At 69.3% G+C, this 115,343-nt stretch carries 95 protein-coding genes and 18 pseudogenes (2 of these 113 cut by a window edge); 65 read left to right on the top strand and 48 right to left on the bottom strand.

Annotation, left to right across the window (positions count from 1 at the left end):
- A protein-coding gene (locus AB5J50_RS40855) for an alpha/beta hydrolase (protein ID WP_369263680.1) crosses the window boundary here: on the bottom strand, positions 1–594 show its 5' portion. 312 nt of this gene lie to the left of the window's left edge; 594 of the gene's 906 nt are visible here — the first part of the coding sequence; it begins with the start codon at positions 592–594; the stop codon falls past the left edge of the window.
- Positions 595–767: 173 nt separating this feature from the next.
- On the bottom strand, positions 768–1,832 hold the full coding sequence (locus tag AB5J50_RS40850; RefSeq protein ID WP_369263679.1) for an AraC family transcriptional regulator: 1,065 nt from the start codon (positions 1,830–1,832) through the stop codon (positions 768–770).
- On the opposite strand from AB5J50_RS40850, the gene AB5J50_RS40845 reads away from it, so the two are divergent.
- Complete coding sequence (locus AB5J50_RS40845; protein WP_369263678.1) at positions 1,822–2,868, top strand: AraC family transcriptional regulator; 1,047 nt, start codon at positions 1,822–1,824, stop codon at positions 2,866–2,868. The two genes, AB5J50_RS40850 and AB5J50_RS40845, sit on opposite strands and share 11 nt — an antisense overlap.
- On the opposite strand, the gene AB5J50_RS40840 is transcribed toward AB5J50_RS40845, so the two are convergent.
- Positions 2,851–5,097, bottom strand: coding sequence for a SpoIIE family protein phosphatase (locus AB5J50_RS40840; RefSeq protein WP_369263677.1), 2,247 nt, complete (start codon positions 5,095–5,097; stop codon positions 2,851–2,853). The genes AB5J50_RS40845 and AB5J50_RS40840 overlap by 18 nt on opposite strands.
- Before the next feature lie 885 nt (positions 5,098–5,982).
- Between AB5J50_RS40840 and AB5J50_RS40835 the strand changes: the two genes are divergently transcribed.
- The gene (locus tag AB5J50_RS40835; protein WP_369263676.1) at positions 5,983–6,222 is read left to right on the top strand and encodes a hypothetical protein; all 240 of its coding nucleotides are present in this window, start codon (positions 5,983–5,985) and stop codon (positions 6,220–6,222) included.
- A 960-nt stretch (positions 6,223–7,182) separates the two neighbouring features.
- On the opposite strand, the gene AB5J50_RS40830 is transcribed toward AB5J50_RS40835, so the two are convergent.
- From AB5J50_RS40830 to AB5J50_RS40800, 7 genes and pseudogenes are all read right to left on the bottom strand, one after another.
- Positions 7,183–8,355, bottom strand: a complete 1,173-nt coding sequence (locus AB5J50_RS40830) for an acetyl-CoA C-acyltransferase (protein ID WP_369263675.1) — start codon at positions 8,353–8,355, stop codon at positions 7,183–7,185.
- 56 nt (positions 8,356–8,411) lie between these two features.
- Positions 8,412–9,089, bottom strand: a complete 678-nt coding sequence (locus tag AB5J50_RS40825; protein ID WP_369263674.1) for a 3-oxoacid CoA-transferase subunit B — start codon at positions 9,087–9,089, stop codon at positions 8,412–8,414.
- 98 nt (positions 9,090–9,187) lie between these two features.
- A pseudogene (locus tag AB5J50_RS40820) lies at positions 9,188–9,844 on the bottom strand (3-oxoacid CoA-transferase subunit A); the annotation flags it as partial.
- 863 nt (positions 9,845–10,707) lie between these two features.
- Positions 10,708–11,244: a CGNR zinc finger domain-containing protein gene (locus AB5J50_RS40815; RefSeq protein ID WP_369263673.1), complete on the bottom strand. Its 537-nt coding sequence runs from the start codon at positions 11,242–11,244 to the stop codon at positions 10,708–10,710.
- A 212-nt stretch (positions 11,245–11,456) separates the two neighbouring features.
- Positions 11,457–12,245, bottom strand: a complete 789-nt coding sequence (locus tag AB5J50_RS40810) for an enoyl-CoA hydratase/isomerase family protein (protein WP_369263672.1) — start codon at positions 12,243–12,245, stop codon at positions 11,457–11,459.
- A 69-nt stretch (positions 12,246–12,314) separates the two neighbouring features.
- Positions 12,315–13,535: an alpha/beta fold hydrolase gene (locus AB5J50_RS40805; RefSeq protein ID WP_369263671.1), complete on the bottom strand. Its 1,221-nt coding sequence runs from the start codon at positions 13,533–13,535 to the stop codon at positions 12,315–12,317.
- The gene (locus tag AB5J50_RS40800; RefSeq protein ID WP_369263670.1) at positions 13,532–14,254 is read right to left on the bottom strand and encodes a flavin reductase family protein; all 723 of its coding nucleotides are present in this window, start codon (positions 14,252–14,254) and stop codon (positions 13,532–13,534) included. The genes AB5J50_RS40805 and AB5J50_RS40800 overlap by 4 nt, the downstream gene beginning before the upstream one ends.
- A 302-nt stretch (positions 14,255–14,556) precedes the next feature.
- Here AB5J50_RS40800 and AB5J50_RS40795 point away from each other — a divergent pair, with 302 nt between their 5' ends.
- The 3 genes from AB5J50_RS40795 (at position 14,557) to AB5J50_RS40785 (ending at position 17,442) form a co-directional block, all read left to right on the top strand.
- On the top strand, positions 14,557–15,423 hold the full coding sequence (locus AB5J50_RS40795) for an alpha/beta hydrolase (protein ID WP_369263669.1): 867 nt from the start codon (positions 14,557–14,559) through the stop codon (positions 15,421–15,423).
- The gene (locus tag AB5J50_RS40790; protein ID WP_369263668.1) at positions 15,416–16,312 is read left to right on the top strand and encodes an alpha/beta hydrolase; all 897 of its coding nucleotides are present in this window, start codon (positions 15,416–15,418) and stop codon (positions 16,310–16,312) included. The genes AB5J50_RS40795 and AB5J50_RS40790 overlap by 8 nt, the downstream gene beginning before the upstream one ends.
- 278 nt (positions 16,313–16,590) lie before the next feature.
- A complete protein-coding gene (locus AB5J50_RS40785; protein ID WP_369263667.1) occupies positions 16,591–17,442 on the top strand; it encodes an MBL fold metallo-hydrolase in 852 nt (283 codons plus the stop codon).
- Between the two features lie 1,019 nt (positions 17,443–18,461).
- Here AB5J50_RS40785 and AB5J50_RS40780 read toward each other — a convergent pair.
- A pseudogene (locus AB5J50_RS40780) lies at positions 18,462–18,877 on the bottom strand (IS21 family transposase); the annotation flags it as partial.
- Between the two features lie 116 nt (positions 18,878–18,993).
- Between AB5J50_RS40780 and AB5J50_RS40775 the strand changes: the two are divergent.
- Positions 18,994–19,453 (top strand): annotated as a pseudogene (locus tag AB5J50_RS40775) (transposase); the annotation flags it as partial.
- A 1,031-nt stretch (positions 19,454–20,484) separates the two neighbouring features.
- On the opposite strand, the pseudogene AB5J50_RS40770 reads toward AB5J50_RS40775, so the two are convergent.
- Positions 20,485–20,586: pseudogene (locus AB5J50_RS40770) on the bottom strand (3-oxoadipate enol-lactone hydrolase); the annotation flags it as partial.
- Positions 20,587–20,618: 32 nt separating this feature from the next.
- The gene (locus AB5J50_RS40765) at positions 20,619–21,656 is read right to left on the bottom strand and encodes an IS110 family transposase (protein ID WP_369263666.1); all 1,038 of its coding nucleotides are present in this window, start codon (positions 21,654–21,656) and stop codon (positions 20,619–20,621) included.
- Between AB5J50_RS40765 and AB5J50_RS40760 the strand changes: the two genes are divergently transcribed.
- Entirely contained in the window at positions 21,649–21,792 is a 144-nt protein-coding gene (locus tag AB5J50_RS40760) for a hypothetical protein (protein WP_369263665.1), read from the top strand. The genes AB5J50_RS40765 and AB5J50_RS40760 overlap by 8 nt on opposite strands.
- Before the next feature lie 305 nt (positions 21,793–22,097).
- On the opposite strand, the pseudogene AB5J50_RS40755 reads toward AB5J50_RS40760, so the two are convergent.
- The 7 genes and pseudogenes from AB5J50_RS40755 to AB5J50_RS40725 form a co-directional block, all read right to left on the bottom strand.
- Positions 22,098–22,849, bottom strand: a pseudogene (locus tag AB5J50_RS40755) (transposase family protein).
- A 144-nt stretch (positions 22,850–22,993) separates the two neighbouring features.
- Positions 22,994–23,131, bottom strand: a pseudogene (locus AB5J50_RS40750) (IS5/IS1182 family transposase); the annotation flags it as partial.
- Positions 23,132–23,438: 307 nt separating this feature from the next.
- Positions 23,439–24,539, bottom strand: coding sequence for a 2Fe-2S iron-sulfur cluster-binding protein (locus AB5J50_RS40745; protein ID WP_369263664.1), 1,101 nt, complete (start codon positions 24,537–24,539; stop codon positions 23,439–23,441).
- A gap of 23 nt (positions 24,540–24,562) precedes the next feature.
- On the bottom strand, positions 24,563–25,474 hold the full coding sequence (locus AB5J50_RS40740) for a metal-dependent hydrolase (RefSeq protein WP_369263663.1): 912 nt from the start codon (positions 25,472–25,474) through the stop codon (positions 24,563–24,565).
- A gap of 88 nt (positions 25,475–25,562) precedes the next feature.
- Positions 25,563–26,486 (bottom strand): alpha/beta fold hydrolase, encoded by a 924-nt coding sequence (locus tag AB5J50_RS40735; protein ID WP_369263662.1) that lies wholly within the window; start codon positions 26,484–26,486, stop codon positions 25,563–25,565.
- The gene (locus AB5J50_RS40730; protein WP_369263661.1) at positions 26,483–27,619 is read right to left on the bottom strand and encodes a hypothetical protein; all 1,137 of its coding nucleotides are present in this window, start codon (positions 27,617–27,619) and stop codon (positions 26,483–26,485) included. The genes AB5J50_RS40735 and AB5J50_RS40730 overlap by 4 nt, the downstream gene beginning before the upstream one ends.
- 4 nt (positions 27,620–27,623) lie before the next feature.
- Entirely contained in the window at positions 27,624–28,535 is a 912-nt protein-coding gene (locus tag AB5J50_RS40725) for an SDR family oxidoreductase (RefSeq protein WP_369263660.1), read from the bottom strand.
- 150 nt (positions 28,536–28,685) lie between these two features.
- On the opposite strand from AB5J50_RS40725, the gene AB5J50_RS40720 reads away from it, so the two are divergent.
- The 5 genes from AB5J50_RS40720 (at position 28,686) to AB5J50_RS40700 (ending at position 33,234) form a co-directional block, all read left to right on the top strand.
- Entirely contained in the window at positions 28,686–29,327 is a 642-nt protein-coding gene (locus AB5J50_RS40720) for a TetR/AcrR family transcriptional regulator (RefSeq protein WP_369263659.1), read from the top strand.
- A 426-nt stretch (positions 29,328–29,753) separates the two neighbouring features.
- Positions 29,754–29,936: a hypothetical protein gene (locus AB5J50_RS40715; protein ID WP_369263658.1), complete on the top strand. Its 183-nt coding sequence runs from the start codon at positions 29,754–29,756 to the stop codon at positions 29,934–29,936.
- Positions 29,937–30,375: 439 nt separating this feature from the next.
- Positions 30,376–31,188, top strand: coding sequence for an oxidoreductase (locus AB5J50_RS40710; protein WP_261691490.1), 813 nt, complete (start codon positions 30,376–30,378; stop codon positions 31,186–31,188).
- Between the two features lie 82 nt (positions 31,189–31,270).
- Positions 31,271–31,783 carry a nuclear transport factor 2 family protein gene (locus AB5J50_RS40705; RefSeq protein WP_369263657.1) on the top strand — a complete coding sequence of 171 codons (513 nt, stop codon included), beginning with the start codon at positions 31,271–31,273 and terminating at the stop codon, positions 31,781–31,783.
- A gap of 299 nt (positions 31,784–32,082) precedes the next feature.
- Entirely contained in the window at positions 32,083–33,234 is a 1,152-nt protein-coding gene (locus AB5J50_RS40700) for an L-dopachrome tautomerase-related protein (RefSeq protein ID WP_369263656.1), read from the top strand.
- Between the two features lie 372 nt (positions 33,235–33,606).
- Here AB5J50_RS40700 and AB5J50_RS40695 read toward each other — a convergent pair whose 3' ends face one another.
- Together AB5J50_RS40695 and AB5J50_RS40690 are read right to left on the bottom strand one after the other, a co-directional pair.
- Positions 33,607–34,440: a PIG-L family deacetylase gene (locus AB5J50_RS40695; protein WP_369263655.1), complete on the bottom strand. Its 834-nt coding sequence runs from the start codon at positions 34,438–34,440 to the stop codon at positions 33,607–33,609.
- Between the two features lie 287 nt (positions 34,441–34,727).
- Positions 34,728–35,363: a TetR/AcrR family transcriptional regulator gene (locus tag AB5J50_RS40690; protein ID WP_369263654.1), complete on the bottom strand. Its 636-nt coding sequence runs from the start codon at positions 35,361–35,363 to the stop codon at positions 34,728–34,730.
- A 265-nt stretch (positions 35,364–35,628) separates the two neighbouring features.
- On the opposite strand from AB5J50_RS40690, the gene AB5J50_RS40685 reads away from it, so the two are divergent.
- Positions 35,629–37,812: an MMPL family transporter gene (locus AB5J50_RS40685; protein WP_369263653.1), complete on the top strand. Its 2,184-nt coding sequence runs from the start codon at positions 35,629–35,631 to the stop codon at positions 37,810–37,812.
- Between the two features lie 93 nt (positions 37,813–37,905).
- Here AB5J50_RS40685 and AB5J50_RS40680 read toward each other — a convergent pair whose 3' ends face one another.
- Positions 37,906–38,616 (bottom strand): MerR family transcriptional regulator, encoded by a 711-nt coding sequence (locus tag AB5J50_RS40680; RefSeq protein ID WP_369263652.1) that lies wholly within the window; start codon positions 38,614–38,616, stop codon positions 37,906–37,908.
- A 273-nt stretch (positions 38,617–38,889) separates the two neighbouring features.
- Here AB5J50_RS40680 and AB5J50_RS40675 point away from each other — a divergent pair, with 273 nt between their 5' ends.
- From AB5J50_RS40675 to AB5J50_RS40650, 6 genes are all read left to right on the top strand, one after another.
- Positions 38,890–39,504 (top strand): DUF6230 family protein, encoded by a 615-nt coding sequence (locus AB5J50_RS40675; RefSeq protein ID WP_369263651.1) that lies wholly within the window; start codon positions 38,890–38,892, stop codon positions 39,502–39,504.
- A 118-nt stretch (positions 39,505–39,622) separates the two neighbouring features.
- Positions 39,623–40,108: a DUF6114 domain-containing protein gene (locus AB5J50_RS40670; RefSeq protein ID WP_369263650.1), complete on the top strand. Its 486-nt coding sequence runs from the start codon at positions 39,623–39,625 to the stop codon at positions 40,106–40,108.
- A gap of 766 nt (positions 40,109–40,874) precedes the next feature.
- Positions 40,875–41,318 carry a hypothetical protein gene (locus AB5J50_RS40665; protein WP_369263649.1) on the top strand — a complete coding sequence of 148 codons (444 nt, stop codon included), beginning with the start codon at positions 40,875–40,877 and terminating at the stop codon, positions 41,316–41,318.
- Between the two features lie 186 nt (positions 41,319–41,504).
- Positions 41,505–42,173, top strand: a complete 669-nt coding sequence (gene lipB, locus AB5J50_RS40660; protein ID WP_369263648.1) for a lipoyl(octanoyl) transferase LipB — start codon at positions 41,505–41,507, stop codon at positions 42,171–42,173.
- 626 nt (positions 42,174–42,799) lie between these two features.
- The gene (locus AB5J50_RS40655; RefSeq protein WP_369263647.1) at positions 42,800–44,098 is read left to right on the top strand and encodes an SNG1 family protein; all 1,299 of its coding nucleotides are present in this window, start codon (positions 42,800–42,802) and stop codon (positions 44,096–44,098) included.
- Positions 44,099–44,330: 232 nt separating this feature from the next.
- Positions 44,331–44,900, top strand: coding sequence for a TetR/AcrR family transcriptional regulator (locus AB5J50_RS40650; protein ID WP_369263646.1), 570 nt, complete (start codon positions 44,331–44,333; stop codon positions 44,898–44,900).
- 87 nt (positions 44,901–44,987) lie between these two features.
- Here AB5J50_RS40650 and AB5J50_RS40645 read toward each other — a convergent pair whose 3' ends face one another.
- A complete protein-coding gene (locus AB5J50_RS40645) occupies positions 44,988–45,521 on the bottom strand; it encodes a TetR/AcrR family transcriptional regulator (protein WP_369263645.1) in 534 nt (177 codons plus the stop codon).
- Positions 45,522–45,822: 301 nt separating this feature from the next.
- Between AB5J50_RS40645 and AB5J50_RS40640 the strand changes: the two genes are divergently transcribed.
- The 5 genes and pseudogenes from AB5J50_RS40640 (at position 45,823) to AB5J50_RS40620 (ending at position 51,872) form a co-directional block, all read left to right on the top strand.
- Complete coding sequence (locus AB5J50_RS40640; RefSeq protein WP_369263644.1) at positions 45,823–46,638, top strand: oxidoreductase; 816 nt, start codon at positions 45,823–45,825, stop codon at positions 46,636–46,638.
- 467 nt (positions 46,639–47,105) lie between these two features.
- On the top strand, positions 47,106–47,807 hold the full coding sequence (locus tag AB5J50_RS40635) for an SDR family oxidoreductase (RefSeq protein ID WP_369263643.1): 702 nt from the start codon (positions 47,106–47,108) through the stop codon (positions 47,805–47,807).
- 30 nt (positions 47,808–47,837) lie between these two features.
- Positions 47,838–48,872 carry an alpha/beta fold hydrolase gene (locus tag AB5J50_RS40630; RefSeq protein ID WP_369263642.1) on the top strand — a complete coding sequence of 345 codons (1,035 nt, stop codon included), beginning with the start codon at positions 47,838–47,840 and terminating at the stop codon, positions 48,870–48,872.
- 294 nt (positions 48,873–49,166) lie between these two features.
- Positions 49,167–50,141, top strand: a complete 975-nt coding sequence (locus AB5J50_RS40625; protein WP_261691482.1) for an NmrA family NAD(P)-binding protein — start codon at positions 49,167–49,169, stop codon at positions 50,139–50,141.
- A 727-nt stretch (positions 50,142–50,868) separates the two neighbouring features.
- Positions 50,869–51,872, top strand: a pseudogene (locus tag AB5J50_RS40620) (IS5 family transposase).
- Positions 51,873–51,939: 67 nt separating this feature from the next.
- Here the strand turns inward: AB5J50_RS40620 and AB5J50_RS40615 are convergent.
- Entirely contained in the window at positions 51,940–54,210 is a 2,271-nt protein-coding gene (locus AB5J50_RS40615; RefSeq protein ID WP_369263641.1) for an MMPL family transporter, read from the bottom strand.
- A gap of 175 nt (positions 54,211–54,385) precedes the next feature.
- On the opposite strand from AB5J50_RS40615, the gene AB5J50_RS40610 reads away from it, so the two are divergent.
- The 3 genes from AB5J50_RS40610 to AB5J50_RS40600 all read left to right on the top strand — a co-directional run bounded on the left by AB5J50_RS40610 (position 54,386) and on the right by AB5J50_RS40600 (position 57,720).
- Positions 54,386–55,558, top strand: coding sequence for a sensor histidine kinase (locus AB5J50_RS40610; RefSeq protein ID WP_369263640.1), 1,173 nt, complete (start codon positions 54,386–54,388; stop codon positions 55,556–55,558).
- The gene (locus tag AB5J50_RS40605; RefSeq protein ID WP_147977719.1) at positions 55,533–56,195 is read left to right on the top strand and encodes a response regulator transcription factor; all 663 of its coding nucleotides are present in this window, start codon (positions 55,533–55,535) and stop codon (positions 56,193–56,195) included. The genes AB5J50_RS40610 and AB5J50_RS40605 overlap by 26 nt, the downstream gene beginning before the upstream one ends.
- A 304-nt stretch (positions 56,196–56,499) precedes the next feature.
- Positions 56,500–57,720, top strand: a complete 1,221-nt coding sequence (locus AB5J50_RS40600; protein WP_369263639.1) for a metallophosphoesterase — start codon at positions 56,500–56,502, stop codon at positions 57,718–57,720.
- A gap of 868 nt (positions 57,721–58,588) precedes the next feature.
- On the opposite strand, the gene AB5J50_RS40595 is transcribed toward AB5J50_RS40600, so the two are convergent.
- Positions 58,589–60,136, bottom strand: a complete 1,548-nt coding sequence (locus AB5J50_RS40595) for a Z1 domain-containing protein (RefSeq protein ID WP_369265652.1) — start codon at positions 60,134–60,136, stop codon at positions 58,589–58,591.
- Positions 60,137–60,536: 400 nt separating this feature from the next.
- Here AB5J50_RS40595 and AB5J50_RS40590 point away from each other — a divergent pair.
- A pseudogene (locus AB5J50_RS40590) lies at positions 60,537–60,944 on the top strand (TraM recognition domain-containing protein); the annotation flags it as partial.
- A gap of 158 nt (positions 60,945–61,102) precedes the next feature.
- Here AB5J50_RS40590 and AB5J50_RS40585 read toward each other — a convergent pair.
- The gene (locus tag AB5J50_RS40585; protein WP_369263638.1) at positions 61,103–61,420 is read right to left on the bottom strand and encodes an MFS transporter; all 318 of its coding nucleotides are present in this window, start codon (positions 61,418–61,420) and stop codon (positions 61,103–61,105) included.
- A 166-nt stretch (positions 61,421–61,586) separates the two neighbouring features.
- Here AB5J50_RS40585 and AB5J50_RS40580 point away from each other — a divergent pair, with 166 nt between their 5' ends.
- Positions 61,587–62,228: a TetR/AcrR family transcriptional regulator gene (locus tag AB5J50_RS40580; protein WP_369263637.1), complete on the top strand. Its 642-nt coding sequence runs from the start codon at positions 61,587–61,589 to the stop codon at positions 62,226–62,228.
- Between the two features lie 30 nt (positions 62,229–62,258).
- On the opposite strand, the gene AB5J50_RS40575 is transcribed toward AB5J50_RS40580, so the two are convergent.
- Positions 62,259–62,885 carry a TetR/AcrR family transcriptional regulator gene (locus AB5J50_RS40575; RefSeq protein WP_369263636.1) on the bottom strand — a complete coding sequence of 209 codons (627 nt, stop codon included), beginning with the start codon at positions 62,883–62,885 and terminating at the stop codon, positions 62,259–62,261.
- Positions 62,886–62,995: 110 nt separating this feature from the next.
- On the opposite strand from AB5J50_RS40575, the gene AB5J50_RS40570 reads away from it, so the two are divergent.
- The 7 genes and pseudogenes from AB5J50_RS40570 (at position 62,996) to AB5J50_RS40540 (ending at position 68,196) form a co-directional block, all read left to right on the top strand.
- Positions 62,996–64,417, top strand: coding sequence for an MFS transporter (locus AB5J50_RS40570; protein WP_369263635.1), 1,422 nt, complete (start codon positions 62,996–62,998; stop codon positions 64,415–64,417).
- Positions 64,418–64,576: 159 nt separating this feature from the next.
- A complete protein-coding gene (locus AB5J50_RS40565; protein ID WP_369263634.1) occupies positions 64,577–65,452 on the top strand; it encodes an NmrA family NAD(P)-binding protein in 876 nt (291 codons plus the stop codon).
- Positions 65,453–65,466: 14 nt separating this feature from the next.
- Complete coding sequence (locus AB5J50_RS40560) at positions 65,467–66,297, top strand: oxidoreductase (RefSeq protein ID WP_369263633.1); 831 nt, start codon at positions 65,467–65,469, stop codon at positions 66,295–66,297.
- A gap of 13 nt (positions 66,298–66,310) precedes the next feature.
- Positions 66,311–67,174, top strand: a complete 864-nt coding sequence (locus AB5J50_RS40555) for a cyclopropane-fatty-acyl-phospholipid synthase family protein (RefSeq protein WP_369263632.1) — start codon at positions 66,311–66,313, stop codon at positions 67,172–67,174.
- A 48-nt stretch (positions 67,175–67,222) separates the two neighbouring features.
- A pseudogene (locus AB5J50_RS40550) lies at positions 67,223–67,565 on the top strand (ArsR/SmtB family transcription factor); the annotation flags it as partial.
- Positions 67,480–67,752: pseudogene (locus tag AB5J50_RS40545) on the top strand (DUF317 domain-containing protein); the annotation flags it as partial. The pseudogenes AB5J50_RS40550 and AB5J50_RS40545, both read left to right, overlap by 86 nt.
- A gap of 3 nt (positions 67,753–67,755) precedes the next feature.
- On the top strand, positions 67,756–68,196 hold the full coding sequence (locus AB5J50_RS40540; protein ID WP_369263631.1) for a DUF317 domain-containing protein: 441 nt from the start codon (positions 67,756–67,758) through the stop codon (positions 68,194–68,196).
- A gap of 76 nt (positions 68,197–68,272) precedes the next feature.
- On the opposite strand, the gene AB5J50_RS40535 is transcribed toward AB5J50_RS40540, so the two are convergent.
- Complete coding sequence (locus AB5J50_RS40535) at positions 68,273–68,575, bottom strand: hypothetical protein (protein ID WP_369263630.1); 303 nt, start codon at positions 68,573–68,575, stop codon at positions 68,273–68,275.
- Positions 68,576–68,648: 73 nt separating this feature from the next.
- Here AB5J50_RS40535 and AB5J50_RS40530 point away from each other — a divergent pair.
- A pseudogene (locus AB5J50_RS40530) lies at positions 68,649–69,202 on the top strand (IS5 family transposase); the annotation flags it as partial.
- Positions 69,203–69,396: 194 nt separating this feature from the next.
- Here AB5J50_RS40530 and AB5J50_RS40525 read toward each other — a convergent pair.
- A complete protein-coding gene (locus AB5J50_RS40525; protein ID WP_369263629.1) occupies positions 69,397–73,392 on the bottom strand; it encodes a CHAT domain-containing protein in 3,996 nt (1,331 codons plus the stop codon).
- A gap of 68 nt (positions 73,393–73,460) precedes the next feature.
- On the opposite strand from AB5J50_RS40525, the gene AB5J50_RS40520 reads away from it, so the two are divergent.
- The 5 genes from AB5J50_RS40520 (at position 73,461) to AB5J50_RS40500 (ending at position 76,908) form a co-directional block, all read left to right on the top strand.
- Complete coding sequence (locus AB5J50_RS40520; RefSeq protein WP_369263628.1) at positions 73,461–73,880, top strand: hypothetical protein; 420 nt, start codon at positions 73,461–73,463, stop codon at positions 73,878–73,880.
- Positions 73,881–73,883: 3 nt separating this feature from the next.
- Positions 73,884–74,825 carry a hypothetical protein gene (locus tag AB5J50_RS40515; protein WP_369263627.1) on the top strand — a complete coding sequence of 314 codons (942 nt, stop codon included), beginning with the start codon at positions 73,884–73,886 and terminating at the stop codon, positions 74,823–74,825.
- A gap of 514 nt (positions 74,826–75,339) precedes the next feature.
- The gene (locus AB5J50_RS40510) at positions 75,340–75,576 is read left to right on the top strand and encodes a VOC family protein (protein WP_369263626.1); all 237 of its coding nucleotides are present in this window, start codon (positions 75,340–75,342) and stop codon (positions 75,574–75,576) included.
- Between the two features lie 307 nt (positions 75,577–75,883).
- The gene (locus tag AB5J50_RS40505) at positions 75,884–76,339 is read left to right on the top strand and encodes a hypothetical protein (protein ID WP_369263625.1); all 456 of its coding nucleotides are present in this window, start codon (positions 75,884–75,886) and stop codon (positions 76,337–76,339) included.
- Positions 76,340–76,542: 203 nt separating this feature from the next.
- Positions 76,543–76,908 carry a transposase family protein gene (locus tag AB5J50_RS40500; protein WP_369263624.1) on the top strand — a complete coding sequence of 122 codons (366 nt, stop codon included), beginning with the start codon at positions 76,543–76,545 and terminating at the stop codon, positions 76,906–76,908.
- 359 nt (positions 76,909–77,267) lie between these two features.
- Here the strand turns inward: AB5J50_RS40500 and AB5J50_RS40495 are convergent, their stop codons facing one another.
- The 3 genes from AB5J50_RS40495 to AB5J50_RS40485 all read right to left on the bottom strand — a co-directional run bounded on the left by AB5J50_RS40495 (position 77,268) and on the right by AB5J50_RS40485 (position 80,085).
- Positions 77,268–77,624 (bottom strand): transposase, encoded by a 357-nt coding sequence (locus tag AB5J50_RS40495; RefSeq protein WP_369265651.1) that lies wholly within the window; start codon positions 77,622–77,624, stop codon positions 77,268–77,270.
- Between the two features lie 140 nt (positions 77,625–77,764).
- Positions 77,765–79,684 carry an ABC transporter ATP-binding protein gene (locus AB5J50_RS40490; protein ID WP_369263623.1) on the bottom strand — a complete coding sequence of 640 codons (1,920 nt, stop codon included), beginning with the start codon at positions 79,682–79,684 and terminating at the stop codon, positions 77,765–77,767.
- Between the two features lie 98 nt (positions 79,685–79,782).
- The gene (locus tag AB5J50_RS40485; RefSeq protein WP_369263622.1) at positions 79,783–80,085 is read right to left on the bottom strand and encodes a DUF1566 domain-containing protein; all 303 of its coding nucleotides are present in this window, start codon (positions 80,083–80,085) and stop codon (positions 79,783–79,785) included.
- A gap of 162 nt (positions 80,086–80,247) precedes the next feature.
- On the opposite strand from AB5J50_RS40485, the gene AB5J50_RS40480 reads away from it, so the two are divergent.
- Positions 80,248–81,132 (top strand): restriction endonuclease, encoded by an 885-nt coding sequence (locus AB5J50_RS40480; protein ID WP_369265650.1) that lies wholly within the window; start codon positions 80,248–80,250, stop codon positions 81,130–81,132.
- Between the two features lie 321 nt (positions 81,133–81,453).
- Here AB5J50_RS40480 and AB5J50_RS40475 read toward each other — a convergent pair whose 3' ends face one another.
- Positions 81,454–81,999, bottom strand: coding sequence for a DUF2231 domain-containing protein (locus AB5J50_RS40475; RefSeq protein ID WP_369263621.1), 546 nt, complete (start codon positions 81,997–81,999; stop codon positions 81,454–81,456).
- Between the two features lie 313 nt (positions 82,000–82,312).
- Here AB5J50_RS40475 and AB5J50_RS40470 point away from each other — a divergent pair, with 313 nt between their 5' ends.
- Both AB5J50_RS40470 and AB5J50_RS40465 read left to right on the top strand, forming a co-directional pair.
- Positions 82,313–82,978: a response regulator transcription factor gene (locus tag AB5J50_RS40470; RefSeq protein ID WP_369263620.1), complete on the top strand. Its 666-nt coding sequence runs from the start codon at positions 82,313–82,315 to the stop codon at positions 82,976–82,978.
- Positions 82,979–83,325: 347 nt separating this feature from the next.
- Positions 83,326–84,084, top strand: a complete 759-nt coding sequence (locus tag AB5J50_RS40465; RefSeq protein ID WP_369263619.1) for a hypothetical protein — start codon at positions 83,326–83,328, stop codon at positions 84,082–84,084.
- Positions 84,085–84,310: 226 nt separating this feature from the next.
- On the opposite strand, the pseudogene AB5J50_RS40460 reads toward AB5J50_RS40465, so the two are convergent.
- Positions 84,311–84,430 (bottom strand): annotated as a pseudogene (locus AB5J50_RS40460) (universal stress protein); the annotation flags it as partial.
- 135 nt (positions 84,431–84,565) lie between these two features.
- On the opposite strand from AB5J50_RS40460, the pseudogene AB5J50_RS40455 reads away from it, so the two are divergent.
- From AB5J50_RS40455 to AB5J50_RS40440, 4 genes and pseudogenes are all read left to right on the top strand, one after another.
- Positions 84,566–84,841 (top strand): annotated as a pseudogene (locus AB5J50_RS40455) (PP2C family protein-serine/threonine phosphatase); the annotation flags it as partial.
- Between the two features lie 89 nt (positions 84,842–84,930).
- Complete coding sequence (locus AB5J50_RS40450) at positions 84,931–85,629, top strand: CBS domain-containing protein (protein ID WP_369263618.1); 699 nt, start codon at positions 84,931–84,933, stop codon at positions 85,627–85,629.
- A 102-nt stretch (positions 85,630–85,731) separates the two neighbouring features.
- A complete protein-coding gene (locus tag AB5J50_RS40445; RefSeq protein ID WP_369263617.1) occupies positions 85,732–86,187 on the top strand; it encodes a Crp/Fnr family transcriptional regulator in 456 nt (151 codons plus the stop codon).
- Between the two features lie 28 nt (positions 86,188–86,215).
- Positions 86,216–86,896: a CBS domain-containing protein gene (locus tag AB5J50_RS40440; RefSeq protein ID WP_369263616.1), complete on the top strand. Its 681-nt coding sequence runs from the start codon at positions 86,216–86,218 to the stop codon at positions 86,894–86,896.
- A gap of 4 nt (positions 86,897–86,900) precedes the next feature.
- Here AB5J50_RS40440 and AB5J50_RS40435 read toward each other — a convergent pair.
- Positions 86,901–87,116: pseudogene (locus AB5J50_RS40435) on the bottom strand (pyridoxamine 5'-phosphate oxidase family protein); the annotation flags it as partial.
- Positions 87,117–87,622: 506 nt separating this feature from the next.
- On the opposite strand from AB5J50_RS40435, the gene AB5J50_RS40430 reads away from it, so the two are divergent.
- Positions 87,623–88,495 (top strand): universal stress protein, encoded by an 873-nt coding sequence (locus AB5J50_RS40430; protein WP_369263615.1) that lies wholly within the window; start codon positions 87,623–87,625, stop codon positions 88,493–88,495.
- A 21-nt stretch (positions 88,496–88,516) separates the two neighbouring features.
- Entirely contained in the window at positions 88,517–89,200 is a 684-nt protein-coding gene (locus AB5J50_RS40425) for a TrkA family potassium uptake protein (RefSeq protein ID WP_369265649.1), read from the top strand.
- A 159-nt stretch (positions 89,201–89,359) separates the two neighbouring features.
- On the opposite strand, the gene AB5J50_RS40420 is transcribed toward AB5J50_RS40425, so the two are convergent.
- On the bottom strand, positions 89,360–89,908 hold the full coding sequence (locus tag AB5J50_RS40420; protein WP_369265648.1) for a hypothetical protein: 549 nt from the start codon (positions 89,906–89,908) through the stop codon (positions 89,360–89,362).
- Here AB5J50_RS40420 and AB5J50_RS40415 point away from each other — a divergent pair.
- Both AB5J50_RS40415 and AB5J50_RS40410 read left to right on the top strand, forming a co-directional pair.
- Positions 89,819–90,262 (top strand): annotated as a pseudogene (locus tag AB5J50_RS40415) (HPP family protein); the annotation flags it as partial. The gene AB5J50_RS40420 and the pseudogene AB5J50_RS40415 sit on opposite strands and share 90 nt — an antisense overlap.
- A gap of 160 nt (positions 90,263–90,422) precedes the next feature.
- Positions 90,423–90,743 (top strand): CBS domain-containing protein, encoded by a 321-nt coding sequence (locus AB5J50_RS40410; RefSeq protein WP_369263614.1) that lies wholly within the window; start codon positions 90,423–90,425, stop codon positions 90,741–90,743.
- A gap of 25 nt (positions 90,744–90,768) precedes the next feature.
- Here AB5J50_RS40410 and AB5J50_RS40405 read toward each other — a convergent pair whose 3' ends face one another.
- From AB5J50_RS40405 to AB5J50_RS40370, 8 genes and pseudogenes are all read right to left on the bottom strand, one after another.
- Positions 90,769–91,020 carry an acyl carrier protein gene (locus AB5J50_RS40405; protein ID WP_369263613.1) on the bottom strand — a complete coding sequence of 84 codons (252 nt, stop codon included), beginning with the start codon at positions 91,018–91,020 and terminating at the stop codon, positions 90,769–90,771.
- Complete coding sequence (locus tag AB5J50_RS40400; protein ID WP_369263612.1) at positions 91,017–92,483, bottom strand: 2-oxo acid dehydrogenase subunit E2; 1,467 nt, start codon at positions 92,481–92,483, stop codon at positions 91,017–91,019. The genes AB5J50_RS40405 and AB5J50_RS40400 overlap by 4 nt, the downstream gene beginning before the upstream one ends.
- A gap of 2 nt (positions 92,484–92,485) precedes the next feature.
- The gene (locus AB5J50_RS40395) at positions 92,486–93,484 is read right to left on the bottom strand and encodes an alpha-ketoacid dehydrogenase subunit beta (RefSeq protein ID WP_369263611.1); all 999 of its coding nucleotides are present in this window, start codon (positions 93,482–93,484) and stop codon (positions 92,486–92,488) included.
- 2 nt (positions 93,485–93,486) lie between these two features.
- Positions 93,487–94,554, bottom strand: a complete 1,068-nt coding sequence (pdhA, locus tag AB5J50_RS40390) for a pyruvate dehydrogenase (acetyl-transferring) E1 component subunit alpha (RefSeq protein ID WP_369263610.1) — start codon at positions 94,552–94,554, stop codon at positions 93,487–93,489.
- Positions 94,551–96,341, bottom strand: a complete 1,791-nt coding sequence (gene acsA, locus AB5J50_RS40385; protein ID WP_369263609.1) for an acetate--CoA ligase — start codon at positions 96,339–96,341, stop codon at positions 94,551–94,553. Before acsA ends, pdhA begins: the two co-directional genes overlap by 4 nt.
- Positions 96,342–96,411: 70 nt before the next feature.
- Positions 96,412–97,440, bottom strand: coding sequence for an alcohol dehydrogenase catalytic domain-containing protein (locus tag AB5J50_RS40380; protein WP_369265647.1), 1,029 nt, complete (start codon positions 97,438–97,440; stop codon positions 96,412–96,414).
- 78 nt (positions 97,441–97,518) lie between these two features.
- Positions 97,519–98,626: pseudogene (locus AB5J50_RS40375) on the bottom strand (AAA family ATPase); the annotation flags it as partial.
- A pseudogene (locus tag AB5J50_RS40370) lies at positions 98,619–99,489 on the bottom strand (universal stress protein). The pseudogenes AB5J50_RS40375 and AB5J50_RS40370, both read right to left, overlap by 8 nt.
- Positions 99,490–99,697: 208 nt before the next feature.
- Here AB5J50_RS40370 and AB5J50_RS40365 point away from each other — a divergent pair.
- The 12 genes and pseudogenes from AB5J50_RS40365 (at position 99,698) to AB5J50_RS40310 (ending at position 111,222) form a co-directional block, all read left to right on the top strand.
- Positions 99,698–100,519, top strand: a complete 822-nt coding sequence (locus AB5J50_RS40365; RefSeq protein ID WP_369263608.1) for a universal stress protein — start codon at positions 99,698–99,700, stop codon at positions 100,517–100,519.
- Between the two features lie 164 nt (positions 100,520–100,683).
- Positions 100,684–101,289 (top strand): hypothetical protein, encoded by a 606-nt coding sequence (locus tag AB5J50_RS40360; RefSeq protein WP_369263607.1) that lies wholly within the window; start codon positions 100,684–100,686, stop codon positions 101,287–101,289.
- Positions 101,290–101,319: 30 nt separating this feature from the next.
- Positions 101,320–102,720 carry a nicotinate phosphoribosyltransferase gene (locus tag AB5J50_RS40355; protein WP_369263606.1) on the top strand — a complete coding sequence of 467 codons (1,401 nt, stop codon included), beginning with the start codon at positions 101,320–101,322 and terminating at the stop codon, positions 102,718–102,720.
- Between the two features lie 11 nt (positions 102,721–102,731).
- Positions 102,732–102,917, top strand: coding sequence for a hypothetical protein (locus AB5J50_RS40350; RefSeq protein ID WP_369263605.1), 186 nt, complete (start codon positions 102,732–102,734; stop codon positions 102,915–102,917).
- A gap of 50 nt (positions 102,918–102,967) precedes the next feature.
- Complete coding sequence (locus AB5J50_RS40345; protein ID WP_369263604.1) at positions 102,968–103,426, top strand: Hsp20/alpha crystallin family protein; 459 nt, start codon at positions 102,968–102,970, stop codon at positions 103,424–103,426.
- Positions 103,427–103,544: 118 nt separating this feature from the next.
- A pseudogene (locus AB5J50_RS40340) lies at positions 103,545–104,401 on the top strand (pyridoxamine 5'-phosphate oxidase family protein).
- 57 nt (positions 104,402–104,458) lie between these two features.
- On the top strand, positions 104,459–105,505 hold the full coding sequence (locus tag AB5J50_RS40335; protein WP_369263603.1) for a nitroreductase family protein: 1,047 nt from the start codon (positions 104,459–104,461) through the stop codon (positions 105,503–105,505).
- Between the two features lie 181 nt (positions 105,506–105,686).
- Positions 105,687–106,586, top strand: a complete 900-nt coding sequence (locus AB5J50_RS40330; protein ID WP_369263602.1) for a universal stress protein — start codon at positions 105,687–105,689, stop codon at positions 106,584–106,586.
- 56 nt (positions 106,587–106,642) lie between these two features.
- Entirely contained in the window at positions 106,643–109,054 is a 2,412-nt protein-coding gene (locus AB5J50_RS40325) for a glycoside hydrolase family 65 protein (protein WP_369263601.1), read from the top strand.
- Between the two features lie 97 nt (positions 109,055–109,151).
- Entirely contained in the window at positions 109,152–110,030 is an 879-nt protein-coding gene (locus AB5J50_RS40320; protein ID WP_369263600.1) for a potassium channel family protein, read from the top strand.
- Between the two features lie 500 nt (positions 110,031–110,530).
- Entirely contained in the window at positions 110,531–110,983 is a 453-nt protein-coding gene (locus AB5J50_RS40315) for an OsmC family protein (protein WP_369263599.1), read from the top strand.
- Positions 110,980–111,222, top strand: a complete 243-nt coding sequence (locus tag AB5J50_RS40310; RefSeq protein ID WP_369263598.1) for a hypothetical protein — start codon at positions 110,980–110,982, stop codon at positions 111,220–111,222. The genes AB5J50_RS40315 and AB5J50_RS40310 overlap by 4 nt, the downstream gene beginning before the upstream one ends.
- 91 nt (positions 111,223–111,313) lie before the next feature.
- Here the strand turns inward: AB5J50_RS40310 and AB5J50_RS40305 are convergent, their stop codons facing one another.
- The 3 genes from AB5J50_RS40305 to AB5J50_RS40295 all read right to left on the bottom strand — a co-directional run.
- A complete protein-coding gene (locus tag AB5J50_RS40305; protein WP_369263597.1) occupies positions 111,314–111,991 on the bottom strand; it encodes a ThuA domain-containing protein in 678 nt (225 codons plus the stop codon).
- A 25-nt stretch (positions 111,992–112,016) separates the two neighbouring features.
- Positions 112,017–113,768, bottom strand: coding sequence for a DUF2264 domain-containing protein (locus AB5J50_RS40300; protein WP_369263596.1), 1,752 nt, complete (start codon positions 113,766–113,768; stop codon positions 112,017–112,019).
- A gap of 65 nt (positions 113,769–113,833) precedes the next feature.
- Positions 113,834–115,343, bottom strand: the 3' portion of a protein-coding gene (locus tag AB5J50_RS40295) for a polysaccharide lyase family 8 super-sandwich domain-containing protein (RefSeq protein ID WP_369263595.1). It continues 1,385 nt past the right edge of the window; 1,510 of the gene's 2,895 nt are visible here — the last part of the coding sequence; its start codon lies beyond the right edge, outside the window — the gene reads right to left on this strand; its stop codon occupies positions 113,834–113,836.

The raw sequence follows: 115,343 nt of genomic DNA, 5'->3' as shown, positions 1-115,343 counted from the left end.
CCACTCGTAGGCGTCGGCCGCGGGCATCACGGCCTGCGCCGTCGGGTCGGCCGCGACGACCGGGACCCTAGCGGGCTCTCCGCCGGTGAACCGGTTGAGTCGGTCGCCCTCCTGGATCGCACGGAAGACCGGGATGAAGTCCGGCCGGATCGCCCGGCTCAGGGTGCGCGGACCCGTGATGAACGGCACCTGGGAGACGACGGCCTTCACCCTCTTGTCGATCGCCGCGACCATGAGGACGTGTCCACCGGAGAAGCTGGAGCCCCAGATGCCGATCTTCGACGCGTCCACCTCGGGGCGGGTGGTGGCGTAGGTGATCGCGTTCCGGAAATCCCGGTACTGCAGGACCGGGTCGACCTCCTGACGGGGAGTTCCCTCGCTGTCGCCGAAGTTCCGGTGATCGTAGGCGAGCACGTTGAGGCCGGCTTCGGAGAAGACCACGGCATAGTCGTCGAGGTGCATCTCCTTGACGCATGACAGCCCGTGCGCCAGGACCACGACCGGTGCCGGCGTGCTGGTGTTCCTGGCCGGATAGAACCAGCCCCGGAGGGTGACGCCGCCCTCGCCCTTGAACTCGATGTCTTCTCGATTCATGTGATCTTCCGATTCGCTTGCGATGGTCCGTCGGTCGTGTGGAGGTGCACTCGGAGTGATCCGACACTCGCGAGTCGTGGTGTCGGGCCCAGATTCCACGAATGCCTGTGAGGGCTCATAGAAGGATTGCGCCGCGGGGTGGTACGGGTGTGCCACGGCCTACGAGGAGACGGTCAGGCGCATCCGTGGGCTTCGCGGTAGTCGCCGGGCGACAGCGAGAACTCTCGACGGAACTCCCGTCCGAGGTGGCTGGCATCGCAGAAGCCCCAGCGGTGCGCGATCGCGGCAATGCAGAGGTTCGTGTTCACCAGGTCGCCTCTGGCCGCTGCCAGGCGGTGCATGCGGATGACCGCCCCGACGGTGTCCCCAGTCGACGCGAAGGCCCGGTGGACCGTCCTCGGAGAAACGCTGTGGGCGGCAGCGAGGTCGGCGACTCTGATCGGTCCACCGGCGAGATGGTCGATGATCCAGTCTTCCAGCCGCCGTCGGAACAACTGCAGGAACTCGTCGTCGCCGATGTGGGGTCGACTCGCACGGATCATGCCGGCGATGAGGACGAGGAGGGCGTTGCGCGCTCCCTCGACCTCCGCCGCGGACATCCGCCCGATGTGACGGTCCATGCTCATGAGGAAGCCGTGGAGGAGGTTGGCCAAAGGGTTCTGAGCCGTGTCCAGGAGCAGGCAACCGGGTGCGCCGCCCCCCGCGTCGAACGGGGACAGGGCGCTCATGGGCACCCGGACCGTTCGTTTGGCCAGGTGATCCGGGATGACGAACCGCCCGGTGGTGCGGGTGCTCATGATGAGAACCGTTCCTGGTCGCAGGATGACGGTCTCGTCAGAAGTCTCGATGATCTGTTGGCCGGCGGTGGCGGCGAGGAGCAGCAGCGCGTCATCGTCCTGACGCACTGCGTTTCTGCCTCGGGTCCCTTCGACCTGCGGGCACACCCAGTCGGTGATGAGAAGGTCTCCGAGGTCCAGCTCCTCGGCAGATCCGAAGCGCTTGACCGGCCCTGTGACCTGCAGGTCCATGGAGGCGAGGCGGTCACGGACGGCGAGCCTCCAGCGGACGTCCAACTCTTCGGATGTCAGCAGGTCGGCGGGGCTTAGCATGGATGGGGCGACAGTCACTTCGGCTCCAGCTCGATAGAAGCTGTCCTCTCGGTCGTGACTCGTAGTTTGCTTCGTCGAAACATTCCGGTACTTGCCCTGAGGCGACAAGGATTTGTCCTTGCGTGACACCGATCTTCCTGTCCGGTGCTCTGCCCTGCAGGGGCTGTCCACGCTCGTCACCGAGTTCGGCGGCTCGGGCCCCGAACTCCTCGCGGCATATGGTTTCGACGAGGCGAGGATCGCCGAGGGCAACTCGTTCGTGAGTCTCCGACTGGTCGAGCGCGTTCTCGAGGAAACGGCCGGCCGATTCGCGCTTCCGGACCTCGGGTTGAGGATGGCGGCGCAGCAGGACCTGCATGTGCTGGGACCGCTGGCGATCGCCATGGAGAACTCACGCACGATCGGCGAGGCCGTCGAGTGCGCGAGCCGATACCTGTTCGTCTACAGCCCGGCCCTCTCACTCGAGGAAACCGACGATCCGCTGGGAAGTCCCGGTGTGGTCGGCCTTCGCTACACAACCACGGGCATCAACGCATCACCACAGGCGATCGACTACGGCATCGGGATCGTCCACCGAGTCCTGACGCTGATCCACGGCGACGCACCCTACGGACTTCGTTCGGTCCTGCTTCCACACGCTCGCCTGGTACAGGAAAGCTCCTACCGGAAGTACTTCGGGGCCGAGGTCAGATTCGACTGTCCGAGCGCGGTCCTGCGCGTCCCGAGCCAACTGTTCTCGACACCGGTCAGCGGCGGCGATGACCTGCTTCACGACATCGCGATGGACCATCTCGAAACGCACTTCGGCCACCAGCACGTGCCGATGTCGGACCTGGTCGCAGCGATTCTCAGCGAACAGCTCGGATCCAGCGGTCCGGACCTGTCGAAAGTCGCGCGCCTGCTGAGTCTCCATCCGCGTTCACTGCAGCGGTCCCTGTCCAAGGAGGGCACGACCTTCTCCGGCGTCGTCGATCGTGTACGCAGGAGTCAGGCCCTGGACTTGATCACGAGGACCGACCTGTCCTTCTCGCAGATCGCGGCCAGCCTGGGGATGCAGGAACAGTCCAGCCTCACTCGTGCGGTACGTCGGTGGTTCGACACGTCACCTTCCAGACTGCGACGCGAAGGACTGGAGCCGAAAGGTCAGTCAGCCCTCATCGACTAAGCGTCTTCCTCTGCCCGGGAGGGCCTGTTCGGCCCAGATGACCTTGCCCTCACCACTGTGCCGTGCGCCCCAGCGCTCGGCGAGCTGGGCGACCAGGAGCAGGCCGCGGCCGCCTTCGTCGAAGACCCGGGCATGGCGCAGGTGCGGGGCGGTGCTGCTGGCGTCGGAGACTTCGCACGTCAGAGTGGATTGGAGGATCATCCGCAGCTGTATGGGGGCTTTGCCGTAGCGGATGGCGTTGGTCACCAGTTCGCTGACCATGAGCTCCGTTGTGAAGGACAGTTCTTCCAGGCCCCAGGTGGCGAGTTGGTCGGATGCGTAGGTGCGGGCGCCGGCCACGAGCGCCGGGTCGGAGGGGAGGTCCAATGTGGCGACGTGCCTGGCGTCAAGCGCTCGGGTTCGCGCCACGAGAAGGGCGATGTCATCGGTGGGGCGGCCGGGCAGCAGCGCGGACAGCAGGTCCTCGCAGGTCGCCTCCAACGAAGCGGGTGCTCGGGCAAGGACGTTGCGCAGCAGCGTGAGTGCGGTGTCCACGTCGCGAGCGCGGCTTTGGACGAGGCCGTCGGTGTACAGGACCAGGAGACTGCCTTCCGGCAGTTGGAATTGGGCTGTCTCAAAGGGGAGGCCGCCCAGGCCCAGAGGCGGGCCGATGGACAGTTCCGGGAAGCCGACCGCCCGGAGGGGTGGGCTGTGGCCGCCGGAGTCCAGGGGCGTGACGACGGCCGGTGGAACGTGTCCGGCGCTGGCCAGGGAGCACAGGCGGGAGACCGGGTCGTAGACCGCGTACAGGCAGGTGGCGATTGTCTCGTCCGCATCCCGTTCCTGCTCACGCTGCATCCGGATGACCACGTCATCGAGGTGGGTGAGCAGTTCGTCGGGCATCAGGTCGATGTCCGCGAGAGTACGGACGGCCGTCCGCAGGCGGCCCATGGTGGCAGAGGCGTGGAGGCCGCGGCCGACAACGTCACCCACCACGAGTGCGACGCGGGCACCGGACAGCGGAATCACGTCGTACCAATCGCCGCCCACGCCTGCCCGGGATCCGCAGGGCAGGTAGCGGCAGGCGGTCTCGACGGCGGACTGCTCGGGCACCTGATGCTGGAGCAGGCTGCGCTGGAGCGTGAGCGCCGTGGAACGCTCGTGGGTGTAGCGACGAGCGTTGTCGATGTACACGGCTGCTCTGGACGCGATCTCCTGGGCCAGGCGCAGATCCTCGTCGTCGAACGGGACTGCGGTTCGGTGGCGGAGGAACTGCACGAGGCCCAGGGGGGTTCCGCGGGCCCACAGCGGGACCAGGAGCACTGAGTGGATGCCGAAGATCCGCAGGGCACGTCTGCGGTCCGGGGAAGCCGCCAACCATGGCGGAACGTCCGAGCCCTCAATGTCGTGCCGCAGGGGCTGTCCAGTGGCCAGTGAGCGAGCAGGCTCCGACCCCTCGGGATATGTGTGTCTTTCCCCGGTGCCGACTGCTGAGTCCGGGCAGCCATCCAATACGGATTGCTGGGCGACCCGACGGACTGCCGACGCAACTCGGGCCGGCACCGCACCCTCCTCCTGGAGTGCGGAGTCGAGCAGGTCGACGGTGACGAGATCAGCGAAGCGGTCGGTACCGACGTCTGCCAGTTCCTGGGCGGTGCGGGCGGTGTCCAGGGTGGTCCCGATCCGCGTGTTGGCCTCGTTGATCACGCTCAGCCGCCGCTGCAGCCAGCGGTCGCGTTCCTGCTGGTACGCCGCGACGGCCTGCTCCGCGGTGCGATCGACGTACTCGAAACCCATCGCGCTCAGTGCGACCGTTGCCGCGTTGATCAGCTCCGGGGCGTCGGTGAGACAGTTTGTCTCCTCGTAGAGCAGATGAACAAGACGAGCCTGGACCAGCCGATAGATACGTAGGAGATCACTGATCGGCACCCTGTGCTTGGCGAGTAGGCGAGCGAGCTCAATGGCGGCAGGCGGCGTCTTCACATCGGTCTCTGTGCCCTGCTCGAGAAAATCCAGAAGGGTGGTGATGTGTTCCGACGCAGCCGCTGGCAGCACAGCGGCGATGTCCTGGTATGCCCACACCTTCGGAAGCTCCCGGCGCAAGCTCTGCAGCGACGCATCGACCAATTGGTCCGCTCGGGGCTCGAGCCCTCGAGCGAGATCGCTGATGAAGGCATGGGCGTCTGTACCCACATCCACAATATACGGGCAAAACGGGTGGGCGGGCATCCGCCTGCCTGCCTCGAACATGCAGCCGGTCCGTGGGCTGGTGGTGCACGGAGTGTGGAAGGTGGTGGTCGCGCCGCGTTCTCGTGGCATCACCAGAAGCTCGGCCCGGAGGGACGCGCCTCGGCGCAGCAGGCGCGCTGGGGCCAAGGACCTGGGTGACGGTGCCGGCACCGGACTACCAGCGGATTCTGGGTGTGCTGGAGGAGTGGCGAACAGGGGACCGGCGAAGGCTCAGAAGATCGCGGTGGAGCTGGGCCTGGGGACGACTCCGGCGAAGGTCGAGGGGGTGCACTCGAAGGCCAGGCACCTGACAGAACACGGGGGGCTCAGGCAGGAGACGTCGGAGATGTTCAGCACCGACCGGCGGCCCGCGGTCGCGCCGGACGCCGGCCCATCGTGGCTGACCCGGCCACCGCCCCGCACCTGGGGCGGGGTCCTGGTCGTCGATGACTCCGGCGACCGCAAGGCCAGCCGGGGTCGCGGGTGCTTTCGCCGCTGTCGCGCAGGATGACGAGCGGGACGGGATCGGGCAGTGACACCAGGGCGTAGGTGGGGCACCGGCCTTCGTGGGGAGTGAGCTGGAGGGCGCCGGGGGCGAGACCGGCGTCCCGCATGGCCGACGCGACCACCTGCGCCATCAGGGCTTCGGAGGAGCGCAGGGCAACGGAGCCGGTGCGCAACACGCCGGCGTTGCGGGACTTGAGGAACTGGGAGGCGATGTCCAGCCTCACGACGAGGGCCTCTCGGCGACCGGGGCCGCCGGGATGGGCCGTGCGCTCCTGGACGCTGACGGAGTCCGAACTCCACCGCCTGCCCGTTCTGCCTCGTCATGCTCACCGACTCGGTCAACGGCAAGAAGGCTGCGGCTGACAGCGGCTCCGCCGCGGGCGGCAAGGCCAAGGACGTGTGATCAACGGCTCCGGCAACGTCAGCCCGCCGGCCCGCAGGGCGGTTATGAAAGCCGTCCGTGAAGTGGGCTACGTACCCAACCACGCCGCCCGCGCGCTGGTTCGGCAGCGCACCGACACCATCGCGTTCGTGGCCTCCCTGATGGAGGATCGTCGATTCTGGGAAGACCCGTTCTACTCACTGCTGGTGCAGGGGCCACAGCCGAACTGGCCGCAGAGGGAATGCAGTTGGTGTTGACCCTCGCCCGGTCCAGGCAAGAGCACGCCCAGCTCGCCACCTTTCTCACGGCACGTCACGTTGACGGGTCCTGCTTGCCTCCATGTGCGGTGACGACTCGCTTCCCGGCTGACTCGAAGCGGCGGGCGTCCCCACCGTGTCGATAGGGGCGCCAACCGACTCCGCATCGATTCGCTCCGTGGATTTCGACAACGAGGGCCGAGGCCGACGTGCTGCGGAGCATCTGCTGAAGCTCGGTCGCCGGTACTTCGCGATCATCACGGGTCCCTTGGCTTTGCAGGCCAACGTGGACCGCTAGAAGGAATTCGACGCTGCCCCGGTCGAGGCGGGCCACGAACATCCCCGAGGTCGCCCACGGTGACTTCACCTCAGGCTCCGGCGCTGCCGCAACTCTCGCCGAACCATTCATGAAAACGCAGTTCACCGGTAGCGGACTCTGCCGTGAAATCCGGGGCGAGGTCACCTATTTGGAGCGTCATTTCGGCGTTCTCCTTCAACCAGAGTGGGGTGTGGGAAAGGTAATGCGCGGCGAAGTGCCGCTGAAGCACCTGCAGATCGAAACTAACGTGACGGCGAACAGCACTGATCCCCAAGCCTCGGTGGCGACGCGGACCGTGCCGAGCCGGCCCTATTGCTCCTGCAAGGGCGGAAGGCTGCGGATCGCGCCGAGGGTCCTGTTGCGCGATTCACGGGACTTATCATTGCCTTGTACAGAGGCTTACCTGTCCGTGCAGGAGTGGAGGCCGCTCTTCGTCAGCCGCGGAGATCCCGCCGACGGCCCAGGCGTGCAGGGCTTGTGCGCGGCGTAGGCGCGGGTGGGACCCTGGGCGGCCATGCGGGCGAAAGCGGTCGCCGCGGCCAGCAGGAACGCGGCGGCGGTATCGGCGTCGCCGCCATCTAAAGGATCCCGCTGCACACAGTGGGCGGAAACCCCGCCGTTATCCGTTGCGGTGTGCCCGGTCATGCTTCGAGCACTACTGCGAGTCCCTGGCCGACGCCGATGCAGATGGCGGCGACGCCGATACCGCCGCCGCGTGCGGCAAGTGCGTGTGCGAGGTGTCCGACGATGCGTCCTCCGGAGGCGCCGAGGGGGTGGCCGATGGCGATGGCGCCGCCGTCGACGTTCACCTTCTGGGGATCGAGTTCGGGCCAGAGCCGCATGCAGGCGATGCTCTGGGCGGCGTATGCCTCGTTGAGTTCGACGAGGTCGACGTCCGACCAGGTTCTGCCGGCGCGGGCGAGGGCGCGGTTGGCTGCCTCCACCGGGGCGATGCCGAAGACGTCCGGGTCGTTGCCGGCCACTCCTCGTCCGGTGATGCGGGCCAGGGGTTGTGCTCCGGGCAGTGCGTTCTCGGCTCCGAGCAGTACTGCGGAGGCACCGTCGTTGAGGGGAGAGGAGTTGCCCGCTGTGACGCTTCCGTTCGCGAGGAATGCCGGCTTGAGCGCGGCAAGGGCGGCCATGCTCGTGTCGTCGCGGATGCCCTCGTCGCGGTCGAGGTGGACACCGGGCACACCGATGATCTCTGCCGCGTAGGCGCCGTCGGCGAATGCGCGTGCCGCGTTCTGATGGCTGCGCAGGGCGAAGGCGTCCTGCTCCTCGCGTGAGATGGCGAAGCGTTCCGCGAGGATCTCGGCTGTCTGTCCCAGGGGGATGGTCCACTGCTCGGGCATGCGGGGGTTCACGAGCCGCCATCCCAGGGTTGTGGAGACCATGGTCGCGTTGCCTGCCGGGTAGGCTCGGTCCGGCTTGGGCACAACCCACGGTGCGCGGCTCATCGACTCGACGCCGCCGGCGAGCACGAGCGTTGCGTCACCCGCTTCGATGGCGCGGCTGCCCTGGATGACCGCCTCGACTCCGGAGCCGCACAGGCGGTTGACGGTCACGCCGGGCGTGCTGGTGGGGAACCCTGCCAGCAGTGCGCCCATTCGGGCCACATTGCGATTGTCCTCGCCGGCGCCGTTGGCGTTGCCGAACACGATGTCGTCGATCCGCTCCGGGTCCAGGTCCGGCTGCCGCTCGACGAGGGCGCTCATGACATGTGCGGCGAGGTCGTCCGGGCGTACGCCCGCCAGTGCTTTGCCGTACTTTCCGAAGGGGGTTCGTAGAGCGTCGTATACGAAGCTAGCGGTCATGACCTCGTCCGTTTTCGTTCATGGTCGTCGAGTGGCGGGAGTGTGCTGGGGCCTTGTCAGGAACGGTCGGCAAGGGGGGCAACTCGTCCATCGCTGAGGTGCAGGCCGGTGGCCTTGGCGAGCGCGTCGATCGTGGCGGTGCCGAACAACTCGCGCACCGCAAAGCCGGCGGGGGTGATGTCGAATACCGCGTGGTTGGTGTAGACGCGGGTGACGCAGCCCACGCCGGTGAGGGGGTAGGTGCACTGTGTGACGAGTTTTGGTGTGCCGTCCCGGGTGAGCAGATCAGTCATCACCCACACCGACTTGGCACCGATCGCCAGGTCCATCGCCCCGCCGACCGCGGGTATGGCGTCGGCGGCACCGGTGTGCCAATTGGCCAGGTCGCCGTGCTCGGAGATCTGGAACGCCCCGAGCACGCAGATGTCCAGGTGCCCTCCGCGCATCATGGCGAACGAGTCGGCGTGGTGGAAATAGGAGGCTCCGGGCCGCTCGGTCACCGGCTGCTTCCCCGCGTTGATGAGATCTGGATCGATGTGGCCCGGCACTGGTGCGGGCCCCATCGCCAGCATGCCGTTCTCGGTGTGCAGGACGACTTCCACATCTTCGGGGATGGCATCGGCCACGAGCGTCGGCGCGCCGATCCCCAGGTTCACGACGGAGCCCTCGGGAATGTCGAGCGCTATGCGGGCGGCGAGTTCGCGGCGAGAAAGGCCGGAGCTGAGAACGGTCATCGGTTTTCGTCCCGTGATTCGATGGTGCTCGGGTTCGGGTTGCCCTCAGCGTCCGCGGCGCCGACGAAGGCACCCTCACGCAGCCATGTCCGCTCTCCGACACCGACCACCCGATCGACGAAAATCCCCGGCGTGACAACGGTCTCGGGATCGATCGCGCCCAACTCCACGACGCGGTCCACCTGTACGACGGTGCTCTGCGCGGCGGCAGCCATGATCGGCCCGAAGTTCCGCGCGGTCTTGCGGTACACCACGTTGCCCCAGCGGTCGGCCAGATGGCCGCTCACCAGCGCATAGTCGGCGTGCAGAGGGTGTTCCAGCACGTGGTCGCGCCCGCCGATGACCCGATGCTCCTTGCCGGCGGCCAGCGGGGTGCCGAAGCCCGTGGGAGTGAAGAACGCGCCGATTCCCGCGCCCGCGGCTCGGATGCGTTCAGCCAGTGTCCCCTGCGGGGCGAGTTCGAGCTCGATCTTCCCCGCCCGGTAGAGGCGGTCGAAGACGTATGAGTCGCTCTGACGCGGGAACGAGCAGATGATCTTGCGGACGCGGCCTGCTGCGAGCAGAGCGGCCAGGCCCGTGTTTCCGTTGCCTGCGTTGTTGTTGATGACCACGAGTTCGCGGGCGCCCTGCTCGAGAAGGGCGTCGATCAACTCCACGGGCTGACCGGCTCTGCCGAAACCGCCGATCATGATCGTTGCCCCGTCCTCGATGCCCGCCACGGCCTCGGCGACACTCGGACAGACCTTCGAGATCACGTGACATCACCCTTTCGCGAAGCGGCCTCAATGCCGCCCTGCTGGCGGTTAACAGTACATCGGGAGAGGCGATTCGTACATAGTCAAAATGCCAATGGCTATGTACAAGGCGGTCGGCCATCCGGCGGGCGGCAGCGGGGCGTGCCTCGTGTGCCCAAGGAAGTGTCCACAGGAGGAGTCCGGCCGCCGGACCGCGAGCTGCGAGGAGCCGCCAGACGCCGTGGAAGGCTTCGACGGCCGTGACCGCCGTGGGTTGCCGAGGACAGCGCCGAGCTGGCGGAGGCTGCGTTGATCGCCGAGCCGAGCGCCAACGGCGCAGGCAGCGACTGGGCGGCGGCCCCCAACTAGGGCGGGCAGGGTGGACCCGCACCGAGCCCGGTCGGCAGCGCGGTGGGCATGGGTACGAGGGCGGTCGCCGCCCATGGAACCCTAGGTGCCGATGGCAACCGGCCGCCGGCCGACGGGAATTCCGGCAGGAGCGGGGCTGGTGACGTAGGTGAGACCAGGGCGGCGAAGGCCGCCGGCAGAGCCCGCCCCGCGATCAGCGACGCCCGCGTTCGACGCGAGGCCGCACGGGGCACAAGCTGGAGACGGCCTGCGTGACGAAGCGGCAGCCGACGAGCATCCCGCGAGCTCCGCCGGGCAGATCACACCGTACGGCGAGGTTGCCCAGCGTGCCGCGGCGGGAGGCGTCAGCCACGCTTCGGGTCGGTTGCCTCGGTTGCTGCCGGACGGGCGGTGGCGGGGCGTCGCCGTCCCGCCGGGCTGACTCGGTCTTTGTGACTGAGCATCTTCGGCAGCGCCCGCACCGTGCGCGACGGCGTCCGCTTGCGGATGCCATCGCATCACCGGATGCCATCGCATCACCGCGCCGAGGAGAGCCCGCGTTCCTTCAGACGGGCCCGATAGGCCCGTACGTTCTGGGTGTTCCCGCAGGTGGTGACGTCGTGCCAGAGACGCGAGCAGTTCTTGGAGCGGTCGTAGAACGCGCCGCGACAGCGAGGGTTCGCACACACCTTCAGTCGGCGCATCGTGTCGGCATAGGTGGCGGCGGCCAGTTGGATCATGACATACGAGCGGAGAAGTTCGACGCCCTTGCCGCGAGCGTGCAGCCGCGCGCCTCCGGCGTCCAGACTGACGGCTGCCGTCGTCTCGATCGACGGTGCGGCGACGGCGGCGGAAGGTTCGTCGGCATGCCCGGTGGCCAGCGCGGCACGGAGGTCGTCGCGCAGTGATTGGAGGCGACCGAGGCCCCGTGCATCAAGGGGGCATGGAGCGGAAGGAGCGCTGGAGTCGATACTGCTCAGCGTTGCGAGGGAGGACCGGAGCCACTGCTCCGCCGTAACGACGGACTCCAGGAGGTCAGGCTGGCGTGGCTTGCCCAGGCTCGCTGTGTTCAAGAGGTCCTGTACGAATCCCAGCCCGCCTGGGGCGTTGTGTTCGACTTCCTCATAGCGAGCCGAGGCCGGCCATTGGACCGCCGCACTCATCGTGTCCTCCTGGTGCCGTCAGGTTTCTTGCAGAGCCTCTGTAAGAGCCTATCGCTTTCACCTGTGACCCATGGCCAGACCGCATGAGCGGGGCCGCCTGCAGGACGGCCCCGCGAGGGGACCTATTCCCCGGTGAAGTCGACGGTGGGTCGGGGCCGTCCTTCCTTGTAGGCCGCCACGGCCGACGTGAGAGCGACAGCCACATCCTTGGACTCGAACAGGGGGATGGCGATGTCGAACATCGAGTCGTCGGCGGCCTTCACACCACCGGCTTCCCACATCCGCAGCAGCGCCTTGTGCGCGGCGTGCGCCCGGGTGGGCCCTGCGGCCACCTTGCGGGCGAACGCCCGAGCGGCCTCGAGGACTTCGGCATCGGGCAGGATGTGGTTGACGACTCCGGCCTGCGCCATGGTGGCAGCGGGAACCTGTTCCGAGGTCAGTGCCCATTCGTAGGCCCTGGCACGGCCCGCACGAGCGGCCGATCGGTAGATGCCGCCAAGCAGGGTGACGATGCCCAGCGTCTGCTCGGGGTGCCCGAACCGGGCGCCCTCGCCGGCGAAGATCACGTCGGAGCGCAGGGCGAGTTCGAAGCCCCCGCCGAAGCACAGGCCGTTCACCGCTGCGACCACTGGCACGGGAATCTGCTCGAAGCGGTTGAAGGCGAACATGTACCGCTCGAACAGCATCCGCAGCTGCCGCACGTCGAGGTCGGGCCACGTGACGATGTCCCCGCCGAAGCAGAAGTCAGGCCCTTCGGCCCGCAGCAGGATCGCCCGCGCCCCCGATGACTCCGCCTTCTCGACCGCTGCGAGCAGTTCCTCGGCCATCTGTTCGTCGATACGGTTCTGCGGCGGGTTGTCCAGGACGATCTCGGCGACGTGGTCGTTGATGTCGAAACCAAGATGGCTCATCGGTCTTCCATTTCTTTCCTGCAGGCACGGTTGCTGAAGGTGGCCGCGCGGGACAGACGGGGAACTGGGCTATGCGCCCGGAGCGGGCTGCGGGTCGCCCGCATAGAAGTGATCGGACGGGACGATGCCGACCAGCCGGTCGCGGACCGTGGCGGAGAATCGCAGGACTGCTCCGAGCGGACGATGGTGGATCGCCGCCCGGACGACATCGCCCTCTGCGTTCTTCTCCAGAAGAGTGACGCCGGAGATCTGCACTCCGCCGAACGCCGTCGCCTTCCACTGCAGGTAGGTCGTGGTTGAGTCGGAGGCCTCGGCCGTGAACTCCAGCGACTCGTAGATCGTGCTCGCAGCCGCGAGAGCAGAGGCGACGAGCGCGCGACCGGCGATCGGCCGGGCAAGAATGCTGGCCTCCAGCACGACGTCCTCGGCGAAGCCCTGGGCGAAGGTGTTCTCGGAATGCTCCGAGAAGCCGCTGCGCCAGCCCGAAGCCGCATCGTCGGCATGCAGGTTCTGGAGGAAGTCGAGGACTTCGCGGGCCAGGGCGTGGGGGTGCTCCACGTGCAGCCAGTGCCCGCCGCCGGCAACGGTCGCCAGGCGCGCACCGGGGAAGCGCGGCGCGATGGCTCCGGTGATCAGTTCTCCGGTGATGAAGCCGTCGCTGTCGCCGCGGACGATGAGGACGGGGCCGGAGTACGCGCTCTGTTCCGGTGCCTCCTCGACACCGTTGTTCCAAATGTCGACGTACCGTGCGGCCACGGGCGGGGCGACCAGCAGGCCGCTGCGGCCCAGCGCGTCCAGTGCCTCCTTGTCGAGCGCCGGCGAGAGCTGGGTGCGAACGGCGCGCTGGGCCTCCGCGTTCCCGCCGAGTGCCCGGAACGGCACAACGGCCTCTTCGGGCAGACGGGTGCCCCCGAGCGGGACCGGCGTGAGCAGAACCAGTCCGGCGACGCGCCCGGGCCGGGCGGCGGCCGCGAGTTCGGCAACCTGGGAGCCCATGCTCTGGCCCACCACGACGACGGGCCCCTTGATGTCGTCGACGACGGATGCGACCTCGTCGGCGAACAGGGCCAGGCTCAGCTTCTCCGTGTCCTCGGCCGAGGACGCACGGGTCCCGGAACCCGGAAGATCGATACGCGCCGTCGCCACGGCACCCTTCAGGGCTTCGACGAAGCCGTCCCAAACCGTGGCATCGTCCAGGAAGCCGTGGACGAGCAGCAGTGTCGGCGCCTGCGGGAGCGCCTCGCCACCGCCGGTACCGGCTGGGTCGGCGTGAACAAAGTCTCTGGTCATTTCGGTTCCGTCCTCGTTGATCCGGAAGGCGACCATTCCGCCGTGTCGATGGGTGAGAAGTCCGTCGGACGTTCATCGAGCCGCGCGCTGCGCGTCACGCGCAGACGCTCGACGAGCTCCTCGGGAAGGGGGGTGGTGAAGATGTTGTCGACGAGCGAGTACTCGGCAGCCAGACGCCCAACGGCCCCCAGGGCACCGGTGTCGATGCGCCCGCCGGGCAGGTAGAGGTCGTCGCGCACGTGGAAGCGCTCCACGCGCCCCCAGACCACGTGGTCCGGCATCGGGGGCATGGGGATGATCCGATCGACCACACACTCCATGGAAACAGGGGCGTCGGCGATCCGGGGCGCCGCTACGACCTCGCACTTGCCCTTCTCCAGGCCGAGTGCCTCGAATTCGTCGACCTCTGGGTCGAACTCGAAGGCGGAGCGGTGCACTTCGTCGGCATGGCCGATCGACGCCATGTTCACCACGAACTCACCGGTGTCCCGGATGTTGACGAACGTGTCCTTCAGGGTGACCTCGTCGGAGCGGGGCTGAAGGGAGATCGACACGATCGGGGGAAGGCGGCTGACGACGGTGAAGAAGGACACCGGGGCCAAGTTGCCGATGCCCGCGGTCGACCGGGTGCTGACCCAGGCGATCGCGCGCGGCAGAACACTGCCGATGAGAAGTTTGTAGCTCGCCCTGGCGTCGAGCGATGCCGTATCGATGATCATTTGCACTCTCCGTTGAACGCCTCTCCGAAGGCTGCCGGTCTCGGCTTGCTCTCGGCGCCCGCGACGATGGCCGGCTCGAATCTCGGTCGGTACCGGGTGCGGATAGCCCCGGGGAAGCTCGGGGCGAGAGGGACGACCTCTGATGTGTACAGGAGCGTAGCGCCTACACTTGTGACAACGCCAGGTGTGCGCCACCTGAAATGCCCGCCGGGACCCCGGAGAGGGAAGGCCGCGTCAATACATTTGAAATGACAGAGTCATACCGTTGTCACCTATGTACCCAGCTGTTAGGGTCCGCCGCTATGAAAGCAACAACGCTTCCAGGTCTCACCGGGGAACCGGCACTGGAGATGCTCCACGCCGCACCATTGAGACCCGCGGCACCCGGAACACCCCAGTTGCTGTTCGTGCACGGTCTGGGCTACGCCGCCTGGGTCTGGGAGGACTGGATGGCAGCGGCGGCCGCGGCCGGACACGACAGCTGGGCGGTCTCCCTGCGCGGCCACGGTGGCAGCGGCGGCACCGCCGCCCGCTCCGCGCTGAGCGACTACGAGGCCGACGTCGTCCGCGCCGCACGCTCGCTCCCGGGGCCCGTCGTGCTGATCGGGCACTCCATGGGCGCGCTCGTCGTCCAACGCGCGGCCGCGGCGGCGAACGCCGCTGCCATGATCCTGGTCGCTCCGCTGCCCCCACGCCCCGCGGTGCACACGATTCTGGCGGTACTGCGCCGGCAGCCGTTGGAAGTGCCGCGCTACATAGCCGGCAGGCCGATCAAGCTCGGTCCCCACATCCTCTACGCCCACCCGGACGACCCGGCGACGGCCGAGGCGAGCAAGCGCCTGACCCCCGACTCCCCGCTCGTCCAGTACCAGTTCCTCTTCCACCGGCCGACGCGCGTGCCGCCGCTGCCGGTCCTGGTACTCGCCGCCGCGAAGGACCGGCTCGTGCCCCTCGTCTCCGTACGGGCCACTGCGCAGCGCTACGGAGCGCGACTCCGGAAAATCGCCGGCGTCGGACACACCATGATGCTCGACCCGGAATGGGCCGAGGGCTGGAAGCAGATCGAGTCCTGGCTCGCCGACGGCCCCCCGACGGCAGCCCACCCCACCGGCCCGCCACCCACACGGCGCGGCAGGAGTGACAGTAAGGAAAAGAGGAACCATGGTTGACAGGCGAGACGTGGCCTTCACCGCCGACGGTGGAGTGACCCTGCGCGGGTGGTACTTCGTACCCGAAGGCGAAGGCCCGCATCCGGCCATCTCCATGGCTCACGGCTACGCGGGCGTCAAGGAGCACGCCCTGGAGGGCTTCGCCCGGCGGTTCGCCGAGGCGGGCTTCGCCGTACTCCTCCACGACCACCGCACGTTCGGCGCCAGCGACGGCGAGCCACGTCAGGACGTCAATCCGTGGGTGCAGGCCGAGGACTGGCGTCGGGCGATCTCCTTCCTGGAGGCGCAGCCCGAGGTCGATCCGGACCGGCTCGGCGTCTGGGGAAGCAGTTACGGCGGTGGGCACGCCATCGTGCTCGGTGCCACGGACCGGCGCCTGAAGGCCGTCGTCGCGCAGGTCCCGAACATCAGCGGCTACCGGCAGGGGCTTCGACGGGTGCCTCCGCATCTCGTTCCCGCCCTTGAGGAGGGGTTCGCGGAGGAGGAGCGCAGCGCCGCCCGCGGGGAACCGATCCAGTACCAGCAGATCGTCAGCAGCGATCCGGCGGTCCGCGCGTCCTACTACTCCGGCGACGCGGTCGACTTCTATCTCCAGGAGCTGCCGGAGGGAGTCTGGGAGAACCGGGTGACCGTACGGTCCACGCGCATGGCGCGCATGTACGACCCTGGGTCGTTCATCCGCAGGGTGTCCCCCACGCCTTTGCTGATGATCGTTGCCAAGGACGATTACCTGACGGTGACCGACGTCGCTCTCGAGGCCTACGAGGACGCCCTCGAACCCAAGAAGCTGATCCTCATCCCCGGTGGCCACTTCGACCCGTACCTCGCCCAGTTCGAGCGCGCCTGCTCGGAAGCACTCGACTGGTTCCGGAAGTTCCTGCAGGCATAGAACGAGTGCACCCGCGAGGGAATCGGCCGGGTCAGCATCCGGCCTGATGGATGATCAGACCAGCCCGCCGGTGAACTCCTCGTCGTTCAAGTGACGGCAAGGATCTTGGAAGCGAGACCCCGCCATTGCCCCCGCCTGGCGAGCCAGGCACCCGGCTGGACGGCGTCCGGACCCGGTATTCCGGGCGAGCTGGAGCAGTTCACGGAAGGTGCGCCCCAACACGGCCGCCTCGACCGCGGGGCACGGGCCCCATGACGACTAAACGATAGGAGTCGGCCTTGGCCGGTAAGAAGGACCTTCGATACGCGGTCCACATCTCACCCTCGATCCCCACAGAGATCAGTGATCTGCCGCCCGGTGTGGAGCGGCGGATGTGGTCGCCCATCTCCTCGACGCTCGTCTACGGCGAGCGGGACGCGGTACTCGTCGACCCGGTCATGACGGTCCAGCAAGCCGTCGCGCTCGCCGAATGGGTGGAAGCGTACGACCGGAATCTGACGGCGGTCTACGTCACCCACGGGCATGGAGATCATTGGTTCGGGCTGGCGACCCTCCTCGAGCGCTTCCCGAACGCCCGAGCGGTCGCCACGCCGGCGGTCGTCGAGCACATGGCGAAGCAGATGGAGCCGAGCTTCGTCGAGAGCTTCTGGAACGCGAGGTTCCCGGGCCAGATCCCGGACCGCCTCGTGGCAGCCGACCCGATGAAGGACCAGGTGCTCGAACTCGAGGGCCGAGAGTTGACGGTCGTGCCGCTCGGTCACACCGACACCGACGACACGACCGCGCTGCACGTCCCGTCCATCGGGCTCGTGGTCGCCGGGGATGCTGCCTACAACGACGTGCACCTCTATCTCGCCGAGTCGCCGAGCGAGGGCCGCAAGGCGTGGAAGGAGGCGCTCGGCGTGATTGCCGGCCTCGGAGCCGACCATGTCGTGGCGGGGCACAAGCGTCCCGGCCGGCCCGACTCCCCGGGCATCCTCGCCGAGACCCGCGCCTACATCGATGACTTCGAGGACTGCGTCGCGCGCACCGCCTCCACTGAGGAGCTCTACGAAGCGATGCTGGAGATCCATCCGGACCGGGTCAACCCGGGCGCCCTGTGGGGCTCGGCCCGTTCGGTGAAGGGCTGACACGACACGCCTTCTTCGGCCCCGTGCCACTGTGGCCTGCACCATGTGTCCGGCTGACAGCCGATCACCGACCCGTGGTACGCGCAGGGCCGCGCTGTTCAGGCGGTCGCGGCGGTCTGCTGTGTGGGTGAGGGCGGTGTAGGAGCGTCGTCGCCACTGCCACGCACCTTGGGAAAACTTCATGCCCGACTTTGCCCACGCCGCCCGACACCACCGACTGCTCGACCGGATCGAACATGTGGCGGAGCACGCCTGACTTGAGTCCTCGGAAGGGGCTTCGCCACGCGGCGGGCACTCGCGGCAGCTCCGCCCCCAGCGTGGACTATTTGCGGGCAGGCGCCGCGGAGTCCTGAGCTCCTGCTACGCCGGGTTCTGTGCACGGACAAATGCCCGCAACACACCAGCCAATGTCAGGAGGCAATGGGCTCGGGTCATTGGCTCCCTGCCCTCTGGTTGTCACCTGTCGGCGGCCGGATGGTTCTCGATCCCCGCGAGCCCTCCGAGGTCGTTCTGGCGGCCGTTGGCTTCGGTCATGGCGCCGATGCTCGTACGGCTCCAGCCAGGAGGCCGTCGAGCTCGGCTTGTTCGAAGGCGTCGGCCAGCGCCTTCGGGACACTCCCGACAGGCAGCCCCGGTGGGCTCGTTGAGCCCACGGCCGCCCGGCACCTGGCTCGAAGACAACCACTATCCACCCCCGGAAGTAGGTCATCGGCCAAGCCGGCACTCTTCCCGAAGGTCATCAGCGGGCCGAGGCGGCATCCTGCGAGTGCGCAGATCCCCTCGGCCGCTTCGGGCCCGTCGGCCGACTCTCCGACCTGACACCGCGTCACCGCCGCAATCGCCGTCCGTACGCGTCTCAGCCGGACGGCGCGCGCCCGACGGTCACGCCGACATGGCCTGCCCGCCGTCTTCGGCGTCTTCCGCGCAGGCGGCGGCGAGGTCGTCCACCTGGCCGATGTGGCCCTGCTGCGGTCCGAGCCGGCCGTGTTCGGGCCGGTGGCCTCCGACCCGACGGTCTCCTGAGCTCCGGGAACCACCTCGAAGCGGCGGTGCATACCGGCCAACTCCCGGGGCTCGATGCCCAGTTCACCCGCGATCCGCGGCCGGGCCTCCTGCAGATACAGCTTGACCCGCTGATAGTCGATCGTCGAGCCGTACTCCTTCACCAGGCGTTCGTGCACCACGGCGCCCTTGATGAGGATCTCCGTCCGCAACATCGCGTCGATCAGCGGGGCGACTTCGTCGACGCTTTTCTCCGCGGCCTGCCGTTCGAGGTTCGCCTTGGTGGTGCGGACGGCGCCGTGGTGGACAGGTACTTGCGGACCGTTACGGTCCAGGCCCGTCTCCCTGGCACCTCCGTGAGGCTGACCGCCCCGGACTCGACCAGGGCACGGAACCGCCGCAGTTCCAGCCAGCGTTGCGGGTCCAAGACCACCGCGTCACCGCCCTCCGCCACCACTCACCGGACGAGCAGCAGAGTGCCGGGGACCACGCTTCACTGCACCATCAAGCGTCCCTTTTCACTCGTACGCGACCGGGGACGTTCACGTGTACGCCGACAACCACGGCCGCGGCGGGTCCGGCGAGCTGGTCGTGGGCATGCTGCGGCCCGGCAACGCGGGCTCCAACACCGCCGCCGACCACATCGAGGCCACAAAACTGGCCCTGGCCCAGCTGCCGAAACGGCACCGACTCCGACGGCGGCACCCACGAGTTCATCGCCTGGCTCGCGAAGCGCGGACGGTGGCTGTCGTACTCGGTCGGCATGACCGTCACCGACGCCATCCACCAGGCCGTCCTGAAGGTCCCGGCCTCGGCCTGGACGCCGGCCGTGGAACCCGTCGGTGAGATCCGCGACGGCGCCTGGGTCGCCGAACTCGCCGGCGACCGCCTGACGGGCTGGCCGGAAGGGCTGCGGCTGATCGTGCGCAAGGAACAGCCGCACCCCGGCGCCCAACTGCGCTTCACCGACGCCGACGGCATGCGGTTGACCTGCTTCGCCACCAACACCGCCGACGAGGCAATCGCAGTCGACGACCTTCACCACGGGGGCAGGCGTGACCACCGCTCGCGTCTACTGCCACCTCGTCTCCGGAAGCGGCGACGGCTACTGCGACGAGGTCACCCTGACCCAGCAGTGAACAACACCCGGTGGGCGTGGGAAAGCGCACTGCACTGACTCACTTCACTGCCCCGGGCTCCGCCGCTCCCCACAGGATCGGCGGAGCCCGGGGCAGCGCGCGTGCCACCGCACCTCGGTGCTCCCACCTGCGAAAACGGGCACCCGAGAGATCCGATTCAGCAGCGGTCGAACAAGTCAGCGTCGAACAGTGCAGCGACGACGTGACGTCCGGGCCGCCACATGTCCTGCAGCCGCTGAGCCAGCGAGTGGGCCCGACAGTGTCCCGCCGAGGACACCGTTGGCGAATTCGGCGTTGGTCGCCAAATGACCTTGCGGCGGCGGGATGATGGGCGAAACGGCGTGGGGGCGCGAGTCTGAGGTGATCGAGGTGTCGCTGCGTCCACGTCTGCCGGGTGAGGTTCCGGCCCAGACCGCCGAGGTGGCCCGGCTGGCGTGGCTCGGCATCACCCTGAGGGGCGTCCGCACCGAGGTTCCCGCAAATGAGATCGCCCAGCAGTTCCAGCGTTCTCTTCCTGAACTTCACGACGCCCCGCCCCAGACCCCACGCCAGCAACGACGTGCGAACCATTGTGCCCTGCAGTCGCAGGACCCGAAGGTGCGAGCGGCTCCCCCTCCGAAAGAGCACCCTCGTCTCGGAGTGCCGATGCCTTCCTGGAACCCGCAGGACGAGACCATGCGCGGATGCCCGTGGCTCGCCTGCCATCAGCGTGCCGACGCGGTCCCCGTCTACGCAGGACCCCCGCCGGAGCAAGCCGACGGGGGTCCTCACCTGTCACGAGCGATCACAAGCGATCACGGGCGGGTCACCAACCCCGCGGACGCACTCACGTCACAGGGCTCTGACCTGGACTTACGCGCTCACCCTGGACCAACTGGACGCCCATGGACGGTTTCTACGACATATGCCAGGTGGTGCCCAGTGAGGGACCGAGGATCAGGACCGGGGCGTCTTCTGGCCCGTCAAAGCGGTATTGCAGGGTGTTCATCGGTGTCTCACTCACCCGCCTGACCCTCTCATCTGTCACGGACGCCCCTATAACGGGGGGTCGGTAGAGACCATCCTGACCAGGTTGAAGACCTCGCGGGCGGCATATCGCTTGAGGCAACGGATGATCTCACGACGGGTCTTGCCCTCCTGGGTACGGCGTTCGTAGTACGCCTGGGTGCGCGGGTCGTGGCGCAGCCGGGTGAACACGATGCGGTGCAGAGCGGCATTCGCCTGCCGGTCGCCACCATGGTTGAGCCGACGCGAGCTCCGACCGCCCGAGGAGTACTCGATGGGGCTGACTCCGCACAGCGCGGCGAAAGACGCCTCGCTGCTCAGCCGCTCGGGATTGTCGCCCATGGTGATCAGGAGCGTGACAGCGGAGTCCGGGCCGATACCAACCGGCGCGAGCAGCTGCGGGGCATGTCGTTCAACGAGCCCGGTCAGTCGCTGATTCAGCTCATCGATCTGCCCGGTCAGCTGCTCGATACGCTGAGCCAGCAGGTTCAGCGTCATGAGAGTGGCCTCAGCTACGGTGTCCTCATCGCCCCCGCCGGCCCCGCCCTCGCGCGGACTGAGGCCCGCGCAGGTGCGGAACAGTTCACGGTTGCCCAGGCTGAAGAGTCGTTCCCGCAGGGCGGGGTCGGCTACGACCAGAACGGCCTTGAGCTGGTTGATCGCCTGGGTACGGGCCTTGACCGCGGAATCCTTGGCGAGTTTGAACATCCGAGCACTCTGCACCGGACCGTCGCCGGTCTTGGCGCGGGCCCTGGCACGACCGCTGAGCACGGCCCGCGCGGCAGCCTGCGCATCGAGCGGATCCGACTTCCCCAGCAGACGACGGGCCGAGCGGTCGGGCCGATTCACCTCGAACACCACGACCTGCTGCGCCAGCAGGTAGCGCGACAGGCCCGCGCCGAAGGTACCGGTCCCCTCCACCCCGGCCCGCCGCACCACTCCCGACTTGCGAGCCCAGGCGAGCAGCCGACGATAGCCGACCGCCGTGGCCGGAAAGGACTTGGTGCCCAGGATCTGGCCCAGCGGGCAGACCACTGCGGCAACATGAACCTCGCCGTGTGTGTCCACCCCCAGGACGACCTCGCCCCACGCGGGCGGGCCTGTGCTGGTGGAAGAGGTGCTGCGCTGTCTGGTCGTCATGCTGGTCCGCCTCCCGCGTGGTGATGTGCTGGGTGGCTGGCACCTGCCCGGTCGGGCGGTCTGAACCGTGATGGCGCCTGAAAGACGGCAAGGCCCCTATTGGGACACACCCTGTGGCTCGGTGACAGCAGGCATCATCCCGCAACGGCAGTCGACAGGCCCGTGACAAGACACTTCGGTCACAGGTGTCATGAGTCAGACCCCCGTCCGGAACGGTGTCACGCAACCGTCCCACTACCCCCGGCGCAACCGCACGACCCAACCGCTCCCGGAAGACTTCGTCCGAACCGGTACTGAACCTGCCCTGGACGGGATAACGATGAGTTGACTCCTCGTCCACCCGTGACCGGCATTGAGGCTTTTCCATCCTCACGTTGATGCGCGGTGAAGGACGAGGACCGCCTTCACGATGTCGGCGATCCGGGGTCGTACTGCAGCGGAGTTTTCGCAGGAGGCGTCAGCCCTTCAGGAGGGCCATGGCCTGTTCGCCGACGCAGCGGATCTTCGCGTGGGTGGTGTTGTGGCGACGCCTCCACAGCTTGAGCCGACGGCCTCGAAACGGTACGTGGCCCGGATGTCCGGCACCTTGGTACGCCTTGTCAGCCCAGCACTTGAGCCGTTCGGCCGCGACCGCGTCGATGATTCCGTGGCGTCCGGCGGCCGTCAGGTCATGGGCCGAGCCGGGCAGGGCGGGCGAGGCGCACGGCAGACGGCCGAACGGATCGGTCAGGACCTGGACTTCATGCCGTGGCGTTTGTATTTCCCTGCAGTACGTGGTGTCGGCGGCGATCCGGTCGATCGGCAGGAGGGTGCCGTCCAGGACCACGAATGCCTTCTTCCCGGCCGTGTCCGCGCCCTCGGCCAGGCTGGGAGCGCGGGCGGACAGGAAGTCGACGGCCTCGGGGATGTAGCGGTAGACCGTGGCAACGCCAATACCGAACCCGGCGGCGAGCCGGGCGTAGGTGTCACCGCACCGCAGGTGAGCCAGGGCGAGCAGGGCCTGCCGGTCGGCTGCCGCGTCGCCACCACGTACCGATCTCACGTCCTCGCGCGGCCAGTTGCCCGGTCAGGTAGCGCAGCGTGCGGCTGGACAGGTCGATCGCCGACGGGTGGACAAGCACGCGAAGCTCCGTAAGTTGTTGGATGGCCCGGGAGGGCCGGGTGTGGCTTACGCGAAGCTGTCTTCAGTGGCTCGCCAGGAGTGGCCGCCCAGCCCTTCGGGGCGCCCTGGCTGCTAATTGAGATCTGCGATTTTGTCGCTGTTTTTGGCGGCCAACCCGGGCTTGGTACAGGATCGCGTCGACGATCTCTCGCATCTCGTACCGGCCCTCACGACCGCTGACCGAGCGGTGCTGTCCCTTCCAGGACGTGATGACCGGCCGGATCAGCTCCCACACCTCCAAGTCGCCCTCGCGTCAGCACCGCGCACTGCCGGGGCTGTCGCAGCGGCCGGCCACGCCGGCTGATCCGCGACACCGGCGCGGGAAGCGTCGGAGATGGGGGTGAAGATCAGCCAAGTGATGTCCCGTCAACCGTTCGCGCTGCGCCCGGTGGCCGGCCTGGTGGCTCGACTTGCCGCTGGATCTGGCCGGTGTCCCGGATGGACCGTCTCATCGTCCAGGCAGTGCGTCGCGCCATGGGTCGGGTGTCAACCCTGCCGTTGAGGTTCCTCGCGGCGATGGCCGCGCTCTACGGGCGCTCGGCCATCGCTCACACCTCCAGCACCAACCGCTCTCCTTCCGGTGCACGCGAGACGCAGGGCAGCATGGCGCCGGCCGCACGTTCGGTGGCCGTGAGCCGACGGTCACGATGATCGACATGGCCATGGGCCACCCGTACCCGGCAGGTGCCGCAAAACCCCTGGCGGCAGGAGAACGGTAGGTCCGGCAGGGCCTCGTGGAGAACATCCAGGGCGGAGCGGTCGTACGGCACTGGCAGAACCCGTCCGGTGTCGCCCAGCTGAAGTTCGAAGGGACGGCCGTCCGTGATCGGGGCCGGGGCGAAACGCTCGAAGTGCAGGGCTGACGCGCGGCTGTCACCGAACGCGCGCCGAACGCCGTCGATCATGGGCGCGGGCCCGCAGCAGTACACCGCACCCGCCGCCGGGCTCAAGCTCAACAGATCGGCTGCTTCGGGCACGCCGGACTCGTCGTCAGGACGGATGAAGACCCGGCCAGGGGCCGCGGCCGCGAGTTCGGCCAGCTCTGCCGCGAAGGGCATCGAGCCGCGGCTGCGGCCGGTGTGCACGAGCCTCCAGTCCAGCCCGCGTCGGGCGGCTTCCCGAGCCATCGGCAGGATCGGGGTGATGCCGATGCCGCCCGCGATGAGCAGGACGACTGCTTCGGCGGCGAAGGGGAAGGCGTTCCGGGGCCCGGTGATGGTGACCCGCATACCGTCCCCGAGGGCGTCGTGTACCTCGGCCGAACCGCCTGCGCCGTTGGCGATGCGGCGTACCGCGATGCGGTACCGGTACCGGTCGGCCGGGTCGCCGCACAGAGAGTACTGCCGCTTGCGGCCGGAGGGCAGGTGCAGTTCGATGTGGGCGCCGGGCTGCCAGGGCGGGAGTGTTCCCCCGTCGGGTGCTGCCAGCCGCAGGGAGACGACATCCTCGGCCTCTTGGTGCTTGGTGGCGACCACCAGTTTCCGGATCACGGGCATCTCGGTGGCCGGCGGGCGCCTGGGAGGAGTGCTGCGCCGCGCGAGGCGCGTGACCGCGTTGTCGCTGAAGGCCGCCAGCTTCTGCATGAAGGAGTCGCCGCGCGGTCTGCCGTACAGGTCCGGCGGCCGGGTGAGGGGTGTGCTGATGTCCAAGGGATGCCTCGCTGGTTGCTGGGTCATTGGGCAGCCGCTCGGGCAGCGGGGGACGCCGCCAGGTAGGCGACCGCCTGCTGGGTCGAGCCCTCCTGGGTCGGGTGGTAGCCGGGGCGGAAGTAGCGCAGTACCGAGCGGGCGAACGCGCCCGGTGGCGGCAACAGGTCCTTGCGGGCGGCGGCCAGGTAGTCGCGGAAGCGGACCTTGACCCGGTCGTCGAGTTCGGGGTCGGCGCTCATCAGGAAGCGGACTCCGCGGATCCACAGCCGGGTCAGCACCGGAGCGGTGACGAGCATGCCGGCCACTCGGCGCCGGTACCGGGGATCGAGGTGCACCAGCAGGTCGAACGCCACCGAACGGTGCTCGACCTCCTCCGCGCCGTGCCAGCGGAACAGATCGAGCATCGCGGGGTCTGCGCCGGCCCGGTCCAGGTGCCCGTTGCTGAGAATCCAGTGACCCATGTACGCGGTGAAGTGCTCGAAGGCCGCGATGAGGGCGAGCCGTTGGAGGAGGTGCGCGTGTGTGGCGGCCGGCGTCAGCTCCGGCCGGTCTCCGAGCACCCTTCGGAAGATCCATTCGGACTGCACGGTGTACGGAGCCGGGTCCAGCCCCTTGGCGAGCAGGTGCTCCAGGACCTCCTGGTGCGCCTCGGCGTGCATCGCCTCCTGGCCGATGAAGCCGCGTACGTCCTCGCGCAGCCGGTCATCGGTGATCAGCGGCAGTGCCTGCTCGAACGTGCGCACGAACCAGCGTTCGAGTTCGGGGAGCATCAGGTGGAGTACATCGAAGGTGTGGGTCGCGAAGGGCTCACCCGGCAGCCAGTGCAGCGGGGTGGCGCCCCAGTCGAAGGTGACGTCCCGGGGTTGCAGCACCAGGTCGTGGTGGTCGATGAGCTCGGACGGACGCTCCGGGTGGGCATGTGCGGCTCGGAACATGACAGGTTCCTCCTCCGTCGGCGATCGGTGTGTGCGGAAGGGCGGTCAGGCAGTCGTCCAGTACTGCCAGTCTGTTACTGCTGGTCTGTCAGATCGGGTGCGCGGTGTGGTCCGGATCGCGGCGGGAGCCGTCTTCGATGCGGTTGGCGAACTCCGCGATCCGGGACGCGATCTCCTCGGGGTGGCTGAGCTGTACCCAGTGCCCGGCGTCGATCGGGCGCCGTTGTATCTGGCGCGTCCAGTGCTCCACTCCGTACGACAGCACCGGGGTGACGCAGAAGTCGCGCGTGGGGATGATGAGCTGAATCGGGACGGTGGTCGGCCGGTCCCGGGGACGCAGCAGGCGGGGCAGCATGTTGGCGCGGTACAGCGCGGTGCCGACCACGGCGTCGCGGGCCAGCGTTGGCGCGGGGTAGGGGGTGTGCGCGGGCACGCCTTGGGAGCCGGTGAGGAAGGCGCGCCAGCGGTGTCCCAGTGCTCTCCAGGTCAGGGCGGGCAGGAGCGGGAAATGGAAGTAGGCGATGTACCAGGACCGTGCGGCCTGCCGCAGCATCTTCGGCAGATCCGGATGCCGCGGCCGAAGGCGGGCCCGGATCAGGTGGCCGACGTGGTCCAGGCAGGGTCCGGAGATAGAGGTGAACGAGGCGATCCGCCCGGCCAGGCGGGTGCCGGTGACCGACTCCCAGGAGTGGATCGATCCCCAGTCGTGTCCGACCAAGTGCACCGGGCGGTCGGGGCTTACGGCGTCGAGAACCGCCTCCAGGTCGGCTTCCAGTCGGGACATCCGGTAGGCGCGCAGACCCCTGGGCCGGTGGGAGGCTCCGGCTCCCCGCACGTCGAAGGCGGTGACGTGGAAGCGGTCGGCCAGGCGCTCGGCGACGGGGTGCCACACGGCGCTGGTGTCCGGATAGCCGTGGACCAGCACCACCGGAGGAGCCGTGGACGCTCCCCATTGGTAGGTGGCCAACTCCACGCCGTCCGCGGCGATCCGGCGGGCGGCCAGGCCGGTCATCGGCCACTACCGGCAGGGCTGAGTTCGCCGTAGTTCAGGCCGCCGTGGAAGAAGCTGGGCTGCACCGGCCAGTGCCGCTTGAAGGGGGCCAGCTCGGAGGAGGGCAGGATCTGCAGCCAGCGTGGATCGCGCCGGCTGGGGTCGGCGAGGGTCTTCTCCTTGACCATGGAGTCGTACTGGTCGAGAGAGTCCTCCAGGGTGTTGGCGTTGGGCACCACCTCGTGGCCGTAGAACGCGGCGTGGCGGCGCACCCCGGGGATGCGGGAGAGCTCGGGCTGCCAGTTGTCGGCCGAGATGCCGTTCTCGGAGGAGACCCACACGCCGTCGGGGGTGTTCAGCACCAGGGAGTGGTTGCCGTCGGTATGGCCGGGGGTCCACAGCAGGCTGACGCCGACGCCGAGTTCGACATCGCCGTCGAAGGCGGTGATGCGCTCGTCCGGTACCCCGTCCATGCCTCCGTCGACGTACCAGGCCCACTGCATCGGATGCACTGATTCGAAGGTGCCCAGCTCTCTGCGGTGCACCAGCAGCCGGGCGCGCGGGAACAGCGCTTCGCGGGGCGCCCGTTCGCCGGGAATGGTGCTGGTGCTTCCCATGATCATGCGCACGTCCTGGACGTGCAGGTGGTCGAAGCTGACGAAGTCCACGTCCTCGGGTCGCAGACCGCAGGAGGGCAGGACGGTGTTCGGGTCCTGGTAGAAGCGGGCGAAGACGTGCTCGGTGAGAAAGTCTCCCGCCAGACGCTTGAGCTGGGCGTAGAACGGCGCTTGAGCCGTTCCGGCGGCGACGGTCGGCTCCCACACCAGTGTTTTCGGCTCACCGTCGAAGCCGTCGAACTGCACGACGAGCATCCGGTTGACGATGCTCACGAACGGGTTGACGGCGAGCGCGGCGCCGTGGAAGCCGAACCGGGTCGGGTACGGGGCGGCGGCGATGTCGAAACTGCGGACGGCGTGGATGTGGCCCTGCTGGACGAACCGCTCACGGTAGGTGGCCGCGGCGCCGCGCACGGCGCTCAGCCGGTCACCGCGGGGCCATACGTCGTGGACACCTTCGAATTCGGGGATGGGGCGCGGAGCGGCGGCGTCCTGGGCCTTCTTCGCGCTGGGCGCCGGCTTGGGCGTGGTGGTCACGGGCTCAACTTTCGGGATGGCGGGCGGTCCGGGTGCGCTGCTCGTAGGCCGCGCGGACCGACCGGTCGGACAGGGCGGCGAGCTGGTTGGGGACAAGGAGGTGATGCAGGGCGTCGCGGGCACGGCCTGGCAGCAGCGCGGCCAACCGGGTCAGGGCGGCCACCTGGCGGGGAACGAAGACCTCGAACCGCGGGCGCAGCACGACGTCGAGCACCGCGTCGGCCACCTGATCCGTCGTCAGGCGCCGGGTGGGGCCGGTCGCGGTGCCCACGGCGAGCTCGGTGTCCACGACGCCGGGCATCACCAGGGACACGTGCACGCCGGTGCCGCGCAGTTCGGCGCGGACGGCTGTGCTGTAGCCGTGGACGGCGTGCTTCGTCGCCGCGTAGGTCGCCTCGCCGGCCGGGGCGACCTTGCTGGCGGCGGAGGCGATGTTCACCACGTGGCCGCGACCGCGTTTCCGCATCCCCGGGATCACGAGTTTCATCCCCCGCACTACGCCGTGGACGTTGACGTCGAACTGGCGCAGGGCGGCTTCCTCCGGTTCCTCCTCGAAGGGGCCCACCCACATGATTCCGGCGTTGTTGATCAGTACGTCGATCGGCCCCAGCTGGGTCTCGACGGTGCGCAGGAAGTCTTCGAAGGAAGGTGTGTCGGTGACGTCGAGAGACAACCCGAGCAGCCGGACACCGGGATGCGCGCCGATGGCACCGGCCGCCTCCGTGGCGAGCTCCGCGTCGAGGTCGCCGATCGCCACGGCCGCTCCGGCCGCGGCGAGCCGGGCTGCGACGGCACGCCCGATTCCGCGGCCCGCCCCGGTGACCGCGATCACTCGGCCGGCCAGCGGTTGTGCGCGGGGGAGCCTGTCGCGATCTCTTCGGCCGAACTTGTCCGGGTACTTGGGCGGTACTGCCACGTTCGAGCCCCTTTCTTGCCCTGAGCATGAGCGGAACGCCGAGCGGCAAGCGGCCCCCACGCGTCTGACACGATGCCATGTCAGATGATCTGACAAGGTAGAGTGTCAGTTCGGAGCACACCGGTGTCAACACCTCTGCGAAGGGGAAAAATGACCGGCACACAGACCGCCGGACGGCGCTACGGCGGACGCGACGCGGCGCAGCGACAGCAGGAGCGCCGCACGCGCCTCATCCAGGCGGGCCTCGACCTGTTCGGCACGGTCGGATACGCCTCAGCCTCCGTCAAGCAGGTGTGCTCCCATGCCGGACTGACCGAGCGCTACTTCTACGAGTCGTTCCGCGACCGCGAAGACCTTCTCGCCGGGGTCTACAACGAGCTGATCGCTACGATCAGCGCCGAAACCGCACAGGCCGCAGCCGCTGTCGCACCCGATGTCGACGCCCAACTGCGGGCCGGCCTCGAGGTGTTCATCCGCACACTGGCCGACGATGCCCGCATGGCCCGCCTGGTGCTCATCGAGGTCGTGGGCGCCAGCCCTCGCCTCGAAGTACGGCGCCGCGAGGTCCTGCACGAATTCGCCGCACTGATCGCCGCCGTCGTTGCACCGCCCCCTGGCCCGGAAGCCTCCTCCAACCGGCTCACCATGACCGCGATGAGCCTGGTCGGCGGAGTCAACGAACTCCTCGTGGACTGGACGCTCGGCCACCAGAACGCCACCGTCGAAGAACTGATCGACCTGTGCTACACCCTGTTCATCGCGGCTTACCGAGCCATCAGCGATCAGCCCTGATCACGCAGGCCCGGATTCCTTCAGGAGCTTCCGCATCGGACGGCAGCCCACGCCCCCTGCTCACCGGCCCGGCGCACTCGGCGGCCCTGGTTCGATCAGGCAGGCCGACGAGAAACATTGCGCAATGAACGCAGGTGCGGCGCACCTGCCGGCTATCGGCTGTCGGACGGGTTACATATCGATCATCCATCCGGAAGCGACGCGATGTGATCGGGTTGAGCGGCCGCGAACCATGACGGGCACGTCGCGTCGGGGGAGCTGCTGAACGGCGGGGGATCACCCGCCGCCTGCGCCCCCGCTGGCGCGCCTGTCCCGGGGTCCAGCCCGCGCGGGACCGGCCCTGCCGCTATCGCCGGGTGCCCGCAATTGCCCAGGCCCGCTAAGTGCCTGTGTCTCTCGACCGCAGTCACTGTCCGTATTCGCGCGGTGGACGCATTCGCCAGGATCGAGTACTGCGCCCCGGCAGTGATCATCGTCGGCGACGTCGGGCTCGTGCCCGTCTCACCGGACGCCGCCGAGGGCTTCTACCGCCTGGTGGCTGCCGCGGCGGCGTATCCCTGCATCTGCATCTGGAGCGTTTCGGGGTGTGCCGAGATCGGCCGCGTGTAACCGATCGCCATTGAGCTGCTCATGGCGCGGGAGGCCCGCTCGTGCCGCTCATCCTTGGCCACGCTCTCGAACGCCAGGCGGGCGTTCTTCCGTGCTCCGCGTCAAGGCGGCGGCGATCGCCTTCTCGCCCGGGAAGAGTCGGAAGAGGTACGGCTGCGTGACACCGGCACACTTGGCAATCGCCTCGGCAGAGGTGTCGTAGCAGCCCTTGAGCGTGAACTCGCGATCGCGGCGCGGGGATGGCGCTGTCGCGTCTCTCTGCCTGCTCATCCGGCGCGTGCCGCCCTGCCGCCGGGCGCCGGCCAGCTCAACCTGAAGCCGGCCGGTGACGCGGCCCGGGATCAGTGCCGTGCTTGAGCTTGCGCAGTGGAAACTGACCGGTTTACAGTGAGACCAAGGGGAAACCGAACGGTTTCCCAGGCGAGTCCGGGAGTGCATGATGACGACAAATCGGCCGGTGGCTCTCGTGACGGGCGCGTCCTCCGGCATCGGCAAGCAGACCGCGCTCGCGCTGGTCGCGGCGGGTTTCGAGGTGGCCGGCACGGGCCGCGACACCTCACGCGTCACCCCGCTCCAGGGCGTGACGTTCTTCGACCTCGACGTGGTCAGTGGCAAGTCGGTCACCGCCGTGGTCCAGCAGGTGATCGACCGGTTCGGGCGGATCGACGTCCTGGTCAACAACGCCGGCATCGGCTCGATCGGCGCGGCGGAGGAAACCTCACTCACGCAGGCCCAGAGCGTCTTCGACATCAACGTCTTCGGGGTCATGCGCATGGTGAAGGAGGTCCTGCCGCACATGCGTGCCCAGGGACGCGGCCGCATCATCAACCTCTCGTCCGTACAGGGCTTCATCCCCGCTCCCTACATGGCCGTCTACGGCGCGTCCAAGCACGCGATCGAGGGCTACTCCCAGTCCCTGGATCACGAGGTCCGCCAGTACGGCGTCCGCTCGCTCCTCGTCGAACCCGCCTACACCAACACCGGATTCGAGGCCAACAGCGCCAAGCCCGACACCCCCCTGCAGACCTACGCCGACCAGCGGCACGTCTTCGACCGCCTGATGACAGAGGCGATCAAGAGCGGTGACGACCCCGCCGTCGTCGCCAAGGCGATCGTCACAGCTGCCACCGACACCAAGCCGAAACTGCGCTACGCCGCCGGCCCCATGGCCGGACGCGCACGCATGCTCCGCTTCGCTCCCGCCTGGGTCCTGGACAAGCAGATCCGCACGATGAACAAGCTCACCGGCTGACACCCACCACCCCGCGCACCCCGTCCACCAAGCACGTCGGCACCCGCACATCCCATCGCGCCGCTGATACCGGGAGAGACCCATGTCCGAGACCTTGCGCACAGCCGCCGCTACCGTCGCGAGCTGGCGCTCCGCCGAGGAACGCGGTGACGTCGACGCCGCGGTCGCGTGTCTGAGCCGGGACGTCGTGCTCAGCTCGCCGCTCACCGAGCAGTTCCGCTTCGAGGGATCTGACCAGCTGCGTGACTTCCTGACCTCGGCGTTCACGGCGGTCAAGGACGTCCGCTACCACACCCAGACCGGCGAGGGCGACACATACGCGCTGGTCTACCGGGCGCGGGTGGGGTCCCAGTCGTTCGAGGAGGTGCAGTTGCTGCGGCTCGACGACGAGGCAAAGATCAAGGAGATCACGCTCTTCGGTCGTCCGATGCCGGCCCTCACCGCCCTGATGACCACCCTGGGGCCGGAGCTCGCCCGCCAACAGGGCCGCCGGGGCCTCGGCGCGCTCATGCGCGCCAGCACCATACCCGTGCACGCGATGGTCACCTTCGGGGACCGCAGCATGGTCGCGAAGACCCGGCCGGCAGCCCGGTAGACCTGAGAGCGCCAGGTCCACTGGCCGTTTGGCCCCATTCCCCTTCCAAGAGTTGGCGGCAGCCGCAGGCGATGTCCCCGGCGGCCAGCTTCAGGTCGCAGGAACGCACGAGGTACCTGCCGTCCAGGTGGGCTCCGGCTCGCCCTGACCACACGGGCGAAGCCGGCTCCCCGAGAGCGGCTGCCGGAGGCACCGTCCTCCACCGGCCACGGCAACGTCCGGCCAATCCCCCCACGCGCCGAGGTGATGCGGCAACTCGCCGATCCTTGCAGCGACTTGACCTAACAGGAGACGCTCCCATGAAACGACGTACGTTCCTGACGGCGACCACCGCGTCGCTGGCCGCCACCCAACTCACCAGACCTGCCTACGCCTCCCCCTCTGGTTCAACAGCCGGTCACTACGAGGTCGTTGCCCGCTTCTGGGGCGCGATGCCGACGGGTGTCACCGTCTCGCGCCGAGGCCGGATCTTCGTCAACTTTCCCCGCTGGGGCGACGACGTCCCGTTCACCGTCGCCGAACTACGCGGCGGGAAGCCGGTGGCCTACCCCGACGCCGAGGTGAACCGTCAGGACGCCTCAGACCTGGCCGGGCACTTCCAGTCGGTGCAGAGCGTCGTGGTCGACCCGGCCGACCGGCTGTGGATCCTCGACACCGGAAGCCCGGGGTTCGCCGGGTCTTCCTACGGCGGTCCCAAGCTCGTGGCGGTCGACCTGCGCACGGACCGGATCGTACGGAAGATCCTCTTCCCGCCCGAGGTGGTGCCGGCGAACAGCTACCCCAACGACGTGCGCTTCGACCTGCGGCGCGGCGCCGAAGGCATGGCCTTCATCACCGACTCGGGCGGCTCCAACGGGGTGATCGTGGTCGACCTCGCCACGGGCCGTTCATGGCGGCGACTGGCCGGGCATCCCTCGGCGCTCCCGGACGCGCAGTTCCTTCCGGTCATCGAGGGCGAGCCCTTCATGGTCCGTCCCGCGGGCGGCGAGCCCACGTACTACGAGACCGGCTCCGACGGCATCGCTCTCAGCGATGACGGCGCGCGCCTCTACTACTGCCCGCTGTCCAGCCGCCGACTGCACAGCGTGTCCACCGACGCCCTCGCCGATCCGGACGCCACGGACGCCGAGGTGGCGGCGACGGTCGAGGACCTCGGGTTCAAGCCGATGGCCGACGGCCTGGAGAGCGACGACAAGGGTCGGCTCTACGGCGGCGACCTCGAACACAACGCGATCTGGCGCAGGAGCCCGAACGGCACCTACCGGACCCTCGCCCAGGGACGCGATCTGCTCTGGGTCGACACCCTGTCCGTCGCCTCGGACCGGCACTTGTACGCCATCGCCAACCAGCTCAACCGGCTGTCGCCCTTCCACGAGGGCAAGGACCTGCGCCGCAAGCCCTATCTCCTGGTCCGCCTGCCGATCGACGCCGGGCCGGTCAGGCTCGTGTGACCTCTCCGGCCCGCGTCAGGCGGCCGCCTGGTCGGAGGAGAGGGCTCCACAAGGCGGGGTTATCAGCTCGACGCTGTTGAACGTCGCCCTGCATGGGCTGGATGAAGCCGCCGGGGGCCGGTACCTCCCTGATGGGATGAGGCACGCCGGTGGGTTGGAGCCGGGCACCCCCGTGGTGATCCGTTAGGCCGACGATCTGGTGGCTTTGCGCGTCAGCAGCTCGCGGTGTGGCTGGCGCCGAGGGGCCTGGCCTTCAACGAGGACAGCACGCGCGTCGTCCGCCTTGAAGAAGGCTCCGACAACGTCGCTCGGGCCGCAGCGTGTGCAGGCTGCGGTTCTCCGCGTGTCCGAAGGACGGCCGCCGACTGGAGCTCAGCGCAGGCCGGCGAAGAGGTCGTTCTCGGGCAGGGGCGCGCCGGTGGTGTCGTGGACCCGGACGAACGTCTCCACGCCCATGAGCTGCGTGAACCTCTCCTTACCCATCCGCAGAAAGAAGATGTTCTCGCCCTGGCTGGCATGCGCGGCCAGCGCGTCGAACTTCTGGCTGCCGAACTCAGTGGTGTCCACCCACGTGGTGATCTCCTCGTCGGGCAGGCCGATTTCGGGCCCCGCTCCGGCCTCGGACGAACCCGGTTCCTCCCAGTCCGCGCCGAACTCGCGCATGATCTGCCCGAACTTCTCCATCATCGAGCGCGGCGCCGTCGTCCAGTACACCTTCGACGCCACCCCGGTCAGCGACAGCGCTGCCATCGTGATCCGGTTCGCCTGTACGTGATCCGGGTGGCCGTAGAATCCGTTCTCGTCGTACGTCACGACGACATCAGGCTGGTATCGCAGCATCAGTTCCGCCAGCCGAGCGGCTGCCTCATCCACGGGCGTACTCCAGAACGATCCGGACGCGGTGTTGGCCGGCCAGCCCATCATCCCGGAGTCGGCGTACCCGAGCAGCTCAAGATGACCGACCCCCAGGACGTCACAGCTCGCTTCGAGTTCGCCTCGACGCATCACGGCAACGGCAGCTGGATCATGCTCGGGGTCGCCCGGCTTGGCGCCCCCCGGACCGTCACCGCAACTACCGTCCGTGCACGTGACGAGCACCGTGCGGATGCCCTCCGCCGCGTAACGCGCCAGGACACCCCCTGTTCCCGTAGCTTCGTCGTCCGGGTGGGCGTGCACTGCCATCAGAGTCAAAGCCCGGTCAGCCATGAAATCCACCCCTGGTCGGTCAAGCGATCGAAGTCAGTCTGCGGCACGGCGGTACCTGACCGTCCGCAGCCCGCCGAGTCCGTCCGGTGTCCCGCAGGATCCGACCGGCCTGGGTTCACCCGCTGCCGTTCTTCAACTGATCATTTCAGAACTGGTCATCTCGGAACGGGCCCCAACCGGATAGACCGGCCACGGCAGCGGGGACTCACGTACCACCTCGCGGGACGCGACCCGAAAGAGTCCCACCGAACCGTACGTTCAGGCCCGGAGCGGTACCGGCTCCGGGCTCACGGCACGTCCGCGAACCCCTGAACCTTCCCCTCGCTCACTCGCCACCCCGCTACCAATACCCCCAGGGCCCGCTCATAGCAGTCGGCGACCGCGAGCCCGGGCGGCTCGTTCCCTGACAGCACCAGGGACACCAGGCCATGGGCCGTTCCCCAGACCGACAGCGCGATGACCTCCGGGTCGGACTCCGGACTGAACTGCCCTGCCTGCTGTCCGCGCCGCACGGCGTCGACGAGGGGCCGGTAGGTCTCGATGGCCTCACGCGGCCTCTCCGACTCCGACTCGGACGGGCACTGGACGCTGCGGTCGGAGAAGAGGATCGCGTAGAGATGAGGGTTGGCGATGGCGTATTCGCGATAGACGAGCCCAAGTCGGATCACGTCGCCGGCCGGGTCGTCCGTGGGACGGATGGCTGCCAGGCGCGCGACAAAGAGCCGCACGGCCTCCTCGTACAGGTTGCTGAGCAGACCCGCCTTGTTGCCGAACAGCGAGTAGACCGCCGTGGTCGAGGTCTTCACGTCCGCAGCGAGCTGTCGCAGGCTCAGCGCGGCAGTGCCGCGGTCGAAGACCGTGGCGGCCGCGCGGTGCAGGAGCCGGAGCCGGAGTGCTTCGTCATGTGTCTTGAGCCTGGCCATGGCGCCATCGTATTGCAACGCCGTTACGAATGCTTCTCGGTATCGCCTTGGCTTGCTGTCGTCCGCTGCGCCCCGCGTCAGGACCCGCCACTTCCGAACGAGATCCTCTTGCATACCAGCAGGTCAGGTCAGTGGAGCTCGACCTCTCTCCGGATGAGAGGTGTGTAACCGCGTTGCATCGAGCAATGAAAACGCTGTTACGGTTCATTCGGCGCCGACCTTCGGACGGTCCTGTCCGGCGCCGGCTAACGATCTAGGAGAAGTCATGTTTGAGGGGTTTGGGCGTCTGCTGTACCGCAGGCGAAAGCCGGTGCTGATACTGACCATGCTGTTCGCCGTCCTGTCCGGGGCCTACGGTGCCGGAGTCTTCGGCTCCCTGACCCCGCTCGGCTTCCAGGACCCCGGCTCGGACAGCGTGCGCGCGGCCCACATCGCCGAGGAGGCGTTCCCGCAGCGGACACCCGACGCGGTGATCGTCTACCGCGACAAGGACCGCACCGTCGACGACCCGTCCTTCCAGCAGGCGGTCGTCAAGCAGTTGGAGTCCCTGCCGAAGTCGGAGGTGACCGGCTACCTGGACTTCTGGACGACCAAGATGCCGGCGCAGGTCAGCCACGACCGGCACGCCACCTACGTCGCCCTGAACCTCCACGGCAGCAGCGAGAAGGCCAAGGAGGACGCGTACAAGGCGGTCAAGGACAAGATTCCGGCACCCGGCCTTCAGACTCTGCAAGGCGGAACGGTGCCCACCGGCCACCAGGCGAGTGAGAAGATCGAACACGACCTGAGAACCGCGGAAATCATCTCGGCCCCCGTGCTCTTCCTGCTTCTGCTGGTCGTGTTCGGCGGCCTGACCGCCGCCTTCCTCCCGCTGCTCGTCGGGGTGCTCTCCATCCTCGGTTCGATGGCCGTCCTGCGGACCATCGCCAACATCACCGACGTGTCCGTGTTCTCCATGAGCCTGGTCACCATCCTGGGTCTCGCGGTCGCCATCGACTACGGCCTGCTGATCGTCAGCCGCTATCGCGAGGAGCTGGCGGCCGGCTACACCGGCGAAACGGCGATCGGGCGCACTCTCGCCACGGCCGGGCGCACCGTGATGGTCTCCGGCACCACGGTCGCGGCGGCGCTGGCGGGCCTGACCCTCTTCCCGTCGACGTTCCTGAAGTCGATGTCGTACGGCGGTGTGGCAGCGGTCCTGCTGGCGGTGCTCTTCTCACTGGTCGCGCTGCCCGCGCTGCTCGCCGTCATGGGACCGAAGGTCAACGCCTTCCCGCTGCGCCGCAAGAAGGCAGCGCGGCCGACGGCGGCGGGCGAGGGCGCCTGGTACCGGTTCGGGCACGGCCTGATGCGGCGGCGATGGGTCGCGGTGGTGGGCGCGGTGGGCCTGCTGCTGACGCTCGCCCTGCCGTTCTCCAAGATCGAGTTCGGTTCCATCAACGCGCAGCAGCTGCCGAGCAGCTCCGAGGGCCGCCAGGTCTTCAACGCCATGGAGCACGACTTCGACGGCGACGCGGTGAAGTCCATCGACTCGCTGCTCGTGCTGAAGTCCGACGGGACTTCGAAGGACCAGGGCGCGGCGCTGAAGGCGTACGCCGAGCGGCTCGGCGCCACGGAGGGCGCCACGAGCGCCCGGATCAGCGGCGTGGAGGGCACCACGGCCCGGGTGTCGGTCACCTACGACGGCAATCCCGTCTCGACCCACGCGCGCGACCTGGTGAACCGGCTCAAGGACGTCCCCGAACCGCCGGGCGCCCGGGCGTACTTCGGCGGCGAGTCGGCGGTCTACGACGACACCCTGGACGCACTGGGCGAGACCCTGCCGTGGATGCTGCTCTACATCGCGGTGATGACGTACATCCTGCTGTTCCTCGCGTTCGGCTCGGTGCTGCTGCCGCTGAAGGCGATCGCGATGAACATGCTGTCGCTGTCCGCCACCTTCGGGGTCCTGGTCTGGATCTTCCAGGACGGCCATCTGAACGGCCTGCTCGGCTTCGATCCGACGGGCAACATCGAGCCCAACATGCCGATCATGCTGTTCGCTCTGATCTTCGGACTCTCCATGGACTACGAGGTGTTCCTGGTGTCCCGGATGCGGGAGCAGTACGACAAGCTGGGCGACAGCACGGAGGCCGTGGCGACCGGGCTGCAGTCCATCGGCCGCCTGGTCGCGAGCGCCGCGGTGCTGATGTGCGTGCCGCTCGCGGCGATCGGGATGAGCGATGTGCTGACCATCAAGCTCTTCGGCGTCGGCATGGTGTTCGCGGTCCTGGCGGACGTGCTGGTGGTGCGCATCCTGCTGGGAACAGCCGTCATGAGACTGCTGGGCAGGGCGGCCTGGTGGGCTCCGGGCCCACTCGCCCGCTTCTACGACCGGTTCGGCATCAAGGAGACCGACATACCGGCGGACGACACCGCCGACGAGCGGGTCCCCGTCGCCACGGGCTGAACCCTCCCGAGAGGCCGAAGTGCCTTCACCCGGGGCACTTCGGCCCTCGCTGCCGTCGCGAGCGGGGGGTGTCGGCGGTGCACTGCTGGGGACTCACTCCTCCGGATGCTCGCCCCGCCCGCGCGCACGGCGATCATGGCGACGGTGGTTCGCGTCCTCCTGGGCCAGGCGCCGTAGCAGCCGGACGACCGGCTCGAACAGCACGGTGAGGACCACCGCCCGCTCGGCAAGGGCGATGCGGTCCTCGATCCCCTCGAACTGCGCGAAGTCCAAATCGGCGGCGGAGGTGGCGAGCTGTGCGTAGGGGATGAGGTCGTCGGCCGTGTAGTCGGTGCCGAGGCGGCTCAGCGCGGCGAGACTTTCGGCGAGTGCCGGGCGGTGGGGTGACGCGTCGGAGATCCGCCAGCCCATGTTCTCGATGAGAGCGTCGACCCTCGCGGCGGTTCCGCCTGGTACCGCCTCGTCGGCGGCGCTCTCCGCTCCGGGACCGTCCTCGTTGTCCGCGCTGTTCTTCCCGTTCGTCTCCGCGGAGGGCACGGGCAGTGCGTGGTGGACGACGCCCAGGGTCTCGAAGGCATCCAGTGGACGGTCGACGGCTTCGAGTACTTCCCGGGTGCGGGCGACGGAGAGCCCGCCGAGCTGGATGAGGGAACGGATCAGACGGAGCCGCTGGATGTGCTCCTCGCCGTACTCGACCGTGGTCGGGTTCAGCGCGCGGCCCTCGGGCAGCAGCCCTTCCCGTCGGTAGTACTTGATGGTCGCCACCGGTACCCCGGACCGGCGACTGAGCTCTGAAATCCTCATGCGCTCCCTCACGCTCAACTGTCCCACCAGTATCGCGTTATCGGGGGTTGCCCCGACGGGATCGATAGTGCCACTATCGGGTACTCGGTAGTAACACTATCGAGTGCTTCTTCGGTGTGCCCACTTCTCCGTGCGCGTGGACGACATGCGCCCGCGGAAGCCGCCTGCACCGCCACGGCCGCACCCAGCCGCAGTTCTTCCCCCGCCCCGGGCCCGGGCCAGTCGGTTCTGGGTCCGGTCGTCTCGTACGCCTAGACAACGGAGAACCACACCATGTCCCAGCGAATCGGCAAGACCCACTGGAAGCGCTTCGCCATCGGTGCCGTGCCGACGGTGGCCGCCACCGCGGCGGTCGCCGTCTCCATGGCCCAGGGCGCACTGGCCGCTTCGTTCAGTATCTCCGGTTCCGACTTCCAGGTCTCGGCCGGCAAGTTGAGCGGCACCGGATTCGGCAACTACGCCACGGTCGACGTCGCCAAGAACGGCAAGCACGTGCCCGTCTCCGTCTCGTCCATCAAGAATGCGACGGTCACCGACATGTGCCAGTCCGTCCCGGTGGACATACCTGTCCTCGGGACCTACACCATGACGCTCAAGGCCGGCGGGGATGGTACGCCGGCCAAGGCCAAGGACCTGTACATCGACATGACCGATCTCCAGGCGAAGAAGGGCACCTTCACCAACGTCGACATCGGCGTCGCCACCGGTTCCATGACCAAGGGTCAGGTCAACCCGAAGGACCACGTCGATCCCGACGGCTACGCCCAGCAGGCGGACGCGGTCGAGATCATTGATGCCCACCAGAAGGTCTGGGCCACGACTGCGGGAACGTTCGAACTGGCGGGCCTGCACATGAACATCGCGGCCGGCCGGCACGACTGCTTCTGACCTCGCTCCCGCCCCCTCGTCTCCCGTGCGCGCAAGCGGCCGGCGACTGCCCAGGGGGCGGCAGCGCCCCATCGTCCTCGCGGACACCCTCACCCACTCACGACTTGGGAGCTGCCACATGACGAGTGCCGGTGCACCCGCGCACCCCCACAGTTACAGCGGTTTCACCCGCGCTCGCCGGGACTTCCGGGCCTGGCGGCGCACCCGCCCCTTCTGGGCGGGCCTGCTGGTGCTCCTTGCCGCTGCGCCCATCATCTACTTCCCGTATTTCAACCTTTCCCTGGGCGCCCTGTCCGTGGCGATGTCCACCACCGCGGGGGCCGGGTCCCTGGTCATCGGCCTGACTCTGATCGTCCTTGGCGGACTCCTCTGGTTCCAGCCGATCATCAGGTTCTTCGCCGGCTGCGTCGCGGTGTTCCTCGGCGTGCTGTCGCTTCCCATCTCCAACTTCGGCGGATTCTTCGTCGGCACACTGCTCGCGGCGTCGGGCGGACTCCTGGCTCTGGCGTGGGGCCCGGTGGACGGGCACCCGGAGGACATACCCGACGCCGCCGATGAGCCGTCAGCCGCCGTCAGCCGGGCGGGAGGACAGGGGAGTGAGTGACCAGTCGCCCGACACCCGCGGCGAGGCCGCAGCCCTCCGATTCGCTCGACCACCGAGGGGTCGGCACGCCATCCCCCGTACGTCCGCGCTGACACGTCTGCGTCTGCCGGTCGGGAGGGCACTCGCGCTGACCGCGCTGCCGACCGCCCTCATCCTGGGAAGCCAACGCCTGCCCGAGTCCGCCGACACGAGCGCCACCGCGGCGCTCTCCGTTTCCGAAGAGGGGTCAGGCGCGCCTGGAACCAGCGGTGTCGACTGCGCCCGTCCCGACGACACCTCAGCCTCTGCGACGGAGAGTCCCGCAAACCCCACCCGGTCCGCGGACCCGCGCACGGCCGACGCTCACCCGAGTGGGGAGCCCGTCAAGCCGCCGTCGCACGCGGACGACGAGGGAGCGAGCCCGACCCCAGCACCGACCGCCACTCCCACCCCCTCGCCCAGCGCAACCTCCGCGACAACGAGCCTTGCGGACATCCTCGGTCCCCTCTTTCGCGACGACGCCGAGCAGCAAAGCCCGTCACCCGACGCGAGCCCCTCACTCCACGCGAGCCCTACACCAAGCTCGGCCACTTCGAGGCCAGAGTCCGGAGCACCGCCCGAGCCCCGGCTGTCCACCACGCCTGTATCACCTGCTCCCAGCCACCGGACCGCCGAGCCGTCGCCCCGACCGGAGTCATCCCAAGGAACTGCCCGCACCTGCGACATCAGTGACGTCAAGGCCCCTCAGGACCATGAGGCCGGCCGATTCTCCGCCGAGGCATGGAACATGAAGGGGAGCCGCCTCGAACTGCACGGCCTCGTCTTCGGCGGCGTGGTGACCGTGGAGACAGCCGCCGGGCCCAAACGGGTGCTCAAGTTCACCGCGGCGGCGGTCACGATCCGCGACCTGAAGATGGCGGTGCCCGTCGGCCCACAGATCCAGCACATCGACGGAGCGCCCGGTTCCACCTCCACGCTCCGGGGCGACGGCATCACCATGTACGTCGAAAGCCTGACAGGCACCCTCTCCAGCATCGAAAATCTTCCCGCACCACCCGTCCTCCGCCTGCACCTCACCCCGGACACCATTCCGGAGTGGCTCTACAACACGGTCGGGAAACTCGACCTCAAGCTCCAACTCGGCCTGGACGACGCCGACATCGACCAGGCCGGACAGACAGGCGGAAAACTCGCCATCCCGGGGATCCATGGGTACGGGACGCCACGCTGAAGCCAGCCCCAAGCGGCTGTGGTTGGTCGTGGTCATGGATGACGACACCTGACCGCGGGACTGTGTCGCACGCACGGTGGTCTGCTGGTGCAGCGGCAAGAGCCGCGGCCGCGGTCTGTTCGTCGAGGGCGGGTTTTCGCAGGCGCGGCGCGAGGCGACGTCGCCCCAAAGGACACAGGAGAGGTAATGCAGCCAGGGGAGATGGAGCGGGTCGATCTGGGTGAGGTGCCGTATGAGGTGGCGCAGGCCGATATGGCTGGTTGGGTGGCCGAGCGGAAGCAGGGGCGTACCGGGGATCGGCTGTTTCTGCTCACCCACCCTCCCGTGATCACCTACACGGCGCGAACACCGGCCGACCAACTGCCGGAACCGGCTTCACCGATCAGCCTGGTCGAAGTCGACCGGGGAGGTCACGCCACGTATCACGGGCCAGGGCAGCTGATCGGGTATCTCGTGCTGAACGTACGCGAGCTAGGACCGCGCGGCTTGATACGACGGATCGAACACGCCCTGATCCGTGCGCTGGGATCACTGGGATTCGAGGCGATACGCCGGGACACACCCCGAGGCGCCGAGAGCCTGGTCGGCGTGTGGACCCCCGGCCACCGAAAAATCGCCTCCATCGGCATGCGCATCAGCGGCGGCGTGACCAGCCACGGATTCGCGCTCAACGTCGACCCGGACCTCGACGTCTACACCACGTTCACGGCCTGCGCCCTGCCCGGTGTCCGGATGACCTCGTTGGCTCAACTCGCTGCCGAACTCGGCCGGCCCACGCCCACGGAGGCGCAGGTGAGGGACGCTGTAGCCGACGCCGTAACAGCCGAGCTGGCGCCAACGCGCACACCCTTCTGAGCCGGGGCAGGCGCTTGCGTGGTGGACGCCGCTCAGTTTCCAGTCCCCGCCTCCCGTAGACCGTCGGCCACGGGCCGAACCGGCCCGGCATTTCCCGCCACTGACGCCACCGGAGAACTGGCCGTGAACTTCCAGCTCGGCAGGGAGTCGGTGTCGGTCGATCGAGTGGGTAGAGCAGGGAATCGGCTTCATCCGGGCCCAGGCAGATCGAGGCCATCATCTGGAGCCGGCAGGTCACCGGGGAGTCGGCAATGGCGACTGCTGGGCGGGACGGCCCCGATGGGCGTGTTCGGCGCGGCGGACCTGGACCGCTTGCGTGACCTGAAGCGAGCCGCTCCACTCGCGGCTCGAAGCGACCCGATGCCAGGGGTGGCGCCGCATGCGGCTTCCTGGCGCTGCTGGGATATGGGCCAGCGCCTCGACTTGGAATTTGTAAACTGATCGGTTTACGATGGGTCTGAAACCGACCGGTTTCATCAGTCGGAGTCCGGCGGGAGTGCTGCATGCCCGGTTCTGCGTCGACGGCCGCGTGTGCCGGGATTGCACGTTCCGAGGGTCGCCGGACCGCAATGAAGCTGTCCGCCCTTCTCCGGATATCAGTGTGTTGTCCGAGACCGGAGTAAGTCATGAGTGGGATTCACCCGTTCCGCGTCCTGCGTGCCAAACCCCTGTGGATCGCCAACGGCGTCATTACGGGCGTACTCGCGCTGCTGTTCACCGTGTTCTACGTCGGGGCCAACATCGATCCCGTCGACCACATGAAGAATCTGCCCGTCGGTCTGGTCAACGCCGACAAGGGGGCCGCTGTCGGCGGCAAGCAGGTCGACCTGGGAAAACAGATCACCGAGTCGATCAAGAAGTCCACCGCGAGCGGGGACAAGATCGACTGGAAGGTGATGGATGAAAAGGAGATGAAGGAGGAGATCGGCAAGGGCAAGCTGTACGGCGCGCTAGTCGTCCCCGCCGACTTCACTTCCTCCACCACCGCACTCACCGGCGCCGCGACCACCGGGGCCCCGACCCGTCCGACGCTGACGGTGCTGACCAACCAGTCCGCCGGCAGTGTGGGCTCCAGTCTGGCCCGGACGGCGACGACGCAGGCGGCCGAGCACGCCTCGCTCCAGGTGGGCAAGGAGCTGACGGCCCAAAGTGGGACCGGGCAGGCGAAGCTGCCCGCCGCGGCGCGCGTCCTCCTGGCCGACCCGGCCGCCGTCATCGTCAAGGACGGCCATCCGCTCGACTCGCACAGCGGCCTGGGGCTGACGGCGTTCTACTACGCGCTCGTCCTGGTGGTCTGCGGCATGCTCTCCGCCAACGTCATCAGCGGCCAGGTGGACCACGCTCTGGGCTACACCCACAACGACATGGGCCCGCTGCGCCTGCACCGCCCGCTGATCCGGGCGACGCGGGTGCAGACCCTCGCCATCAGCAGCACTCTCATGGCCGGGCTGTCGCTGCTGATGGGGAGCCTGGTCATGATGGGCGCGGTCGGCCTCATGGGGATGCACGCCGCCCATCTGCCACTGCTGTGGCTGTACTCGGTGTGCGCCATCGCCGTCTCCGGGATCGGTGCGCTCACCCTGCTCGCCGTGTTCGGTACGCCCGGCATGCTGGTGGTCACTCTGGTCTTCATCGGGATGGCGGTGCCGACGGCCAACGCCACCACGCCGCTGCAGGCGCTGCCCGGCTTCTACCGCTTCCTGGCGGAGTTCGAACCGCTGCGGCAGATCACCGGCGGCATCCGCTCGATCCTCTACTACGACGCCCAGGCCGACGCCGGCCTGACCCGGGGCTGGGTCATGATGGCCGTCGGCCTCGCGGCAGCCGCCCTCTTCGGTTTCGGCATGACCAGCTGGTACGACCGCAAGGGGCTCCACCGCATCCCCGCCGAGACGGAGCCCGAGAAGACCGCTGCCCCGGCGTAGCGGAAGGCGGCTCACCCAAGACGGGGCCATTACTCGGAGTGGCCCCGGTGTGCGGCGCCCCCGTGGGGACGAGAGGCGCGCGCACCATCAGAGCTCGGCGACGGTCTCTCCCCCAAGACCGTCGCCGAGCCTCTGGGCGGCCTGCAGGTGTCCGCCCGGCGGCGGGCGTCTCCTCGACAACCATGGAAACCGATCGGTTTCTATTTCGTCCGATTCGAGTTAACCTCGCGGTATGACTACTGAAGTGAAGCAAAGCCCCCGGGAGCGGCTGCTGGAGGCAGCAGCCACGCTCACCTACCGCGACGGCGTCGGCATCGGCGTCGAGGCGCTGTGCAAGGCGGCGGGGGTGTCGAAGCGCTCCATGTACCAGCTGTTCGAGAGTAAGGATGAACTGCTGGCGGCGAGCCTGAAGGAGCGTGCCGCTGCCTTCGTGGCGAGGGCCCTGCCCCCGGCGGATGATGGCCGATCACCGCGCGAGCGGATCCTGTACGTCTTCGAGCGGGTGGAGTCGCAGGCGGGTGCGCCCGACTTCCAAGGCTGCCGGTACCTGGCTGTGCAGATCGAGCTCAAGGATCAGACCCACCCCGCGAGCCGGGTGGCCCACGAGATCAAGGCGAACCTGACGGCCTTTTTCCGTTCCGAGGCCGAACGGGGTGGGGCGAGCAACCCCGACCTGCTGGCCCGGCAGCTCATCCTGGTCTTCGACGGCGCCAGCGCCCGCGCGGGGATCGGCGCCGACAACCTGACCGGGCTCATCGCGCCCACTGTGACCACCCTGCTCGATGCGGCAGACATGCACTGATCCACCCCGTCTTCCAGCAGGATCGGCGACCGAAGCGCTCTTTCGGGTTGATGCCCGTCTCCGGCAGCCGGAGCAGCGCCCACGGCCTCACGCTCCTGCTTCCCGGCAATCGGAGGGAAGCCCGATGGCCGTAAGAGTGTTGCCAAACATGCCGCAAGCGAAGAAGCCTGTAGTCGCATGCACATCGGCACCCAGCGACAGGTGCACGGTTTCCCACAGTCTCATCCAGCCGGCCCGGACGAGCTCGCCCGTCTTGTCATCGCCCTCTGCCTCGGCCGCCCCGACGACGGCGTATCCCTGCATCTGTATCAGAAGCGTTTCGGGGCGCGCCAAAATCAGCCGCGCGTACGCGTCCGCCATGGCGCCCCGGGCCTGCTCGCTGCCCTCCATCCCGTCGGTCGCCCGCTCGAAAGCCAGGCGGGTGTCTTCCATGCTCCGTACCAAGGCGGCGACGAAGATCGCCTTTTTGCCCGGGAAGAGCCGGAAGAGGTACGGCTGCGTGACGCCGACGCGTTTGGCGATCGCCTCGGTGGAGGTGCCGTAGTAGCCCTTGAGTGCGAACTCGGCGATCGCTGCGCGGACGACGCTTTCGCGTCTCTCTTGCGCACTGATCCTGGCCATGCCGTCATTCTGGCAGGCGCCGGTCGGTTTGCGTCAGCCAGCAAGGCGCCTGACCGGGCGCCGGTCCGCAGGGCCCTTGTGGCGGCCGACCGCCATGAGACGGGCTCCTGTCTGCCGCGCGTCACGACAGCGCTCCGCCCCACCTTGGGCGAGACGCCGCAGCCGCCGCGCGGCCCGATCGGCCTCAGCGTGCAGACAGTGGCGCGGCCCGGATCGGGTTGGTACTTGAGCTTGCGCATGAAAACCGATCGGTTTACTGTAGGTGGAAACTGATCAGTTTCTAACGAGTCAGGAATCCATGATGACGACGAACCGGCCGGTGGCACTCGTGACGGGTGCGTCATCCGGCATCGGGAAGGAAACCGCACTCGCACTGGTCGCGGCGGGTTTCGACGTGGTCGGCACAGGCCGCGACACCTCGCGCGTCGCCCCGCTCGGCGGTGTGACGTTCATCGACCTCGACGTGGCCAGTGACGCCTCGGTCGCCACAGCGGTCCAGGAGGTGAGCGAGCGGTTCGGGCGGATCGACGTCCTGGTCAACAACGCCGGCGTCGGCTCGATGGGTGCGGCGGAGGAAACCTCCGTCGAGCAGGCCCAGGGCGTCTTCGACACCAACGTCTTCGGGGTCATGCGCATGGTGAACGAGGTCCTGCCGCACATGCGCGCCCAGCGGCGCGGGCGCATCATCAACATCTCGTCCGTGCTCGGGTTCCTGCCCCAGCCCTACATGGCTGTCTACGCCGCTTCCAAGCACGCGATCGAGGGCTACTCCGAGTCCCTGGACCACGAGGTCCGCGACCACGGCATCCGGGCGCTCATCGTCGAACCCGCCTACACCAGGACGGGATTCGAGGCCAACAGCGCGAAGCCCGACACGCCCCTGCACGCCTACGCGAAGCAGCGTCTCACCGTCGACCGCGTGATGGCGGAGGCGGTCAGGGACGGTGACGCCCCCGCCGTCGTCGCCAAGGCGATCGTCGCGGCGGCGACCGACGCCAAACCGAAGCTGCGCTACACCGCCGGCCCCCTGGCCGGACGCGCGCGCATACTGCGCCGCGTCGCTCCCGCCCAGGTCTTCGACAAGCAGATCCGCAAGATGAACAAGCTGGCCGGCTGACGCCTGCCCGCACTCAAGCACCCCGCAAGAGGAAAGACGCAAAAGTCGTCGGGGTCGTCGGGCCTGTCTTTCCTGTCGTCGCGCGCCTCGCCGACCCGCCCGCCGTACTTGACGGTCCTTGCGCCGCCGACAGTCGGCCGCCCTTGGCCGCCGACCCCGAGCCGGCCGGGCACGCCGGCGATACCGAGCCGTACGGCACGCCACTCCTCACGTCACCCCGCTGAACTCCGCCTGGGCCCAGCCAGGCCACGTCGATCACTGGCAGGCTCGCGGCTTCACCGGCCTGCGACGGGCGAGTACGGACTTCGCCGATGGAAACGAGGCCAGCCCCTGAAGCCTGAGCTCCGCCCGACTCCACCTCGACCCCGCGTGCCGTAGTCATCCGGTGCTCAACCCGACTTGCATGACGAAACCGATCGGTTTACGGTGGTGAAAACCGATCGGTTTTATCCTTCGTGGAGGTAGTCATGACAGCAATCAAGGGCGCCAACGTCTTCGTCACCGGAGGCAGCCGTGGCATCGGCAAGATGCTGGTCGAGGAGCTCTACGCGCGCGGGGCCGGCAAGGTCTACGCCACGGCCCGTGACCCGCGCACGGTGACCCACCCCGATGCCGTTCCGCTGGCGCTCGAGGCCACTGACCCGGCATCTGTGGCGGCGGCGGCCGAGCAGGCCCAGGACGTCACCATTCTGATCAACAACGCCGGCGCATCCGTCCGCGCTTCGTACCTCGACTCCCCGATGGAGGACGTGCGCCGGGATCTGGAGACCAACTTCTACGGGCCGCTGCTGGTCACCCGGGCCTTCGTGCCGGTCATCGAGCGCAACGGCGGAGGTCACCTCCTCAACGCCCACTCCGCCCTGTCCTGGCTGGCCGACGGCTCGCCCTACGGCGCCTCCAAGGCCGCCCTGTGGTCGCAGACCAACTCCCTGCGCCTGGAGCTGCAGCCGCGCGGCATAGCGGTGACCGGGCTCCACATGGCCTACGTGGACACCGACATGACCTCGGGCGTCGACGCACCCAAGGCCGACCCCCGCGACATCGCCGTGGCCGCACTCGACGGCATCGAGGCAGGGGCGCACGAGGTGCTGGCCGACGACACCACCCGCTGGGTCAAGTCCCAGCTGTCCTCCGACCTGGAAGCCATGTACGCCCAGCTGAAGAAGTAGCACGCACTCACGCACTTCAAGGAGCTCCTCGTGGAAAGTCCGCTCACCCACCGCTTCGTCGACGTGAACGGGGTCAGGCTGCACATCGCCGAGCAGGGGCAAGGGCCGCTGGTCCTGCTGCTGCACGGCTGGCCGGAGAGCTGGTACTCCTGGCGTCACCAGTTCGGGGCGCTGGCGGCGGCCGGGTACCGGGTCGTCGCCCCCGACCAGCGCGGCTACGCCCGCAGCGAGCAGCCGCCGGACGTGGCGTCGTACACCCTGCTCCACCTCGTCGGCGACGTGATCGCCCTGATCGAGGAGCTCGGGGAGGAGCAGGCGGTCGTCGTGGGCCACGACTGGGGTGCACCCGTCGCCTGGACCGCGGCGATGCTGCGCCCGGACAAGGTTCGCGCGGTGGCCGGGCTCAGCATTCCGCCCATCCTGCCCGGCGGGTTGGTCCCGCCCTCGATCACTCGTGCCCAGTACGGCGAGGGCTTCTACCAGGTGTACTTCCAGCAACCGGGAGTCGCCGACGCGGAGTTCGCCAAGGACATCCCCGACGCCTTGCGCCGCCTCCTGGTCGGTGCCTCGGGTGACAACCCGCTCGGCAGCGAACCCCGCCCGTTGGTCATACCCGACGGTCTGGGCCTCCTGGACACCATGCCGGAGTCGCCGGCTCTCCCGGACTGGCTGACGGAGGCGGACATTCAGGTGTACGCCGAGGACTTCGCCCTGCACGGCGAGCGGGCGTTCACCGGAGCCTTCAACTGGTACCGGAACATCGAACGCAACAACGAACTGCTCGCGCCGTTCCGGGGACGCGGTATCGACGTCCCCGCGCTGTACGTGGTGGGAGACCGCGACATGGTCACCTCATTGCGCGGCCCGGACGGGGGCCCTTCGCTGGGCGAAATGTTCCGTGGCGAGGGCGGGTCGGACAACCCGCTGACCGCTATCGCGCCTCAACTGCACGACCTGGTGGTGCTGCCGGGCTGCGGGCACTGGACACAGCAGGAACGTCCCGCCGAGGTCAACGCCGCACTCCTCGACTTCCTCGCCCACATCGACGGCCCCGCACCCCGATGACCCTCCGCCGAATCCGCCTGGCCGGCACCGTCCGGACACAGCAGAGCCCACGGCTCACGCGCAGGCGGCCATCGAGCCGGGCGACTGGAAATCCTCCGCGGCCCGGGAGTCCTGATTGAGACCCTGGCCTGCGTTCAGGAAGTGCTTCGAGCGGACCTCCGTACGCCGTGCAAGGCGCTACTCGCACCTCAAGCAGCCCAAAACGGTCGCCGACACCCACTGTCGGCCCCGGCTTTGTGAACAACCGACTCACTGACTCGCTGACTCACCCCCGACCAGACAGAGGACACATTGATGCCAGAGCGCAATCCCATCCTGATCACCGGTGCCGCCGGCGAAATCGGTGGTGTGAGCCGAACGATGGTCGACATGCTGCTCGAACAAGGGCACCCGGTGCGCGCGTTCGTGCGCCAGGACGACGAACGCGCGCATTCGCTCCGCCAGGCCGGGGCCGAGGTGTTCGTCGGGGACCTGCTCACCATCGCCGACGTGAGCGCCGCGCTGAAGGGCGTCCGGCGCATCTACTTCAGCATGAGCCTGTCGCCGTACTACACCGACGCCGTCAGCCTGATGGCCGCGGCGGCGCGGGCCCAGGGCGATATCGAGGTTTTCGTCAACATGTCCGAGTACGAGCAGTCGTTCATGACGTTCGAGAAGTTGACCGCGCCGGAGGAAGAGCGGCGTGCGTGGCTGGGCGGACTCGTCGCGAACTGGTCGCCGCAGCAGCGGGCCCACTGGGTCGCCGAGCAGGTGCTGGAGTGGTCCGGCCTCCCGGCCGTCAACGTACGGGCGGCCATGTTCGTCGAGAACCCCCTGATGACCTGGCTGGCGCTGGAGCCGCTGAGCCGCGGTGAACTGCGGCTGCCTTTCGGCGACCACCGGCTCGCTCCCATCGCGGGTTACGACGTGGCGGAGGTGTGCGCGAAGATCCTGGCCGACCCGGCGCCGCACATCTCGAAGTCCTACGAACTGAACGGTCCGGAAGCGAAGGACATGCACGGGTTCGCGGAGGACTTCGCGGCCGTGCTGGGACGCCCGGTCACCTACGTTCCCGAAGACGTCGAAACCTGGAACGAGACCTACGTGGACACCGCCCTGGCCGCGATCCCGCACACTGCGGAGCACCTGAAGACCCTGACCCGGCTTATGGGCGGCGGCGGCTACCGCGGCACCACCGACCAGCTGGAGACCCTGCTCGGACGCCCGCCGAAGACCGTGCGCTGGGCCCTGGAGAACCATCCGCGCATCCAGAAGCTCGCGTCTGCCTGAGCCACTGAGCAGCCCAGAGCAGCAACATGACGCCACATCGGAGTCCTCATGCGGAGGACTCCGATGTGGCGCGGGCCCCGGTCCAGCGTGACGCGGCCCGGCTGAAGTCCTGGTGATACCCCGAAGGTCCCGGTGCCGCCCGAACAAGTGCCGTCAAACTGTGCCCGAGTGCTCAAGGCCCACGGCGGGCTCGCGCCCGAATCGGTCGCGGAGCTGTGAGAACCCGCTTCCACATACCATCGACGGCCTCGCGCGCAGCGTGTGCGGGCGCCCCGCCCGTTCCCGGCCGCACCCGGGCCCGCAGGCATCTGATGTACCGCCAGGACGAGCGTCACGGTATCCCGGGGCCCATCCCGCCGCCATCCTCCATAAAGCCGCACCCATGAGGGCCGGGGTTGTCAAGGCGCGTAAGGGCCTGTCCCCGGTGTGAGGCGGGCCCCCGCCGGGGTGGGCAGTCTTGTGAAAGGGGCGGGATGCCGGATGTGGTTCCCCAGGATGTGGTCGGGCGGAGACGACTCACACACACCCATTCGGCGCGGGCTGGTGGGCGGGCACCATGACCTTGGTCCGGGGCCGGACTGCTCATTCAGGTCAACGAGTGCGGCGGGGCCGTCTCATGCGGTTTTGCGAGCTCGGGACCACCTGGTCGACTAGGGCGCGTATCGAGTCGTGATCAATTTGCGGGATGTGCCTTCGTGGCACGGTCCGGTCCGATAGACGGTCTTACGTGACGCGAGTGCAACTGGCCGATCCGGATTGGGAGTTCATCGAGCCGTACCTGCCGATCGGCGAGTACGGCCCGTACCCCGAGCGACTGCGGCAGCAGTTCGAGGGCGTGATCTGGCGGTTCAAGACGGGCGGGCAGCGGCGGGAGATGCCGACGGAGTTCGGCGCCTGGTCGACCGTCCACAACCGCTTCCGGCAGTGGCGTGACGCCGGCGTCTTCGAGGCCCTGCTGGAGGGCCTGATCACGGAAGCCGCGAAGCGGGGTGAGGTGGACCTATCCCTGGTCAGCATCGACTCCACCACCGCCCGAGCCCACCACGACGCGGCCGGGATGCACCTCGACGAGGACGTCGTCACCGCCCTGGAGAAAGCCGCGGCCGAGGAGGAGAAGGCCAGGTCAAAGGGGGCGGCCTCGAAGAGCAAAACGGGCAAGAGACCAAAAGTGATCCCGCGCTGGAAGAACGACGACGCATCCGGCGTCGGCGGAAACTCCGGCTGAAGGCCGCCCTCCTCGGACGTTCCAGAGGCGGGCAGACCAGCAAGGTCCACCTCGCCGCCGACCGCAAGTGCCGCCCGCTGGCGTTCATCCTGACCACAGGCCAGGCAGCGGACAGCCCGCAGTTCATCCCCGTCCTGAAGAAGGTACGGGTACGCGGGCCCGTCGGCCGACCCCGCATCCGGCCGGACGCGGTCGCCGGGGACAAGGCGTACTCGTCCCGCGGAAACCGCGCCCACCTGCGCAAACGCCGTATCAAGGCGGTCATCCCGGAGAAGAAGGACCAGGCCGCCAACCGGAAGAAGAAGGGCTCCAGAGGTGGCCGACCCGTCAGCCACGACGCCGATCTCTAGAGGGAGCGGAACACCGTCGAACGCCTGATCAACAAGCTCAAAGCATGGCGAGGCATCGCCACCCGATACGACAAGACTCCCGACAGCTACCTCGCCGGTCTCCACCTGCGCGCCTCGATGATCTGGATCAAGGACCTCACCAGGACCACCCGATGATCACGACTCGATATGCCCCTAGGTGACGCGCTGAGGTGCCGGACGCCAAGGGCGGGCAGGAGTTGAGTCAACGGTCAACCAGCCGTGGACGCGGGGCCTCACCCGTGGGTTCCGCGTCGGTGTCGTCGGTGCCGACCGGGCCGCGGGGAAGCATCCGGTCCAGCCACTTCGGCAGCCACCAGTTGGTCCGGCCGAGGAGTGTCATGGTCGCCGGTACCAGCACCATGCGTACGACCGTGGCGTCGATGAAGATCGCGGTGGCCAGGCCGAGCCCGAACATTTTGGTGGAGGGGTCCTCGGCGACGGCGAAGGACAGGAAGACCGCCACCATGATGAGGGCGGCCGAGGTGATGATCCGGGCGGTGCGCGAGACGCCCTCAACGATCGCCGTGCCGTTGTCGCCGGTGCGCAGGTACTCCTCGCGTACGCGGGAGAGGAGGAACACCTCGTAGTCCATCGACAGGCCGAACAGGATGGCGAAGAGGAACATCGGGATGAACGACACGATCGGAACCGTCGCTTCCAGCCCGATGAGTGCGCCTCCCCAGCCCCACTGGAAGACCGCGACCATGATGCCGTAGGCCGCGCCGATGCTCAGCAGATTCAGCAGTACCGCCTTGAGCGGTACGAGTATCGAGCGGAAGACCAGCATCAGCAGCAGGAACGACATCGCCAGCACGGCGGCGACGAACACCGGCAGGCGTTGGCTGGTGCGTTGGCCCACATCGGACAGGCTCGCGGCGGCGCCGCCGACGTGGGCCCTGGCCGGGCCGTGCCCGATCGCCGTGGGCAGCACGTCGGTGCGCAGCCGGGCGATGGTGTCGGCCGTGGCCTTGTCCTGAGGGCTGGTGGTCGGGAACACCACGAGGGTCGCGATGCCGGTGGCCCGATCGATGTGCGTCGGCGCGACGGATGCGATGCCCGGATCCGCCGCCACCGTTGCGACGAGTCGGTCCAGCACTCCCGGATCACCGGCGGGGTCCGCGGCGATGACGAGGGGACCGTTGGTGCCCGGGCCGAACCCCTCGGCGACGAGGTCATAGGCGCGGCGCTCGGTACGGCTGTGGGGCAGTGAGCCGTCGTCGGGCAGGCCGACGCGCAGGCCGAGCACGGGCAGCGTCGCGGTCAGCAGCAGCCCCGCCGCGCCGACCGCGTACGGCACCGGGTGCCGGCTGACGTGCCCGATCCAGCGACGCCACCCGGCGGCGTGGGCGGCGCCTGCCGCCGGGTCCCGCCGCCGTGCGAGTCGGCCCAGCTTCCTGGTCTGCAGAGCCCGGCCGATCCGGCCGGCCCGGGCCAGGCGTGGGCCGGCGGCGCCGAGGAAGGCCGGCAGCAGCGTCACCGACGCGACCACCATGGTCAGAACGACGATCGAGACGGCGAGCCCGCCCACCGTCATGAACGGTACGTTCGCGACCGCCAGGCCGAGGATCGATACGACGACGGTGCCGCCGGCGAAGACCACGGGCCTCCCCGCCGTTGCCACCGCTCGCCCCGCCGCCTCGCGGGGATCGAGCCCGCGCGCGAGGTACTCCCGGTGCCTGGCGAGCACGAACAGCGCGTAGTCGATGCCCACTCCGAGCCCGACCATGCTGCCCAGGACCGGTGCGAAGGTGGGGACCTCTGTCACCCCCGCCAGTACCGTCATCGTGGCGACCCCGACGGTCAGCCCGAAGACCGCCATGCCGATCGGCAGCGCGGCGGCGACGAGCGAACCGAACGCCAGGAACAGGATCGCGGCCGCGGCGAGGAGGCCGATCAGCTCGCTCGCGCCGCCGTCGGGGTCGGAGAAGACGTAGAAGAGGTTCCCGCCCATCTCGATGCGCAGCGGCAGCTCGGCGCGCAGCCGGTCGCCGAGATCGACGAGGGCGTCGAGGTCTTCGGCCGACAGCCGGCTCTGGTCGGGGTACTGCACCCGGACGACCGCGATCCGCCCGTCGGCCGAAACGAGGCCGCCGCGCACGGCGGTGTCCCCGCCCGCGTCGAGCGCCCCCGCCGGGTCGCTCGTGCCGAGCACGTGCGGCAGCCGCTTCACCTCGGCCCGCAGCCGCGTGAGAGCGGTGCGCGCGCCGTCGTCGTCGAAGAACGTCGCACCGTCGTCGAGGGGGGTGACGACCACTTGGGCGGTCATCCCCTCCTGGCCGGTGCCTGCCCGCTCGATCAGTTCCGCGGCCCGTCGGGAGTCCAGTCCCGGAGCGGTCATCGAGTCCGCGGTCCGCCCGCCGAAGGCGACGGCGGCGAGGACGGCGAGCGTGGCGGCGATCAGCCATGCCGCGATCACCCGCCAGGGATGGCGGGCGGCGCTTGCGCCCAGGCGCAACAGGGCTTTCGAGAGCATCGGGTCCTCCAACCACCTCGTCGGCCGTCCTTGTACGGCCGCCGATGCCGAGGCTCGTCGCCACGGCGCTCCGCGGCATCGGCCCGCGGGCCGCGGATCCCTCGGCCCCGGGGCGGAGTGACGACCCGTCCTTTCGGCTGATGCGCGGCACGCCGCGGTCCCTAGGCTGAGAACCGTGCTCCGAGACGACCTGCGAACCCTGTGGACCGAACCCCGGCCGCCCGACGCGCCCGCCCGGGTGCGGCGGGACTGGGCGCTGCTCGCCGCGGGCCTTGCCGGTGTGGCGCTGGAGGCCACCCTGCGCGAGAACGTCGTGTGGCGGCCGGTGGCGGTGGTGTTCGCCGTATGGCTGTGCCTGCTGCCCCTGTGGCGCCGGACCCGCCCGCTGGCGATGGTGACGTTGGCGTTCGGCTCGGTGATCCTGCTTCAGGTGGCCTCGCTCGTCGCCGCACCGCGCGAGCCCGTCGGCCTGTACACCGGCGCGGTCGTGCTCGTGCTGGTGTACGCGCTGCCCCGGTGGGGATCGGGACGCGAGATCGTGCTGGGCGGCGCGGTGATCCTCGCGGCCAGCGCGCTGTGTTCCGTCACGGACGAGACCCCGGTCGTCGAAAATGTCGTGGGCTTCGTCTTCCTGCTGCTGCCCGGCGTGGTCGGGGCTGCCGTGCGGTTCCGGGTGACCGCTCGCGAGCGGCAGTTGGAGCAGGTGCGCTCCCGCGAGCGCGAGCAGCTCGCCCGGGAACTGCACGACACGGTGGCCCACCACGTGTCGGCCATGGTGATCATCGCCCAGGCGGGCCGGGTGCTCGCGGGCACCGACCCGTCCGCCGCCGTCGAGGCGCTGGAGGGGGTCGAGGAGGAAGGGGCGCGCACGCTGGAGGAAATGCGCGCCATGGTCGCCGCGCTGCGCGACCGCGGGGTCGGCGCCGAGCTGGCGCCCCCTGCAGGTGTCGCGGATCTGGAGCGCCTGGTGCGCACCCCGGGTGGTCGCCTCAGGGTCGACCTGGGGCTCGACGGCGAACTGGACGCGCTGCCCCCGGCCGTGGACGCGGCCGTCTACCGGATCGTGCAGGAGTCGGTGACCAACGCGCTGCGCCATGCGGTCGACGCGACCGAGCTCGTCGTTCGGGTCGCCGCGGAACGGCACACGGTACGGGTGAGCGTGCGCGACAACGGCCGGCGCACCGGCCGGGGTCGCGACGGATACGGACTTACCGGACTGCGCGAGCGCGCGACCCTGCTCGGCGGCACACTACGAGCCGGCCCGGGTACCGACCGGGGCTGGCATGTCGAAGCCGAACTGCCGAGAGCGAGGAGCGAGAGCGGTGTCCATTCGCGTCCTCGTCGCTGACGACCAGACGATCATCCGCACCGGGTTGCGGATCATGCTGAACGCCCAGCCCGGCATCGAGGTGGTCGGCGAGGCCGCCGACGGGCGGGAAGCGGTACGTCTGGCCCGCGAACTACGCCCCGACGTCTGCCTGTTCGACATCCGCATGCCCGTACTCGACGGGCTCGAGGCCACCCGGCTGGTCGCCGGCCCGGGCGTCGCCGACCCGCTGGCCGTGGTCGTCATCACCACGTTCGACCTCGACGAGTACGTCTACGGCTCACTGCGTGCCGGCGCCCGCGGATTCCTCCTCAAGGACACGGGACCGGACCTTCTGGCGCAGGCCGTACGGTCGGCGTCCGACGGTGAGGCGCTCATCGCGCCCAGCGTCACCGTCCGCCTGCTCCAGGCATTCGCGGACCTGCCCGCCGGCCGGCCCGCGGCCCAGCCGGTCTCACCCGTCACCGCCCGCGAGGAGCAGGTGCTCCTCGCCGTCGCCCGCGGGCTGACCAACACCGAGATCGCCGACGCGCTGCACATCAGCCTCAGCACGGTGAAGACGCATCTGGCCAGCCTGATGGCCAAACTCGGCGCCCGCAACCGGGTCGAGATCGCGATGTGGGCCTACGAAACGCGCCGCATCCTCCCCGGAACCTGAGCCGGGTGCCGGGCCATGTCCCATGAGTCCCCGCCCGGACATCAGTGCACCGGTCGGCTCACGTCGGCTCCACGTGCCTCACCCGCCCCAGAGCGTGACGTACCAGGAAGCCGGAACTGGGACGGTGAGACACCCGATACGACAAGACTCCCGACAGCTACCTCGCCAGTCTCCACCTGCACGCCTCGATGATCTGGATCAAAGACCTCATCAGGACCACCCGATGATCACGACTCGATACGCGCCCTAGGACGACCGGATACAGTGCGCGCGTCGGCAGTCTGGTTACTTGAGGAGGAGAAGCGTGACCGCCACCAGCGAGGCCCGATCCGCGGACGGTGCAGCGCATGCGCCCCAGCAGAGCCGACTGCGTCGCCTGATGCGCTACATCCCTTTGATCGCCCCCGTCCTGCTGTGGACCGTGCCCTGCTGGGTGCTCCTGCACGCCGGCCAGCACTGGCCGCTCCCCGTGACGCTGGGCGGCACCGCCCTGTTCGTCCTCGGTCTGATCGCTATGCCGCTCGCGATGGTGCGCGGCCACGGCCGGCGGCAGCAGGACCGGGCGGCGATCGTCGGAGACACCCTGCTTGGGGCCAGCTGGGTGCTGTTCACCTGGTCCGTCCTGCTCGGCGTCCTGCTGCGCCTCGCCCTGACCGTGGCCGGCGTGGGCGACGGTCAGAACCAGGCCCGGATCGTCACTTGGGCGGTCCTCGGCGTAGCCGCCGTGCTGCTCGCCTGGGGGTACGCCGAGGCCCGCCGGGTGCCACGAGTTCGGCAGCTCGACGTACAACTCCCGCGGCTGGGAGCCGGGTTGGACGGCACGCGCGTCGTCCTCATCACCGACACTCACTACGGCCCGCTCGACCGCGCCCGCTGGTCGGCGCGGGTCTGCGCGAAGGTCAACACCCTGGAGGCCGACCTGGTCTGCCACACCGGCGACATCGCGGACGGCACGGCCGAACGCCGCCGCGCCCAGGCCGCTCCGCTCGGCACCGTGCGAGCCACCCGGGCCCGGGTCTACGTCACCGGCAACCACGAGTACTACAGCGAGGCCCAGGGCTGGGTCGACCTGATGGACGAGCTGGGCTGGGAGCCGCTGCGCAACCGTCATCTGCTGCTCGAACGCGGCGGCGACACCCTCGTGGTCGCCGGCGTCGATGACGTCACCGCCGAATCCTCCGGCCTCGCCGGCCACCGCGCCCACCTCGCCGGAGCCCTGAACGGCGCCGACCCCGACCTGCCCGTCCTGCTCCTGGCCCACCAGCCCAAGTTCGTCGACCGGGCCGCAGCAGGCGGCATCGACCTCCAACTCTCGGGCCACACCCACGGCGGCCAGATCTGGCCCTTCCACCACCTCGTCCGCATCGACCAGCCCACCCTCGCCGGCCTCAGCCGCCACGGCACCCGCACCCTCCTCTACACCAGCCGCGGCACCGGTTTCTGGGGCCCGCCGTTCCGCGTCTTCGCCCCCAGCGAGATCACCCTGCTCATACTCCGCTCCCCACAGCGGCCTCCCACGCCGTAACACGGAGCGGGCCGGCCATCCCTCATGGACCGGTTCACCGAGTCGAAGCCTGCCTCGTCTTCTCATGCGCGGACGCCGCCGGTCGGCCATCTCATCCCAGAACGCTGTATCGAGTGCTGGGCAGTACGGAATCGTTCGGCCACCGGTCTTCAAGGCGCTTCACCAAGTCGACGCTGAACGTCTTGACTGTGATGCCCGGATGACCTCTGCTCGGTCCGTTCGCACCAGTGCCGCGCACCGCGCAGAACGGTGATGGACTTGATCGCCATGCGGAGGATTCCGGCCGCTGCGCCAATGCCGCCGATCGATCCGAGGGCCCCTATGAGCTGCCCCCTGCCACCCCGTGTCCGCAGGTCATTTGGTCTGACGTCAGTGAAGCGCGGCGACAGAGCATGATCGCAAGGGAGGAAATTATTGGAGGGTATTTTTCGGTACAAAAACGAGCGAGGGTGGCAACGCTGCCGCTGCTACTGTCCCCTCCATGATGATCAGGGGGAGAATCACCAGTGCACTCACCCCTGCAGCCGCCCACGAATGAGCAAATTAAGGAGTCTGCGCAGACTCGCCTCGACCGCTCGCTCCTGGACGGCCTCGGCGAACGCGCCAGAGCGATCCTGAAGAGCTGGCGGGTCCTGCGGAAGCTCCGTTGGAGGTTCAAGGGGCTTCGCATCCTCGTCCCTGTTGAACCATCCGTCAGGTTGGAAGAGGCTCACTGCCGAACAAGCGCTCCCAGCCGAAGGCTCCTCCCCTGCCTGACTCTGACGTCGTTCGGCGGGTCCTGGCGCGAAGGATCTTCCCCGGGGGCGGAGACGGCAGGCCGCTGACCGCGGACCGTCGGGACTGCCTGAACCACATAAAGCGCTTTCGCCTACCTGTCGATGATGGGGCGATCGGGCAACGAGGAGTCTTTGACGCGGAATCGGACCAGAGGAGGTTGCGGAGTCGCTTCGTCCTTCGAGTCGCCAGGCGGGAGCAGGGTGAAGGCAAGAGAGACCTGGGACGGGTCGACCGGTGTGCCGGACAGGTACGCGGTGTGTTGGTAGGCGTCACCCGCCTCCAGGACCGGGTAGAGCAATGCGATCCCCCTGCGATCCGGAAGGCTCGCACGAAGAGCCCGGGCGGCCAGGCGATGTGCGGGGCCGCTGATGGCGCCGAAGAGCGGCCCCCTACGCCGACTGCGGACGAAGAGGGAGAGCTCCGGGGACCCCAGCACAGATCCGGCCCGGCGCTGCGGCGGAGCTAGCTGGGGGGCGAGGATGAGCCAATCCTCGATGCTTGCCCCCGTCGTGCTTGCGGTCTGCAGATAGGCGAGGTGCGGTGCAAAATTGCCCGGGGCCAGCCACTCCAGCCTGCTGAGCACCTCAAGGAACTGCGTGTGTCCGATGACAGTCGTGTACGCGGAGAAGGAGGTCTCCTGCCGGCTGCCGTCGGCCGGCACGGAGACGGGGACCAGGGGGCTCTGGAAGGTGCCAAGGATCGCGCGCCACCGCTCCGTGTTTCGGCGCTTCGCGCCGATGTCCAGGGGGTAGCCCGACGGTTCGATCCAGCTCCCCGGTGACCGGACCTCCACGAGTTCGGCGTTGTACATCTTGGTGGGACTCGTCGGCTTGAGCCAGGGCAGGTACTGGGCCACCAATGGCGGGAGTTGCGCCGGAGTGATCATCGGCTTGCCGTCCACCAGGTGTGCGTAGTCGGCGAGTTGAGACCGGAACTCCTCCTCATCGCGGCACATCGTTGCGAACGCCTCGTAGAGATCGATCTCTTTGTTCCCAGCAGTTTCACCGCGACTGATGTAGAGCCGGACCAGGTCGGCATAGCCTTCGCGGAAGCCGAACCAGCGGCCCATCTGCATCAGGGTGTCCGCCTGTGAGGCGGCACGGCGGTAGTAGCTGATGGTGAGGCCCTCGACAGTGAAGCCTCGGGCGAGCTTGGCGCCCCCGACTAGGATCTTCCATACGGGGCGCTGGTCGAAGTCCACGCTGGCGCGCTCAATATCCCTGTCACCGTTCACGATGATCACAGGCTTCTCTAAGCCGTCGGCGATGCGAGCACGTGCGGCATCGATATACGGGATCAGCTCGTCGAACGAGACAGGGCGTGCGAGGTCTTCGGCCCGGTGGGCGGATACGGGGGCAAAGTCCAGGTCGTAGAGCGCCCTCAACCGATGAAGCGCCTCAGCCTCGAGTGGGCCGGAGACGTACCAGAGCTTAAGGAGACGATCCATGAGCTCGCGGTGGTCGGCGATGCGCACGGACTCGTGGACCAGCATAGTGTGGTGACGGTAAGCGACACTTCTCGGGTCGAGGGCTTCGCGGTACAGCTTGATGGCGCCCGACAGGACAAAGGCATCGAGGACCTGTTGCAGAGAGGAGTCGTCGCCCTGTTCGGCTTCGTGGATGGCGCGGACATGGGCCATCTCCTGGGAGTTGGCGACCGTTCGCTCCGCAGGAGGAATGGCAGAGTCCACGTCGTGGAAGTCGCGCGCCCCCATGTACCCAGCCGGGCGGGGCAACGAGAGCACGAAGTCCCTTGGGAAGACATCCTCCGCATCGTGCGGATCAATGAGGACATTGGCGAACGGCGTAGCCGTATACGCAACGTACTGGGCTCGGGGAAGCAGGCCAAGCAGTTTAGAGAGGAGTCCGTTGATGGCGCTGCGCTCACGGCCTTCACGTTGATTCCCAGGGTGCAACGTATTGACCGATCCGTGGTCGGACTCGTCGTCCACGATCAGTGCCGGAATCTCCTGCAACTGGGCACCGAGTCTGCGCAAGTCCCTGATAACCGACCCGAGCACGGCCTTGTTCTTCTTGACCAAAGTCTGGGGCGACGCCGGCATGGACGCCATGTGGAGCGCCTCCACGATCAAGGTCATCGGGTCCGGAATCGACGACCCGGACTTCGCCGACAAGCTCAGCCGTCTGATCGGTGACCACGACGTCGAGACCACTTCCACCTCGACCTCCGAGTCCGGCAAGTCCACGTCCGTCAGCATGCGGCAAGAACGCATCCTGGCCGCCGACGCCATCCGCGCCCTGCCCAAGGGCACCGCGCTTGCGTTCGCCACCGGCATGCGCGCGGCCCTGCTCGACCTGCGCCCCTGGTATCTCGAGCCCGGCGTCGGCGGACTCTCCGCCGCCTCCGCCCGCGCGTCCAAGGGCATCACCGAACGCGCCGTCGCCAATACCGCCCCGAAGCAGACCGACTTCGGCACCGCCGCCTAGTCCGCGCCCCCCTTCTCCCCACTCAACTCGCCCACGGAGGCGCTCATTCACACCTACGAGCCAGCCGACCTGGAAGACATGGAGCCGCACGAAGCCGTGGATGCCGTCATCGCCGACCTGCGCGACCACTTCCATCACCGGTGATGGAAGTGGCCTGTTCACCGCCACCCGGCACATCGGCCTGCTCTGCCATCTGGCCGCCCGCCGTTCTTGCGTCCGAAGCGGTCGGCGAGCCGCCCCGCGGGGACGAGAAGGGCGGCGAAGACGATCGCGTAGCCGTTGAGCACCCAGCTCAGGTCCGACAAAGAGGTCGAACCCAGGCCCTGCCCGATGTTCGGCAGACCGACGTTGGTGATCCATACGTCGAGTTGGCCGAGGAAACTCACCATGGACAGCACGGCGAGGATGAGAGCAGGCCGCGCGTTGGACGTGCCCCCGCCTCCCCGCTGCGCTTTCAGCGCTTTCACAGGTGCCATCTGATCTTGCGAAGACATGCGTCTTCTATCCGTTCCGTGGGCTTCGAGGGGTGCCGTGAGTGACGGGCGGCAGCTGGCGGCAGAGTTCTGGACCGCTCCGTCAAGAACCCTACGAAGTTCTGGAACGACATGCCAAGAATGCTCGCGTGGCCTGTGAACTGGCCTCATGGGACGCCCACCAGGTTTCGACCGGACCAAGGTCATGCAGGCCATCGAGCGACAGTTCCGCCGTACCGGATACGCCGGCACGAGCGTTGACGACATCGCCAAGGCGGGCGGGCTGGGCCGCGGCAGTCTCTACGCCGCTTTCGGCGGCAAGAGCGAGCTGTACTTGCAGACGCTGTCGGCCTACTGCGAGCGCAACGAGGCCGAGTGGGCGGCCGTACTCGAAGGCCCCGACGAGGCCGCGCTGGGGCGGCTGCACGCATATCTCGTGAAGTCGGCGCGGTTCGTCCATGACGACCCAGACCGGCTCGGCTGCATGGTGACCGGCTTCGTCGTCGAGGGAGTCGACCATGATCCGCAGGCCGACGAACGCGTCCGACAGGCCCTCGGGAGAATTGAGGGCTCACTGACCGAGTGCGTTCAGGCCGCACAGCGCCATGGCGACCTCGACCCCGAGGCGGATGCCCCCCAGGTCGGCCAACTGCTCATGGCGGCCAATCGCGGCATGGAAGTACTGGCCAGGGCCGGGCTCGACACGGTCGCACTGGAGCGCGTTGCCGACCAGGCATTCGAAGGGCTCCCGCTCACGGCGCGGGCTCGGTCCCGGCGGGCGCCCCGCCCAGCCGTCTCCGGCGCCTCCTGAGCGCTGCTTGCTCGAGGGTCCGCAGTGCGCTCAGCGTTCTACGGCGAATGACTCGATGTAGGCCAGGGCCCCGTACAGCGCGTCACGCAGGGGCGTGGACTCGCCGGCCGCCTGGTCCAGCAGCGCTCCGCCCTGGAACGCGGCGGCGAGCAGGTGGGCGAGCGCGGCCGGGTCGGCCTCCGGCCGCAGCTCGCCGCGCTCGCGCATCTTGCTCAGGCCGCGCTTGAACAACTCCTGCCACCGCTCGAAACCGTCGGCCACCGCGTCCCGGTGAGCGGGCTCGGCCTTGACGACCTCGGCGGCCAGGGAGCCGAACGTACACCCGCCGCGCACCATGTCCTGCGAGGCGATGTAGGAGTCGGCCCACCGGCGCAGGGCGACGAAGCTGTCCAGCTCGCCGAGCTCGGGCACCTGGTGGCGGGCGACGATGGTGTCGGCCTGCCAGGCCAGCACCGCGCGCACCAGGGACTCCTTGGTCGGGAAGTGGCGCGTCAACTGCGAGCCGCTGACCCCGGCCGCCTCGCGGATCTGCTCGTTGCTGGTGTTCTGCGCGCCGTGTTCGTAGATCAGCTCGGCGGCCGCCCTGACGATGCGTTCGCGTGTGGCCAGGCCCTTGGCGGTCAGCTTCTGAGCCAGCGCTTCGCTGGTGGTGGTCATGGTGACCATCGTACCGCAAAAAAGGGCTTGACAACCCATTCTGCGAGGTGTTCCCTGGGGGTGGATCGAAAAAGGGCTGCCAAGCCCATTTTCTTCGGGAGGCGGACAGGATGTCCACACTGACTTCGCCGCAGGCGGTAGCGGCGACACCGCGCACCGGACCGGCTCCGGCCGTCGCCGAGGCGGGTCACCCGCGGCGCTGGAGCATCATGGCGGTGCTGGGTGCCGTCGCCTTCATGGCGCAGCTCGACTTCTTCGTCGTCAACGTCGCCCTCGACGGGATCGGGAAGTCGTTCCCGGGCACGGGCGTCGCGAGCGTGTCGTGGGTTCTGTCGGCCTATGCGATCGTCTTCGCCGCCGTGCTCGTGCCCGCGGGCCGTATCGCGGACCATTGGGGACGCAAGAGAATGCTGCTGTCCGGAGTGGCGCTCTTCACCCTCACCTCCGCCGTCGCGGCCGCCGCGCCGAGTCTCGGTGTGCTGGTCGCCGCCCGGGCTGTCCAGGCCGTAGGTGCGGCGATGATCGTGCCGACCTCGCTCGGCCTGCTCTACCCGAGCTTCCCCAAGCGCCAGCACACCCTGGTCGTCGGCCTGTGGGCGGGCGTGGGCGCGATCGCGGCCTCGGCGGGCCCGCCCGTCGGCGGTCTGCTCGTCACCCTCGACTGGCGGTGGATCTTCCTGATCAACGTTCCCGTCGGCATCGCCACCCTCGTCGCCGGCGCGCTGCTGCTGCCCGAGGTGCGCCAGCCCAAGGGCGCCACTGTGCCGGACGCGGCTTCCGCCCTCGCACTGTTGCTGGCCGTGAGCCTGCTGGTGCTTGCCACCGTCCAGGGACCGGGGTGGGGCTGGACGGACATCCGCACCGTGGCCCTGTTCGTCGCAGCCGCACTGGCCGCTGCCGCGACCGTCGAGCGCACCCTGCGCGCCAAGGCACCGGTGATCGAGAAGCAGCTGTTCGCCGGCAGGCCGTTCACCGCCGCCTCCGTGGCCCTGTTCCTGTTCTCCGCCGGCTTCGCCATCGTCCTGCTCAGCACCGCCCTGTTCATGCAGGAGGTCTGGCACTTCAGCCCGCTGCGCGCCGGCGTCTCCATCGCCCCGGCCCCCCTGGCCTCGATCGCCTTCGCGATGAACGCAGGCCCCCTCCAGAGCCGCTTCGGACGCACCGTCCCCGCCGTGACCGGCACGCTGGCCATGGCACTCGCCGCCGGCTACTGGCTCACGACCGTGCACACCACCCCCGACTACTGGGGCGGCATGTTCCCGGGCCTGATCCTGGTCGGCCTGGCCGGCGGTCTGGCCCAGGCGCCGCTGTTCGCCGCCGCCGGCACCCTCGCACCCGAACGCGCCACCACCGGCAGCGCCGTACTCAACATGAGCCGTCAGATCGGCAGCGCCGTGGGGGTGGCCGTGCTCGTCGCCCTCACTCCCCAGGCCACGACCACCGGGTTCGACCACGCCTGGTGGGTCCAGGCCGGAGCCGGAATCGCCGCGGCCACCGCGCTGCTCGCCCTCCGGCCCCGCCGGACACCCTGACCACAGGGCCTCGGCCATTCGGGTCGGGCCCGCAACCACAGCCTCCTACGACGGGCATCGCACCGCCTCACTCATCTTCTGCGACACCCGCTCGAAGGACTGACGCTGGAGTCCCCGCCAGCTCACCTCTCAAGAACACAAGAAACGGAGATCACCATCATGGAACGCAAGCTCCTCGTGATCGGGGCCACCGGCAAGACCGGCGGCCACACCACCGAACTCCTGCTCCAGCGCGGACACCGCGTCCGCGCACTCGTCCGTGGCCTCGACGGGCGCGCCGAGCGGCTCGCCGCCCTCGGAGCGGACGTCGTGGAAGGCGACGTCCTCGACCTGGACTCCCTGGCCCGGGCGACCAAGGGGATCGATGCCCTGTACTTCACCTACCCGATCCGCCCCGGCCTGATGGACGCCACCGCGAACGTGGCCCAGGCGGCGGAGGAGAACGGGGTCCAGGCGATCGTGAACATGTCGCAGGTCTCCGCCCGCCGCAACACCGCCAGCAACGCGGCACGCCAGCACTGGGTCGCCGAACGCGTCCTGGACCACGCCCCGGTCCCCGTCACCCACATCCGCCCGACCTTCTTTGCCCAGTGGCTGATCGACACCTGGGCGGACGGAACCGGCGAACTGCGCCTGCCGTTCGCCGACGGACGCCACGCCCCCATCGCGGAAAGCGACCAGGCGAAGGTGATCGCGGCCATCCTGGAAGACCCCGCCCCGCACGCCGGCCAGATCTACCCGCTGTACGGAGCCGAGGAACTCAACCACTACGAGATCGCCGAGAAGATGTCGCGGGCGCTGGACCGTGACGTCACCTACGTGCCCATCGAACTCGACGAATTCGCCGCCATCCTGCACGGGCGCGGCGCGCCGGACCACCTGATCCAGCACCTGCTCGCCGTGGCCGTCGACTACCGCAACGGCGTCTTCGCCGGCACCAACGACCTGGTGAAGACGATCGGCGGCAGCGACCCCCTCGACGTCGAGACCTTCGTCGCCCAGAACCGCACCGCCTTCGACCTGCCCACTACCTGAACACGGAGAACACAATGAGCGTTTGGTTCATCACCGGATCATCCCGGGGCTTCGGCCTGGAGATCACCCGTGCCGCCCTCGCCGCCGGCCACCAGGTGGTCGCGACCGCGCGGAAGGCAGAAACCGTCCGCGAACAGTTTCCCGACGCCGGCGACGCGCTGCTCACCGCTCCGCTGGACGTGACCGACCATCAGAGCATCCAGGCGGCCGTCGACGCCGCGGTCGAGAAGTTCGGCCGGATCGACGTCCTGGTCAACAACGCCGGCACCGGCCTGCTCGCCGCCGTCGAAGAGTCCGACGACGCCGCGGTCCGCGCGGTGTACGAGACCAACGTGTTCGGCCCGCTCGCCGTCCAACGCGCCATACTGCCGGTACTGCGCCACCAGCGCTCCGGTCACGTGATCAACATCAGCTCCATCGTGGGCTTCGCCACCGCGCCGGGCTGGGGTATCTACGCCTCCACGAAGTTCGCCGTCGAAGGCTTCACCGAGACCCTCCACACCGAACTGGCGCCCTTGGGCATCCACGTGACGCTCGTGGAACCGGGCTTCTTCCGCACCGACTTCCTCGACCCCGCCAGCCTGCAGACTGGCCCCGACGCGATCGACGACTACGCGCCCACCGTCGGCGCGATGCGTGCAGCCGCCGCGAGCCTGAACCACGCCCAGCCCGGTGACCCGGTCAAGGCCGCGCGCGCCATTGTCGAGCTGACCGCCGCCCCCGAGCCGCCCCTGCGCCTCCCGCTCGGAGCCGACACCCTGCAAGCCTTCGACACCAAGTTGGACACCTTCCGCAAGGAGATGGACGCCTGGCGGCACGTCACCCTCTCCACCGATCACGACTAGGAAGGACGTTCCCGTGACCACACAACAACCGTCCGCCACAGCCCGCCATTACCGGCAAGACGACCTGCGCCGGAAGATCGACGAAGCGCTCGACCGCCTCTACCCGGGGCATACCACGCTCACCACCGACGACCTCCATGGCGTGGACGAGTTCCACACCGGCGGCCATGCGGCGACGCGAGAGCTGGCCGAACACCTGGAGCTGAGAGCGGGGCTGCGTGTCCTCGACGTGGGAAGCGGCCTGGGCGGTCCGGCCCGCCATCTGGCCCAGCACGCAGGCACCGATGTCACCGGCGTGGACCTGACCGAGGAGTACGTCGACGTCGCGCGCCGGCGCACCGATCGTGTGGGCCTCGCCGACCGGGCCCGCTTCCAGCAGGGGGACGTGACCGCACTGCCCTTTCCCCAGGCGAGCTTCGACCGGGCCTGGATGCTGCACGTGGGCATGAACATCGAGGACAAGGCCCGCCTGTTCACCGAGATCAGCCGCGTCCTGACCGACAACAGCCTCTTCATCGTGTACGACGTCATGCTCCTCAGTGATCCCACCCTCGTCAGCTACCCACTGCCGTGGGCCTCGGAGCCCGAACACAGCTTCCTGGCCCGCCCCGAGGAATACCGGTCACTGCTGCGCAAGTCCGGGTTCGACATCGTCGCCGAGCACGATCACCGCTCGCAAGCCGTCCAGTCGCTTCGTGACGCGGGCGACGCGCACCACCAGAACAGCACGCCGCACAACCCTGCGGGCGGGGACACGCCTCCGGCCCCGATCAGCGTAGCCATGGGCACCGACGCATCGACCAAGATCGCAAAGGCGCTCCAGAACATCGAGGAAGGTCTCCTTGCTCCGACCGAGATGATCTGCCGTCTCCGCTGATCTCAGGAAGACCGCCCTGGATCGGTGTCTGCCGCACCATCGTCCGTTCGTCTTTGAGTCGTCGCCGGCCCAAAGCAGGAGGGGCCGTGCACGGCCGGTGAGCTGGCCGACGCGGTGGACATGAAACAGTCCGCCTGCGCCCACCCAGCTGCGACTGCTGCGCAACCTCAGCCTGGTCACCGGCGAGCGTCGGGGCCGCTCCGTCATCTACAGCCTGTACGACAACCACCTCGCCGAGCTCCTCGAACAGGCCCTCTATCACGTGGAGCACCTGCGACTCAGCCTGCACGACACTCCCGCCGACACTGACATGGTGGCTGCCGCGACCGCGAAAGAACTGGGCCCTGGGTCGGTCGCGCAGGCCAACGGCGGCTCAACACGCAGAACTTGACAGGGAACGCACCTGGGACGACAACAGCACCGTCGCCAACCACGAATCACTCGCTCTCCGGGCTCTCTTCGACCACGAGGCCCAAGGACGCGATACCAAATGGACGCTCGCGGCGTACGAGACACCGGTCAGCGAGCGGCTCTGGCACGCCACCGCCACCGCCGTCACCCCCGCCGAGATCGTGCTCGCCATGCTCAACTCCTCAGCCGGCGAGTCAGCATGGGGCCCGGCCGCCAGCCTCACGGAGACCACCATCACGCAGGCGACGCGCCCGCTCGCCGACGCGGGCTGGCAGCAGATCATCGAAGGCCGCTATATCCGCTGGGAAGCTCCCGGCGAAGAAGCCGCAGGCATCCAGTTCAACGCCTTCGCCGCAGGACAGCGCCCCGGCAGCGCTCTGCCCACCTGGACGGTGTGGGGCGGCAACGCCGTCCACCAGCCCACCTGGGCCCTGGAACTGTCCGCGCACTTCCCGGCACCCCTCCTCCAGGACATCGCCTTCGAACTCGCCGAAGGTCAAGGCGTACGGACCGTTCGACCGACGCCTCCGGAAGGCCCGGCACTGCGCACGATCCAGGCCGGCGTAGCGCCCGCGCTACCGGCACCCCTCCGCTCAAGGCGGGGCCGGTGACTGCCCACCCTGGCGAGGTGACGACGTCCTGGATCGGTTTGGGAGTCTTCACAGCTAGGGCGCGTTGCGAAAGTAGTCAGGCCGGACGCCTGATACGGCGCAGCCCCTGGATGGCTTCGCCCAAGTCGGAGCTGTAGGAGGCCCAGCAGATGACCGATCCGTCGGATTCGAGCTGTCCCATGTACCAGTCGTCGTCAGCTCGTACGAGGCACAGGTCGTGGAAGGGCAGGATGACGTCGGGCCGGAGCAAGACGTAGTCCGCGCGGCCGTGCTCCTCAGCCACGACGATTCGTTCGAGAGGCAGCAGGGCGGCTTCAGGATCCCCTGATGCGGAGCGCACCCGCTCGATCGTCCAACCGTCGGGCAGCCCATCGTTCACCACCGCATGATCGCAGCCAGAGGCGTCTTAAGACGCCATTTCAGTTGGTGTGATCTTGCGGCAGTCTGGGGCGATGACTGCTGCGCTTGTCGAGCGGATGGCGCCGGAGGACCTGTGCAAGCTGTTTCAGCGGGTGGTCCCACCCGCTCCGGAACGACCGCAGGGCGGGGGACGGCGCCGACGAGGTGACCGCGAGGTATTGGCCGCGATCATCTTCGTGGCCACCTCGGGATGTACCTGGAACCAACTGCCTCCTGGCTTCGGGCTGTCGGGGGTGACCGCCTTTCGCTGGTTCACCGAGTGGACCGAGGCTCGGGTGTGGGCCAAGCTCCACCGCCTGGTCCTGGACGAACTCGGTTCCCGCGGCGACCTGGATTGGTCGCGGTGCGCGATCGACTCCGTCAGCGTCCGTGCCCTCAAAGGGGGCAACTGACGGGACCGAATCCGACCGACCGCGGCAAGAACGGATCGAAAATCCACCTGATCGTCGACCGCCGGGGCCTGCCCCTGTCGATCGGCATCTCCGCCGCGAACCTCCACGACAGCCAGGCTCTCATCCCGCTGGTCCGCGGCATACCGCCCATCCGCTCCCGTCGCGGCCGCAGACGCCGACGGCCTGGGAAACTGACGAGTGTCCACAGCCCCCTTCACGGCTACTTGCACAGTATCGAGGCTCCAACTGCCGAAGTCGGTGGTCCCGTCTGCTGGCGTGGCATGTTGAGGGTCACCGGTGATCTCGTTCTCGAAGCTACGCAGCGACTCCCGTGCTCGAGACGGAGTTGCCGGGATTCCAGTCCGATCGAGTGAAGGCGGCCCGTCGATCAGGCTCCTGCGTGGAGGTAGGCAGCCCAAAGTGACGGAGTGTGGACCCGAGTGAGGCCGCCGGGAAGGCCATGACCATCTCGAACGGCACGAACAGCGTGCTGGAGGGCTTCGGCGGCGCGACTGGTGTCCAGGGCGCCGCTATCGGTGGCGAGCCGAGTGTAGAAGGTGTCAGCAATGGTGACGGCGGTCTGATCATCGATCTCCCACAAGGTTCCGATCACATGCGGAAAGCCGGCCAGTTGGAATGCAGAGGTGAGATGAATGGCCTCGTCGAGCAGGTTCTCCGCACCGATCGCTGCGGTGCGGCAGGCGGACAGATAGGCCAGTTGCGCGTGGTCGAGACGGACCGGGGCGAGAGCCGCCACAGTGAGCGGTTCCTTTTCGTGATCGTGAAGAAGCAGCAGGCTCTTCGACGGGTCGGTGGGGTCACTCGCGGCGTGGCATGCGAAGTGTGCGATCGAACAGGTGGGCAGGTGCGCCAGGACGTTGGCTTTGGTGGGTAGCGTGGCTGGGACGTCAGCGGGGCTTCGGTCGCGTTCGGGTTCATGCAACAGGACGGGATCCGTCAAGTGGTGGCGCAGTTTCTCCACTTCGGCCAGGACGTGGCTCAACCGATCACGATCAGGGAGCCCAGGGGTGGTCGGCATCGCCACGATGAGAGCGTCGGCGGGTGAGGCTGGCGTTGGAAGGACTTGGCGGGTGTATGCAAGTGCGCGCACGGTCGGGGTATAGGACGAGATGACCCGATCTAGGACGGTGCGCCGTCCCGGGCGGTCGGCCGGGTCGGTGTGGTAGCCGGCGGCATGGACGGGCAGCAACCCCAGCAACCCTCCCGGCGCCCACCACACCCTGGGCCAGATCGCCAGCGGCGGAGGTTGAGAGTCGTGGCCCAGTGCGGTCAGGACCGGTTCGACGGCGGTGTCCCACAACCATTCCAGGATCCGGGACAGCGTGCCCTGTGCCTCGCGCCGCGAGGCTCCGGTTTTTCCGAGAACCGCGGTACTCAAGGCTTGATGGAATGCGTTGATGCGGTCGATCAGGGTGATGTAGCGGAGGCCGGGCAAGGGCACAGCGGTGACGCCTGTCTCGGTGAGTAGCAGGGCGTCGCTGCCGTAGCCACTGATGTTGAAGACCACAACCGGACCGTGGGCCGACTGAGCTACCAGTTCGTCCATCGCGGGAGGCAGCCCGAAAGAGGCGAACTCGTCATGCGCGCGGATCTCGGCCAGGACAGAGGCGAATTCTCGGGCCAACCGACGCCGGTCCCGCACGAGTAGGTCTTCGCCGTCCAGTTGGGTGCCCGGGCTCCCACCCACTACAGCAACGGGAACCGAGTTCTCCGGCTGGTCGAGCCGGTCGCGCAGGGCGACGAACCGCGCGGCCAGGTTGGGATGCTTACGGTGGAGATCAGTAAGGTCGCTGCGGGTATCGAATGCTTGACTCAATAGCACCGCTCGGCCTGTCTCCAGCAACTGCAAAGCTCTGGCCGCACGCTCCTGCCCGACGCCCCTTGCATCGGCCAGGGTCAGCGCGGCGGCATCACCGACCAAACCGGCATAGACACCGAGCTCATGCTGCTGATCCGCGCGTACCAGCTGACGCGAGGCCACCTCGGGCAGCAACAGCACCGCCGCTTGCAACACATCCGCTGCCTTTGCGCGCCCTTCGTCTGACTGGGCCAGCATGTGCGCTGCTGCTCGGGCCGCACGCAGGCGGGCCGAAGGTGCCGCCGACGACTCCCACGCGTCCGTGTATGCAGACGCCGCCGCATTGAGGTCCGCTTGACGTCCGGTGGACTCGAACCGAGTTCGTAAGGCGGCACCCAGCATGTTGAGCCACCTGGCTCGATCAGGGTGGTTGACCAGGGTGGTTTCGACCGCCTCCCGGCCGAGGCGGATCGCCTCGTCCAGATCCGCCCGGTCCCCGACACGCTCGAACCGCATCCGCAGGGCGGCACCCAAGTTGGACATCCATCTCGCCCGATACGAATGGTGCTCCGGTGTGCCGGCGACCCCTTCCCGGGTGGTCTGGATCGCCTCCTCCAGATCCGCTTGATCACCGACGAGTTCGTACCGCACCTGTAGGGCGGCACCGAGGTTGTTCAGCCACCCCGCGTGGTCGGGGTGGCTGGTCGGGGTGGCCGCGACCGCCTCCCGGCCGACAACGATCGCCTCGTCCAGATCCGCCTGGTCCCCGATGCGCCCGAACCGAGCCCGCAGCACCAGTCCCAGGTTGGACAGCAGCCCTGCGCGCAGAGGGTGGTCGGCCGGAACGGCTGCGACCGCCTCCCGGCTGACCTGGATCGCCTGCTCGAGGTCCGCCCGGTCGCCGACGCGCTCAAACCGCATCCGCAAGGCGGCAGCCAGGTTCGACAGCCATCCCGCCCGATTGGGGTGGTCGGCCGGGGTGGTTTCGACCGCCTCCCGGCCGAGGCGGATCGCCTCGTCCAGATCCGCCTGGTCCCCTACACGCTCGAACCGGGTCCACAAGGTGGCAGCCAGGTTCGACAGCCATCCCGCCCGGTTGGGGTGGTCGGCCGGTACGAGTTCGACGGCTTTCCGGCCGGCATGGATCGCCTCTTCCAGGTCCGCCTGTACTTCTGTGACCTGGAATTGCAACAGCAGTGCGAGTCCCAGGTTGGACAAGCACGTTGCCCGGTCCGGATGGTCGGCCGGGACGGTCGCCACGCCGGCCCGGATGATGTCGATTGACTCCTCCAGGTCCCCCTGTTCCCCGGTGCTTTCGAACCGATTCCGCAAGGCAGCGCTCAAGTTGGACAGGTATTTGGCTCGGTGAGGATCGTCGGCCGGGGCAGCCGCGATCGCCTCCCTGCCGATGAGAATCGCCTCGTCCAGATCCGCCCGGGCTCCTGTGCGCTCGAACCGGGTCAGCAGCGCACCACACAGGTTGCTCAGCCAACCCGCGACATCGGAGGAATCGGCCGGGGCGGCCTTGGCAGCCTCCCTGCCTACGAGAATCGCCTCGTCCAGGTCCGCCTGTCCCCCAGTACGCCCGAACCGCGACCACAGCGCGACACTCAGATTGGACAGGCGGTACGCCGATTCGGCATGGCCGGCAGGAGTGGCCGCGGCTGCCGCCCGGCAGGCAGCGATCGCCTCTTCCAGATCCCGCTGCTCACCGGTGCGACCGTACCGAAGCTGCAGCACGAGGCCCAGGCTGCCCAGGTGGTCCGCTTGTTCGGGATGACCGTCGGGTGTGGCCGCGGCTGCCTCCTGGCAGGCAAGGATGGCCTCGTCCAGGTCCCTCTGCTCGCCCAGGAGATGGAACCGGTCCAGCAACGCGATTCCCAGATTGTTCAGGCGCCCCGCTCGGTTGGGATGATCGGGGGAGGTGGCTACGACAGCAATCCTGCGGAGCTGAACCGCCACGTCCAGATCCGCCTGGTCCCCCGTGTGCTTGAACCGGATCTGCAAGGCAGTGCCCAGGTTGGACATCCGGCCGGCCCGGTCGGGGTGTTCAGGCGGACTGGCGTGCAACAAGCGCTGCCACAGATCCACGGCAGCAAAGGTCGAGGCCGGCTCCGGCGAGGCAAGTGCCTGTTCAAGCAGACGCAATGCAGTCGGTTCGGCTGCATCGGCGAGAGTCGGCAGCAGCGTTTCGGGCAGGACTCCGACACCAGTCATGAAACACGGTGTCAAAAACTCGACAGCCGCCTCCAGGTTCACCTGGTGATCGCTCTCGGGAAGCTCCAGACAGCGGACAAAGTACAACCAACCAAGGCTGTGCCACACATCAAGCTGATCCGCTTCGTCCTGCCATGTGAACCCGGCCAGCCGTCGTGCCTCCGTCAACGCCTCTGGTTCCACCGCTGCGGAGAGATCCCCCTCGTTGATGCGCTGCAGCCGCGTCTGAATCGCGCTCAGGGCGAGCGCCCGCGCTCGCACCTCCCTTGACCTTCTCACGCAAAGTGATGCTAGTAGCACAATCAGTGGGAAGAAGGTGTGTTTTCCCGATACGGTTTCCATACTCATCTCGGAGGACCCGGGGCCGAGTTCACATCCTGGGCCACGCCGGTCGGCAGCACATGGGGGACGATGCGATGGGCACCGAACCGGACGAGGCGCTGAAGCGCACCGCAGCAGCCTTGGCCTACGTCTGCACGAACGTCGAGCAGATCCGCGAGGACCTGCGCTCCGGCTTGTGCGGCGACGACACACCTCTGGAGCAGTTGCTGGCCGCGATACGCCACGGCGACGACCTCATCGGACCACTCGACCTGTTGCACGCCCATCTGCAGGCGGACGGCGATGCCAGAGGGATCTACGGCCACAGCGGCGACAGCTCGACCATCCGGAGTTTCCGCCCGGCCGGCATCGACAGTTCCAGCCCTCCAGGGCCGTCCGAGGTCGTGTACCTCTGCCCGGCCACCCGATGTTCGCGCATCTGGTGGCCGCAGGCCACCGCATCGGTCCCCCAGTGCCGGATCAGTGGCGAGCACCTGCGCCGGGAACGGCTCTAGGCCATGGGCGGCCTACTGTCCGAACTCGGCAAAAAACTAGCCGACCGATGGCTGTCACTGCTTGTGCTCCCTGGTGCGCTTTACCTGGCCGTGGCCTCCGCGGCCCAGGCACTCGGCCACGCGCATCCCTTTGATCTTTCCCGGCTGAGCAGCCAGATCACCGCCTCTGCCAATGCGCCCGCTGCTCGTGCTGCGGGTGGCCAGGTGGTGCTCCTTCTCGCCGTGCTGGCAGCATCGGCCGCAGTCGGCCTGGCCGCCCAGGCCCTCGGCTCCATTGCTGAACGCGTTTACCTGGCTGCCGACTGGCACACCTGGCCGAGTCCCATCCGCAACACCATCAACAGTCGCGTCAGCGGACGGCAACGCAGTTGGGATGCCGCCGCGCGCATCTGGCACCGACAGCGTGAGGAAGCCGCACGCACGCTGGCCATTGGAGGCCGGCGATCCGACCACACCCAACGGCAGGCCGCCCACCGCGCGATGACCCAGATCGCTACCGAACGCCCCACACGCCCAACCTGGAGCGGAGACCGCATCCATGCAGCCGCAGTCCGTCTGGAGCGGGACCATCAACTCGACCTTGCCACCGTCTGGCCCCACCTGTGGCTGATCCTCCCCGACAGCGCTCGCACTGAGATCACCACCGCACGTCAGACACTGACCCGCGCCACGACCCTGTTCGCTTGGGCCCTGCTCTACCTGCCTCTCACCGCGTGGTGGTGGCCCGCAGCAACGATCTCAGTCGCCCTCACGCTCACTGGTCGGATACGGACCCGGACCGCCATCGACACCTACGCCCTGCTGCTGGAGGCCGCCACCCGGGTACACGCCGGCGACCTCGCCCGCCATCTGGGCTTCACCCTTGCCGGTCCGCTCACGCCCGAGATGGGGGACAAACTGACCCGATTTCTGGCACCCAGCCCACCCCCGCCTCCCCAGAGCTGATCCGCGGCAGAGGGAGCCTTGCAGTAGGAGCGCTGCTGCTACTGGGCGGCCGTATCCCTCGGCGTCCGCGTGATGCGGCAGTAGCAAATCCAGCCGGGATCCCTGGCCTGTCACACGCCGCAGGTACTCGGTGCACGACACAGCCTCATTGACCAGTGCCGGGTCCAGGTCGATCTTCAGCAGTACGAGTACGGCGGGTACTGGCGCACGGTGAAGCACAAGGACAGCGGGTGGACGAGGTGCAGCGGGCGCTACACCACTCCAGGGCTCACGTGCGTGCATGATGGAGAGAAGGAGACGTACAACACTCAGGTGACCTTGCAGGTCGAGTACCACGGACGCTTCAGCGAGCCCGGAATCGCAGACACGGGCAACACCGTGATCGACTGCTGAAGTCCGTTCACCCGTAACGGCCTGCCGGATTGATTCGGTAGGCCGTTTTCGGCTTCGGTCGCACAGATGAAAGTGAGACAGCAGTATGCACGTTCATTTTGAAGCAGTAGACCCAGAGAAAATGATCAGGTTCTGGGGCGGCATTCCGGGTTGGGGTGGGTACAGCGTCGGCGAAGCGGAATCTCCGGCTGTGCTACCGGTCGTCACCGTCCTTGTCGGAACGATCGCCGAACAGGTTCAGACGCTGATCGCCAAGGGCGCCTCTCTCGTGGAACCTCACGATTGCATGCACGCCCTGATGACGGACCCGGAAGGCAACAGGTTTATGGTGGCGCTCGACCCCGATCACGAAGCATGACGTTGTCCAGCATGGATGCGGCCCGGCGTACGGCACTCGCCCTTCAAGGGCGCCGGGTGGACGATCCGGTGTGGGGCGCCTTCACCGTCGCTCCGACGTCGAGGCCGACGGAACGTGCTGGCCAATCCAGGTCGCTTTCTCGGCAGCCGGATGGCGTTGGGAGACGGCCTGCACCGCTACGTGAATCGACGACGACGCGAGGGCGCCGACAGCCAGCGCGGGTGGAAGACGTGCGGGAGGCCGCCGAGTAGGAGCGGGCAGCTCTGCGGTTCCTGCTCGCCGAGGCCGGGTGGCCTTCTACGATCCAGTGCATGGATCCGAGCTGCTGGAACGGATCACCGCGCGGCGTGCGGAACTGGACGAACTCGAAGAACAGCTGGCCAAGCAGTTGGCGGAGGCGCGGGCCGAGCGGGACGAACTTGCCGTCGCCGAGCGGGTCCTGGAGCGGGTGAGCGAACAACTCGCCGACGAGCGCGCCTCAGCCGCGCCGATGCCCGGGCAGGTGGGTGGACGGTCGGTGATGCTGATTCCGCACCGTGAGCCGGACCTGGAGGAGACCATGCTCCCGCCGGACTATCAGCGCATCCTCGCCGCTGTGCGGCAGGCTGCCGGACCCGTCATGGCCCGGCATGTCGGCGATATGCTGGGAGTCGACGTCAGCGTGCGGGCCAAGCTGGAACCGCTGCGCGGGAGACTGGTCAGACTCGTTGATCGCGGCTGGCTGCGCAAACTGCCCGACGGCCGGTTCACCACCCGCCTGTGACCGGGGACGCTGTCGCCCGGAGCAGTCCGGCGCGAGCGTAACCGCGGTGCCCCCGGCGGCCGTTGGAGTTGTGTGACGAAAACCAAAGGACGCGCCGAGGACACGAGCACGCTTGTCTACCAGTGCCGTCTGACGCTGTCCACGCACACCGTCAACCACCTCGCCGGTCTGCTGCGCCGCCATCTGAAGGCGATACGGTCCAGGTGGCGGATCCTGCCGCCCGGCCCGGCCGCACCCACGACATCACCGCCGCCCGCCACGACCACATCCTGGCCCACCTGCGCGCTGCCGGCCTCGGCGCCCTCGCGGACCTCGGCTTCCGCGGCCTGGACAACGACGTACGCGACGCCGTGATCGTCACCGGCTTCCACGCCAGCCGCACCCACAAGCTCACCCCAGGCCAGAAGGACGCCAACCGCGTCCTCGCCGTCGGACGCGCGCCAGTCGAACACGGCTTCGCGCACCTCAAGAACTGGCGGACCCTCACCAAGCTCCGCACCGACCCCGCCCGCGCCACCCGCCTCCTGCGAGCCTTGCTCGTTCTGACGAACCTCGAAGTCAACCGCTGACAGACGATCTACTCCGCAGGCTCCCGCCCACGACCAGCGTGAGCACCCTGAGTGCCGGTCATACCAGTCCTTTGACCTGCGACTTCAAGTTGGCGGAGGCTCAGTGACCCATCACGTGTCACGTTGCTGTCACCAACACCATCGATGCGCCTGGACCACAAAGGCCCCACCTGCATGAACAGCAGCGATGTAGACCACGTGGATGCCTGAAGACGGCTTCTACGACATGTGCCAGGTGGTGCCCAGGGAGGGACCCAAGATCAGGACAGGTGCGTCTTCTGGCCCGTCAAAGCGGTATTGCAGGGTGTTCGGTGGTGTCTCGCTCACCCGTCAGACCCTCTCATCTCTCACGACTGCCCCTATGACGGGGGGCATGACTGTATGACCCTGATCAGGTGGAAGACCTCCCGGGCAGCGTAGCGTTTGAGGCATCGGACGATTTCGCGGCTGGTCTTGCCCTCCATTGATGCGGCGTTCGTAGTAGTCCTGGGTGCGCGGGTCGAAGCGCAGGCGAGTCTGCACGATCCGGTGCAGGGCGGCGTTGGCCTGCCGGTCGCGCCACGGTTGAGGCGACGGAACTGCCGACTGCCCGAGGAACGCTCGACAGGGCTGACCCCGCACAGCGCGGCGAAGGACGCCTCGCTGGCCAGGCGTTCCGGGTTGTCCCCGATCGTGATCAACAAAGTGACGGCCGTGTCCGGACCGATGCCCACCATGGTGAGCAGCTGCGGGGCGTGGCGTTCCACGAGCCGGGCCAGGCGGCCTTCCGAGCCTTGGCGCTTCGCGGATTGCCGCAGGCGACGGACGTATCAGCGTGACGCCGCCTGAGGTCGAGGATGTCCGGAAACCGACTCGGTCACGTGGACCCGGCGCTCGTACGAGCGTGCGACGACGTCCTGCGGTCCCCGTCCGGCGCCGGGTCGGCCGGTCCGGGCAGCCCGCTGGAACCGGCCCCTGAGACCGGGCGTCCGGGGGCCGACTCGGTGCTCTCGCCGAGGAAGCCGCCCGACTGGTGCTGCCACAACTTGGCGTAGGCACCGTTCGCCGCGAGCAGCTCCTCGTGGGTGCCCTGCTCGACGACGCTTCCGCGGTCGAGGACGACGAGACGGTCCATGCCGGCGACGGTGCTCAGACGGTGGGCGACCACGAGTGCCGTACGTCCGTCCATCAACCGCCACAGGGCGTCCTGGACGAGGAGCTCGCTCTCCGAGTCCAGCGCGCTGGTCGCCTCGTCGAGCAGCAGGATCGGGGCGTCGCGCAGGATGGCCCTGGCGAGGGCGACGCGCTGGCGCTGGCCGCCCGAGAGTTTCACTCCCCGCTCCCCCACCAGAGTGGCGAAGCCGTCGGGGAGTTGGTCGGCGAACTCCGTGACGTGCGCGGCCGCGGCCGCGGCGTGGATCTCCTCGTCGGTGGCGCCGGGCCGGGCGAAGGCGATGTTGTCCCGCAGGCTGCGGTGGAACATCGCGGGTTCCTGCGGGACGTAGGCGATCAGTGAGCGCAGGTCGGTCTGGCGCAGCCGGCTGATGTCCTGACCACCGATCAGGACGCGTCCGTCGTCGATGTCCGACATCCGCAGCAGGAGCCGGGTGAGTGTGGTCTTGCCGCCGCCGGACCTGCCGACCAGACCGATCCGTGCGCCTGCGGGCGCGTCGAGGTCGAGTGCCTGGAAAATCGGCTTCGCGCCCGCGTGGGCGAAGGTCACCGCCTCGAAGCGGATGCCCGTGTCCCGCGGTGCGAGCGGTTCGGGTTCCGTCGGGTCGAGCACGGTGGGCGGATCCAGCAGCAGCTCCGTGAACTGCGCGGCCTCGGTCATCGAGCTTTCCAGACGCCGGTAGATCTGGTTGAACTCGAACATGATCTGGGTCGCGTTGGAGTAGTAGGTGAAAGCGACGACGACCTCCTCCACTCCCTGGCCCGGGCCACCGAAGGCGATGGCGACCAACAGGCCCAGCACGTTGGTCAGCACGGACAGGGGGGCGATCAGGGTGTCGACGCGCAGATTGCCGTAGTCCCACGACCTCAGCGTCAGGCGCCGGGAGTCCGCGACACGGCTGCGGTGTTCGTCGGCCTCCCGCCGCTCGGCCGCGAACGCCCGGATGGTCTCCATGTTCATGAGGCTGTCGGCGACGTGGCCGGAGACCCGGGCGATCGCCGCCTCACGGTCGTTGACGAGCCTCTGCCGGCGACGGATCAGAGGTGTCGCGGCCACCACGGTCAGCACGATCATCACAAGAAGACCGGCGACGAGCATCGGTTCGTAGCTCCACAGGACCACGGCACCGAACACCAGGGGGACGAGACTGCCCACGATCCGGTACGTCACCGTGTCGACGAAGTCCTCGAAGCGCTTGCCGAAGCTCAGCACCCGTTTGGTCAGGGAGCCCGCGAAGTTGTCGTGGAAGAATGCCGCGTCCTTGGCGAGGAGTTCGTCCATGCCGCTCACGTACAGATGTTCCATGCCGAGGGCGTCCACGCGGTTCAGGCAGTGCTGCCCGACCCGCCACACGGCCTCGGCGAGCAGCAGCGTCACGCCGAAGCCCAGCACGTACGGCATCGCCGAGCTGAGGGTGAGACCGCCGTCGTCGGCGGCCTGCCCTGCCAGTTTGGCGATGAGCAGGGGGGCGACGTAGCGGACGCCGATGTTGCCCACGGCCGGCAGCAGCAGCGCGGGCAGGGCCAGCCGTCGTAGTCGCAGCAGTTCCCGGCCGTAGCGGCGCAGTGCCAGAACGACCGCGCTCCTGCCCGGCGTCGGCCCTCGCGTGTCTGTTGTCCCCATCACACTCCCGGTGGTTCGGAAGTCGGAAGTGTCCCGTCGGGGGAGGTTCTCAGTCCAGGCATTTACCGTGGACCGGTGACAACCGGACACCAACGCGTTCAGCGGGCGCAGCGGGGGTATCCAGTGGTGAGCTTGCGGTAGTTGGTGTAGCCGTCGTCGTGGTTCAGGGCCCAGCGCACGGCGGGCTCGGGGTCGGAGGCGCCGGCCGTCCAGTACCAGGCGGCCTTCTGGGTCGCCGGGAAGGCGGCGGGGTCGGCGGGGTCGGCGGCGGGGGCCATTCGGTTGTCGTCGACCGTGGTGGCGAGTTCCTTGATGCCGGGCAGCCGCCAGGTGTGGCACCGACATCTCCGCTCAGGCGGCCCCTCCCATGGGCGCGTCCTGACAGCACACCGCCTGGCCACCCGCACCGTGCCGTCTCACCACGCCGATTCGACGGAAGGGGCCAGACCAGCGGCCGCCAGATCTCCGTCGCACCATCTGGACGACGCCCTCCTGGCCCGGACACGGGAGCATTACTGCAAGGCAACAGACAGACCACCACCAGCACGGTGACGACCTGGTGGATGTCAGCGGTCGGCTTGCGATACTCCCTGTCTGTGACAAGCGACAACACTCCCACAGCCATACGGTCGCAGCTTCCTGCAAGGCGTCAGATCCAGTCCTGGCAGGAGGCCGAGCACAATGCAGCCTCGTGGATGCGACATTGGGGATACGAAGACGCCCGCGCGCACCCAGGCGGTGCCGATGGTGGTGTCGACGTGCGATCGGCCCACGCGCTGGGCCAGGTCAAGTATCAGGGGTCCGCTGTGGGGCGGCCGGAGCTGCAGCGCCTCTTCGGAGCCCGCGGCCGGGCCATGGACAAGGAACTGCTCTTCTTCACAGGCAGCAGTTGTGCCGCGACGGCGATCGAGTACGCCGCCGAAAACGGCATCGCGCTTTTCGTCTACGGCCTGGACGGCTCGATGACCGCTGTCAACGCCCCGGCCCGCCGTATCGGCACTGCCCCGCCTTCCGCAGGTACCCCCTTGCCAGGACCGGTCACCTCACGCCCCGCCCCACCACCCACGCCTCCCAAGGAAACCCGCCCCGGGATCGGTCGGTTCATCCTCGGTCTCGTGCTGGTCGCCGTCGCACTGGTCATCCCCGGCTCCGACAGCTTCGACCCCCGTCCGAATCGAACGCTGGTGACGCTTCTCCTGCTTGTCATCCCCTGCATCCTGATCCTCTGGGGCATCGCCGAGAGGTCCCGCCGCCGCTTCTGGCCGACCGGACTGGGCCTGTTCCTTCTGGACCCCCCTCTGGCCTGGCTCAGCAACGCAAGGCTGTGGCGGGGAGACGCCTCCGACGCCCTCTTGCCGACGACCATGACCGTGCTGTTCGTCGCGGCCTCGGTCCTGCTGATCCGCTGGAACGTCCGCCCACGCAGAGCTGCCGCGCCCCAAGGCTGAGCCGCACCATCGCTCCAAAGAGTTGCTCACGGCGACATACACCGTCTTCGAGGCTTTCGAAGGGACTGTGAAGACTGGCCGGCGCGGACGACCCACAGGTCGCCAGGACCTCGCCATGTGACCGGAGCCAGGTCAGCAGCCGTGCGTATCCATCCGGAGTGGTCTCGAACGGCTCGGTGGCCAGGTGCCGGCCAATGCTGTCGACGGCCGCGGCCTGGTGGAGGTCGGTCACCGCCCGGCGGGCCGACGATTCCCCACAGGGACAACCGAAGCGTCAGTCAGTCGGAGAGGCTGATCCCCGAGCGATGCCATCGCCAGTCCTCACTGTCGGTCGTTGTCACCTCGGTCGCCCGTGGCGGCCTTGGAGAAGCCGTCCTGCCAGGCGGCGTTCGCCCCGGAGTCGCCGATCCGGTACACGTCCACGACCGCGCCCGCGGCCACCCCCACGGACAGCACCGCTGCCGCCACGCGGACGACCAGCGCGGACCGGGGTGAGGCCGACCGGGTCCGCTGCTCCCCGGAAGCGGCCTCCGCCGCGGCCGGCCTGCGGGTCGTCCACCAGATCGCCGTCGCCAGTACGAACAGGCCCGCGGCCCAGGGGAGCAACCCGTCGCCGAGTTCGGCGTGCCTGCGTACCAGGGCGTTGCTGTCGACGTGCTCCTCCAGCCACTCGCCGGCCTCCGTGGCCAGGGGCACGCTCGCCAGCGTCAGCAGAGCCAGCACGGGCAGCACGATCCCCATGCGCCGGGCGGCACCCGGCCATATCGCGCCGACCACGACCGCCAGTGCGCTCAGGGGAACGAGCACGACGACGAAGTGCACGATCAGGACGTGTACCGGCAGACCGTTGACAACGGTGAGGCTCATCGGGTGTTCCTCCAGGAAGCGACCGTGAGGAGTCGGCTCGGGCTCGTCTCCGCGTGCCGGCCGGTGGGGCGCGTCAGCCTGGCACAGGAATCTCTCAGGTTCTTCTGAACCCACGCCCTTCCGGAAGGCAGTGGATTCGAGTCTCGCAACCTCCGCTGCCACCCTCCACGGAGCGCATGGGGACAAACGGCCCCTTGTGGCGCGGCCGGGCCAAAGACGCAGACTGGACGACGTGGTGCGTAGCCGATCTCACCGTCCGAAAGCGGGTCTGACGCATGAACGGGCAGGTCGCGGGCTTGACCGAGGAGACGGGGTGCTGGTCGTGGAGGACGACCGCAGCATCGGGGAATCCTTGGTGCGTGGCCTGCGGCAGGCCGGATACGCGGTCGAGGGGGTTCGTACCGGCCGGGCGGCCCTGACGGCTGCGTCTCCCGACGTCGTACTGCTCGATCTGGGGCTGCCCGACATCGACGGGGTCGAGGTGTGCCGGATGCTGCGCGCGCGGTCGGATGCCGCGATCATCGCCGTCACCGCGCGCGGTGAGGAGGCGGACCGGGTGGTCGCCCTGGACGAGGGCGCGGACGACTACCTGGTCAAACCGTTCGGGCTGGCCGAGCTGCTCGCACGGATCCGGGCCGTCCTGCGCCGCAGGCGCCCCGCCGGTCCGGAGATCCTGCGGCACGGGCCGCTGGCGCTGGACCTGCGCACCCGGCAGGTCTCGGTGGACGGCCGGCCGATCGCGCTGACGCCGAAGGAGTCCGGGATTCTGGAGTGCCTGGCCGCCGATCCGGGCAGGGTGGTGAGCCGGCAGAAGATCCTGGAGCGGGCCTGGGACGCCCACTGGTACGGCCCCACGAAGGTCCTGGACGTGCACATCGCGGCGCTGCGCCGCAAGCTCGGCGTGCCGGGGCTGATCGAGACGGTCTACGGGCACGGTTTCCGGCTCGGTGCGGCCCCTGGGCGGCGGGAGCCGCCGTGACCCGGCGCATCACCTGGACGCTGCTCGCACTGACCTCCGTGCTGCTGGTGCCGGCGGTCGTACCACTGGCCGTGCTGATGACGGCACGCGAGCGCGTCGCCTTCCGCGACGATCAGCGGGCAGCCACTGACCGCCCGGCGACCGCGTCCAGGCGCCGCCCTCGTGCCCGGTCTCGGCGCGCTTCGTCGGCCTGCGCCGGTCCCGCCAGACCGTATGCGTCGGCAATGACATGGGCCGATCGGCGTACCGGTCGGATCCGAATGATCCCTGGATGGGTCCTGCCGCCGGAGCGATGCTGGAAGAGACAAGTCGGCGGCGGGGAGGAACAGCCCGGGAAGGTGATGACCATGCACAGCAGGAGCGGGCGGACCGCCGCCGCGCTGGCCGCCCTCGCGCTGGCCGGCACGCTGGCCGCCGGATGTGCGGCGGGCGACAGCACCTCGAACGGCACGTCCCTTCGTCAGGCCGCCGCCCGAACGAGCCCCTCCGACAGCGACTGCTGGCGCTCGGGCATGTCGGGCGACGACTGGGACGACTGGGACTCATGGGGGCCGGGCATGGGACCGGGCATGATGGGCCGTGATGACTGCTCTTGGGGTCCCGGCATGATGGCCGGGCAGTACTGGCTGCCCGGCGACGGCACCCCGGTCAGGACCCTGGACCGGGCCCGGCAGCGCGCCGACGCCTTCGCCGACCGGCTCGGCCTGAGCGTCGGCGAGGTCATGCGGTTCTCGAAGAACTTCTACGCCGAACTGCAGACCCCCGGCGGCAAGCCCGCCACCGAGATCCTCGTCGACCCGGCCGACGGTGACACCGGGATCGAGTACGGCCCGGCAATGATGTGGAACACCGACTACGGCATGCACCACCGCGGCCAGGCCAAAGTCCGCGTCTCCCCCGACCAGGCCCAGGACCGCGCCCAGAAGTGGCTGCGCGACCGGGACAGCGACCTGACCGTCGCAGAGGCCGAGGCATACCCCGGCTACTACACCCTGCACACCCTGCGCTCAGGGAAGGTCACCGGCATGCTGTCGGTCAACGCCTCCACCGGCGCCATATGGGACCACACCTGGCACGGCCGCTACATCGCCACCAGCGAGAACTGAGAGCCGGCGGCCGACGGCAGGGGCCCGACGACCGCCGCCGACCTGGGTCAACCAAGGGCTTCCAGGACCGCAGCCCAGCTCGGTCCTCACCTGGACGCGTGCAGGACGGGCACTGTGTCCGCCTCCTCGACGCTGTCGCCCTGATGGCACACGGAGTCGGCCCCACACCGCCACGTGGGCCCTTGGCCGCAGTACGGAAGGGCGGCGGGCCCCGCGCCGGACAAGGTCAGTGATGCCCGCCCGATCCCCGCACCACAGCGATCGGGCAGTGGGCGTGATGCAGCACGGCCCGACTCAACGACCCGAGCAGCAGCCCGGCGAAACCACCGCGCCCCGGGCGCCGACCCGTCCACACCCACGACCATCAGACCACTCATCGTGTCTCCCACGTCCAGACGCCCTTGCCTTCCACCCCCGGACTCACCCCGGTCACCCTCCGCTGCCATGGGGCTTGGCGGCCGAACTGCGCCCCTTCCGGCACTGGTACGACCTGGCCGACCTGCCCGGCGAGAACCTCGCGGTCGCCGTCGGCGACGTCGTCGGCCACGGTCTCGCCGCCGCCTGCGTCATGGCGCAGCTGCGCAGCGCGCTGTGCGCGGCCTGCCGCGTCGCCGACGATCCCGCCCAGGCCCTGGATGCCCTCGGCCTGTACATCCGCTCCGTCGACGGCGCCGAGTCGGCCACCGTCGTGACGACCTTCGTCGACCGGGACACCCGCACCATCACCCACAGCTCCGCCGGCCACCCTCCCCCCGCCCCTGCTGCACCCGACCGGCACATGCGGCGGGCGCATGCCGGGCGGAGAGTGGGAGGAGGAACGCGCGCGGCACCAGGAGGTGGAAAACCATGTGGCACCGGATGGTGAGCGACCTCATGACCACATCGGTCGTCCGGGTACGCCGGGACACCGGCTTCAAGGAGATCGCCAAACTGCTCGCCGAGTACGACATCACCGCCGTACCGGTCGTGGACGACGACGAGCACCCCGTGGGTGTCGTCTCCGAAGCAGACCTGCTGCGCAAGGAGGCCGCGCGGCTGGATCCGGCCGGCCTGCTGACGGTACTGCGCCCCGGGCCCGCCGCCCGTTCGAAGGCGGAGGCGGCGACGGCCGAGGGACTGATGAACAGCCCTGTCGTGACCGCCAGGCCGCAGTGGACGGCCGTGGAGGCCGCCCAGGTCATGGAGCGCCACCACGTCAAGCGGCTGCCGGTGGTCGACGAGGCCGACAGGCTGGTCGGCTTGATCAGCCGGGCCGACCTGCTCCGCGTCTTCCTGCGTGGGGACAGTGCCATCCGGGAGGAGATCTCCGGAGACGTACTCGTCCGCACCCTCGGGATCACCGGCGCGGTCACCGTGCGGGTCGTCGACGGCCGGGTCTCGCTGAAGGGCACCGTCGAGCGCAGGTCCCTCGTCCCGGTCGTCGTACGCCTGTGCCAGGGCGTGGACGGCGTGGTCGACGTGACCGCCGAACTGCACCACCGGATCGACGACACCTCCACCGCGCCTGAGACCGGTGCCTCGCGCCGCGCCGAACTGGCGACGTGAGCGGGATGGGAGTCGAGCCGTTCAGCGACGATCGTGGAGGTGTACGACCCTGCGGAGCACCCGCGAAGGGCCCCACCCACCGTTGAAGGGAAGACCACCGTGATGGCGAGGACCGGCGTCTTCGGCGCCATGACGAAGGAACATCGCGATCAGCTGATGTCGCTGGCCCGTGAGGTGTCGTTCGAGACGGGTGAGCGCATCTTCGAGGAGGGCGGATCCGCCGACCGTTTCTGGATCATCCACACGGGCACGGTCACTCTCGACCTTCGGGTGCCCGGCCGACGAGCGGCGGTCATCGAGACCCTCGGCGCGGGGCGGCTGCTGGGCTGGTCCTGGCTGGTCCCTCCCCACCAATGGCATCTGGGGGCCGAGGCCGCCAGCCCGGTGCGTGCCTACGAGTTCGACGCGGCGACGGTTCGTGGGATGTGCGCCGAGGATCCGGGGCTGGACCACGAGCTGTGCACCTATGTCACCGGTGTGCTCGCGCGTCGGCTGAGGTCCGCCCGCGTACGGCTGCTCGACCTGTATGCGCCGCACGGCGCGGGCGACGTGCCCTGACCAGCACGAGACGACGAGGTGGTCGAAAGTGTCCGAGACTCCGCACATCGTGAGCGATGTGATGACCCAGACAGTGGTGGCCGTCGGGCGCGACGCGCCCTTCAAGGAGATCGTGCGGACCATGGAGCAGTGGAAGGTCAGCGCCATGCCGGTGCTGGAGGGCGAGGGACGCGTCATCGGTGTCGTCTCCGAGGCCGACCTGCTGCCCAAGGAGGAGTTCCGCGAAGGCGAGCAGAGCCTCTACGAGCAGCGGCAGCGGCTGTCCGCCGTCGCCAAGGCCGGGGCGACGACGGCGGGGGAACTCATGAGCGCCCCCGCCATCACGGTCCACGCCGACGCCACCCTGGCGCAGGCGGCCAGGATCATGGCCGTCCGGCGGGTCAAGCGGCTGCCCGTGGTCGACGGCATCGGCATGCTGCAGGGCATCGTCAGCCGAGCCGATCTGCTGAAGGTCTTCCTGCGGTCGGACGAGGACATCGAGGAGGAGGTCCGCCGCACGGTGGTGTCCTACCTCTTCCCTGCCTTCAGTCACGCCATTCACGTAAACGTGCACGAGGGAGTGGTCACCCTGCGCGGACACATCCGCGACACGTCGCTCATCCTGGTCGCCGTGCGCCTCGTGCGCGCCGTGGAGGGCGTCGTGGACGTCGAGCCGCACCTCACCGGCGAGTCCGCCGACGCCGGCGGTCCGGACACGAACGGTTCCTGACGCACTACTCCGCCGACGTGATGCGGCGTCCGGTGATACGCGCGGGCCGGATCGAGACCCACATGTCCCGTTCACCCCCTGACCACGGCCTGGTATGGGCACGATCGGCCAGTTCCCGCGCCGCGTCGGGCTCGGTGACCACTCGCGCGGGGCCGACGACGAGCACGCTCCGGTCCTGGCTCATGGCCTCGTCCACATGGTCGGCCTCGAAGGCGACCTCACGGCTGCGCGGGCTCGCTCCTCGGCCTCGATCAGCGTGCCGTCCACCAACTCCCGTACTCCCGCCGTGGCCGGATTCCACGGGGGCCGCCGGGCGGCAGATGCGTCGACGGCCGCCCGAAGGCGTGTACCAGCCGCAGTCCCACGTCGCGCAGCCCGGCCTCACGTGGCGACCTGCACCGCGTCGAGGCTCGACGGCGAGCCGTCCACTCCCACGACGACCGGGTCCATCACGGCACCTCCGTAACCCGCCGCGGGCCGATCCGGCCCGCCTCCTGGGTATCCCGTCTCTCTCCTTCCAGGCTCCATCGGGTTGCGGCGCCCCGCATCAAGTGGCCGCCCGTCGCCCAGCCAGCCGGCTCGGCCACCCGGTCTGGCGCCGCAAAAGCCGTGAACCGCCAGATCAAGCCCCTGCGGAGCCGTGACGTGGCGGCTCCGGACGGCCGGGGTCACGCTGGAAGGACAGCGACCGGACGGGCGGCACGGGAATCTCCGGGAGGTCCTCTCATGAGCAGTGCGGACGGGCGTGAGCCGATCGTGGTGGGTGTCGACCCCGATCCCTCGAAGCGGCTTGCCCTTGCCTGGGCCGCCGACGAGGCGGATCGGCGCGGCCTGCCGGTGCGGCTCGTCCACGCCCAGGGTGTGCCGACGGGTGGATACCGCACGGGCGAGGCACGGCCGTCCTGGGAGGAGTGGAACCGGACGCTGCACGAAGCGGGTGCCGAGGCACTCAAGGAGGCGGTCGCCTTCGTCGAGTCCCGCCGGCCGACGGTGGAGGTGTCCACGCTGCTGGCAGAAGGAGAGCCTGCGTGGGTTCTGCGTGAGGAGGCACGGAACGCCTCCCTGGTCGTGGTGGGTTCCTGGCATCTGAGCACCCGTCGCGAAATGTTCACCTCCGCGTCCGTGGCGCTGCCGCTCTCCGCCCACGCCCCCTGCCCGGTCGTCGTCGTTCCGGAGTCGGAGCACATCACCCAGGAGCCCGCGTACTTCGTGGTCGGCGTCGACGGCAGTCCGCATGCGGCGGCGGCGGTGGACGTGGCGTTCGAGGAGGCGGCCCTGCGCGGAGCGGTCCTCAGGGCCCTGTACGTGTGGCATCCGCCGCTCCTCGGTGTCCTGGACGAGGACGCCGCCGTGCGGGAGTGCCGCCGGGTGCTGTCCGAGACCGTCGCCGGCCGCACCGCGACGCACCCGGAAGTGGAGCTGCACCACGAAGTCGTCCGTGGCCACCCTGTGCGGGTCCTGACGGAAGCCTCGGAACACGCGCTGGGTCTGGTCGTGGGAACCCACGGGCACGGAGGTTTCACGGGCATGCTGCTGGGCTCGGTGAGCCAGGGAGTGCTGCACCATGCCCACTGCCCCGTCATCACGGTCCCGGTGTGAGACGCCGATCGGCCCGGTTCCCTGGCCCATACGGCCCTGACCGCGCCGGACGGCCCGTCCCACGAACTGCCGGCCTGTCTGACCGGGCGGCCGCTGGCCGAGTTCGAGGTCGACGGCGAGATCCGGGTCGTCGAAGTCACCCGCGCGGGCCGCTCCCTGATCCCCGCGCACAGCACACCCGCGCGGGCGGGCGACCTGGTCACCTTCGCCGGGGCCGGACGGCTCGGCACCCAGATCGCCCAGGTGCTCGCCGCCACCCACAACGAGGTGACGCTGATCGACGCCGACGACGACCGCGTGGCCACACTGAACGGGCGCGTCCCGGTGCGGCTCATCGCCGGGGACGCCTGTGAACCCACCCTGCTGGAACACGCCGGCGCTCTCACCGCCGTCCTCGTCATCGCCACCACCGGGGACGACGAGGACAACCTCGTCATCAGCCTGCTCGCCAAACGACAGTTCTCGGTGCCCCGCGTGGCCGCCCGGTTCAACGACGCCGACAACGCCTGGCTGTTCGACGGGCGTTGGGGCGTCGACGTGGCCGCTCCCGCCGCCGGCCCGGTCGAACGCCTCCCGCAGGCGCGGAATCCAGTGGCGCCGCAGGGCGCGGACCCGGTGCCGGGTACTGATGACCTCCGCTCCCATGAGCTCGGCGGCCGTATGGGCGGTGGCGTACTCGGCGGCGGCGCGACGGCACGGCCGTAGACCTCGGCCGCCTGCTCTCGGTGCTCAGCAGCAGCTCGTGCTCGGCGCGCAGGACGCGGAGCTTCTGCTCCAGCAGGTCGGCTCCCCGTTCGCCGGCATCGAGGCTGTGCCGCAGTCGCAGCCGTCCCGCGCGACCGGGCGGTGTACGGCGGGCGCCGGTCATCGGGACGCCTCCGTGTCCGGGGTGTCCTTCGCCCCGTGGGCGTCGAGGAGCGCGGCGGGGAGCATGGAGAGCTGGCCGCGGGGCAGCGTGAGCAGGGCCCGCCAGCCGCGCTCCAACGAGGCGTCGAGGCTGCGGGACTCGTCGCTGCGCTGGTCGGCGAAGTCCCGCAGGAACGCCTCGTCGAAGTCGAGGCAGCGGCGGTCGGTGGGGGTCAGCGCCGCCTGGCCGACCAGGTCCGCGAGGTCACGGACCTGCCGGGCTCGCGCCAGGGCGGCCAGCAGCTGGGCGGCGACGTCGAGGTGGTCGTCGCGGGTACGGCCGGGGCCGGCACCCTTGCGCATCAGCCGGGAGAGGGAGGACAGGGCGTCCAGCGGCGGATACACGCCCCGCGCGTGGGTCTCCGGCGAGAGCACGATCTGGCCCTCGGTGATGTAGCTGGTCAGGTCGGGCACGGGATGGGTGATGTCACCGGCGGGCGTGGTGAGCACCGGCAGCACGGTGACCGAGCCGGGCCGCCCGCGAATGCGTCCGCAGCGTTCGTACAGGGAGGCCAGGTCGCTGTAGAGGTAGCCGGGGTAGGCGCGGGCGGGCGGGGATCTCCCTGCGGGCGGCGGAGACCTCGCGCAGGGCTTCGGCGTACGTCGTCATGTCGGTGCACCGCGGAGTCCGAGCGCCCTCACGACGGGGAGGATGCCGAGCCGCTCGCCACCGCCGCACCCGGGCCGCCCGCCCCGAAACCGGCCGTACTCCGCGTGCGGGACGTGATGCGGGTGCCGGCGGCCTCCGTTCCCGGTGACACACCGTTTCTGGACGTGGCCCACGCGCTGGCCCGTGAGCAGGTGAGCGCCCTGCCTGTGGTCGACGCCGACGACCATGTGATCGGTGTCGTCTCGGAGTCGGATCTGCTGGCCAAGGCCGCCGTGACGGCGGAGCCTCGTCGGCACGGAGCCGTCGGCAGGATGTGGCAGCATCGCTTGTACGACAAGAGCCACGGCGACACGGCCGCCACGTTGATGACCTTCCCGCCCGTCACCGTCCACCCGGAGCAGCGGGTGGCGGGTGGCGGACGCGGCGTGGACCGCCGCGCACGGCCGGTTGAATCGCCTCCCCGTGACCGGCCATCACGGTCGGCTCGTCGGTGTGGTGAGCCGGCACGATCTGCTGAGTGCCCTGATCCGCGACGACGCCGAGATCCTCGCCGAGGTCGAGTCCCTGGTCGGCCGGCACCTGCCGGATCCGCGCGCTGTGGAGGTCACCGTGGAGAACGGCGTGGTGACCATGGCGGGGAAAGTGGACAAGGCACTCGTCCCCGGACTGCTCGCCTCGGTGAGAAGCATCGACGACGTGGTGGGTGTCATCGACGACACCGAAGCGGACTGAACCGTTCACGTCCACGGAGGGCGCATCACCCCGTGCGGGAGACGAGGAAGTCGGCACTGCCGGACAGCGTGGTCAGCCGGGGCGTGTCCTCGTCCTCGATGCGGACGCCGGACCGTTCGCTGAGTACCTCGACGAAACTCAGGAAGTCCAGGGAGTCCATCTCCAGCGCGTCACGGAACGCGTCATCGGGCCCGAGGGCGGCGAAGTCGGCGTCCGGGACGACCCGGGAGATCGATTCCCTCACCATGTCCAGTGCGTCGGTCCGGTTGATGTTCACAGCTGCTCCGGGTTCTGCAGGAGGCGGGTGACCGCCGTGAGGTAGCGGGCACCGACGGCGCCGTCGGTCGCCCGGTGGTCCGCCGAGAGCGTCGCCGTGACCACGGGCCGCACGCCCAGCAGGCCGTCGACGGCGCAAGGCCGGTCGACCACCCGCCCGAAACCGACGAGGGCCACCTGCGGCGGGTAGATCACTCCGAACACGGTCTCCACACCCTGATCGCCGAGGTTGGTGACCGTGATCGTGGCGTCCGACACCTCGGAGCCCCGCAGTCTGCCTGTACGGGCCCGGGTGACCAGGTCCTTCAGGGCCGTCATCAACTGCGGGAGTGCCAGGGCGTCGGCGTGGTGCAGTGCGGGGGCGACGAGCCCGCCGCCGCGCAGCGACACGGCCACGCCGAGGTGTACGCCCTCGCCGGCCGTGAAGTGGTCGTCGGTCCAGGAACCGTTGAGCTCGGGGACCTCCCGGGCCGCCAGGGCCGCCGCCTTGAGCAACAGGGCGGCGGGAAGCAGCCGTTCACCGATCGGGCTGCGCCGATTGTGCTCGTGCAGCCAGTCCATCGCGGCGGCCATGTCCACGGTCGTGGAGAGGTAGTAGTGGGGAATGTCCCGGTTGGCGCGGCTCATCAGACCGGCGATCGCCCGGCGCATGGCCGTCCCCCTGTCTCCCGAGACGCGCTCGGGGGACGGACGTACCGTGGGGGCGCCGACATGCGCGGACGGGGCCTCGGTCGCAGGCCCCGGGGCCGCCTGGCGTACGTCCGCGGCACGGACGGCCGACTCCTTGCCCGTCCCCCTCACCGTGGCCAGGGCGACGCCCAGTTCGGCAGCCAGTCGCCGGGCGAGAGGGGTTACCCGCAGGCGCGGTTGCCGGGCGGCCACCGCTTCCTCGACGTCGGTTCGGGTGACGCGTCCTCCGGGTCCGGAACCACGCAGCGTCTCCAGGTCGACGCCGCTTTGCTCCGCCAGATGCCGGACCAGCGGGCCCGCCTCCATGTGGCCACCCTGCCGAGCGCCGGACGGTACCGGGGCCGGGACCGTGGCGGGTTCGGGAGGCGGGGACGGGGGCTTGGAAGGCTCGCGCTTCTTCGGTGCGCGACGGGCCGCTCGTCGCTTCTCCCCCTTCTCGGCTTTCTCAGATTCTGCAGGGCCCTCGGTTTGCCTGGCCCTGCGTGGCTTCCCGGTCCTGTGCGGCTTCCCCTCTCCTTCCGGGTGCTCGGGTTTCTTCGCCGTCGCCCCGATCAGCGCGAGCGGTGTGCCCACCGGCACCGTCGTGCCGGGTTCGACGAGCAGCTCGGCCATGGTTCCGGTCTCGAAGCACTCCACCTCGATCGTCGACTTCGCGGTTTCGACGACCGCGACCGGATCGCCTTTGCGGACGGGGTCACCGGGCCCCACCAGCCACTCCAGGAGCGTGCCCTCGTCCATGTCGGCGCCGAGGGACGGCATGGTGAACTCGGCCATGGTCAGTCCACCGCCCGGTGGGCGGCCGCGACGATGTCGGCGGTCTGCGGCAGGGCGGCCTCCTCCAGCTGCCGGGCGTAGGGCATGGGCACCTCCGCGCTGCACACCCGCTCGACGGGCGCGTCCAATTCGTAGAAGGACTCCTCGGCGATACGGGCGGACACCTCGGCGGCGAAGCTTCCCGTCCGCCATGCCTCGTCGACGACCACCGCACGGTGGGTACGGGCCACGGAAGCGGCGACGGTCTGGGCGTCGAAGGGCCGGAGCGTACGCAGGTCGATCACTTCGGCGCTGATGCCCGCGGCGGCCAGCTCGTCCGCCGCCGCGAGGGTCTTGGGCAGCGAACCTCCGTACGTGATCAGGGAGATGTCGGTACCGGGCCTGCGTATCGCTGCGTGATCCAGGTCCTCTGGTGCGGTGGCCGGGAGGAGTTCGCCGGAAACGTTGTAGAGGCTTCCGTGCTCGAAGATCAGTACGGGGTCCGGATCGGCGAGCGCCGGAGCGAGCATGTGGCGTGCGTCCTCCAGGGTGGCGGGGGCGAGGACACGGATGCCGGGGATGTGGGCGTACCAGCCCTCCAGGCTGTGCGAGTGCTGCGCGGCGAGCTGCCGTCCGGCGCCCGTCGTCATGCGGATGACCAGCGGTACGGCCAGTTGGCCGCCCGACATGTGCAGCAGCGTGGCGGCGTTGTTGAGGATCTGGTCGAGGGCGAGCAGGCTGAAGTTGACGGTCATGATCTCGACGATCGGCCGCAGCCCGGCCAGGGCGGCACCGATGCCGGCGCCCACGAACGCGGACTCCGACAGCGGGGTGTCGCGGACGCGCTCGGGGCCGAACTCCTCCAGCAGACCGAGGCTGACGCCGAAGCATCCGCCGTAGCGGCCCACGTCCTCGCCCATCAGGAAGACGCGGTCGTCGGAGCGCAGGGCGTCCCGGAGCGCGTCGCGCATCGCCTCCCGGTAAGTGGTCTTCGCCGCCTCCGGCCGCTCGCCGTCACCCATGGTCAACTCACCTCCGCCGGTGCGCTGGTGACGTGGTGCAGGAGGTGCTCCACCGGTTCCTCGGGCGCCTGCTCGGCCGCCTCTACGGCGTGGTCGACCTCTGCGGCGACCCCGCGCTCGATCCCGGCGAGTTCTTCGTCGACCGGCTCGCCGTCCTCGCGCATGCGGTGGAGGAGCCGGTTGATCGGGTCGCGGTCCTTCCACCGCTCGACCTCCGCTTTGTCGCGGTAGCGGTCCGGGTCGTACATGGAATGGGCGCGGAAGCGGTAGGTGCGCAGTTCGAGGAAGTGCGGCCCGGCACCGGCCCTGACGGCCTCGGCGGCCCGGCGTGCGGCCTGTTCCACGGCCTCGACGTCCATGCCGTCGACGGCCCAGGCGACCATGCCGTACGAGGCGGCCCGCATGGCCAGGTCGGTCTGCGCCTCGTGCCGCGCCAGGGCCGTTCCCATGGCGTAGAGGTTGTTCTCGCAGACGAGCAGCAGGGGAAGTCTCCACAGGGCCGCGAGGTTCGCCGTTTCGTGGAACTCTCCCTCGGCGAAGGCTCCGTCACCGAAGAAGCAGCAGGTGACACGGTTCTGTCCGCGCATACGGTCGGCGAGCGCGAGGCCGGCGGCCAGCGGGAGTCCACCGGCGACGATGGCGTTGCCGCCGTAGAAGCGCCGGCTCGCGTCGAACAGGTGCATGGACCCGCCCCTGCCACCGCTGCACCCGGTCGTCCTGCCGTACATCTCGGCCATGACAGCCTCGGCCGTGATCCCGCGGGCCAGGGCGTGGCCGTGTTCGCGGTAGGTGGCGACGACCGCGTCCTCGGGTGTCAGTGCCTCGTTGACGCCGACGGCGACGGCCTCCTCGCCTATGTACAGGTGGACGAAGCCTCGGATCTTCGTGGCGCTGTACAGCTCGACACACCGCTCCTCGAAGCGCCGGATGCGCAGCATGGCCTCCAGCAGATCCGTCCGGTGCCCGGTGCTCGTCTTCTTCCTGGTCGTCTTCCTGGTCCCCGCGGACTTCTTTCCGGCCTTCCGGGGCGCCGGGTCCTTCCGCGTGCGCGTGGTGCGGGCCGGGCTCATGAGGATCCCTCCAGGGTGGACAGGTCGCCCGTGGGCAGGCCGAGTTCGCGTGCGCGCAGCAGTCGGCGCATCACCTTCCCGCTGCGCGTCTTGGGCAGGTTCTGGTCGAACGCGATCGCCCTGGGTGCGACGGCGGGCCCCAGCTTTCGGCGGCCGAAGGCCAGCAGCTCCCGCTCCAGATCCGGAGTCGGCAGAACACCGGGGCGCAGCGACACGAACGCCTTGACGACGTTCCCGGCGACCGGGTCAGGCCGTCCGATCGCCCCGGCCTCGGTCACCGCCGGGTGCTCCATCAGCGCGCTTTCCACCTCGAACGGGCCGATCAGATGGCCCGCCGACTTGATGACGTCGTCGGCGCGTCCCACGAACCAGTACCAGCCGTCCGCGTCCCGGCGGACCAGGTCACCGGTCAGGTACCAGCCGTCCGCGAACGTGGCGTCGTAGCGCTCCTTGTCGTGGAGATAGCCCCGGAACATCGACGGCCAGCCCGGCCGCAGCGCCAACTCGCCCTCGACATCGGCGCTTCGCACCTGCGTGACCCGGCCGTCGGTGACCAGGGCCCGGCCGTCCTCGCCCTGCTCCAGTACGGTCGCCTCGACGCCGGGCAGGGGCCGCCCCATGGAGCCGGGCCGGATCTCGCACGCGGCGAAGTTCGCGATCATGATGCAGCCGGTCTCCGTCTGCCACCAGTTGTCGTGCACCGGCAGGCCCAGCACATCCCGGCCCCACAGGACGGCCTCCGGGTTGAGGGGCTCGCCGACGGAGGCGATGAAGCGCAGGGCCGACAGGTCGTAGGAGCGCGGCAGGTCGTACGGGCCCTGGCGCGGTGTGGCGCGCATCAGCATCCGCAGGGCCGTGGGCGCGGTGTACCAGACGCCGACCCGCTGCTCGCCGAGGATCCGGTACCAGCGCCGGGCGTCGTAGTCGCCCTCGTCGACGACCACCGTCACGCCGTGGACGAGCGGGGCGATGATCCCGTACGACATGCCGGTGACCCAGCCGGGATCGGCGGTGCACCAGTACACGTCCTCGGGATGCAGGTCCAAAGCGTACGCGGCGGTCGCGTAGTGGGCGACGACGGCATCGTGGACGTGGACCGCGCCCTTGGGGGTGCCGGTTGTGCCGCTGGTGAAGTGCAGAAGGGCCATGTCGTCGGGCGAGGTCGGCGGGATGGTGAAGGTGTCCGGGGCGACGGTCATCAGGTCGTCGAAGGAGACGGTGCCGGGCAGTTCCGCGGTGCCGGGCCCGACGATCAGGACGTGTTCCAGTCCGGGGACCGATGCCCGCCGTTCGGCGACCTTGCGCCGGTAGAGGGCCGCGGTCGTGACCAGGACCCTCGCGTCCCCGAGACGCAGTCGCTGCTCGACCGGGTCGGGGCCGAAGGCGGAGAAGAGCGGGCAGAGCACGCTGGTGTTCTTCAGCGTGCCCAGCACCGTGGTGTACAGCTCGGGGCAGCGGCCGAGCAGGGTGAACACCCGGTCCCCGCGGCCGACACCGAGTGACCGCAAAACGTTCGCGAAGCGGGCCGTGCGGCGGGCCAGTTCCGCGTAGGTGACGCTGGCGACGGAGTCGTCCCGGGCGACGCACCGCAGGGCGACCCTCTCCGCGTGGCCGGACGCCGCATGCCGGTCGACCGCCTCGTGGGCCATGTTGAGCCCACCGCCGGGCAGCCCGGCCAACTCGGCGCGCGCCTGTGCCCAGGTGAAGGCCGAGCGGCCCCGGTCGTAGTCGGCGAGACGGGGTGTGACGACCGACGTGGTGTCCTTGCGGATAGTTTCCCAGTGCATCGGTGCTCCTCACGGCACTGCGGCCAAGGGACCCGGCCGGCCCGTTCGGGCTCCTGCTTCCGGGCCCCTCTCACTCCCGGTGCAGCACGACCTTCAGGGCACCTGTGGTGGCGCCCTGTGCGAACACCTCGTAGCCGTGCTCCATCCGGTCGAGGCCGAAGGTGTGGGTTACCAGCGGGGAGACGGACAGGCGTCCGAACCGCAGCAGTTCCAGCAGCCACGGTGTGGAGGACGTGTCCACCTGGCCTGTGCTGATCGTCACGTTCTTGCGCCACAGGGACTCGAGGTGCAGCGTGACCGGTCTGCCGTGCGTCCCGATGTTGGCGATGTGCCCTCCCGCGCGGACGGCCTGGGTGCACAGGACGAAGCCCTCCGGCTCGCCCGATGCCTCGATGGCGACGTCGGCGCCCGGTCCCTCGGACAGCTCGGCGATCATCTTCCCCGGCAGTTCGGCGGCATCGGCCCCCAGGCGGGCGGCGGCTTCCAGCCGGGCTTCGGACAGGTCCACCGCGATGATCCGGCGGGGTGAGTACAGCCGTGCGACGGCGACCGTGGCGAGACCGACGGGACCCGCGCCCACCACGACGACGGTGTCCCCAGGACCGACGTGTCCGTTCCGTACTCCGACCTCGTAGGCGGTGGGAAGGACTTCGGCGAGCAGGACCGCCTCGTCGAGCAGGACCGCGGGAGGCCGTCGGTGGGTGGAGTGGTCGGCGAAGGGCACCCGCACGAACTCGGCCTGGGTTCCGTTGATCAGACTTCCCAGGATCCAGCCACCGCCCCCGCGGCACTGTCCGCGCCTGGTGTCACGGCACGCCTGACAGCGGCCGCAGGCCGAGACGGACGACACGATCACCTGGTTGCCGGGGCGCAGCCCGTGGACGTCGCGGCCGACCTCCATGATCTCGCCCACGGCCTCGTGGCCGAGGACCGTTCCCGGCTTCACCTCGGGGAGGTCTCCGCGCAGGATGTGCAGATCACTGCCGCAGACGGTGGTGGCGTCGACGCGCACGATCACGTCGGTCGCTTCCTCGATCGCGGGGTCCGGGACAGTGTCCCAGGAGACGTGTCCCGGGCCGTGATAGACGAGCGCTCGCAAGGTACTCACTCCCTCGCTCCCCCACCTCCACGATCACCCCAGCGGAACACCCCGGCAACACAGACCGCCGCGCCGTCGTGGTTCCCTGGCCGCCATGGCGGTGGCGGTGGCGATGTCGAGATCGGCGTCGGACGCGCCGGGGGCGCGCGTGCTGAGACGGGCCGCTGACACGTCGTCCGGGACACGGCAGTGCAGGGCCACCAGGTCGGCGCTGATGCGTTCGGCCACGCGCCGTGCAGCCTCACGCCGGCCGTGTCGGACCAGGTGGCGTCCAGCACGACGGACTCCCCCAAGGACAGCAGGGCGGCCGCGCGGTCGAGAAGGGTGGCGCAGGTCCTGCCGGTCCACTCGGGTGTGTACAGCCCCTCGCCGTAGCCGGCCGCCGCGGACTGCTCCGCGGGAATGCCCGCCAGTTCCTTGCGGACGCGGTCGCTCTGAGCAGGGTGAGTCCCAGCCGGTCGGCCGGCGCGCCGGAGAGGGTGGACTTCCCGCTGCCCGGCGGCCCGCCGACGACGGTCAGGCCGACGGCGGAGGTACGCAGGTGACGCAGCGTCGCCGAGACCAGCTGTCGTGACTCCGTCTCCGCGCCGGGCGCGCCCTGCGGGCCTGGATCAGGGAGACCTTGGCGCGGACGAACGCGCGGTAGGCGACGTGTCCAGGGCACGGGGGCCGTCCTCGAGACAGAAGATGTCCTCGGCGGGGAGGTCTCCGTGGCCGTCGACCACCCGCCCTTGCTCGATGCGGGACGCGAACAACCGCTCGCGGCCCGCGAGATAGCGGCGCACCAGATGTTCCGTCTCCGCCATCCCCTCGGGCACGGAGCGGTCGTCGGCCAGCGGGTGGATCTGCGCGAAGCTGGCCTCCCACCGCGACGACAGGGCGTCTCTCGTGCCCTGCTCGTCCACGACATGCGTCGCATCACCACGAAGGGCTCGGGCGCCTCGGCGTCCGGGCTGCTGAACTCGCCCAGGCCCAGATGGACGTCAGGGGCGAAGCGGCAGTTGAGCGCGACTTCGCGTTCGCACGCGGGCCGGCGCGCCGCCCGCGTGGTGCAGTCCAGGAATCCGAGGTCCACCGGCTTCTTGACCTTGTAGGCGCGGTCGCCGGCGAAGAACACGATCGCGGTATGGGTCTCGCACACCTCCGCACGCGGGGGCGGTGGCCCGTGCTGGCCGGGCTCAGTCATGGGGTACGACGGCGACGGGGCAGCGTCCGTGATGGAGGGCGGCGTGGGCGACGGGACCCAGGTGGGGTGCCACACCGTGCCGGTGCGCCCGCCGACCGACGACCAGGAGCGCGGCGCCTTCGGCGGCCTGCACGACGGCCTTGGCGGGGCTTGCGAGACGGATGCTGTCGGCCACGTCCACCTGCGGGTACTTCTCGCGCCAGGGGCGGAGGGCCTTGCCCAGCTCCCTCTGCGCGTCCCGCGTCATCTCGTCGGTGGCGGCGTGGTCCACCCCCCCAGGGCACGCGCGCGTGAAGCGGCACGCTTTTGCCGTGAACGGCCAGGAGCGGAACTCCTCTGGCCGCGGCGGTGTGGAACGCGAAGTCGAGCAGGTCGTCGGAGGATCCGTTCAGGTTCAGGGCCACGACCACGCGGCTCGCGGGTGCCGGAGGTGTTCCCCCCACGGGGGTTTCGGCGCGGACCAGTACCACCGGCCGCTCGGCCCGGGCCACGACCGGCATGCTGACGTCGCCCAGGAAGTAGCTCTCGACGGGCTCCAGCCCCCGTGAGCCGAGCACGAGCATCTCGGACTCCGACGCCGCCTGGAGCAAGGCGGTCTGGGCGTCGTCGGCCACCAGGCTCCCGACAATGGTCAGGCCCGGGTGACGTGCCTGGAGTTCCGCCCGCGCGGTGTGGACCAAGCGCTTCGCCCAGTAGTTCTGATCGACCTCGGAGGAAGCGTGCGCGGGCTCCGGCGCCAGCAGGGGCCACGCGTGCAGCAGACGCAGCGTGAGCCTGCGCTTCTCGGCCTCATCAGCGGCCCAGCGGGCGGCGGCAAGACTCTCGGGTGAACCGTCGAGGCCCACGGTGACAACTGGTTGCATGGCGGCGGCCTCCGTCTCGTACGAAGCTGGATACGACGGTGGATGACGGTGAGCGAGTCCCATGGCGTGCATGCTCCGGACGTCGCCGACATGCCGAGCTCGGTGCTTCCCTCCTTCGAGGAGTACCCCAATCCCCTCCCTGGCGCATGTGGAGCCGTGGAGGAGGAGGCCGGGCACGTGGCACCCGCCACGAGAGGAGACAGGTGCGGTGACGATTCCCCTGGTGGTCGGCGTCGACGGGTCCGAAGGGAGTCTGGAGGCGGTGGACTGGGCCGCCGACGAGGCGGTCCGGCACAGCGTGCCGCTCCACCTCCTCCATGCGAGGGCCGGTGACCGCGAGCCGTCCGACGTGATCAGTGCCGCCTTGGAACGCGCCAGGAAAAGAGCTCCCACGGTGCAGCTGTCGAGCGAGGTGCTGCACGAGGACGCCGCCGCTGCCCTCGTCGACAACGGACGCAACGCCTTCGCGCTGGTGCTCGGGTCCAGAGGGCTCGGAGATCTCGCCGACATGCTCCTGGGCACGGTCAGCCTGGCCGTGGCGGCACGAGCGGACTGCCCAGTCGTCGTGGTGCGCGGTACCGCGGAGCACCGGGACGGCCGGTTCGGGAACATCGTCGTCGGTGTCGAGGAGGGGGAGGGCAGCGGCACGGCCTTGCAGTTCGCCTTGCGGGAGGCTCATGTGCGGAGCTGCCGGCTGACGGCGGTGCACGCCTGGAATCCGTCATCGAGGGCTCTCACCACGCGGCCGGCTCCGTCGTGGTACGCCATGGAGGCCCATCGGCGCCCGCCGTCCCAGGTCCTCGACGACGCCCTGCGCGGCCAGGCAAAGCGGTTTCGCGACGCCCGGGTGAGCTCCAGGGTGATCGAGGGCCCGGCCCGCCGAGCGCTGCTGGACGCGGTGTCGGAAGCGGACCTGCTGGTCGTCGGCGCACGCAGGCGACAGGGGCACCCGGGCCTGCAACTGGGCCTGATCAATCACGCACTACTGCATCACGCGCCGTGTCCCGTCGCGGTTGTACCCCAGACATGACCGACAGGACCGCGGCCTGCGCAGACGGACAAGGCCGGCGACCGGTGGACCGGGGCCGGAAACCGGCCCGACAGGGACTTTCGGCCCTGTGCCCCGAGCCCGCTGCCGTTCGACGGTGGGAGCAGGTGGTGGGGGACGGCCGGCGAGTTGCTGGAGGCCGATTCATGAGCACACAAGGTTCGCCGTACGCATCCGGTCCGCCGTCCAGGCGCGGCGATCACGCGCCCAAGGGCGCGAACTCCCTGAGCCGTACGTCCGACAGGTTCGAAGGCTGGTTCCGCCGCGTCCTGATGGCCGTTCTCGTCCTCGGGCTGCCGGCCGCCGCAGTCAGCGCGGGACTGACGGCGTACGAGGCGTCGATGCGCACCGTGCGAGCCCAGGCAGCGGAACGGCACCAGGTCACCGCCCGGCTGACAACGGGCGTCAAGAACGACGACGACTGGGCGAAGGGACCGGCGCAGGTCCGCTGGACCGACACCAACGGTGTCGTGCGAACGGGAACGGCCCTCGTGAAGCCGGGAACCCCCAAGGGCGGCACCGTGCGTGTGTGGGTGACACGGGAGGGAACCGTCACCAGTCCGCCGGCGAGCACTCTCGATGCGACGACCAGTGGCTGGATGGTGGGCGGTATGGCGGCGTTCGGCGTGGCCGCCGGATCCTACGCGACCTGGGCGGGCATGCGCCTGGTCCTGGACCGCAGAAGGTACGCGCAGTGGGACGCCGAGTGGGACCTGGTGGAACCGCAGTGGTCCGCGCGCTTCCGCCGGTGACGAGCAGGAGGCCGGACGGAAGCCCAGGAGGTGACACCGATGTCGGATGCGACGACCACCGATCTGTACGAAGTCACGATGGCCATGTCCTACCTGCGGGAGGAAATGACCGGCCCGGCGACGTTCAGCCTCTTCGTCCGCAACTTGCCCCCTGAACGCGGCTTCCTGGTGGCGGCGGGGCTCGAGTCGGCACTCGATTACCTGGCCGGCTTTCATGTCGGCCCTGAGGACGTCGACGCCTTCGCTTCCGCGCTGCACCGGCCGCCAGGGGACTTGGTGCCGCTGCTCGGCCTGACGTTCAACGGCCAGGTGCGGGCGGTACCGGAGGGGCGGATCGTATTGGCGGGCGAGCCGCTGCTGGAGGTGACCGCACCACTTCCGCAAGCGCAGTTGGTCGAGACGTATGTGCTCAACCGACTCAGCCATCAGACCGCGATCGCTTCGAAGGCGGCGCGCTGCGTGCTCGCGGCAGCCGGTCACCCGGTGGTCGACTTCTCCCTTCGGCGCACTCATGGTCCGCAGGCCGGGTTCCAGGCCGCTCGTCTGGGCGCCATGGTCGGCTTCGCCGGGACCAGCAACGTGGCCGCGGCCACCGCCGAGGGCATACCCGCCGTCGGCACGATGGCCCACTCCTTCGTGGAGGCGTTCGCCTCGGAGGAGGACGCGTTCCGCGCCTTCGCCCGGTGCCACCCCGGACCGGTGACCCTGCTGGTGGACACCTACGACACGGAGGAAGGCGTCCGCGCCGCGGCACGCGTCCTGCGGGACCTGGACCGCGGGCCCGGCTCCGCCGTGCGGCTGGACAGCGGTGACCTCGGGGACCTGGCGGTACTGGCTCGGTCTGTCCTCGACGACGTGGGTCTGCCGGACGTGCGGATCATCGCCAGTGGCGGTCTCGACGAATACGCCGTGGACGAGCTCGTGCGCTCCGGAGCACCGATCGACACGTACGCCGTGGGCACCCGTGTCGGCGTGTCGGCCGACGCGCCGTACCTGGACTCCGCGTACAAGCTGGTCGAGTTCGACGGCCACCCGGTGATGAAGCTCTCGTCGGCGAAGGTGACGGCACCCGGCCGCAAGCAGGTGTTCCGCCGCCCCGGTTGCGCCGACGAGATCGCTCTCGCCGACGAGCAGCCCCCCGACGACAGCGTTCCGCTGCTGGAGACGGTGATGCGGAACGGGCGGCGCACCGGCAGGCGGCCCACGCTCGACGAGTGCCGGGAGAGATACGCCACGGATCTGGGACAACTGCCGTCGGCCGCGCGCCGGATCCGAGCGCCCGTCGCGCCCCGGGCGACGACCTCCGAGCGACTGAGCGTGCTCACGGCCCGCGTCCGCCGCCGCATCGAGGACCAGATCACGGCCGCCTCCGCATGGCCCGAAGCCCCGGAACGAGCCCCATCCGGATCGCATCGGTCCGTACCGAGGTGAGGAGGAAAGCGATGCCGCATACGTTGGAATGGACGGTTCGACTTCATCTGTTCGAGGACGACGAAGGCACGCCTGGCAGCAGTTGCCGGGCCATGAACGACCTCGCCCGGCAACTGCTGAAGACCGCCGACCGCGACATCGAGGGCATGGGCGCACCGCAGCCACACGGCCGGGAGGTCGCCGGGTGGCCCACGTGACCGACGGCGACACAGCGGCCCTCAAGGCAGAAGTCAAGGAGGGATCAGCCATGACACATCCCGCACGACACAGCAGAGGTGGGCTTCCGGCAGCCCTGCGGGAGCTGGAGGACCTGCGTACCAGGGTGGACCAGCTCATGCACGCCGCCTTTCCCGGTGGCGGCTTCCCCGGGTTCGGCGTGGCCGAGCCATGGGCACCCCTTGCTGACATCGAGGACACCGAGGACGCCTACCTGGTGGAACTGGACCTGCCCGGAGTGGACAAGGACCAGATCACCGTGGAGGTCGCCGAGGGCGAACTCGATGTCCACGGTGAGATCAGGGAGAAGGAACACACCGGGGCGGTCCGCCGGCAGACCCGTCACATCGGCCAGTTCGACTACCGCGCGATTCTGCCGTCCAACTCCGACACCGAGCACATCAGCGCGGATCTGAACAACGGAGTCCTCACGGTGAAGGTCCCCAAGACCGAGAAGGGCAAGCCTCAGCGCATCGAGATCACTGGCTGAGTCGGTCGACGGCCGTGCGGGGCGCGGCGGGCAGCTTCCCGGGCTGGTCGCCCCGTGCGGCTGCCCATCGCGCGTGGCACGTTGGACACAGCGCCATTTGGAGGAGAGGGCGGATGTCATGCGAGCTCACCTCGGCGACCAACTCGTCATCGAAAGCACGAGGCCAGCGCCGCCAGGCGCGACGGCGAGATCGTCGGACTCCATCACGCGGACGGAACTCCGCCCTACGACGTGCGCTGGTCGGACACGGACGAAGTGACGCTCGTGTTCCCCGGGCCCGACATGGCCGGGGCGGAGGCCATGTCCGCGGCCGCCCCGTCGCCCGGGACACACCGCCCGGGCGACATCGCCCGCCGCGTCTCCCTCGAACGCCGGAAACAGCGGCTCAGCCGCGAGGAGACGGCCCGCCGCGCCCAAATGTCCCCCCGCCACCTGGCGTACCTGGAGGAACGGCCTGCCGACCCGGGTGTGGCCGTCATCAGACTGGCCGACGCGCTGGGCACCACCGTCACCACTCTGCGCGGAGGAGGAATGGATGTGCCACCCGGCCAAGGGCAGGCGCTGCTGCGTCCTCAGCTGCGGGACCTCGGCCCGGAGAAGTGCCGCACCTTGCTCTCCACCCACGGCGTGGGGCGCGTCGCGGTGTCGGCGTCCGACGGCCGTCCGGCGGTCGTTCCGGTCAACTACGAGGTCATCGATGACACGATCGTCTTCCGGACCGCGCCGGACTCCACGCCCGCGGCGGCTGTCGGAACGGAGGTCGCCTTCGAGGTCGACCACATGGACGAGGCCCTGAGTCAGGGCTGGAGCGTCCTCGCCGTCGGCCCCGCAACCGTCGTGACGGATCCTGACGCCGTGCGCAGGCTCTCCGAACACGCCCACACCACACCATGGGCGGGCGGTGAACGCGAGATGTGGGTGTCGATCCGGCCCGCACACCTCACGGGCCGCCGCATCACCCCGGCCGACGGGTGACCGGGCGAAGGCCACCGAAGAGCGGTCCCGTCCCGACGGCTCTCGAAGGGGGTTCCGATGAGCCGGCCGGCACCGTCCGACGAGTGGGTGGCAGCCCTGGTCCATGACGCGGTGGCCGCGCCGTCGATGCACAACACGCAGCCCTGGCACTTCCGTTACCTCCGGCGCGGCCGCGCATTCGAGGAGTGGGCCGACTTCGAGCGCGCCGTGCCACACTCCGGTCCCGACACCCGCGGCCTTCATCTGGGCTGCGGCGCCGCCCTGTTGAACCTGAGGGCCGCCATCGTCCACGAGGGCCGGCACCCGGAAACCCTGCTCCTGCCCGACCTCACCGACCGGGCACTCCTCGCGAGCGCGCGGTTGGCCGGCCGTACGCACGGCCAGAGCAGCCTCGGCGCGCTGTATCCGGCGATCCGCCAACGGCACAGCAGCCGCTACCCGTTCGAGGAGAGACAGATCCCCGAGGCCGTGCGGGAGGCTCTCGGCGCGGCGGCTCGCGTCGAGGGAGCGGCACTGACGTTCCCCGCCTCATGGCATCTGTGGGAAGTACTGGAACTGGTTCAGGAAGCCGAGACACGCAACATCACCGACCGCGGCAGCGACCAGGACCTGGCCCGGTGGACGCGTATCGACGCCCTGTCGGTGAGCACCGCCGACGACGGAGTCCCGCACGACGCCTTCGGACCGCGCAAGCGCGGGGGCAGGGCGCCCATGCGCGACTTCGCAGGACCCCGGCAGGTGGCAGGACGGCACGCCGCGGACTTCGAACAGGCCCCGCAACTGGCCCTCCTCAGCACGGATCACGACAACCCGGAGGACTGGCTCCGGGCCGGCCAGGCCATGGAACGCGTCCTGCTGCCGGCCACCCGTGAGGGCCTCGCCAGCTCCTTCGCGACCCAGCCTCTCGAATGGGCGGACCAGCGCCGGCCGTTGCGCGACCCGATGACCGGGACGGGCTACCCGCAGGTCCTGCTGCGCCTGGGATACGGCCCCAGAGGTCCCGGCACACCGCGCCGCCCCGTGTCGGAGGTACTCGACATCGAACCCTGGCCCTGGGCTGTCCACGGCACGGGTGAGGTCCCAGTACTTGTCCCAGGTCCTTGAGGAGCGCGCCGGGGCGGCTGGTCCGGCCGTACGTCTCCGGCATCGTCGCGACCCGGCCCACCGCAACCCGGCCGACAGCCACCCGATCCGGGCGCCGCCCCGTATGTCGCGGCGGCGCGCGGGCGGTGCGACGGTATTCACAGGGGGTCTGTCAGCAACGGGACGGAAGGCGGTGGCCCCGATGGAACTCCCGCTGGTCGTGGGCGTCGACGGATCGGGCTCCAGTCTGCTGGCGGTCGACTGGGCGGTCGACGAAGCGGCACGCCACGGGCTGCCGCTGCGGCTGGTCCATGCCTCCCTTTGGGAGCGCTACGAAAGAGCCCGGCCTTCCCTCAGCACCGATCGCCCCGCCGGAGAGGTCATGGCGCAGAACATCATCGCCTCCTGCACGGAACGCGCCCTGCTTCGCGACCCCGAGGTGAAGGTGTCGGGCGACGTACTGGCCGCCGATGCGGTGTCCACGCTGCTGCGGGCCGGGTCCGAGGCATTCGCTCTGGTCACGGGCGTTCATGGGCGCGGCGAGGTCGCCGGGCTTCTGCTGGGGTCGGTCAGCCTCACGGTGGCCGCTCGTGCCATGTGCCCGGTCATCGTCGTCCGAGGCGAGGAGCGCAACCTCCGGGGGTCCCTTGGCCGGGTCGTGGTGGGAGTCGGCGATGCGACCGGAGGCACGGATGCCGTACGGTTCGCCGCCCACGAGGCCGAGGCGCGGGGCTGCGCCCTGACCGCCGTGCGAGCCTGGCGCAGTCCGGCCGACGAGCCGGGCCCTCCTCCCGCAGGGTCCGCCCCGGGGGATCCCCGACTCGCGGCGGACGCCGCCGGGGCGCCCGAGGAGCAAGTCTCGGCCAACCTCGACGACGCGCTGCGCGAGGTCGTACGGGAGCATCCCGAAGTCGATGTCGAGCGCCACGCGGTCGAGGGCCCCGCCCACCGTGTCCTACTGGAGGCATCGGCCGATGCCGACCTGATCGTCGTCGGCGCTCTGCGCCGGCACGGGCACTTCGGTCTGCAACTCGGCAGTGTTGCCCACGCCCTGCTGCACCACTCCTCTTGCCCGGTCGCCGTCGTCCCTCATCGGGTCTGAGATTCGCCGTGCGGGCCCCGGCTCCCGCGGCTTCCAAACTGAGGAGAGGGCGACGGATGTCGGACTGGACGTGGGAGTGGAAGGGGTACGACCCCGCTGCCGAACGGCTGCGGGAATCGCTCTGCACGCTCGGCAACGGCTACTTCGCCACAAGAGGTGCGGTGCCCGAGTGCCGGGCGGGCCTGGTGCACTACCCCGGAACCTACGCGGCCGGATGCTACAACCGCCCGGAGTCCGCCGTGGCGGGACGAAAGGTGGTGAACGAGGACCTGGTCAACCTCCCGAACTGGCTGCTCCTGCGGTTCCGCCTGCGCCGCGCCGAGGGTGCGTGGGGCCCGTGGTTCTCCCCCCATCCGCACACCCTCTCGGACCACCGGCACACCCTGGATCTGCGCCGCGCCACGCTCACCCGTGTCTTCCGCCACCGGGACGGGGAGGCAGGCGCGGTCGCCGTCGAGCAGACCCGCCTGGTGCACATGGGTGATCCTCATCTGGCCGCGCTGCGGACGGTCTTCACCGCCGAGGGCTGGTCGGGAGAGGCCGAGATCGAGTCCTGCCTCGACGGCGAGGTGATCAACGGCAATGTGCACCGTTACCGTGCCCTCAACCACCACCAGCTGAGCCAGGTGCGGACCGGGGAGCGGGAACCCCACACGGTCTGGCTGACCTGCCGGACCAGCACCTCCGGCATCAGTGTCGCCATGGCCGCCCGGACGGTCGTCGCCGACCGGTCACCCACCTCGTCGAAGCTCCGCCCGGCTCGCCATCGTGCCGTTCACCGCCTGGTGGTCCCGCTCGCTCCCGGCCGGCCCGTCGCCGTGGAGAAGACCGTGGCGCTGCACACCTCACGCGACACGGCGATCAGCGACCCGCTCGGGGCGGCGCTCGACCGGGTGTCCTCAGCGGCGGACTTCTCCGGCCTGCTGGACTCTCACGTCGCGGCCTGGGAGCGGTTGTGGCGGGGCGCGGAGATCGAGGTGCCCGGACGGTCCGGGCGCGTCCTGCGCTTCCATCTCTTCCACCTCCTGCAGACGCTGTCCCCGCACACCGCGGATCTGGACGTGGGCGTCCCGGCCCGGGGGCTGCACGGCGAGGCGTACCGGGGCCATGTCTTCTGGGACGAGCTGTTCGTCCTGCCATACCTCAACCTGCACTTCCCCGAGGTCTCCCGGGCGCTGCTGAACTACCGGTACCGACGCCTCCCGCGGGCCTGCGAAGCCGCCGCCGCCATCGGCCGGGCCGGGGCCATGTACCCCTGGCAGAGCGGCAGCGACGGCCGCGAGGAGACCCAGGAGTGGCATCTCAACCCCCGCTCGGGGCGCTGGCTGCCGGACCACTCCCGGCTCCAGCACCACGTGGGCTCGGCGATCGCCTACAACGTGTGGCAGTACTGCGAGGCCACCGGTGACACCGAGTTCCTGCACACCAGGGGCGCGGAGCTGCTGCTGCAGATCGCCCGCTTCTGGGCGGGCCTCGCGGTCTTCGACCCCGAGACGGAGCGCTACCACATTCGCGGAGTCGTCGGCCCCGACGAGTACCACGACTCCTACCCGGGTGCCGACCTCCCGGGGCTGGAGGACAACGCGTACACCAACGTCACCGCCGCCTGGGTGCTCGGCCGCGCCCTGGACCTCCTGCGGCGCCTTCCCACCTGGCGCCGGGAGGAGCTGCACGATCGCATCCGGCTGGACGGCGACGAACTCCCGAAGTGGGAGGAGGTCTCCCGACGGTTGTGGGTGCCGTTCCACCGAGGCGTCATCAGCCAGTTCGAGGGCTACGGCGATCTGGCCGAGCTGGACTGGGACGCCTATCGCACGCGCTACGACGACATCCGGCGGCTCGACCGGATCCTGGAGGCCGAGGGCGACACGGTCAACCGCTACAAGGCGTCCAAGCAGGCCGACGTCCTCATGCTCGGCTACCTGTTCTCCCCCGCCGAGCTGCGCCGGCTGTTCGAGCGTCTCGGCTACGACCTGGACGACGAGATCTGGCGCGGGACCGTCGACTACTACCTCCGGCGCACCAGCCACGGCTCCACACTCAGCGGCCTCGTCCACGGCCTGGTCCTCGCCAGGGCGAGACGAGCCGAGGCGTGGCACTACGTACAGGAGGCTCTGGAGGCGGACATCGCCGACATCCAGGGCGGCACGACCGGCGAAGGCATCCATCTTGGGGCGATGGCCGGGACTCTCAACCTGGTCCAGCGCGGGCTGACGGGACTGGAGACGCGCGAGGACGCCCTGTGGCTGGACCCCGTGCCCCTGCCGGCGCTCTCCGAGTACGGATTCTCGCTGCGCTACCGCGGCCACTGGGGCGTGCGCATCCGGCGCCTGAGCGGACAGCTGCAGATCGGCGTGCCCGACTCGGAGGAGTCGGCAATCCGCGTGGTGCTGACCGACCGGGCCGTGACCGTCGCGCCCGGAGAGACCTGCACGCTCGTTCTGCAGGCGGATGATCCGAGCGAATGAGCGTGGCGTACCCGCATCCGCACCGTCACGCGCCGCACACGGCCTAGGCTCCGGAAGCGGGTTTCCGTTTCATGCCAAAGGGCCGTGGGAGACACGGATGGAGTGGTTGGTCTCGCTGGTCGGTGCCGGGCTCGTCATGATCACCCTGCGGGACCTGTTCCACACGCTCTGGCACCCCACACGCCACGGTGGCCTGAGCCGCCTCGTCATGACAGCACTGTGGCGCCTCGCCAGGCGTTTCCGCGCGCCCGGCCGAGTGGTCGGGCTCGTCGGGCCCCTCGCCATGGTCACGGTCGTGAGCATGTGGGCCGTCACCGTCGTACTCGGCTGGGCGATCGTCTACTGGCCCCACATGCCCGGGGCGTTCACCTTCTCCCCCGGTTCCCAGGCAGCACAGCAGCCGGCACTGCTCGACTCCGTGTACCTGTCGCTCGTCACCGTGGCCACCCTGGGGCTGGGCGACATCGCACCCGACGAGGGCTGGCTCCGTCTGGTCTCACCGTTCGAAGCCCTCATCGGTTTCGCCCTCCTGACGGCCACCGTCTCCTGGGTGCTGGAGATCTATCCGGCACTGACCCGCAGGAGGGTCCTGGCCATCCGGCTGGCTCTGCTGCGCGACGCGGATCCGACGACTCGGCAGATCGACTGCACCGCCGGGGCGCTGCTGCTGGACAGCCTGGCCACCGAAGTCGCACGCGTCCGCATCGACTTCACCCAGTACGCCGAGGCGTACTACTTCCACGACGGGGAGGACCACTCGTCGCTGGCGGCCATGGTCGGTTACGCCGTCGTGCTCGCCCAGCGCGGGCAGGCGGCGGGACGGCCGGAGGTGCGACTGGCCGGCGCGCTGCTCGCCGGCGCGCTGAAGGACCTCGCCGCCATCCTCGACCAACGTTTCCTCCACACGGGCGGCCCGCCGACGGAAGTGTTCGCCGCATACGCCGCCGACCACGGCCGCGACGGCGCCCAGCCCTGAGCGGGCAAGGGGTGGCACTCCGAGAAGCTGGGTTCCGTCCTACGGGGCGGCCGGTCACAGGACGGGAGACCGGTCGATGGCAGAGCCGTTCCCCGGCGCCCTTCGCGACGGCCGTGAACCGGCGCGGTGACAGCCAAAGGCCCGCTGCCGAGGCAAACCGACGCAGGGACGCGCTTCCCGCGGCAGGTCTGCCGTCGGACGAGGCGGCACGTCGCACGCACGCGTCCAACGCCCCCCACGGAACCGGGTCCTTCTCGTTGCGGCCGCGCCGCCGATCGCCACCGGCGACCTCTCCGACGCCTCCGTGGCCCGTTTGCCCGCCATAGCCGACTTTCCCTCCGCAAACCTGCCGATAAAATACCCAACAGGGTATATCGCCACGACAGCTTGCACGGGGGCCGAACGGCCCCTGCCGCACCCCGTCGGCCTCTCGATCCGCCGCGCCGTCCGCGGTCGACTGGAATCCGGCAGGAGTTCGCACCAGCGAGAAGGGCCCGGTCATGACCGCGAGCACGCAGCAGACCCTCGGCACGAACCAGTCACAGTCCACGGACGTGAACCGTTTCGAGGTCACCCACATCGAGCGGGACGCCTACACCGTGGACATCCGCGGCCACCGCCTCCAGGTCGACCAGCCCGTCGACGCGGGCGGCACGGACACCGCGCCCACCCCCACCGAGCTGTTCGCCGCCTCCCTGGCCACCTGCGTCGCCTTCTACGCGGGCCGCTACCTGCACCGGCACGGCGTCAGCCAGGCGGGGCTGCGGGTCCGCACGGAGTTCACCATGGCCACCGACCGCCCCGCCCGGGTCGCCTCCCTGCACGTCGTGGTCGTGCCGCCGCCGGAGCTCCCCGAGCAGCGCAGGGCGGCCCTGCTGGCCGTGGCCTCGCACTGCACGGTGCACAACACCCTCCACGAGCCGCCCGAGATCGAGATCGAGCTGGAGCCATGAGCACGTCCTTGGCGCCGGCCGCGTCGGCACTGCTGGAGCGCATCCGGGGCGGACTCATCGGGGACGACGACGTGCTGGACGGCCCCCGGCCCGAAGCGGATCGTCCACGCCGGCTACACACCGCGACCGTCCGCGCAAGCGTCATCTACTGCGGCGCGCGCTCAGCGAGAACCCACCGTCCCAGCTCCAGGCTGCGCAAACTGCCGGAGCTCATGGAGGAGATGACGGAACCCGTCTGACGCAGTTCGTCCGGCAGGTCCGACGCACTTGATGCCCATCACCTGCCGGCTGGCCGCGGACCAGAGTCGCGCTTCCTTATGCGCCTCGGGTTCAGGGCCGCTCGTCAGGTACCGAAGCGTCACCCTCGGGCCGGGCGGCGGCCCACCGCAGGGCACCGAGGAGATGCGCCCTGAAGTCCGGGTCGGCGTAGGTCTCGGGCGCGTGGCCGAGTGCGGTGTAGAAGACGCGCCCGCGGCCGTGGTGCCGGTACCAGACCAGGGGGTGATGGGCACCCATGCCGCCGCCCTTGTAGGTCGTTTCGTCCACGGTGGCCAGCACCGTGACGTCACGCGGCGGTGTCCTGAAGTCGTACCACTCGTCGGTCCAGTGCCACCGCCGCGGCAGGTGTGCGGTGGCGGGGTGGGAGCCGTCGACCGTGAGGACGGCCGGCTGCACCGGCGGGTGCCCGGCGAACCGGGCGCCGAGGAGGTCGCCGTAGGCGGGCCACTCGTACTCGGTGCAGGCGGCGGAGTGGACCCCCAGGAATCCGCCGCCGCCCGCGACATGGTCCAGCAGCGCCGACCGGCCCGGTGCGTCGAGGACCTCGCCGCTGGTCGACAGGAACACGACGGCGTCGTACGCGTCCAGGGAGCGCAGGGGCTCCTCGGTGGCGTGCACGTCGAAGCCGTGAGCGGCGCCCAGTTCACGGAAGGCGGCCACACCGGCGGGGATGGACGCGTGCCGGTAGGCGGCGGTCGCCGTGTACACGAGGATCTGGCTGGCGGACATACGTGCTCCAGTGCGAGGAAGAGACTCAGCGGCGGGTGAGGGACACCCGGCAGCGCAGGACGTGCTCGCCGGGATCGAGTACGCCGCGCAGTGCCGGCAGGGCTGTGCGCGGGTGCAGGAGGTGCGAACCCGGCAGCGGCAGTACGACGACACCTTCGCGCCGTGCGGCGTCGACGGCGAGGCAGACGATCTCGCTGACGGCGGTGTCGGCCGTCGCCCGGGCCAGGCCCGGGCGCTCGGTGACGTTGTGGGGTGTCGCTCCGAGGCCTGTCTTCGGGACGGAGAAGGCGCCTTCGGCCGTGTACAGCCGGCGCCCGGTGGTGATGCGGTGCTCGCGCAGATGCCCGCCGTCGGTGTGCCGCAGCCGGGTCTCGACGGTCACGTCCGGCCAGGGCTGCCAGCGCACGACGAGCGTCTCGCCGTCGATCCGGGACTCTCCGGCGGAGCGTGTGCGCCAGCGTTCGCCGTCGTCGGACAGGGCCAGCGCGCTGTCGAAGCCCCCTTGTTCCAGGGAGGGTTCGCCGGTGGGCACGTTGAAGGCGGCGAGTGTGGAGTAGGCGAACTTCGCGTACTTGGCGGTCCCGCCGCGGGGGTTCCAGGCGGGCGCGTTCTGCCCGGCGAGCGCGACGACGTCCCCCGCCGCGTCCCGCGCGAGAATCATCGCCGCGGCGGGCTGCCTGCTGATCCCCGGCAGCAGGTCCGGCGCGGACGGCGCCGTCCAGAACGGATGGTCCTCGGCCGCGGCGAGGCTCGCGAAGACCTTCGTGCCCCAGTACGGGGAGCCGCCGGCCAGGTACTGCTCGACGACGCCGGTGTTCGGGTAGGCGTAGCCGACGGTCAGGGAGCCGTCCTCGGCGAGGACCGGCCGCTGCCACCACCAGGCGAGGTTGCGCTGGGCCAGCGTGCGTGCGGTGCTCCAGCCGACGGCGGGCTGGTCCGCCGCGGCGAGCGCCGACCAGAAGGCGCCCTGCGCGAAGCGGTAGCCGAGGCTGCGTCCGAAGGGCAGCGCGGCTCCGTCGGCGGCGAACCAGTGCTCGAACTGCCCGGCGAACTCGGCGGCACGCTGCCGGTAGCGCCGGCCGCGCTCCTCGTCGACCGCTTTCAGCGAGGCCAGCAGCAGCCCGTAGAAGTGGAAGCCGAACGGGACGTAGTGGTCGCGCGAGCCGGGCCGCTCCGACGTGCCGTGCCCGTCTGCGTACCACCCGTCGGTCAGGGCGAAGTCCTCGATGCGGTCCAGATGTGCGGCCATCCGTGTCTCGTCCACGGGCACGCCCACCGAGCGCAGTCCGACGGCGGCGAGGACCGGGAAGAAGCACCAGTTGTTGTCCCACGGTGTCGCCGACGCCGCCGCCGAGAGCCAGTCGGCGAGTTGCTGCCGCTGCCGTTCGGTGAGCGGGTCCCAGAGTTCGTGCCGCGCGACGGCGAGCGCGTAGCCGACGGCGGCGGATTCGACGAGGCGCTGGTCCATGTCGGCGGGCCGGCCGACGTACCACGGGTGTTCGGGGTCGACGGCGCGGGTCAGCGCGTGGCGCACCTCCTCCCACTGCCGGTCCGCGCCGGACAGGCCCCCGGCGGCGTGCGCGGCGAGTCCCCACAGGGGGCGGGCGACGAGCTCGAACCAGACCGCCTGAGGATCGCTCATGCTCGCGTGCACCGGCATGCGTCCGGGGCCGGCGGCCGCCGTGCGCGTGGCGGGTGCGGCGAGGGCGAGCAATGCGCCGGCCCAGCCCTCCCGGGTGGTGGGGGCTGGGCCGAACAGCTGTGACGGAGTGGGCATGGCCGTCATCGTAGAGATCGACTGCGGGGTGTGCAATCGGTTTCATCTGTTTCCTAAAACCGCACTCACCCGGTCATGACCTGCAAGAACGGCTGGTTCGCCGAGCTGCTCCGGCTGGCCAGGAGAACGGCGACACCGGCCGCGCTCTCGGCGAGGGCCACGGTCGCCGTGCCGTCACCCGCGTACTGGGTCCGGACGTGACTGGTGACCTCGATCGGGATCCAGTCCTTGGCGCTGCCGATCGCGCCGGAGGACAGCGCGTCGCCGAGCGCCGGCTGGTTGTTCCAGGTCAGGCCGGTCTCCGTCCAGCTGTCGCTGCTCACCGCGTATCCGGTGAGGGTGGCCTGGGTGCCGGTGGAGTCGGAGGTGGCCCCGCGCACCCACAGCACCGCGCGCGTGGGTGTGCCCGCCAGGGCGGAGACGTCGAACTTGAGGAAGGACCGCCGGTTGTAGCCGGTGTTCACGTTCTTGACGACCAGGTCGGTGGTGCTGCCGTAGTTGGTGTCGGCGTAGGAGCCGTCGCGGACGTAGGCGTCGGCGGTGGGGGCGAGTTCGGTGCACGTGCCGGCGGTGACAGTAGTGCCGGAGCCGAACGTGATGGTGCGCGAGGCGCCCTGGGCGCCGCCGACCTCCACGACCAGGGTGAGGGGATCGAGGCCGATGACGCTGACGCCGTCGTCCGCGGTGGCCGTGGTGTATCCGCTGCGGTCGATCGTGACGGTGACGGTCGCAGCGGCGCGGGTGGGGTCGGCGACGCTGACCGACAGCGTGCCGCCGGACTCCCGCACGAGGACGGAGCACGGGGCGGAGACGGTGATCGGGCCCGCGCTGCCGGCGGCGAAGAAGTTGGCGGCGGTCACGCCGGTGGCGGTGTCCGTGACGGCCTGCGCGGAGGAGGTGTTGGCCACGACGGTGACCGTCGGGGCGGCGGCGCGGGCGGCGGTCACGCCGGGCGTGGCGCCGGGCAGGAGGACGTAGCTGTAGGAGGCGCCGGTGGGGTCGGTGCCGTGGTCGACCCACAGGGTCAGATAACGGCGGGTCAGGGATGTCGTCGAGCTCCCGGTGTTGATGTCGCTCCAGGCACCGGTGCGGGCCTCGCGCAGCGCCTTCACGGTGGCCCCGCCGGGGAAGACGTAGCCGCCGACGCCGGTGATCGACGCCCAGGAGGCGTTGGTGAAGCTGCCGGACCAGCCCAGCGTGGCCGACTGGGCGGTGCCGTCGACGGTCAGCGCGTTGGAGGCCGTGGAGCCGAGGTTGCGGTTGTCGACGGTGGTCTCGACCGTGTATCCGTCGGTGGCGGTGATCCCGGCGCCGAGGCAGACGACCTGGTCGTCGAGGCAGAACCAGGACTTCTTGGCGGCCAGGGTGGAGCCGAGGCCGCGGGTGTCCTGGCCGAGTGCGCTGTACGTCCCGTCGGTGGCGCCGCCGGCCCAGACGGCTCCCGTGGGCGGGGTGGGCCGGGGGCCGCCCTGTCCGTCCGTCAGCGGGATGCGGGAGACGGTGGTGCCGGGCAGGCGGTAGGGGTCGACGGTCGGCCAATAGGCGTCGGAGTACTGGCCGTTGCCGTAGGTGCCG

Origin of the sequence: Streptomyces sp. R35, from assembly GCF_041053035.1 — a bacterium.
GTDB classification, from domain to species: Bacteria; Actinomycetota; Actinomycetes; order Streptomycetales; family Streptomycetaceae; genus Streptomyces; species Streptomyces lutosisoli.
The sequence above is the reverse complement of the archived record's forward strand: the minus strand, read 5'-3'. Positions and strand labels throughout refer to the sequence as shown.

Coding starts and splice junctions, on each gene's coding strand:
- AB5J50_RS40840 (WP_369263677.1), bottom strand. CDS start 5,097: ATGTTCGAGGCAGGCAGGCGGATGCCCGCCCACCCGTTTTGCCCGTAT.
- AB5J50_RS40830 (WP_369263675.1), bottom strand. CDS start 8,355: ATGACCGCTAGCTTCGTATACGACGCTCTACGAACCCCCTTCGGAAAG.
- AB5J50_RS40825 (WP_369263674.1), bottom strand. CDS start 9,089: ATGACCGTTCTCAGCTCCGGCCTTTCTCGCCGCGAACTCGCCGCCCGC.
- AB5J50_RS40810 (WP_369263672.1), bottom strand. CDS start 12,245: ATGAGCCATCTTGGTTTCGACATCAACGACCACGTCGCCGAGATCGTC.
- AB5J50_RS40805 (WP_369263671.1), bottom strand. CDS start 13,535: ATGACCAGAGACTTTGTTCACGCCGACCCAGCCGGTACCGGCGGTGGC.
- AB5J50_RS40800 (WP_369263670.1), bottom strand. CDS start 14,254: ATGATCATCGATACGGCATCGCTCGACGCCAGGGCGAGCTACAAACTT.
- AB5J50_RS40795 (WP_369263669.1), top strand. CDS start 14,557: ATGAAAGCAACAACGCTTCCAGGTCTCACCGGGGAACCGGCACTGGAG.
- AB5J50_RS40790 (WP_369263668.1), top strand. CDS start 15,416: ATGGTTGACAGGCGAGACGTGGCCTTCACCGCCGACGGTGGAGTGACC.
- AB5J50_RS40740 (WP_369263663.1), bottom strand. CDS start 25,474: ATGTTCCGAGCCGCACATGCCCACCCGGAGCGTCCGTCCGAGCTCATC.
- AB5J50_RS40735 (WP_369263662.1), bottom strand. CDS start 26,486: ATGACCGGCCTGGCCGCCCGCCGGATCGCCGCGGACGGCGTGGAGTTG.
- AB5J50_RS40720 (WP_369263659.1), top strand. CDS start 28,686: ATGACCGGCACACAGACCGCCGGACGGCGCTACGGCGGACGCGACGCG.
- AB5J50_RS40710 (WP_261691490.1), top strand. CDS start 30,376: ATGACGACAAATCGGCCGGTGGCTCTCGTGACGGGCGCGTCCTCCGGC.
- AB5J50_RS40705 (WP_369263657.1), top strand. CDS start 31,271: ATGTCCGAGACCTTGCGCACAGCCGCCGCTACCGTCGCGAGCTGGCGC.
- AB5J50_RS40700 (WP_369263656.1), top strand. CDS start 32,083: ATGAAACGACGTACGTTCCTGACGGCGACCACCGCGTCGCTGGCCGCC.
- AB5J50_RS40695 (WP_369263655.1), bottom strand. CDS start 34,440: ATGGCTGACCGGGCTTTGACTCTGATGGCAGTGCACGCCCACCCGGAC.
- AB5J50_RS40690 (WP_369263654.1), bottom strand. CDS start 35,363: ATGGCCAGGCTCAAGACACATGACGAAGCACTCCGGCTCCGGCTCCTG.
- AB5J50_RS40685 (WP_369263653.1), top strand. CDS start 35,629: ATGTTTGAGGGGTTTGGGCGTCTGCTGTACCGCAGGCGAAAGCCGGTG.
- AB5J50_RS40680 (WP_369263652.1), bottom strand. CDS start 38,616: ATGAGGATTTCAGAGCTCAGTCGCCGGTCCGGGGTACCGGTGGCGACC.
- AB5J50_RS40675 (WP_369263651.1), top strand. CDS start 38,890: ATGTCCCAGCGAATCGGCAAGACCCACTGGAAGCGCTTCGCCATCGGT.
- AB5J50_RS40670 (WP_369263650.1), top strand. CDS start 39,623: ATGACGAGTGCCGGTGCACCCGCGCACCCCCACAGTTACAGCGGTTTC.
- AB5J50_RS40665 (WP_369263649.1), top strand. CDS start 40,875: ATGAAGGGGAGCCGCCTCGAACTGCACGGCCTCGTCTTCGGCGGCGTG.
- lipB (WP_369263648.1), top strand. CDS start 41,505: ATGCAGCCAGGGGAGATGGAGCGGGTCGATCTGGGTGAGGTGCCGTAT.
- AB5J50_RS40655 (WP_369263647.1), top strand. CDS start 42,800: ATGAGTGGGATTCACCCGTTCCGCGTCCTGCGTGCCAAACCCCTGTGG.
- AB5J50_RS40650 (WP_369263646.1), top strand. CDS start 44,331: ATGACTACTGAAGTGAAGCAAAGCCCCCGGGAGCGGCTGCTGGAGGCA.
- AB5J50_RS40645 (WP_369263645.1), bottom strand. CDS start 45,521: ATGGCCAGGATCAGTGCGCAAGAGAGACGCGAAAGCGTCGTCCGCGCA.
- AB5J50_RS40640 (WP_369263644.1), top strand. CDS start 45,823: ATGACGACGAACCGGCCGGTGGCACTCGTGACGGGTGCGTCATCCGGC.
- AB5J50_RS40635 (WP_369263643.1), top strand. CDS start 47,106: ATGACAGCAATCAAGGGCGCCAACGTCTTCGTCACCGGAGGCAGCCGT.
- AB5J50_RS40625 (WP_261691482.1), top strand. CDS start 49,167: ATGCCAGAGCGCAATCCCATCCTGATCACCGGTGCCGCCGGCGAAATC.
- AB5J50_RS40615 (WP_369263641.1), bottom strand. CDS start 54,210: ATGCTCTCGAAAGCCCTGTTGCGCCTGGGCGCAAGCGCCGCCCGCCAT.
- AB5J50_RS40595 (WP_369265652.1), bottom strand. CDS start 60,136: ATGGCCCATGTCCGCGCCATCCACGAAGCCGAACAGGGCGACGACTCC.
- AB5J50_RS40585 (WP_369263638.1), bottom strand. CDS start 61,420: ATGGCACCTGTGAAAGCGCTGAAAGCGCAGCGGGGAGGCGGGGGCACG.
- AB5J50_RS40580 (WP_369263637.1), top strand. CDS start 61,587: ATGGGACGCCCACCAGGTTTCGACCGGACCAAGGTCATGCAGGCCATC.
- AB5J50_RS40575 (WP_369263636.1), bottom strand. CDS start 62,885: ATGACCACCACCAGCGAAGCGCTGGCTCAGAAGCTGACCGCCAAGGGC.
- AB5J50_RS40570 (WP_369263635.1), top strand. CDS start 62,996: ATGTCCACACTGACTTCGCCGCAGGCGGTAGCGGCGACACCGCGCACC.
- AB5J50_RS40565 (WP_369263634.1), top strand. CDS start 64,577: ATGGAACGCAAGCTCCTCGTGATCGGGGCCACCGGCAAGACCGGCGGC.
- AB5J50_RS40560 (WP_369263633.1), top strand. CDS start 65,467: ATGAGCGTTTGGTTCATCACCGGATCATCCCGGGGCTTCGGCCTGGAG.
- AB5J50_RS40540 (WP_369263631.1), top strand. CDS start 67,756: ATGCTCAACTCCTCAGCCGGCGAGTCAGCATGGGGCCCGGCCGCCAGC.
- AB5J50_RS40525 (WP_369263629.1), bottom strand. CDS start 73,392: ATGAGTATGGAAACCGTATCGGGAAAACACACCTTCTTCCCACTGATT.
- AB5J50_RS40520 (WP_369263628.1), top strand. CDS start 73,461: ATGGGCACCGAACCGGACGAGGCGCTGAAGCGCACCGCAGCAGCCTTG.
- AB5J50_RS40515 (WP_369263627.1), top strand. CDS start 73,884: ATGGGCGGCCTACTGTCCGAACTCGGCAAAAAACTAGCCGACCGATGG.
- AB5J50_RS40510 (WP_369263626.1), top strand. CDS start 75,340: ATGATCAGGTTCTGGGGCGGCATTCCGGGTTGGGGTGGGTACAGCGTC.
- AB5J50_RS40495 (WP_369265651.1), bottom strand. CDS start 77,624: ATGGTGGGCATCGGTCCGGACACGGCCGTCACTTTGTTGATCACGATC.
- AB5J50_RS40490 (WP_369263623.1), bottom strand. CDS start 79,684: ATGGGGACAACAGACACGCGAGGGCCGACGCCGGGCAGGAGCGCGGTC.
- AB5J50_RS40480 (WP_369265650.1), top strand. CDS start 80,248: ATGTCAGCGGTCGGCTTGCGATACTCCCTGTCTGTGACAAGCGACAAC.
- AB5J50_RS40475 (WP_369263621.1), bottom strand. CDS start 81,999: ATGAGCCTCACCGTTGTCAACGGTCTGCCGGTACACGTCCTGATCGTG.
- AB5J50_RS40465 (WP_369263619.1), top strand. CDS start 83,326: ATGCACAGCAGGAGCGGGCGGACCGCCGCCGCGCTGGCCGCCCTCGCG.
- AB5J50_RS40450 (WP_369263618.1), top strand. CDS start 84,931: ATGTGGCACCGGATGGTGAGCGACCTCATGACCACATCGGTCGTCCGG.
- AB5J50_RS40445 (WP_369263617.1), top strand. CDS start 85,732: ATGGCGAGGACCGGCGTCTTCGGCGCCATGACGAAGGAACATCGCGAT.
- AB5J50_RS40430 (WP_369263615.1), top strand. CDS start 87,623: ATGAGCAGTGCGGACGGGCGTGAGCCGATCGTGGTGGGTGTCGACCCC.
- AB5J50_RS40400 (WP_369263612.1), bottom strand. CDS start 92,483: ATGGCCGAGTTCACCATGCCGTCCCTCGGCGCCGACATGGACGAGGGC.
- AB5J50_RS40395 (WP_369263611.1), bottom strand. CDS start 93,484: ATGGGTGACGGCGAGCGGCCGGAGGCGGCGAAGACCACTTACCGGGAG.
- pdhA (WP_369263610.1), bottom strand. CDS start 94,554: ATGAGCCCGGCCCGCACCACGCGCACGCGGAAGGACCCGGCGCCCCGG.
- acsA (WP_369263609.1), bottom strand. CDS start 96,341: ATGCACTGGGAAACTATCCGCAAGGACACCACGTCGGTCGTCACACCC.
- AB5J50_RS40360 (WP_369263607.1), top strand. CDS start 100,684: ATGAGCACACAAGGTTCGCCGTACGCATCCGGTCCGCCGTCCAGGCGC.
- AB5J50_RS40350 (WP_369263605.1), top strand. CDS start 102,732: ATGCCGCATACGTTGGAATGGACGGTTCGACTTCATCTGTTCGAGGAC.
- AB5J50_RS40345 (WP_369263604.1), top strand. CDS start 102,968: ATGACACATCCCGCACGACACAGCAGAGGTGGGCTTCCGGCAGCCCTG.
- AB5J50_RS40335 (WP_369263603.1), top strand. CDS start 104,459: ATGAGCCGGCCGGCACCGTCCGACGAGTGGGTGGCAGCCCTGGTCCAT.
- AB5J50_RS40330 (WP_369263602.1), top strand. CDS start 105,687: ATGGAACTCCCGCTGGTCGTGGGCGTCGACGGATCGGGCTCCAGTCTG.
- AB5J50_RS40325 (WP_369263601.1), top strand. CDS start 106,643: ATGTCGGACTGGACGTGGGAGTGGAAGGGGTACGACCCCGCTGCCGAA.
- AB5J50_RS40320 (WP_369263600.1), top strand. CDS start 109,152: ATGGAGTGGTTGGTCTCGCTGGTCGGTGCCGGGCTCGTCATGATCACC.
- AB5J50_RS40315 (WP_369263599.1), top strand. CDS start 110,531: ATGACCGCGAGCACGCAGCAGACCCTCGGCACGAACCAGTCACAGTCC.
- AB5J50_RS40310 (WP_369263598.1), top strand. CDS start 110,980: ATGAGCACGTCCTTGGCGCCGGCCGCGTCGGCACTGCTGGAGCGCATC.
- AB5J50_RS40305 (WP_369263597.1), bottom strand. CDS start 111,991: ATGTCCGCCAGCCAGATCCTCGTGTACACGGCGACCGCCGCCTACCGG.
- AB5J50_RS40300 (WP_369263596.1), bottom strand. CDS start 113,768: ATGCCCACTCCGTCACAGCTGTTCGGCCCAGCCCCCACCACCCGGGAG.